Below are 115,343 nucleotides of genomic sequence, written 5' to 3'. Positions count from 1 at the left end.
CATGATGAAAATAGTTGGGACAATGTGCCTGCTGTAAAATTTCAAACTGTGGAAGGATCAAAAGCCGCTTTTATAGCATTGGCGATGTTGCCCGGCGTTCCGTTGTTGTACAATGGTCAGGAAGTTGGTTATCCAACGCGCATTAATTTGTTTGAGAAATATAATATTACCTGGACAGCGAATGGAGACCTCAGAAAATTCTACAAGGATATTATTCATTTGTACAATACCAATGAAATACTGAAAGAAGGTAATGTGCAAAGAATTGCCAAAGAAAATAAAGATGTATTGATGTATACACGCACACTGAACGATTCCCTAATAGTGGTGATGGTAAACGTGCGCAACACAAAAGTGAAAGCCGCTATGCCAAAAGAACTCATGAGTAAAAATTATAGCAATGTGCTGACGAATGAACAGGTAACTTTTTCATACGATTTATCCTTTGAGCCGTATGAATATAAAATACTGCGGGCACTCTCTGCCGAATAAATTATTGATTGCTGTCACTCGTAAAATAGGGACAACCATTTTAAATTTTAAACTTTCAAAATTATACACATGAGTGATTCAGTAATTGATAATGCCGCTACAAGCAAAGGAACTGGTTTTGAAAAGCCACGGCTTTCATTTTGGAAAATCTGGAACATGAGTTTTGGATTTTTAGGCATTCAATTCGGATTCGGATTACAGAATGCGAATGTGAGCCGCATCTTTGAAACGCTCGGTGCCAAAGTGGACGAAATCCCGATCCTCTGGATATTTGCTCCTATTGCAGGTTTGTTGGTGCAGCCGATTATAGGTTACATGAGTGATCACACCTGGGGCAGATTGGGCAGGAGAAGATTGTATTTCCTGGTAGGTGCCATTCTTTCTTCCTTCGCTTTGTTTGTTTTTCCTTTTGCCTCAGTGCTTTGGGTAGCGGCAATTTGCCTTTTGATCCTTGATATGTCAATCAACGTTTCCATGGAGCCATTCCGTGCGTTGGTTGGTGACATGCTTCCTTCTTCGCAACGTACAACAGGATTTGCGATGCAGAGTTTTTTCATTGGCATAGGTGCAGTTGTAGCCTCAGCCTTGCCTTATATTCTGACTAATGTGTTTGGTATTTCAAATGAACCGCCGGGACCAGGACAAATTCCACTGTCTGTTACGTATTCGTTTTTTCTTGGTGCTGTTGTTTTTATTTCAGCTGTAAGCTGGACGGTATTTAAAACACAGGAATATCCGCCTGAGGATTTTAAGAAATTTCATCCGGAAATTTCTGAAGCAGAAGAGCCAAAGCTTGGCATGCTTGAAATTTTCACACAGTTATTTTCTATGCCGAAGACCATGAAGCAGTTGGCAGTTGTGCAATTCTTCACCTGGTTCGCTTTATTCAGCATGTGGATTTATACTACGAATGCAGTTACCAAACATGTTTACGGCACAACAGACAGCGCATCAGAACTTTACAACAAGGGTGCTAACTGGGTGGGAGTTTGCTTTGCCGTTTACAATGGTTTTGCAGCAGTGTTCGCTTTTTTTATTCCTTGGTTGGCAAAACAAACAAGTCGCAAAATGGCGCATATGATCAGCCTGGTAGTAGGTGGAATCGGCTTAATTTCCATTTCTCTCATTACAGATCCGATCATGCTTTTATTTTCCATGGTATGTGTAGGACTTGCATGGGCCAGCATTCTTTCAATGCCTTATGCTATACTCGCCGGTGCTTTGCCCCCCAAGAAGATGGGCATGTTCATGGGCATGTTCAATTACTTTATTGTGATTCCGCAAATACTTGCAGCAAGTGTGTTGGGTTTCATCACCACGAAAATTTTTCATGGTGAAGCAATTTATACGCTGGTGTTTGGCGGATGCTCGATGATCTTTGCCGGATTGATGACGATGATTGTGAATGATGTGGATGAGAAGAAGTGAGTAACTGTTGACTTTATCGGTAATCGTGTTGCCATCGTGCCTCTTTGTTGCCATCGTGTGTGTCTTCACACACGAAAACAAAACTCCTTGCCCTCATCAGCTTCTCCCAATCCTGAAATAAGTGTTTTGAATACTCACTTCCTTCTCCGTGCTGATCACCATCCTGGCAGTGTATAAACCCGGCGGCAAGTGCGTAGCATCAAAAGTGATTGTATAAGGTCCAGTGACCAACACTTCATGCAACAACACCCTCACGACTTCTTCTGCGGCATTGTGTATTTTAAGTACCACCTGTGCCGCATCCTGCAATTGAAAATGCAAGGTTGCATCAGCAACCACAGGATCAGGCCAACAGGTAAGCACCGGTGATTTTTGAAAAAGCGGAGCGCTCATAAATATTTGCTGATTGCAGTAAAGCGTACAACATCTATTGCTTAACAAATTCAACTCTTCTGTTATTCGCTTTTCCTTCTGCTGTCGTATTTGGGGAAAGTGGTTTGCCTTCACCCATTCCTTTTGGGGTGAGGCGCGCAGTGTTAATTCCCATTTCAACCAATTGCTGCTTAACTGCATCAGCACGTTCCTGTGAAAGTTTTAGATTAAAGGCTTCTTCTCCATCACTGTCTGTGTGTCCTTCAATTAAAAAATTAAAGTCCGCATTCTCCTTCATCATTTTATAGATCTGGTTGATCTCGCCCATTGATTCCGGTTTGATCACAGCTTCATTGTAATCGAAAACAATATTGTGTGTCACAATCCTACCATTGGTTGTTACCTTAGTCAGCATATTCATGTCACCACCTTGTGCAATGCGGACATTTTTAATAATGATTGGATTTTCCAGATCTCCAATGCCTGTAAATTGCATAGTGGCCGGAACAAATGGAGCTGAAGGCACTACCAGTGGACGATACTGATCAACATACACTTTGATCTGCCTGTTCTTGTAAGCAATGGCCACATGATGCCATTTACTAAAAAAATTAGCATACTGAATCGCAGAAGGCAGGCTTCCCGAAAGACTTTGTCCTTCGACAGGACTATAATCCACCGATCCCGCAGAAACAGAAATATGTCCAACATCATGTTTGTTTTCATCTACAAACATCACCATCGCGGAATAAGCACCTTCTTTTACATACGTATCATATTCAATCGTGAAACTGTTACCGAGATAATCATTTGAACGGATTAGCGGCTGCACCCTGCAATAATTTCCATCCGTAAGAAAAAATGCCGGACCATTGCCCAACCTGTTCACAATGGCTTGTCCATTGATGAGACTCCAATGCGAAGCAAATTCTCCATCCATATCACTTCTGAAATCATCTTCAAAAACAAGTTTGTCCCCCGCCACAAAATCATAGTTCGCATATACTTTAATGCCGGGACCGTCAGTTGCATTTCCATGGTGTTCAACAGTGGATGCTGTTGTTTGATTTCCTGAATTTTCTCCGTTACCGGTTTTTCCCGGGTTGCCGGAAAGATCAGGATTTACAATTTCGTCAGCCGCCTTATCAATTTCATTATTGGCTCTGTGGGACACTTTATCCTTGACCACATTTAATGGGTTATTAATCTGGGCGTGCGATGCAGACAAGGAAAGGATCAGGATGGAGGAGATGAAAAATTTTGCCTTCATAAGTTGTGGTTTTAAATGATTAGGTCACAAACGTACGGGCATTATCTACTCCGGATTAAGGCAATGTTTAAGTGAGCAGAACAAACTGATAAGTGGGAGGAATAATCACACAGGTGGCGCCAACTGCCGGTTAAATTGCATGCAACGCTGCAAGAAACTGATCTTTTCTGCGCTTCGCTACATCAATCTCAACACCGTTGGAAAGCATTACTGTTCCACCATCGCCACGAATATATTTTTTGATTTCTTTCATATTGATGAGAAAGGAATGATGCACTCGGAAAAAATGATGCTCACTTAAAAGCCCTTCAAACTCACCGATACCTTTTGAAACCATGATCTTTTCTTTGTTGCGTAAATGAAAGGTAGTGTATGAACCTGTTGCCTCGCAGTAAAGAATATCTTTTACTTCCTGCACCAATATTCCATCTGAAGTTGACAACGTGATGCGGGCAAAGGGCGATTGGAGATTTCTGAGATTTTGAAAAAAAAGTTCCACACTTTCGCGCTGTCCGGTTGTCCGCATCTTATTTTCCATTCGTTGTACTGCGGCCTTCAACTCTTCCACTTCAATGGGTTTGAGCAGGTAATCGAGTGCACTGAAACGGATTGCTTTCACAGCATATTCGTTATATGCAGTGGTGAAGATCACTTGAAAAGTAACTTCATTGAATGCCTGCAAGACTTCAAAACCATTCATGCCCGGCATCTCAATATCAATAAAGATCAAATCAGGACGCTGTTCCTTAATGAGTGAAGCGGCTGTCAAAGGATCCTGTGTACTTCCTGCTATTTCAACCTGCGGGCAATGTTTCTTCAATAATTGTTGAAGTATGGTAATGCCCTTTTTCTCATCGTCAATGATCAGTGCGCGCATCATGCTGTATCATTTTCGTGGGGAATTGTTATGTCAACCCGCGTTCCGGCAGGATAATGTTCTTCATCATAAAGATCACTAATATTCAATTGAACATCCATTTTAGTTTTGCTGCCAATGAGCCGGATTCGTTCTTCTGTTATCTGCATACCACGGGAAGCATGATCCTTTTGCATAGCGGATTTCAGAACCTCGGCCTGCCTTCTTCCAATGCCATTGTCTTCTACCGTGCAATGCAACATATTTTTATCTTTCAGCAATAGAATTTTTAAGAACCGACTCCCCTGTTTTGTTGCCAATCCATGTTTTAACGCATTCTCCGCAAAGGGCTGAATGAGCATCGAAGGAATTTGCTCCACATCCTGGTCTATTGATTTGTCGATGGTGATGGTGTAGGTAAAATTCTGGAAACGCAGTGATTCAAGATCCAGGTATAATTTCAATGCGTCCATTTCTTTTTTAACAATCACCATTGTTTGTTCTGAATTCTCCAGTATGAGCCGCACCAATCGTGAAAATTTTGAAAGATAATTGTAAGCCGCATCATTCTGGTTCGTTACCACACATTCCTGGATAGAGTTGAGCGCATTGAAAAGAAAATGTGGATTCATCTGCGCACGCAGCGCTTTCATTTCCACTTCGGCAAGTTGCGTGTTGAAAGCGGTTTTTTCAGCTTCCCTTTTCCGGATACGCGAAACCATGAAATAAATTATCAGAACAATCAATGCAATTAATGAAAAGACTGCAGTAAGGCGGAACCACCATGTTTCCCAAAAAGGCGGAGCAATAATGATATTCAGTTTTGCTTCATGGTTACTCCATTGTCCATTGATGGCTGATGCTTTAACATGAAAAATATAATTGCCTGGTCGCATGTTCGAATAAGAAGCCATTCTTCCTGCGCCGGAAACATTCCAGTTCTTGTCGAGTCCTTCCATCCAGTATGAAAAACGCATGCTGTTATTGTGAATGAAATTCGGAGCGGTGAATTGCAGCGTGAGCATATTCTGATTGTAAGAAAGCGTTAGCGGCAGCATAGATTTTAAAAAAAAATCGAGCGGAAATGGTGTATCAAAAATCTTTAAGGACGTGATAACGGGCTCCGGCAGTGATATCGGCATGTTCAAAGCAGAAGGATTAAACGCAATAACCTTGTGCTGACCACCAATATAAAAACGCTCATCATCACCTTTATCAAAACTTCCTGTCAGGTCATCAAATGGCAATCCATCGGATTTGTCGAATAGCAAAATGCTTTGCGTTTCGGGATTGTAACGGATCAATCCCTTTTGCGAAGTGAGCCAGATATTTCCCGCTGCATCATCCAGTATGCTGTAAACATTCAGATCATTTAACTCAGAAGGATTCACAACAGCTTCAAAATTATCTGTCGCAGTATTCCACCTGTAAAATCCTTTGAGTGTACTTACCCATAACCTGTTTTTCCTATCATCGAAAATGCCTGTGATGGTAGCGCCATCTGTCTCGCTTATCAGGAAATTGATAAAACTGTTGGAAGATTCTTCATAGCATGCCAGTCCATAATTAGTTCCGATCCATATCCGGTGCTGATGGTCTTCTGTAATCATCCAGATTTTATTGTCGCAGATGGAAGTTGAATCGCGTTTACTTGACCGGTAATGCGCAAAGGCAGCAGTTCCCAAAATTTTGCGATCAAGCCCATTGTTGTATGTTCCGACCCACAGCCTGTTTTTGCTGTCATTGAATACAACCGTAATCCTGTTATCGCAAATTGAAGTAGTGTCAGGCGGATGGTGCAGGTATTGTTTGAATTTTTTTTGTGGCTCATCATAACTCACCAGTCCGTTAAAAGTTGCCAGCCACAATAGTCCGGCGCTATCGCGACAGACTCCACTCACCTGGTTATTATCCAATGAAATACTTTGAGGAGGCACTCGATCGAAATGCATGATCTCGTCGCCGTGAGCGTCAAGTTTTGTGAGTCCGTGACCGTACCACGTGGTGATCCATAAATCATTTTTTTCAGTCATCACTTTTGTAACATTACCTACCGCATGAATCAATGTAAATGCCTGCGCACCGGGAATTACCTTGCTGATCCCGTTTCCGGTGCCTATCCATAAAATACCATTCGTGTCTTTTAACAGTCCCGTTATATTATTGCTACTGATAGAATGCAGATTCTCCTGATCGTTTTTATGAAATGGAAGTCCGGAAAAAGAAACCGGATAGTTTTTGTTTTTGACAACCATTTCAATCAGTCCTTCCGTAGTTCCAAACCAAAGTGAAAAATTATTTTCATCCTTCTGAGTTTCTCCAATTGCAAGCACGATGTTGGTGGCAGAGGTATAAGCACTCGTAAAATTGAAAACATATTGGGTAAACTTTTCAGCATTCGGTTCAAATCGCCATGCGCCATCCGCCCAGGTTCCTGCCCACAGATTTCCGAGCGCATCCTTGTAAAGCGACTTCACAAGGAATGAATGACTCAGCAAAGGCTTGAAATATTGCTGTTGTCCGGTTTTAGAATTGAATAAAATCAACCCGTCATTCGTGCCGATCCAAAAATTGTCGCTGTCATCTTCACAGAAAGCGGTCACCGAAATACTTTTGCCGGACGGCGAACGCAATGCGATGTGATGGAATCCAGTGATGCCGTCATCATATTTATCAAGACCACTTGCACTCCCACACCAGATGGTTCTATTGCGATCAGTAAAAACATAATTGATGTAATCCTGGTGGAGTGAATTGCTGTCAGCTTCTCTGTGCTGATAGTTTGTAAATTTTTCACGAAAAGGATTCAGACTGCTTACTCCTTCTGTAGTGCCAATCCAGATATTGCCATTCGCGTCTTCTTCCAGTGATCGAACGTCGTTACCGATCAGTGAAAGCGAATCACCGCGGCGGTGACGATAAACAGTAAATACATTTCCATCGTAGCGGTTCAATCCATTCGAAGTGCCGATCCAGATAAATCCTTTCGAATCCTCAAGCAGACAGTTGACATTACCAAATGACAATCCATTGTCAATACCAATTCTGTTGAAGTAAAGTGATGGTGATGACGTAGAATTTTGAGCGAAAACAGAAAAGCAATGAAACAGCAATAAAACAATGGAAAGGGTATTTTTCATTTATAGGAATGACCTTACTAAGGAAAGCATTTTTCCTGAAGCTGTTTAAAAGTTAGAAGTGTAAAACATTTTATCCCAAGCACCTAAATTACTCTTACCCTGCTATCCTGCAAGATCTCTCTTCACAATCTGCAGGTGGTGTTGCGCATGATAAATCGTAAAATACATCATCTCACGCATGGTAATTTTCCCGAGCAAAGGATGTGGAAGAATATAAGTATCAAGTGCTGTTTCCGAATAACCATTTAATCGTCTGCAAATAGTAATCACTGATTTTTGAAGTGCATCAGCGTTCTTTTTTCTTTTATTGAACGGAATGTTTACCGGCAGATATCTTCCATGTGCTTTCCCGCCGGCTGCAAGTTTTTGTTGGTACTTCGCAACAAGCCCTTCATAATCTTTCGATGGACGATTGGCCTTTCCATACAATAAGGCAAACACTTGTTTCGGCAGTAACATGGCCAAACGCAATGTTGAAACAGCACGTGCCAGGTGATCAAGTGTCTGGCCTGCATTCCATTTTCCTTCCTTTGAAAAATTAAATGCGGTCTCATTCAACGATACAATCTGATCAACGAATGATTGATGATTGACTTTGAGTTGCCGGATAATGACTTCTTTATTCATGAAGGAGATCAGGTTTAAAAGTTGGAACAGCAAGTTCGGTTTTTCCTTTTTCATACCTGAAAAAATATAACTTTAGAAAATGGAAACTGCCACAAATAAAATGCTTCCGCTCATCAGCGCTGCAGCATTACTGAGTAAAATAAATGCACCTGAACTTGTGATAGTGGATGCACAAAGCGGTAAAGATGCATTTGAACGGTATGCTGCTCAACACATCAAAGGTGCATTGCATGTTGACCTCGATAACGACCTTGCTCAAAAACCTTTGAATGCTGCGAATGGTGGCCGCCATCCATTGCCTGCACTTCAGCAATTCGCAAAATTATTGGGAACACTTGGTATAACTCCTGCATCATATGTAGTTGTTTATGACGATAAAAGCGGCTCCAATGCTGCTGCAAGATTCTGGTGGATGCTGAGAGCAGTCGGACATACTACTATTCAGGTGCTTGATGGAGGATTGAAAGCGGCCATCGAAGCTGGCGTTCCAATTACAAATGAAATAACAGAAACTGTTACTGTTGCAGATTATCCTGTTAATGATTGGCAACTGCCCACTGTTGATCTTGATGAAGTAACCAATGCAACGCATGATGCAGGGTTTCTGATCATTGATGTGCGCGAAGCATACAGGTATCTTGGTGAAAGTGAACCGATAGATTTGATTGCGGGTCACATTCCAAATGCAGTAAATGTTCCCTACCTGGAAAATCTTTCACCGGATGGAAAATTTCTTCCGGCAGAAAAACTGCAAGCGATTTATAAATCTGTTATCGGTGACCATGATCCAAATAAAGTAATTGTTCATTGTGGCTCCGGTGTAACTGGTTGTCATACATTGTTGGCGCTTGAACAGGCCGGAATATCTGGTGCGAATCTGTATGTCGGTTCGTGGAGTGAATGGTCGCGTAATGATTTACCTGTTGCAAATGAAAAGGATTGAACCGTGAATAAATTTGTGAAGTTTCACGTTTGTAAACTTTACCATTTTGTCGGGATAATAGTTACAATGATCAGGCTCCCTTTATTTCCAGTTTTATTCTGTGCCAGGCATTATTCATGTATCCTTTGAAATTCCATACATGCTTCGCATCTTCAGGTTGAGAATTGCAGGATGAATCAATGGCACGTGCAATAATTTCATGCTGACCTGTTGGCAACTGCACCGGAACTTCCCAGAAAGTCCAGGCCCACGGATGATCACCATGTGTAATACTGGCCATCATCCATGTTTGTCCGCCATTTACGGAAACATCTACGCGTGAAATTTTTCTTCCGCCACCACTCATGGCATATCCTTTCAATAGCAATGAATTCCCGTTTACCGCTTCACCATTTTGCGGCGAAGTAATTACACAGTTAACGCTCAACTCACTCAATTGCAGTCCTGCATTCCAGTCAACATTTTCTCCATTGATATGTGCGGGAAAAAGCTGATACGCATGCGATTGAAAATAATTGGAGGAAGGCTTTTCCTGCAATGTGATTCGTGATAACCATTTAACGCTGCGTGCGCCAATGTAACCCGGCACAATCGTGCGTAAAGGAAATCCGTGTGTTGGTTCGAGTGGTTTGCCATTCATTTCATACGCCAGCAAAACATCTGCACTGATTGCTTTTTCAATAGGAATAGATCCGCCAAAGCCCACATTTTCATCTTTTCGGAATACATCATCTGCACCTATAAATTCAACATACGCAGCTCCGTCTTTTATTCCGGCTGCTTTCAGCACATCGCTCAAACGCGCTCCGCTCCACACTTCATTTCCAATGGCTCCTGATTGCCAGGGCACTTCGCCGGGAATGGGCGCCACTTCAATCAACTGATCGCGCCGGTTGCCGGCACATTGCAGCGTTGCCATGACAGTATGTTTGGAAAAATCATTCTTTAACATTTCGAACGATAATACAAGCTCCTGTTCCACCATTCCATTCACCTGCAATCGAAAAGTATTTGGATCAATTTCAGGAATCTCACCATGATTACGTATATAGAATAATGTTGAAGGAGTGATATAATGTTCGCGCAATATTGCTGCCGGCGGTTCGGCATTTACAGGCGATGTAGTGTGCACCAGAAAATCAGGATGCTTGTCAATTTTGTTCATGCCCAAAGATAAAAGTCTTTGTTAAACTGCAAGGAAACGGAATAACTGTTGATACTAAATCTAATGAATCTGCCAGTTGACGCATAATGGATGAGTGCGCTTAACAAATTTTCAATGAAGGATCCTGTGCATTTGATGATAGTCGTGCGCCAATCTCGAGTATATGCAAGTAACAAAATTACCCTGCGACCTTTCAAGTGCAGTTTCATTAAGTTAAGGTTTGGGCAAGTCATCCAATGACTATTTTGCCTGAGGTTAGTGTCCTCACCAACCTTCTTTCCATTCTTCAGAAAGCTGAGCGAGTGGGTGGTAAGAACACCAACAAGAGGCTAAATTTCATATTTCCCTACTTCTGATTTTACTGATGGTCACGGTTATGAACTTACCATATAGTTCCGCCGGAGTTCTTTTTAAAAGCTCAATAACGCGCTCCGTAATTGTATCAACCATCTTGAAATGATATCGTAAAAAAATGACGCCTGCACTTTGCATGTGATGTGCAAATATCCATTCTCCGAAATCCTTGTCTTCAGTAAGAATAATAAGCTGTGAAGATTGTGCTAATTCAATAAGCTTGTCATCTGCTTCACCTGATACTTTTAACTTCAAACGGAATTGCCCTAAGTGCATCAATCATTTTGGCAGGAATATTTTCATCCGCAAGAATCATGGTGCGATTGCTATCATCTCTTCACCAGCAATTACTTCGGCTGCATATTGCAAAGTGGCATATATATCTTCTTCAAGCAAATGTGGATACATTTCCAATATTTCTTTTACGGCAGCTCCTTCGGATAATTTTTTTAAAATGATTTCCACAGTAATTCTTGTGCCCTTTATCACAGGTTTTCCCAGCATGATTTTGGGATCTGAAATAATACGGTCTCGATAATTCATGGTTGCCTTCTTTCTATCAAAGTTAAATGATTCGGGTTTATCAGGTATTTTTATTTCGGAAGGCGTAAAAGAAGGGAGATTAAAAATCGCGATAATCTGTAAACCATCAATTAAAAATCGGACTCGAAGGCAATTGCCTGAAGTTGGTGTCCTCACGAACCTTCTTTCCATTCTTCAGAAAGCTCCTTATTGGCACCTCCTGCGCAAAATTTCTTCGAACCGTTATCTTTGCCGCTTTCAAATTATTTACAGCGCTTAGCTTGCTCTATCAATGGCAAAGAAAAAACGTATCCGTTTAAAAGAACTTGAAACCTTTCCCAATGTCTTCCAGCTTCGCATGGAGCTGAAAGGCAAATGGCACGAATCTGTATTCGAAAACCTTTCACCTATCACATTGGAACTTGCCTGTGGAAAAGGAGAATACACAATTGCGCTTGCACAAAAATTTCCGGAGAAAAATTTTATCGGCATTGACATAAAAGGAGCGCGAATCTGGAGAGGTGCAAAAACTGCCCTTGAAGAAAATATTCGCAGCGTGGCTTTTCTGCGCACCTATATTGATCACATCACAGAATATTTTGTTCCGGGTGAGGTGGCTGAAATATGGATCACGTTTCCTGATCCTTACCATGAAAACAGCAAGGCAACCAAACGACTCACTTCCGAAGTATTTCTGAAACGCTATCGGCAAATCCTGCAGCCCGGCGGCATGCTGCATCTGAAAACGGATGATCAATTATTGTATGAGTTTAGTCTGCTCTCCCTTCGTAAACACAATTGCAACATTTTATTTCAGACGGAAGATTTGTATGCTTCCGGTTTGCCCGATGAAATACTTTCCGTAAAAACATTTTACGAAAAGCAACACCTCGCAAATGGCAAAACGATTAAGTACATTCGGTTTTCATTCAATACATGATCCAATGAAGAAGGAATCATTTTTTGATAAAGTGTTTGTTGTTGCCAGAAAAATTCCGCGGGGAAGGGTGACGAGTTATGGCGCTATTGCAGATTATCTTGGAACCGGACTTTCAGCACGCATGGTCGGCTGGGCCATGAATAGTTGCAGCACCACTTCTCCGCCTGTTCCTGCACACAGAGTGGTGAACAGAAATGGTTTGCTCACAGGCAAACATCATTTTGCATCGCCTACTTTGATGGAAGAATTGCTGGAGGCAGAAGGCATTGAGGTTATGGATGATAAGATTAAACACTTCCAAAAATTATTCTGGGATCCTTCTATAGCATTGAAGAAGAAAAGTCCTGTAAGAAAACGCGAGTCAAAGCGAACTTTAAAATAAAAAAGGATACCGCGTTTTGCAATATCCTTTTTCAATCATTTAAAAAAACCATTACCGGTGGTGCGCATGTTGCGGTGCCCGCATATGTTCCGAATGCGGATGAGCCTGCATTTGCATTTCACGGTGTCTCGCATGCTCCATGCGCTTTTCATGCATTTCGCTTTTTACCTGATGGTGTTCGGCACGACGGGACCGCTGTTGCATCCGCGCTTCTTTTTTTGCTACGTTTTGAGCATGCACACGTTCATGAAGCTCATGACGGTATGCTTTGCCGCTTAGTCCTTCCGCACGTAGCTGCCGGCGATGCTGCAATCTGCTTTTCGATATAACAGTTCCGTTAGGTGCCCGTTGAATATGTGAAGTGTTTGACATATCGGAAACTACTGCAGTAGAAGCAGGTTCCACTTTCACATCCGTTGTATGATTCAATTGTGCGAATGACTGTGATGCAAACAGCACAAGACCGACCGTAATTAACCTGATTTCCTTTTGCATTCTTTAAAGATTTAAATGTTTTGTTTCCAAAAATAATGCCATCCGCTGAAATGACAATCACTTTGCCAGGATTATGACTCTAAATTATTCCTGATTTTTACCTGCAAAGATCATCCAGGAAGCTTCTTATAATTTTGAAATTAATAGGATCATGAAAACTATCTTGCATGTTCCTTCTTTCATAGCTTAATGAATCACTGAATATGTGCGGGATTATCGGATTGATTGCAAAAAATAGTATAGGAAATCAGTGGATGCAATATATGTCCGCTGCCGCCAGCACGTTGCATCACCGTGGTCCCGACGCGCAGCATTTTTTTTCCAATGAAACCGTTTCCTTCGGTCATTGCCGGCTTTCCATTATTGATCTCTCCGAAACAGCAGACCAGCCGATGACGGATGATTCCGGAAGGTTCACCATCATTTATAACGGTGAAATATTTAACTACCGCGAATTAAGGGCCCAACTGGAATCAAAAGGAGAAAAATTCCATACACAATCCGATACTGAAGTGCTGTTGCGATTGTATATGGTGCAAGGCAAAGAAATGCTTTCGGTGCTGAATGGTTTTTTTGCATTTGCGATTTATGATAACAAAGAGAAAACCTGTTTTGTGGTTCGCGATCGTTTCGGGGTAAAACCATTACTTTATTATGAAGATGAAAATTGCCTGTTGTTTGCATCGGAAATAAAAGCATTGCTGCAATTCCCGTTGAAAAAAGCAATAGACAAGGTTTCCATGCAGGAATATTTGCAGTTGAATTATATACCAGCGCCCGATACTATTTTTTCTTCCATCAAAAAATTATTGCCCGGCCATTACTTATGGAAAAAGGGAGATCAAACTATTCAGCAGTCTTATTATTCAATTCCTGTGTATCAGCCACACACTGTTTCGAAACCGGATTATGAAAAAAAGCAAACGGAGTTATTTCAATTGCTCGAAGAGGCAGTCCACATCCGATTGATCAGTGATGTGCCGTTAGGTGCTTTTCTTTCGGGAGGTCTTGACTCATCGATCATTTGTGGACTGGCTGCCAAACATACCAGTCGTTTGAAAACATTTTCCATCGGTTATAAAGAAGATGGATTTTTTGATGAAACGAATTATGCGAATGCAGTTGCAAAACATTTCAATACCGATCACACTGTATTTACTGTTTCCCGTAATCAGATGTATGAATCATTATTTGAAGTGCTGGATTATTTTGACGAACCCTTTGCTGATTCATCTGCCTTGCCTGTTTACCTGCTCAGCAAACTGACGCGTAAGCAGGTGAAAGTTGCACTTTCAGGCGATGGCGCCGATGAATTATTCGGAGGTTATATAAAACACACGGCAGAATATCGTGCCCGAAATACAAGACTTGCAGAATTAGCAGTTGCTGCTTCACGACCACTTTTAAAATTATTTACTGCATCAAGAAACAATGCATTCTTGAACCGGATGCGTCAATTGCAACGCTTCGCAGAAGGCATGAAACTGAATGAGCAGGAGCGATATTGGCGGTGGTGTTCAATCGCAAATGCTGAAGAAGCACAATCTCTTCCGATAGAAAATTTTGAGGAACGGGAATTTATCAAACGGAAAAAGGAAATGACCCGTTACATCCAAGCAAAAGGTGACTTGAATGAAGTGCTGATGAATGATATTCAACTGGTGCTTCCTAACGATATGCTCTATAAAGTCGATAGCATGTCGATGGCAAACGGATTGGAAGTGCGCACTCCGTTTTTAGATTACCGTGTAGTGGAATTCGCCTGTTCACTTCCGGCAGCTTATAAAGTAAATGCGCGCTACAGAAAGATGATCGTGCATGATGCTTTCAGAAAATTTTTGCCTGCTGAATTGTATCACCGTCCCAAACGCGGATTTGAAATTCCGCTGCATGGATTTTTAACGACAGAATTGCGATCGTTGATAGAAAATGAATATCTCTCAAAGGATTTCATTCAATCGCAACAGATTTTTAATTACGAAGGCGTTCAGCAACTAAAGCAACAATTATTCTCTTCCAATCCCGGCGACAGTGCAGCACGTGTCTGGGGATTGATTGTATTTCAGCATTGGTGGAAGAAGTGGATGATGGTTCGCGACATTTCTGTTTTATAGTTTTTTCGCAAAGACTCGAAAAGGAGGAACCTTTATTTACTTTGCGGACTTTGCCGGTTTGCGAAAGACTGTTTTTTTAAATAATCCCGGCAGCGAACTTAGAAGTTCCTTTGATTAATCAATATAATTGTTACATCGCTTACCCTTCGGCTGCGCTCAGGGTGCGCTTCTGGCAAAGCCGAACCAAAGAGCATTGTAAAAAAATTAGTTGATTTCAAAACAGACCTTAGTCCTTTAACAAAAGGAAACCTTTGCGATCTGCATTTTTAATTCGAACGTAAAAAAAAATAAATAGGCATTTTGAATAATTTGACATTCACTCGTCGATGTTCTGATTAATCATCCTTCGTGAAAAGAAAATTATTTTTGTCCATATTAAACTCCATTTCCCCAAACTCCTGATTACTCCATTCCATTTCCCAAATGCCTAAAATCCTCCGCATCATCAACCGTTTAAATCTTGGAGGTCCAACTTTTAATGCTGCCTATCTTTCTAAATTTCTTGCACCTGAATTTGAAACAATGCTGGTCGCAGGAATGATTGATGATACAGAAGAGAGTTCTGCATTTATCACGAATGAAATGGGATTGAAACCTGTTTATATTCCTGAAATGTACCGGGAAATTCATCCGATGAAAGACAGGCGGGCTTATCTGCAACTTAAACAAATCATGCGTGATTTCAGACCTGATATTGTTCATACGCATGCTGCGAAAGCAGGCACACTCGGCAGACTGGCAGCAGCAGCAACGCATGTTCCGGTGATCGTGCATACTTTTCATGGTCACGTATTTCATTCTTATTTTCCCCAATGGAAAACTAATCTCTTCATCAGGATCGAAAGATACCTTGCTGCAAAAAGCACACGTATCATTTCCATCAGCAACAAACAAAAAGAGGAATTGGCCGGCGTCTATAAAATATGCGCTCCGGAAAAAATTGAAGTGATTCCGTTAGGTTTCAACCTTGAAAAATTTACGGCAGACATTCCTGCCAAGCGGAAAAAATTCAGGAACCATTACCTGGTGGATCATGAGGAAGTGGTGATCGTAATTGTCGGTCGTTTGGTGCCTGTCAAGAACCATACTTTATTCCTAAAAGGTTTGCAAGCTGTTCAAAGTAAAACATCAAAGAAAGTACGCGCATTTATCGTAGGTGATGGTGAAGAACGAAAGAACATAGAAAATCAGGCTGCGTCACTTCAGCTTGATTTTACCGATTTTTCTTCGCAACCAAAACCAGCTTTACTCACTTTCACCTCATGGATTAAGGAAGTGGATGAAGTTTATGCCGGAGCTGATATTGTAACACTCACTTCACGCAATGAAGGCACGCCGGTAAGCCTGATCGAAGCACAGGCAGCAGGTAAACCTATCGTGACAACTGACGTTGGAGGAATTACTGATATCGTCGTACCCGGAAAAAATGCTTTTGTAGTTGCAGCAAATGATGAGCAGGCATTTGCTGAAAAGCTATTGCAATTGGTGGAAGATGACCAGTTGCGTAACAACATGTCAGCATTTAATACAGCGTCAATTACTTCACGATTTGACTACAGGCGACTTGTTTCTGAAACAGCCGTACTTTATCGCCGGATATTGGAGGAAGCTAGCAAGTGATGTGTCCTATTCAAGTGTACTGTTAAAAGCCAGTAACAGTCATTCGGCGGTTTCCTACACATTCAAAACAGTTGGCTTTAATTTTTGAGACTCCCTCGATTTTTGTCATTCCATCCCTTTTGTCATTCTGACGAAGGAAGCAGTTGTATTATAGAACAACGGATGCTTCGTTCCCAAGCATTGCAAAGCCGCTGCTAATGCTTATCTGCACTATAAAGTCAGTATCTTTTGATAGAAAGTATTCATATTAGAATCCCCAACCCCAATTAATAACTAACGACTAATCACTTTTTCCCCTCTCCACCAAGGAGCTATCCAACACAAAAGTAAGACGCTTCGTTTTTGCGCATGTTCCGTTTACGCGGATTTATCTACATTTGAATTTCAGAAAAACTACCTCCAGATTGAAACGGATTTTAGTATGGCTGCTCATTGTGATGTGTATCTCTTCCTGTAAGGTTTTTTATCCTGACCGTCTTTTTAAGACGGATAAGGATTTTCCATTGGTATCCGCCGATTCACTTCACGTTCCAAAAGAATATGTGATTCGCCCGGGCGATTTGCTGGCTGTTGACATTTTTTCTAACAATGGCTACGAATTGGTGGATGTGCTCAGCCAGGAGAATGGCTCTACTTCAGCACTTAATTATGTTGTAAAAGAAGATGGTTATGTGATGTTGCCACTTCTCGATTCGGTTCCTATCCTCGGTTATTCACTCAGTGAAGCGGAAAAGTTTCTGCAACAGAAATACAGTTACTATTTTGTAAATCCTTTTGTGAGGGTAGATGTTGTGAATCGCCGTGCCTACGTGTACCGTGGACGGCAAGGTGCTGAAGTGGTGATACTTGATAAAGAAAACATGAACCTGCTTGAAGTGCTGGCTTCAGCGGGCGGTATGCCTTCTTTTGGTAAGGCCGATCGTGTGAGAGTGCTTCGTGGTGATCTTAGGCAGCCGACAGTTTTTGATGTAGATCTTTCCACAGTAGAAGGCATGATGCAGGCCAATCTGCGGATAGAAGCCAACGACATCATTTATATTGATGCCAAACTTGGCACCAACGATGTACTGTATCAGATTACGCCCATACTCACATTAGTATCAACCATTCTCGTAATTTATACAACCATTCTTGCGATTAATGGACAATAACATACCGAACAGCAGCGAACGCAAAACCATTTTAAGCCCTGTACAACGGCTATTGGGGGAGGATTTTAATCCTGCGCTTTTGCTGATCATGATCCGTAAGAGTTTTATCTGGTGTGTCATCATTCTCCTGTTTACTACCTCTGCTGCGCTTATTTACCTGCGTTATACGCTTCCTACCTACGAAGTAAATGCATCCCCTGATTGTAAAGTCCATCAACACGGCGCAGGCACTCGACATTCAGAATAGTCTCTTTCAGCAAAAGAACAACAACCTTGATATTGAAAAGGACATTCAGATCATGAAGTCGAATGTGATCATCGACCGCGTGATTGACTCATTGCCACTTCAGGTAAGTTATTACCGTTCGGGAAATATTCTGAATGAAGAGCTTTATAGAAACAGCCCGTTTCTTGTGTTTGCTAAAGTAAATGATCCACAGTTTTACGATCGTTCCATAAATTTCAGGATATTATCACATAAAGAATTTCAGCTTGACCATTCCTCCGATGGAGCGGGAATTTATGAAACCTATGAGTTCAACAAACATTATTCAACTCCTGCATTTGATTTTACAGTTCAGGTGAATGAACCGATTTTCAAGCGAGAGACACCAGATGAACTGGAATCAACAATATTTTTTACCATCAATAACGGTAATACAAATTACAATACTATTCGCAATGCTTTGCAGGTGGCTCCTTCAGCACCAACAATCGCATTGCTCATGCGCATCGGAAACCGCAAAAAGCGGCAGACATCATTAACAGGGTCTGTGAAGAATTTATTCAATACGACAAAGAAAAGAAAACGGAAAGCGCAACGCTTATACTTGAATTTATCGAATCGCAAGTGGACTCTATCAGCAATGATCTTCGCAGGTATGAGGATGAGATGACTGCGTTTAAACAGGCCAACGGTATTTCCATCGGTTCCATCGAATCGGATATTAATACACAATTAAAGGAACTCAAGGCAAAGCAGGATGAGTTCAGTCTGGAATACTCAACACTTGACTACTACCGCAAATACTTTATTCAATACCAGGATTCAACCAGGTTACTCTCCGGTATTGTTGACAACCGGTATCCGGGGCTCAGTGAAAATATTGTGCGGCTGGATGATTTGCAATCTAGGCAAAAACAATTGTTACTGAAACTATCTCCTAATAACCCTGAAATATCAAATATCAATACGCAGATTTCGGAGGTCAAGAAAAACCTGCTGCAAAGTGTCCTGAATTCACAAGACGAGGTGCGGCAAAAAAGCGATGAAGTGAATAAGGAAATAGAACAGTATCTCGGCAACTATTCAAATGTTCCCGGCATACAGGCACAGTACATCCGGTTATCCCGACTCAGTGATCTGAAAGAAAAATATTACCTGCTGTTGCTCGATAAAAAGTCGGCTTTCAGTATTACCAAAGCCGGATTCGTTTCAGATTATACGATTCTGAAAAAGGCCGACGTTCCCACCAAACCCATCTTTCCGAATGCACCGTTGATAAAATTGCTGGGTCTTGTTTCAGGATTACTCACCTGTATTATCCTGATCGTAGTACGTTATTTACTGCACCATAAGATTCTTTCCATCTCAGAAATTACACGTTACAGCGATGCGGGCATATTAGGGATCATTCCAAAATACCGGCAACCGATGGATGTTTCTAAACTGGTAGTGAATAAAAATCCCAAATCGGTACTTTCAGAATGTTTCCGTTCCATGCGTACCAACCTGGAATATATTTCTACCTCAAAATCAAATCCTCAGTTGATTGCGGTTACATCCACTGTTGCCGGTGAGGGTAAAACTTTCATTGCCGTTAACATGGCAGGCATCATGGCTGTTGGCGGCAAAAAAGTAATTCTGATTGATTTTGATTTGAGAAAGCCACAACTTCATAAAGCATTTCATGTTGATAATCAGAAAGGGGTCAGCACTATTCTGATTGGTAAATTTGGATTGGAAGATTGCATTCATCATTCAGAATGGGAAAACCTTGATTTCATCACGTCGGGTCCTTTACCACCCAATCCTGCCGAATTTATCGGCTCTAAAAAAACGGATGAACTGATCAATAAACTGAAAGAAATTTACGATGTGGTGGTGATTGATACTCCGCCGGTAGGTATTGTAACCGATGCTTTGCACCTGATTAAGCAGGCTGACGTACCGCTCTATATTCTACGCGCTGATTATTCCAGCCGTAATTTTTTGAATAATGTAAATTACCTGGTGAATGATCATGGCATCACTAAGCTTTCAATTGTGCTGAACGATATGGGAGAAGGAGCATCAATGTACACTTACAACTATGGCTATGGCTATGGCTACGGATATGGATACGGGGGTTACGGATCGCGTAGTTATGGTTATGATTACTACTCGGATGAAATGCCGGTGAAAAAGAATTTTCTTTTTCGCACGGTGGCATTCGTGAAATCATTCTTTTGAGTAAAACACCAAATTGTGAATCTGAACGGGGATAACTTCTTTTTTTATGCTGCGTGCGCCTGCTTTTTTGCATTGGCCATTATTTTTTCGTTGCTCACCAATGGTCTGCTATTAAAATTTTCGAGAACACTCGGCGATCGTCAGCAACAACACCGCCATGTTATCCGATGGTCGTCGCAGGTTAAACCCAGATTTAGCAGTTGAAAACTTAGGGTAAAGAAATGTACGGGTATATTGAAGAAATATTGACCTTAGTTGGAGTAAGCAAATCTTACAGTAAGCGCGATGTCATTAGCAATAGAATTCAGTGATAAAAAGGTTACTCCGTGGGGAGGACTGATTTTGATGAAAGAACTGTTGGATCGGACGGGGATAAGAGAAAAATTGAGGACCCTTGGTCTTCCGAGAGCCACAGCAATAACAGCATTGATAGTTTAACAATGGTCGAATCATTCTTTGCATCGGTTTGGATTGGAGCAACGGCGTTCAGCCAAACAGCGGTGATCAAATTGGATGATACGATCAAAGAAATATTCGGATGGAAGCGTATACCGAGCGGAACTACTTTTGGAAGATTCTTCAAGAAATTTTCATGGGAACAAAACAACCGGATATTTCCGGAACTGAATCAGTGGTTTTTTAATCAGGTTCAATTGAAGAACTATACGCTCGATGTTGATTCTTCAGTCATTACCCGATATGGAACAGGAGAGGGAAGTTTGATTGGCTACAATCCCATGAAAAAGGGAAGAACTTCCCATCATCCATTGTTTGCTTTTGTGAGTGAATTAAGAATGGTGGCTAACTGCTGGCTTCGAAGTGGCGATACGGCAAGTGCAACAAACATCATCGCGTTCTTAGAAGAAACCCTGGCAATATTAAAAGACAAAACGATTGGCTTATTCAGAGCCGATTCTGGTTTTGCCAGCAATACAGTATTTGAATACCTGGAACAACGACATATCCCATATGTAATAGCAGGCCGGATGCATGCTGTTTTGCAATACAAAATTAAAGACATCAAAAACTGGATTGCTATTGGACAAGGAATCTGGATATCGGAAATAGAGTATCAAGCAGCACGATGGAAACAGCCCAGAAGGATGGTAGTGATCGGACAAGATGTGCAGATACGCCCCAAAGCAACTGGTAAACAACTCAGGAAATTATTTGATGACACTTTGTATTACCAACACTACCGCTACCACAGTTTCATTACCAATCAGACACTGCCTGCCAAGCAAATATGGGAGCAGTACAAAGAGCGGGCAGATGCGGAAAATCGCATACAGGAACTCAAATATGATTTTGCACTGGAAGGATTTAACATGAAAGAGTTTTTTGCCACCGAGGCAGCGATGCGAATGGTCACAGTAGCCTATAACCTGATGAGTTTGTATAAACATGTAACCTCGCAAACAAGCGCCCAGCAACGGCTTCACAGCATCAGAATCAACTGCTTTGCAGTCGGGGTTGGATTGTAAAACAAGGATCAAAACGCATTCTCAAACTTGCCGTTAGAATCGAAAAACGACCCTGGATGGAAGGATTATTGAAAATAGTACGAGATGTGGGAATGCCATTATCTCTTAAAACTTAATTCCTACTGCAAAATCCGGGTTAAACCTTCTGTGGGCGGATTCTCATTCTATATTTTATTCCTGATTTCTTTTTCTGTTTACGGCATATTTGATTTTTCAGGCAATCAATATCTTAATCAGCAATTCCTTGGGCTAGTCTTTTCTGTAACACTGGGATTTCTCATCGGCCTGGCTGATGATGCTTATAATACTTATCCGTGGTTAAAATTCACAGGTCAGCTATTGTGCGGATTTTTCTGGTGACCACCAATACCATGATTCATGCGACCGGTATTTATATCCTCAATGTATTGATCACACTTACCTGGGTGGTCGGCATTATGAATTCCATCAACATGCTCGATAATATGGATGGCATCAGTGCAACTGTTTCTTTGGGCATCCTGTTTTCCTGCCTGCTTGCTTTGCTGGCGGATGATCATCTGATTTCGTTTTATACATTGCTGCTGCTCGGTGTTTCAGGCGCTTTGGTAGGCTTCCTGGTTTTCAACCTCCATCCTGCCAGCATTTATATGGGTGATACCGGGAGCCAGTTTCTGGGAGCTTTTATTTCCGCTATTTCTATTCAAATATTGTGGAATTACCGTGATGGCAATGGTCCTGCATTTCAATTCCACCAATACCTCCCTCCATTGATTGCATTTACTGTTCCCCTGATCGATACAACAACTGTATTTATCCGGCGTATTGTGCGTGGACACTCACCATTTATTGGCGGCCGTGATCATATTTCACATCATTTCGCTTACGCCGGACTATCAGACAAACAAGTAGCTTACTTATTGGGAGGTATGTCATTCGTATCGGCGTTGTTCACATATGTATTGATACTGTGGAACAGGGCACATTCCTCTCTCATAACATTCGGATTCTGCAGCTACTTCGTTGCGCTGTTTTTCATCGTCCAGCATTTTTATAATGTCGGCAAACGAAAGGAGAAAAACCTCTATTCTCATGCGCATAAGAGTAAAGAAGCAATTCCTGTTACAGATTGAACTATCCTCCGTCATAATTTATCTAAGAATCTTTTTTTAATTATGTGCAAATTCGCTTTCACTTTTTCTCTATGAATAACAATGATCAGCCACTTTCTGATGACCTGGTAAACCGCATCAATCAACTGAAGGAAAAATACCAGTTGATGGGCCAGGACATGCATTCCTACCTTGAAGGCTTACTCTATCAGGATTATCTCAAATACTGGGACTATATTAATCTTGATGCTTTGCTGAGTCTTCAGCACCCGAGAACAACTTTTCCCGACGAAAAAACTTTCATCATTTATCACCAGATCACAGAACTCAATTTCCGCCTTATCAGGAATGCTATTGAATTGATTGCTGATGCTCCACTACTCACGGCTGATTTTTTTATCAAGCAGATCAAAAGAGTAAATAACATCTTCGAAATGCTGAAAAATTCTTTTCTGTGATGTATGATGGCATGGATCGGGAACAATTTCTGGCTTTCAGAATGGCGCTTTTGCCTGCCAGCGGTTTTCAAAGCGGACAGTACCGGATCATCGAAATGTATTCCACCGACCTTCGCAATCTCGTTCATCAATCAAAAAGAGAGGAATTCACTGACGATGGAGATCCTGTTATATTGCTGCCATATCTATATTGGCGCCATGGTGCTATAGAACTTGCAACCGGTAGAAAAACGCTGATGCTTCGTCAGTTTGAAGAAAAATATGATAACTCTTTTATCTTCATTGCAAATGATTACCGCCATAAAAACCTGCGCAGGAAGTATAACGCACTGCCTGAATCAGAAAAAAACAATGTTGAATTAAAGGAAGTACTTCGGCGGTTTGACCAGCTTGCAAATGTAGAATGGCCCTTGGTTCATTTTCGTACCGCAACACGTTACCTCGATCGCAAGCCCGATGAAATTGCAGCCACCGGCGGCACCAACTGGAAAGATTACATGCCACCCAAAACCAGCTCATCATGTTCTTTCCTGAATTGTGGAGCGATGAAGAAAAAGAGAATTGGGGAAGAAATGTGAGCAAGGAAGCGATCGGGCTCTGAAGGAAGCAGTAATAGGCCGCTGAACTAAAGACTAACTCGCTACTCGCTACTCGCTACTCGCTACTCACTACTCACTACTCACTACTCACCACCGCAATACACTTCAACTCAATCGCAATAGCCGTAGGCAGCGATTTTATTTCAACTGTCGTTCTGCAGGGTTGATTGTCTTTGAAATATTCCGCATACAATGTATTGTAAGTTGGAAAATCATCTTTCATATTGGTGAGAAAAACAGTTACATCGATTAACTGAGCCCAACTGCTGCCTGATGCTTCCAGCACAGTACGAATGTTTTTAAATACCATATGACATTGAGCAGCTATGTCGTACTTCACCAATGTTCCGTCAGCATTGTATTCATTTCCGGGAATATTATTGGTACCTGCTTCCCGCGGACCGATGCCGCTCAGAAAAAGGAGATTACCCACTTTTCTCGCATGCGGATAAAGCCCAACAGGTTTTGGAGCCTTATCGGTAGCTATTTTTTCGTTCACGTATCGAATTATTTATGATATAAGTTCAAAGAATGTGGATGATGACCTATAATCCGTCCTACACACTTTTTTCACTTTTCCCTGGCTCCATTCCACTTGCTGAATCCTCCCTGCAAATTGTAAATTTCTTTAAATTCTTTTCCTGACATCATTGCAGAAGCCTTTGAAGAACGGCCACCTGACGCGCAATACACGAGGTAAGTTTTGTTTTTGTCCAGTGCGTCAATCTTAGTTTCAAAATCACTGTCGTAATAATTAAGGAGCACCGATTGAGGAATGTGTCCTTCTTTGTATTCTTCCGGCGTGCGTACATCAAGGATCACTACATTTTCTTTTTCCAGTTGTTCAGCAAAAGCTTTATTGTCTGCATTGTGGTAAGCAGTGGTGGTTGTCTGACTGCAGGCCGCAAAGGAGAGCAATAGTAAAAGAGAAAGTAATTGTTGTTTCATGTTTTTTGCTTTTTAGTAAATGGATGTTTCATCTGCTTTAAAAAAGTAACCGGAAAACTTTCATCGTGATCGAAACCCAGAGGTTCATCGCGGCCACTTTCCGGCCAGTAAACAGTTGCGAATAAATAATCCCAGCAGCTCAAAGTTAATCCAAAATTGACGCCATAACGGGCAGGTAAATACTTTGCGTGGTGCCAGATATGCATCTGCGAGGAGTTAAAAAGATATTTCAACGGACCGAAAGGCAGTTTCAAATTTGAATGATTTAAATGGCCGACAGCAAGCGTGAAAATATGCACTACAATAAAATCATTGATACCAAATCCAATCATTGCCAACGGAATATATTCAATAGTACGGTAAGCGATGGTTTCCATCCAGTGATAACGGAGATGTGCCGCAAAACCCATCTGCTCAACGGAATGATGGACTTTGTGAAATTCCCATAACCATTGAACACGATGCAGAAGGCGATGAACATTCCAGTCGATAAAATCTTTCACCACCAGCAATATCAGCAATTGGATCCAGGCCGGGCATGATTGAATACTGATAGCTGCAAGATTTTTTAAACCAAATAATCCGATAAAATCGCTGAAGGCCTGCACGCCAATATTTGACAGTGCATTGTAACCTACCAATGAAAAAATGAAGAAATTAAAGAACATATAAAATCCATCCAGCCAGAAATCTTTTCTGATAGCAGGTTGCTTTTTTCGCCATGGGAAAATTATTTCAAGCATCCAGCAAAGCAGTGAAATACCTATGAGCCAGTAAAAATAATTGTGCCAGGAAGGATAGAGAATTGCATCATATAAGTAATTAAAGTAGCCGGTAAATGAATCCGCAATGATGGAGATGTAGTTATTCAATTTCTGATCTTAAGGTCTTATGCAACGCTAAATATCCGCACATTTTTCAGGAATACATCATCCGCATCAAAACACCAGATTTAATTTCGTAAATAATGGTGACAGCCGGAACAGTTCGTAATCATAAAGCCGGTGACAACTGATCGAAGAAAATTAGTCCGTAGTTTTAAAGAGCCTGCTCAACCTGATCAATACAAGGTTTTGGCCTGGCAGGTTTGGATGACGATTGATCATTGGATGTATGCACGTCAGACCAGCGGACTCGACTACCTGTCGTTGTATGATTTCCTTAAAGATGTAAGGGCGCTGTTGCTGCCACATTTGAATCTTGAGGCTGAATCTTTGGATCATATTCGCGGAAACTTATAGCTGATTCATCGTGCCGGTTTTCAATCACAGCTCCTTCTAATTAAATCTTCGAAAGCAGTACATTTATTCCCGTACAAAAATGCCATGAGAATTTATATTTCGTCAAGTCATAAAAACTGTCATGCTGTTGATCTCCTGTCCACCCCTGCTGATGCTTAAAGTACATAAAGTGTTCTCAATAGCTAAGCACGGTGCTTTTGAAGAGCTCATTGCCGTTATAACTATGGAATTTGCTCCATGGATCAATACTGAGCATAACACTGCTTTTCCTTGACTTTTCACTTACATATCAAAGGACGCGTGCAGGGCATTGGTTTTCGTCCTCAAATTTTTAAGTGCGCTGTCGCTGAAAATATTTCCGGCTTTGCCAGCAATGATGCGGACGGTGTACATGTTTATTTCAACACACTTACTGATGAAGCAGCAAATATTTTTTCGCAGAAAATAATTCAAGAGGCTCCATCGCTTGCAATCATCAGGTCATGGACTTTATCGGCAACGGATGAACAGTCATTTTCTGATTTCTCCATTCGTGTAATAGAAAATAATGTTGCTGCCGATGTGCTGATTGCCCCCGATTTTGCCATGTGTCCTGAATGCAAACAGGAATTTCACGACCCGCTTAACAGGCGATATCAATATGGATTTATCACCTGTACCCTTTGCGGACCACGTTATTCCATTATGAAGCAACTGCCATATGAGCGCCACCTGACAACAATGGAGCCTTTCACGCTTTGTAATAATTGCAAAGCGGAATACGAGGACGTCCATGACAGGAGATATTTTTCGCAAACAAATTCCTGTCCGGATTGCGGCGTCAGACTTTCCTGGCATGCCAATAGTGGAGTGAATTTTTCAGGTAACCAACAGGAAATTCTTCAGACACTCTTACAAGCTTTAAGTGAAGGAAAAATTATCGCAGTAAAAGGTATTGGTGGATTTCTGCTGATGTGTGATGCAAGCAATCAATCAGCTATTCAAACATTGCGTCAACGAAAGCAGCGTCCCAAAAAACCATTCGCAGTATTGTTTCCGGAATTGGAAGTAGCGAGAGAATACGTGAAACTCCATCCTGTGGCTATTCATTCGTTGCTCAGCGAAGCAGCTCCCATTGTCTTGTTAAAAGCAACAAAAAAATCTTTTGAAGAGCTGGACATGAATGGCATTGCACCTGGCCTTTCAACCATCGGTGTTATGCTGCCGTATGCGCCCTTGCTTGAAATGATTGGTACACATTGGAAAAAACCATTGATTGCGACGAGCGGTAATCTGAGTGGTTCATGTATTGTTTTTCAATCGGAAAATAAACAAGCGCTGTTTCAATTTGCAGATTTCATTCTTGACCACAACCGACCCATTGTTGTTCCGCAGGATGACAGTGTAATAAGGTTTGGACAATTCAGTCACCAACCAATTTTATTGCGGCGCTCAAGAGGACTTGCTCCTGCAATTATCAGCGAAACAACAAACAGTGATGCTTCCATCTTTGCAGCAGGAGCCATGATGAAAAGCGCGTTTGCGATTTATCACAACCACCAGTTTTATCTGAGCCAGTATTCAGGAAATCTGGAAAGCTATGATGCACAGCAAAATTACCTGCATACTTTCCATCACTTTGAAAAATTGCTTGCACTGAAACCATCTGTTATGCTTGCGGACCTTCATCCTGATTATCCTTCCACAAAAATTGCAGAGCAGATGGCAGTGCAATTAAATGTACCCATCAAAAAGATTCAGCACCATGAAGCGCACTTCGCAGCCATTCTTGGTGAACATGATCTGTTCAGGATGGATGAAAAAATTCTGGGCATCATCTGGGATGGAACAGGATTGGGAAGCGATGGTAATAGTTGGGGCGGAGAATTTTTTATTTATGAGAAGGGAAACTTGACGCGCGCATATTATCTCGAACCAATCATCAATCTTGCCGGCGATAAAATAGCAAGGGAGCCGAGAATTGCGGCTTTGGCCATTGCAGGTGATTTGCTGGAGGCAGCATCCATCCTTCGACCCAAATTTTCAGATTTAGAATGGAATTTTTATAGGAAAGCGCTTTCACAGCCGGCTATTCAAACTTCAAGCGTGGGAAGGTATTTTGATGGAGTAGCTTCTCTTTTGAATCTTGTGAATATGAATTCTTATGAAGGAGAAGCGGCATTGCTACTCGAGAAATATGCCGACGATTATTTCGAAGAACACGGACCGGAAATTAATTCACATTATTTTAATGAAGAGATTGCCGCCCCGGAAATCCGGATGCATGGAGTAATTGAAAGCATTGTAAATGACATTCATTCCAATGTGCCGGTTGCTACTGTTTCAGCTCTTTTTCACAATAGCATGGCTGCAATAATCAGGAATGTGGCCGTGAAGGAAGGCATTCAGAAAATAGCTTTCAGTGGTGGTGTTTTTCAGAATGCTGTATTGGTAGATTTGATACATTTACAATTAGAACCAAATTTCAAAATTTACTTTCATCAACAGCTCTCTCCGAACGATGAATGCATTGCTTTTGGACAGTTAATGCATTACTTAAACATTAATTAGGAATTAAAAATTAGGAATTAAAAAATAGCAACAAGAATTACTTCATAGCTCATACTTCGCAACATGTGTTTAGCAATTCCTGGTAAGATCCAATCAATAAAAATGATTTATGGCAGTGCTATGAAAATGGCAAGGGTTTCTTTTTCACGCTCCTTTGTAGAGCGATTAATGGTGAGGAAATAAGAAGAAATAAATTTTTAGAACTGCTCATAGTGAACATAACATTCAAAAAAATGCTCCATGAAATATCTTTCTGAATTCCGGTCGCCCGAATTAGTGGAAGCATTGCTAACAGAAATAAAGCAATCAGTTACCCGCAACTGGAACATAATGGAAGTGTGTGGCGGACAAACACATTCTCTGGTAAAAAATGGTATCCTCAACCTATTGCCATCGCAAATTCAAATGATTCATGGGCCCGGTTGCCCTGTTTGCGTAACACCGGTTAGTTTAATTGATAAAGCTGTTCACCTTGCAATGGAATGCAATGTGATTCTTTGTTCGTTTGGTGATATGATTCGTGTTCCGGGCTCAGGCATGAGTTTGCTGGAAGCAAAAGCCAGAGGTGCTGATGTAAGGATTTTATATTCTCCACTGGAAGCAGTAAAAATTGCCAAAGAAAATCCCAATCGCGAAGTGGTCTTTTTTGCGGTAGGCTTTGAAACTACTGCTCCCGCCAATGCACTTTCTGTTATTCATGCAAGCAGGGAAGCTGTTACAAATTATTCCATCCTCGCTTCGCATGTATTGGTGCCACCTGCCATTGAAGCAGTGATGAATGATGCACTGAGCAATGTAGATGGATTTCTTGGAGCAGGTCATGTTTGCGCGATTATGGGCATGCATGAATATTATCCGCTTGTTGAAAAATACAAGATGCCGATTGTTATTACAGGTTTTGAGCCCGTTGATTTGCTGGAAGGAATTTTAATGACGGTGAAACAACTCGAAGCCGGTGAAGCAAAAGTGGAGAATCAATACGCGAGAATTGTTACGGAAGAAGGCAACATCAAAGCACAGGAAATAATTTATGAAGTGTTCGAAGTCACAGACCGCTTGTGGCGTGGGATGGAAATTATTCCCATGAGTGGTTATAAAGTAAAAGGCGCCTATCGTGAATTTGACGCGGAAAAAAAATTCAACATCAATATTGAAGAGGCACCTGAAAATCCGGAATGCCTTGCAGGCGAAATCATGAAAGGAATTAAGAAACCTTTTGAATGCCAGCACTTCGGTAAAAGATGCAAGCCTTCCAGTCCGCTGGGCGCACCAATGGTTTCAAGCGAAGGTGCTTGCGCCGCTTATTATCACTACTCAGCATACGCAGAACAAGTGACTTCACCATGAAGAGCCGCTTCATTGTTATCTCTTTCAATGGCATGCTACTGCGTGCAAAGAAAAATAACAGGTGAGCGAAGAAAGATGAAAACCATTTTTTACGAAGTTTAAATCTTGCAACACCGAATGAGTCATAAATCCATCATGCAGATGCAATGTCCGATGCCACAACTGGATTTCGACATCATTACGTTAGGACATGGCAGTGGTGGAACTTTAACAGCACAGTTACTTGACACAGGTGTATTCAGGCTTTTAGGTAATGAGTTGCTGGATAAAAAGCATGATGGCGCCATCTTCAATTTAGAAGGCCGGGTAGCGATGAGCACTGACACTTACGTGGTGTCACCCATTTTCTTTCCAGGAGGAAATATCGGGGATCTTGCAGTAAACGGTACCGTGAATGACCTCGCCATGTGTGGAGCAGCAGCGAAATATTTATCGTTGGGATTTGTGCTGGAAGAAGGTTTGAAGATGGAAGAATTCTGGGACATTCTGGTGACCATAAAATCAGCGTGTGAAATTGCCGGTGTACAAGTGGTGACAGGTGATACCAAGGTGGTGGAGAAAGGAAAAGGAGATAAAATTTTTATCAATACAACTGGTATTGGAACAGTGCATCCTGACGCAAACATTGATATTGATCGCGTAAAATCCGGAGATAAAATTATCCTTAGTGGCCCGCTGGCGCGTCATGGCATTACGATTATGAGTCAGCGTCGGGGTTTGGAATTTGAAACTTCCATTACCAGCGATACAAGACCTTTGAATAAAATTGTAAATGAATTATTGGATGAGTTTGGCAACTACATCCACTTGTGTCGCGATCCAACGCGCGGTGGAATTGCTACGGTGCTGAATGAAATTGCAAAGGATGCAACCGTAGGAATTGATGTGGCACAAAAAAATATCAATGTGGAAGAGGAAGTGCACGGCGCCTGTGAAATGCTCGGGCTCGATCCATTGTATGTTGCGAATGAAGGGCTTTTTATGTCGGTGGTGGATGCAACTGTAGCTGATGCATTTTTGCAAAAGCTGCAACAATGGGAACATGGTTCCATGGCCGCTATCATTGGCAATGTAGTAACCGAACATCCAAACCAGGTGATACTGAACAGTAATGTCGGTGGAAGAAGAGTGATCAACAGGTTAACGGGCGAACAATTACCGAGAATTTGTTAATGAAATATTGAATGACAACAGAAATCATCAACATACCTGATAAAAGCAGATTGCTGCAGGTACAATGCAAGGCTGCTTTGTTCTTTTATGGCGATGAGGGAAATCCATTAACATCATTTCAGAGAAGAAAAAAAATAATACGGATACTGCTGTTTTAGGATTATACCAATTTCATCCACCTATACGTTTCAGTACTTTAAACTAACTTTCGGCGGTAACTAATTTTCGCATATGAAAAACAGCATTATTCTTTGTTTCCTTTTATTATTCCTGACTACAATCATACGGGCCCAGCAGTCCGTTAATAAGTCAGTTTTGAAGTTGAGCGCAGAAATGAAGGAACCTTCTAACGCTACCATCGATGATTATCTGGGTGAGGATGAGAACAGTTTTTACGTGTTGAGAAAAAAAGTTAATGGCTACTCCACTTCATTTTTCGGAACCAGCGTAGGATTCATCATCGAGTCTTACGGGCACGACTTGCTAATGAAAAAAAGACAGGAGTTCGAACCCGGTATAAATGGAATGGTCGCTGAGATGGATATGGTGAAGTATATCGACGGAAAATTGTTTGCCTACATTTCATATGTAAACAGGAAGGAGGAAAAGACGGAACTGTATTACCAGGTAATAGATAAAAAGACGCTGCAACTTACAGGAACTCCTGTTAAGATAGCCGCGATTCCTTACAATAGCCGCAGCAAGCAGGGAGAATTCAGATACCAATTGTCCGTCAACAGAAAAAGCATTGCCATCATCTCCGCGCTGCGCGATGAAAAGCAAACCAAGGAAACTTTTACAACGAAAGTATATGATAGTAATATGAAAGAAGTTTGGTCGAAAAATATTACGCTGCCTTATGAAAGCGAGTTGTTTGAAAGAGAAAAACTATTACTAGATAACAACGGAAACATTTATCTCAGTGGCAGGCTTTACAATGAAAAATTAAAAGAGAAGCGGAATGGAATGGCCAACTATTCGTATAAAATACTGGCTTTTCGCGACAGCGGGAAAGTGGCAAAGGAATATGATATCGTGGTGGCCAACCAGTTCATTACAGATATTGGTTTTAATATAACAAATGATGATAAGCTGGCTGTTGCGGGTTTCTATTCTGCGCAGGGAACTTACAGCATTAAGGGTATTTCATTTACACTCATTAACGCGGCATCAGGCAGTGTGATAAAACAAGGTGTCAAACCTTTTGATGCAACATTTCTCGAGTTGTTTTCAAAGAGCCAGGTGGATAAAAAGGATGAAGAAATTTATAACTACGATCTTGACAACATCATTATCAGATCTGACGGAGGTGTGCTCTTGTTAGCCGAGCAATATTTTGTGGAATCGCGCTCTACCCGTTATTATACCGGTTCATCTTACACCACGCGCACTACTTATTATTATAACTACAATGATGTGATGGCTATTAATATTAATCCTGACCTGTCCGTTGCATGGGCTACTAAAATTGCAAAACGGCAGGTAACAACCGATGATGGTGGTTATTATTCTTCCTATGCATATGCGGTAGGCGGCGATAAGATTTACCTGCTCTTCAATGATAATCCTGATAATTTACTGGTTACTGATCCTTCAAAACTTGCAAAATATTCGGGTGTCAAAAGATCTGTTGCAACTTTGGTTACCATCAGTTCCGATGGCAAGTGGAAGAAAAGCTTATTGTTCAGCAACCAGGATCAGGGTGAAATTCTTCGCCCGAAAGTATGCAAGCAGGTTTCCGACCACCAGTTTTTTCTATATGCTGAAAAAGGGAAAAATTATGTCTTGGGAAAAGCGGACCTATAACTTTACGCACACATTTTTGGCTTCTGTAAAAAACCGCATGGCTTCGTTGCCACCTTCGCGACCTACACCAGAACTTTTCATGCCACCGAATGGCGTTCGCAAATCGCGGTGCAACCAGCAGTTGATCCAGATAATGCCGCTTTGCACCTGGGCGCCGACACGATGTGCACGTGTGAGGTTTTCTGTCCAGATGCTTGCAGCCAGGCCGTAAGCAGTGCTGTTCGCTAACTGCAAAACTTCAACTTCCGTTTCAAACGGCATGATGGTAACCACAGGACCAAAAATTTCTTCGAGATTTGTTCTGCAGTTCCATGGAAGTCCTTCAATAATCGTAGGTTCGATGAACCATCCATTTTCGCAGCGACCTTTTACTTTCACCACATTGCCGCCGCATAAAATTTTCCCGCCTTCTTCTTTTGCAAGGTTGATGTGATAATTGATCTTATCGAAATGTGGTTTGGAAACGATGGCGCCAATGCGCGTTGATGCTTCCATCGGATCACCAATTGTTAATTGTTTTGTTGCGGCAACAAAAGCTGTTTTAAATTTTTCGTAGATTGGTTTTTCAACTAAAATTCTGGAGCCGCACAAACAAATTTCCCCCTGGTTGCTGAAAGATGAAAGCAACGTTGTCTGCAACATTTTCTCAAAATCACAATCCGCGAAAATGATGTTTGGATTTTTGCCGCCCAATTCCAATGAAAGTTTTTTAAACATAGGCGCAGCAACTGTTGCAATTTCTTTTCCGGCTCTGGTGCTGCCGGTGAAAGAGATGGCTTTTATGTTTGGATGTTTCACAATCGCAGCGCCACAATGTGGTCCGTTACCATGAACAATATTCAATACGCCTGCAGGTAATCCGGCTTCGATGCAGATCTTTGCAAGTTCATAACCTGTCATGGGTGTTACTTCACTTGGCTTGGCAATCACACAGTTTCCTGCGGCCAATGCAGGCGCAATTTTCCAGGTAAACAAATACAAAGGAAGATTCCATGGAGAAATACATCCGACTACACCAATAGGTTGTCGCAATGTATAATTGATCGCACTGTTTTCCATGTTGTGCGATTCACTCGGAAACTGTAACACTGCCGTAGCAAAAAAACGGAAGTTGGATGCTGCACGGGGAATATCAAGTGATGCTGCAAGCTTCTTTGGTTTCCCATTATCAATGGATTCCACTTCAGCGAGGTAATCGTTTTTCTCATCAATCAAATCTGCAATCTTCAACAAGATTTTACATCGCTGTTCAGCCGGCATGTTGCTCCAACTGTCAAATGCTTTTTCTGCTGCCTGCACGGCATGTTCCACATCCGCGTCCTCCGAATCCGGCACTTGTGAATACACTTCACCGATGGCAGGATGATAGTTGTCGATATAATTTTTTGAAACAGGAGCAGTGAGCTGACCGTTGATGTAATTTTTTATCTGAAACATGTGTGTTGGAGTAAGGAAGGCGCAAAGGTAAGGAGGAAGGTGGAAGTATGATGTGTCAATGCATTAATGTGCCAAAGTGCCGATGGTTTGACGTGCCAATGACTAATGACTCAATGACAAATGCACCAATGACCCATTCACTAACGACTAACGACTTTTCAATGGATGTGCTAATATACCGATGGTTTGATGTGCCCGATGACTCAATGACAAATGCACCAATGACCAATTCACTAACGACTCAGGACTAACGACTTTTCATTAGCTGCAACATCAATGCGCAATCAACATCCTTCCAGACATTGAAAAATCTTTTGCAACAATGCTGACAAGGTAGATTCCGTTTGGCAATGCACGATCAGTTTTCAGCAATTGTGAATGTTGCAAACCTTTTAATTCCTGCCGCCAGCACATGCTGCCATTCATATTGTAAACTGAAACTGAACATGCTTCATTCACTATTTGATTGCTGAAAATATTAATCGCATCACCTTGCGGATTACCTGCCACCTGAATGAATGGCATAGGAACAGAGGTGTTTTGAACACCACTGATTTCATATAGCATTCCTTTCATCAGATAAATTTGTCCGGCTCCTCCATCGGCAAACACTACATAAAAAGTACCGTTTGAATATGCAATGTCCGGGTTTGTATGAAAACCTTCAGCCAATACATTGCTGATCGTATCCACTACTGCACCCAAACCGGAAGCACCGGTGAGTGAATAGGAAAATAATATGTTCCGGTGTCCCGCAATAATCTGTTCCCAAACTGCTGCAATGGTATCGCCACTGGCCACAATCGCGGGATGATTTTGAGAAGCGCCATTGGGTAAATTAAAAAGGGGTTTTTCAAAACCGGGTTGAAGTGTATTAATGTTTAGCGTTGATACGAAACACTTGTTTCCGTTAACGCCATTCATAAAAACACTGACCAGTGAGTCACCAATAATCACGCCCTCACCGCCGCTGGAAGGACAACTTTCAATTATCCAGTTATTATTGTCAATAATTCCAAGCTCATACGTATTGCCGCCATCGTGTGAAATCGCAGCGCGCATATCGCGCACATCGTTGATCGCATTGCGATAAATAACTGCGATCACACCGTCATGATAAATGATACTTCCCGGGCAACAATCGCAAGGGTCTGCACCCAATGTGGCAGTTACCGGAACATCACTTGAAAATGTATTGCCACCATCTAAAGATTTGGTGACCACATATTGAGGGTTGGAAAAATTTTCATCCAGTTTTGCATATGAAATTACAGGGTTGCCGCCTGGCAGTAAGTCAACACTTGAATAGCGAAGAAAATTGTTTCCGATATTATCTATGCGCAGTGTATCACTAAAGGTAACGCCCGCATCAAATGAACGGTGGAGATATGAATGGGTAGCATCCTGATTTACGTAAATAACATACACCGTATCGCCGGAAGCTTTCAGATCAGGACCGGTTAGTGAGAAAACTGTAGCCGCGAGACCATCCGGAGTGAGTTGAATTTCAGGGCCGAAATTTCCTGCATCACATCTTCTGCAGAATATCTTGCCACTTTCAAAATCGCCCCAGGCCACTACCGGAGTTGAATGTGAAAGTGCAACACGTGGCCAGTCTGTACCAACGCTTGAATTTACCACCACCGGACTTGTCCAGTTTAATGGTGATTGTGCAGGAAGGCGGATTGAAACGCAAATGATAGCGAAAATCAGGATTGTTTTTTTCATAGGTGTTATTGCGATAAAGATAATTTTTTTACCGGATGTTTAGTGATCATCATGAATGATCTATAGCACAAACCATTTTTTAATTCCTGCCTGTTTCCAACCTCATTCTTCCAGTGAGACAAATGAGTATAAACAGGTTTTCTAAAGATTGTATATTTCCTTTTCAATTTTTTACCTGAAACATTTTGAGACGCATTTTTTTTGCCATATCAATTCCTCCTGAAACCAGGCAATCATTGTGGCAACTGTTTTCGCACCAACACTATTTCGGCATTCGTTGGATTGATCAGGAACAACTTCACATTACTGTTCATTTTCTGGGTGAAGTAGAAAATGAAACTATAGCACAAATCGCATTACAACTTCCCGTTATCTGCAATTCAATTCCTGCTTTTGATTTGCAAATCGAAAACTTCAGGACGGTATCAAAAAATCAAAAACCCACCATGATATGGGCACAACTGGAAGATCATCTTTCATTTTCAGCATTGTGTCTTTCCTTGCGAAGCAGTTTTCCTACCGGGGAAACACGTATGCCACAACCGCACATCACCCTTGCCCGCATCCGGCAATTACATCAGCTTCCTTTCGATCTTCCAAAGGCAAAGCCATTTTTAATTCCCGTTAATTCGGTTGAACTGTGGGAATCGCACCTTCATGCCGATGGCTCAAAATATCAAGTGCTTGGACAATGGAAATTGAAAAAGTGAATTCGCCAAAAGAACCGAAATACTATCTTCACCACATAAACTTCTGCTAAACAACCCAAACCCTTTAAACTCTTCAAAACCTTCAAACTCTTTTCAACATGTACGCTATCCAATCCCGACTCCAAAATGAAATGGAGGAAATTAAATCCTCCGGCTTATATAAGCATGAACGCATCATCACTTCACCGCAGGGTGCTGAGATTACGGTGAATGGAAAAACGGTGCTTAACTTTTGCGCTAATAATTATCTCGGATTAAGTTCACATCCTAAGGTAACGCAAGCCGCGAAAGATGCCATTGATTCCCATGGTTATGGCATGTCAAGTGTACGTTTCATCTGTGGCACGCAAGACATTCATAAAACGCTGGAGCAAAAAATTTCAACATTCCTGGGAACGGAAGACACCATTTTATACGCAGCAGCTTTTGATGCAAACGGTGGTGTGTTTGAACCGTTGTTCAACGAACAGGATGCTTTGATCAGCGATGAGTTGAATCATGCTTCTATTATTGATGGCGTTCGTTTGTGCAAAGGACAACGCTTACGATACAAGCACAATGATATGGCCGACCTCGAAGAGAAGTTGAAGGAAACAGAAAATCTTCGCAGCAGAATCATTATTACTGATGGCGTTTTCAGCATGGACGGAACGATTGCACAACTTGATAAAATTGTAGCACTTGCAGAAAAGTACCAGGCCATGATCATGATTGATGAATGCCATGCTTCCGGTTTTATGGGAAAAACAGGTCGCGGCACACATGAATTTCGTGGCGTGATGGGAAAGATCGATATCATTACCGGTACACTTGGCAAAGCACTTGGTGGTGCTTCGGGAGGATTTACTTCCGGCAAAAAAGAAATTATAGAAATACTGCGCCAGCGTTCACGCCCGTACTTATTTTCAAATACACTGGCACCTTCCATTGCCGGCGCTTCTATCGCTGTGCTCGACATGCTGAGTGACACCACGGAGCTGCGTGACAAACTTGAATTCAACACCGGATATTTCCGGACAAAAATTACTGAAGCTGGTTTTGATATTAAGCCCGGCGAACATCCGATTGTACCCATCATGTTGTACGATGCAGTGCTGGCTCAAAAATTCGCTACGCAGATTTTGGAAGAAGGAATTTACGTAATCGGATTTTTCTTTCCGGTAGTGGCAAAAGGCAATGCACGCATCCGCGTTCAACTTTCCGCTGCGCACGATCAATCACACCTTGACAAAGCAATTGCCGCCTTCACGAAAGTGGGGAAAGAGTTGGGTGTGGTGAAATAAACTTACGACCTGTTCAGGATTAGTTTTTCGGATCCACCAATGATGTCGCTTCGGTGCGAACTGCTTCTTGTTGTTGGCCATTCTCTGAAGTTGATTCTGACAAAGTGGAACTTGTGGTGACGGTTTCTGATACTGATAAAACCTGATTCACTGCATTAGCCGTAACAGACTTCAGCGGACCGCTATGTTGCGGAAAGCGCTCATCCGCAAATTTTCCATATGCTTCATTGGCACGATTGGCTGCCACATTCCAGGTGAATGAAACATTGGAACTTCCGTTTTGTAATTCAATCACGTCAAATCCGCCGGCAGTTTTATTGGTCACATATACTCCATTGCAATCGCCTTCCAGTTGCACGAAAACCCGTAACGGATGCTTATCACTCACCTCAATATTTTTTGAAAGAACAGGATCAATATTGATGTGCGCTTTTCCATTTTGCAATTGTCCCGATCCATAATCCATGAATAAATTCTCCGGCGCTTCGGGAGCGGAAAGCAATACATACTGATCGTTCAGATTCTTCACTACGGTATTCACAGTTCCATTGCCGACTATTTTTCTTGGAATTGGTGCAGTGGAGCCTTCTTCTGTAGCAACATACGCCCAACTCAACCCCGCTCCTGAACCACTTTGAAAATAACCTCCTGCTCTAGAAGGCGCTCCCGGAGTGCCATTGGTATTGCTACTGGCATAGGCAGTGATGCCATAAGTAGTTCCATTGGCATTAACGCCCGAACCTGCTAAGGGAAAAGTATAGGTGGTTACGTTATTACCCGCGCCCATCAAACCGATTCCGTTCGCAGCGGTATTCGCAAAACCAAATGCGCCGAGTGTGGTTCCGTTAAATGTACCACCGGATCCACTTGTGGTGGAGGTAAGTGTGGTCATGTTATTACCGAGACCGGTAATTCCAATTCCACTTGCGGCAGTGGAGGAAACTCCATAAGCACCAAAGGCCGTTCCGTTAAATACGCCACCTGCTCCTGTTGCAGGAGCAGTTAATGTAGTGATGTTGTTTCCAAGACCAACAACACCCACTCCGCTTGCAGCAGTTTTTGCAATGGCATAAGAGCCGTAAGCATTGCCGTTAAAAGCTGCACCCGCACCGGTGGCAGGCGAAGTGAGTGCTGTGACATTGTTTCCCAAACCAACTACACCAATTCCACTTGCTGCAGTGGTTGCCAATGCATAAGAACCGATTCCGGTGCCGTTGAAAGCACCTCCGGATCCGGTTCCGGGCACTGTATAAGTCGTTACATTATTTCCCAGGCCGATAATTCCAATGCCACTTGCCACCGTTTTCCCGATGGCAAAAATACCCATTGCGTTTCCGTTAAAGGCACCACCGGCTCCGGATGCAGGCGTGGTGAATGTAGCCAGGTTATTGCCCACTCCAATTGTCCCAATTCCCGAAGCAGCAGTAGTGGCGAATGCGAATGCACCAACTCCTGTACCGTTGAAAGCACCGCCTGAGCCTGCCGTTAATGTGGTAAAAGTTCCGAGGTTATTGCCCACACCTAATATTCCTGTTCCTGAAGCCGCGGTTGTTGCAATTGAAAGAGCTCCAAAGCCGGTTCCGTTAAATGCTCCGCCACTTCCGGCAGTAAGAGTTAAAAAGCCCGCGAGATTGTTGCCCGCGCTTAAAATTCCTGTGCCGGATGCGGCAGTTTTGGCAAGGGAAAAAATACCCACGCCGGCACCGTTAAAAGCCCCGCCGCTTCCATTGACAAGGTATGTTCCGGCAACATTGTCTCCCAAGCCCAATACTCCTGTTCCGGTAGTGTTGGTATTTGTACCCAACACTCCAAATCCGGCTGATTGAATCGTGGAGCCACTTACACCACTCCCTGTTCCTGCTCCTGTTGCCGTAAGATTTGCAGCCACCAATGCGGAAAAGGTACCTATTGAATTGGTGAATCTTCCAGCATTGGCTACTGAAGAATAACCATAGACACCAGAACCGGTTCCTCCCGTGGTTGCTCCTACAATAGCACCGGAGGTGCCACTGGTTACAGTTGCATAAATTCCGGAGTTGGTAACTGTTGTACTGCTCAGTGTGATAGCTCCTACATAGCCGAGATACACATCTGTTCCTGTAGTTCCATTTGCATGAAGAGCTTTGCTGCCCGAAGCTATGTTGGTGGTATTTACCCTGAGCGAAGTTGTCTGGGTTGCATCGGTAATAAACAGGCGTTCCGTGAGTGATGGTGCGGTATTGATACCGATGTTCCCAGCGGCGGCGACTCGCATCCGTTCAATGCCAGTGGTTTTAATCACCCAGTCCACTGCATCTGTAGTTCCGATGAAATTGGTTCCTGCCGTAGTACTGCTATTGCCGGTCAACGACCAGTTGCTTGCCGCTGCGGCAGACCATGCGGGAATGCCGGAAGCATTGATTGTAAGCAGTTGGCCGCTTGAACCATTGGGTATCGCTTTGAAATCGCCATTAGAATTCACATACAATATCTTATCAGTATTGGCCAAAGGAGCTGTAATGTGTGTTCCACCCAATACACTGCTCAATCCTTCCAGCCGAATGGTGCTGGATGTTCCGCCTATGTGAAGTTTGGTGAGTGGATTCGCCACCGCAATACCAACATTTTGTGCGGCAAGTTTTTCAGAATAGGTAATGCAGGCAATTACTAATATGAAGGTCGAACGGAGATAAGCAGAGATGTTTTTCATCGAAAGAAATTTATGGATTTCAAATTTAAATAAATTAACAACGGTGTTTACTTAATTAATAAACAGCAGAACTTGTTTTTGCGTGGCAGATACATCTTATGCAAAGAAGTTTTTATAAATTAGACGATTGCATGGGATGAAAAAAACGCAGTGCAGGTTTCTTCCGGTGAAAACAGCTTGTCAATCGTGAAAATTAAATTGTTCCTGATAGTCTTTACTTTCTGTCTTTCAAAACAGGGAGCAACACAGGATCTTTTATATCTTGATGGCGCAGGTGCTTCACCAAACCTGACCATTCAAACCGGTGCACAGGTGTATGTGCAGGGCGGTTTTGTTGCCAATGCAGGAAATACTTCTATCCATGTAAGCGGTGAGTTACATTTGATTGACGGCGTCACTTCCACATCATCTCATTTTACAGACAATACTGCCGCCGGATGTATACAGTCAACGAGCACTGGTACCGTTTTTATTGAAAGTGGATTGCTCCAAAATGTGAGTGCTGCCAATACAACATTCTACAATCTGTACTTTAACAACAGCAGTATAAATTCGAACGGCATCCGTATGTTGACAGATGTTAATGTAGCTAATCAGGCAACATTTCGGGATGGACTTGTGTATGCAAACACGAAAGTGCTGCGCATCACTTCAACTGCCGCTACTGCTGTTACTTTCTCCGCACCGAACACTAGCAGCTATATACAAAGTTGGCTTGCTGCTATTTATCCTTCGGGAAAGCTCGATCGGGAAATGATCAATAACACTTCAATCTATGCTTTCCCGGTAGGAAATACAGTGCAGGCGCAATTGCTGGAAGTGAAGCCCACGAACATCACCGGCATATCACGCTTCAGCGCTTCGTGGGAAGACCCGGCGATTGGAACTTCGTCTGTTGCGCTTACCGAATGCGGAACATCTTATTTGTCCGTGAACAACGGTGGAGAATGGCACCTGCGCCCGGCCAATGGCGGTACGTATGGCTCTGGAAGTTTTTCCGCAGGGCAAATGACCATTAGCGGTTACAACCTGTCTGTATTTTCAGGTTTGATTGACAACCTTTTTGGGATGCTCACCCGGCCTGAAGGAAGTGTTACTACAGCCACATGGACCATTCCTGCTCCCTCCTGTACTTCACTTGCGCCTTTAAATGCTGCCGGCAGAACTGTTGCCTCTGATTATGCAACGCGGATTAATCTCACTGCCTGGAGCGACAACCTCAGCCAGATTGGAATAGGTGTTACCAGCATTCCGCTTCCAATAGAACTTCTTTCTTTGGTTGCATGGAGTGCAGGTAATGCAAACGAACTTTCGTGGATCACCGAATCCGAAATCAACAGCTCTCAGTTTGAAGTGGAGCGCAGCAGTGACGGGAAAAATTTTGATTCGATTGGGGCAGAAAGTGCAGCAGGCATTTCTTTCAAATCACTTCAATATTATTTCACTGATCATCACCCGGCAGTGGGTTTGAATTATTACCGCGTGAAAATGATGGACCTTGATCAATCTTTCCGCTATTCAAATGTTGTTTCTGTTGAACGAAAAGGAGAATTGATGGAAGCAATTTCCATTTATCCGAATCCTGGTGAAGATGATATAACGCTGCATATAGAATCAGATCATGATAAATATCTGATGGTGCATCTTACAGATGAACTCGGTCGTGTGTTGAGTTCGGCTGAGATCAGCGTTCATACAGGAACCAATTTTTTTCCGATTCAAACCGCTCATCTTGCATCGGCTGTGTACTATGTCCATATTGTGGACACAAGGACGAATAATTCCTGTGTTTTTAAGTACCTGAAGGTTGATTGATTATTGCGCTAATCTGCCTTGTCTATCACAAGACACGGAAACGGACTCAATTAGCAGTCTCCGTTTACTACATCCAGCTTATCGATATAAGAATGAATGCTACCGGAGTGTTTAAGTTTTTGAAGAAGGATTGAAAAGCTATCTTATTATAAGTGACTATCTAAAATCTCAATAAATTTCCCATCATTCCTTACTTTTTCAAAGTCCCTTACATATCTTTGCACCGCCATTTGGCAAATCCCTTAGTCTTTCCCCAAAATGTTACGTCGAGTTGCCCATAAGTTGTTGTTGCCCATCGTGTTAGTGATCGGTTTTTCTGCTAATCTGTTGGCAGAAGTGCCTGAAGCCGCTGCTCCGGAACAACACGCATCTGTTTCAGCATCCGAAGCAGGGGAGGCTAAGTCGGAAGGAAAAGAAGCCGCGGAAGAAGGATTCAATCCGGGAAAAGTGATTATCGAACACATCAGCGACAGTCATGAATGGCATTTATTCTCTTTTAAAAAGACAGATGGTTCGGAGTTCGACGCTGTTTTGGCTTTGCCGGTAATCCTTTTTTCACCTTCAAAAGGACTGAGCATATTTTCTTTTGCCCGTTTTGAACATGGTCATGCCGAATACAAAGGATTCAAAGAAGAAGAAGGCGTTATTTCAGCCACCGATGGCAGTCCTGTTTATGATATTTCACTTACCAGGAATGTGATTCAAATGATGATCGGTGTGGCATTGATGCTCTTGATCTTCCTGTCAGTTGCCCGCAATTTTAAAAAGTATGGTACGAAAGCGCCGAGAGGTCTTCACTCCGTAGTGGAAGTATTGGTGATGTTCATCCGCGATCAGGTGGCAAAACCACTGCTCGGAGAAAAAGCCAATAAATACCTGCCTTATCTTCTTACCTTATTCTTTTTTATCTGGATCAACAACCTTTTAGGACTTTTTCCGGGAGCCGCTAACGTAACGGGCAACATCGCTGTTACCATGACACTCGCTGCATTCACTTTTATCTTAATGATGGTGGGATCCAGCCGCAATTACTGGTCACACATGGCTTCACCTCCCGGAGTTCCCGGCGCAGTATTGCCAATTCTTGTACCGATTGAATTTATCAGTAACCTCGTTGTAAAGCCCTTTGCACTCATGATCCGGTTATTTGCCAACATGCTGGCCGGTCACCTGATTGTACTGTCATTTCTGATGCTGATTTTCATCTTTTCAGCCATGAACATTTTTGCCGGTTTAGGTGCTTCCATTTTCTCAGTAGCATTTGCCATTTTCATCTACCTTCTTGAATTGCTGGTGTGTGCCCTGCAGGCATACATCTTTACCATATTAACGGCCTTGTTCATCAGCGAAGCGATCGCAACCGGCGGGCACGATCACGATCACAAAGAATCTCATCACTAACATTTTTTTCAAATCAATTAAACTCAATTAATTATGATGCATTTACTGAGCATTTTGTTTTTAGCTCTTGATGGATACGCACAAATGGGTGCTGGTATCGGAGCTGGTCTTGCTGCTATTGGAGCAGGTATTGGTGTAGGTCTGATCGGCGCCAACGCGCTGCAATCCATCGCCCGTCAACCGGAAGCAACCAACGACATCCGCACTAACATGTTTATCACTGCCGCTTTGGTGGAAGGTGTTGCGTTGTTCGGTATCGTTGTGTGCGTTCTGATCCTTTTCCTCTAGTAAGTCCGGTTGAATTCAGAAAAGCTGAATCGCAGCGCCTGATGAAAAGCAGCTTATTGCTTTAATGGGTGGTGTCTTCTTTCTTTATCTGAGTTAATTATTGCTTACCAGGAAAAAGCAAATTTCTTTAGCACAAAACAGAAACAGCCTACACATGCAACTCTTACAACCTTCATTGGGATTGATTTTCTGGACAGCAGTCATCTTTCTGCTGGTCCTTTTCATCCTGAAAAAATATGCATGGAAACCCATCCTGCAAGCTCTCGACGATCGTGAACACACGATTGATGATGCATTGAAAACCGCTGAACGTACCAAGCAGGAAATGCTGGGTATGAAAAGCGAGCATGAAGCCATGCTGCAACAGGCCAAGCAGGAACGCATCCAGATATTGAAAGAAGCCAAAGAGGTGAAGGAACAGATTATTGGTGAAGCAAGGGAAAAAGCCAAGGATGAAGCGGCCAAAATTATGGAAGAAACGCGCCGTGACATTGAGAACCGCCGTAAAGAAGCAATCATCGACGTAAAGAATCAGATTGGTCATATGGTAGTGGATGTTGCAGAAAAAGTGTTGCGTCGCGAACTGAGTAACAAGAGCGAACAGGAAGCGTATGTAACCCGCCTTGCCAATGATTTATCCGCACCACAGAATAATTAACTGAACCATGCGCAATCCACGAGTAGCATATAGATACGCCAAAGCCCTGGTTGATTACGCTGTTGAAAATAAGCAGCTTGATGTCGTGAAAAAGGATGTCGATCTGCTGCGCGCAACTACCACTCACGAACTGAATGCTGCCATTTCATCGCCGGTAATCAGTGGCGACAGGAAAGCAAAAATATTCGCGGCCGTTTTTCATGACAGGGTAAGTAAGGTGACGGAAGATTTTTTCTTCCTGCTATTTAAGAAGAACCGTGAATTTGTTTTGCGTGATATCGGTGAAGCATTCGACAAACAATACAATATTATCAAAGGTATAGTAGTGGTGAATCTCACTTCTGCCATTCCACTGAGTCCGCAATTACACGACGATATTTTTAAAAGGGTTTCGGCCTTGCCAAGATTTCATGATAATACCCTTCAACTGAATGTAATAATAGATCCTGAAATAATCGGCGGGTTTGTTTTAGAACTGAACGACAATAAATTTGACGCCAGCATCCGTCACGACCTGCATTTCATCAAGCAGGAATTCATCAGCAACCTTTATGAAATGAAGTATTAACGATAATAAATTTTAAAGCATTATGACAGACATCAGACCGGAAGAAATCTCCGCCATCCTTCGCGAACAGCTCAGCGGTTTTAATACCTCCGCACAGCTCGAAGAAGTGGGAACCGTATTGCAGATAGGTGATGGTATTGCCCGTGTTTACGGACTTACCAATGTGCAGGCAGGTGAGTTGGTACAGTTTGAAGAAGGAACCCGTGCTATTGTATTGAACCTTGAGGAAGATAACGTTGGTATCGTGTTGATGGGTAGCGGAGAAACTATCAAGGAAGGAGATACTGTTCGTCGTACCGGAAAGATTGCTTCCATCAGCGTTGGTGAAGGAATGGTAGGCCGTGTGGTAAATACACTTGGCGATCCGCTCGATGGCAAAGGTCCGATTGAAGGCACCTTGTATGAAATGCCGCTGGAAAGAAAAGCACCTGGCGTATTGTTTCGTCAGCCGGTAAAAGAACCATTGCAAACGGGTTTGAAAGCTATTGATGCGATGATACCGATTGGTCGTGGGCAACGTGAGTTGATTATCGGCGACCGCCAAACCGGAAAGACTGCTATCGCGATAGATACAATTATAAATCAGCGTGAATTTTACGATCGCGGAGAACCTGTGTTCTGCATTTATGTAGGCATCGGACAAAAGGCTTCTACAGTTGCCAACGTGGCAAAAGTTTTGGAAGAAAAAGGCGCGCTTGCCTATACAGTTATCGTTGCCTCCTCAGCTTCCGATCCTGCGCCGTTGCAGTTTTACGCACCGTTTGCCGGTTGTTGTATCGGTGAGTATTTCCGTGATACAGGCCGCGCTGCATTGATCATCTATGATGATTTAAGTAAGCAAGCTGTTGCCTACCGTGAAGTTTCCTTGTTGCTGCGCCGTCCACCGGGACGCGAAGCTTATCCTGGCGATATTTTCTACCTGCACTCCCGTTTGCTGGAACGTGCTGCGAAGATTATTGAATCGGATGATGTGGTTAAGAACATGAATGATCTTCCTGAATCTATCCGTTCGATGGTAAAAGGTGGCGGATCATTAACTGCATTGCCGATTATTGAAACGCAGGCTGGAGACGTATCCGCATATATTCCTACCAACGTAATTTCCATCACCGACGGACAGATATTTTTGGAATCGAACTTGTTCAACTCCGGTGTGCGTCCTGCTATCAACGTAGGTATTTCTGTAAGCCGTGTGGGTGGTAATGCTCAGATCAAATCGATGAAGAAAATTGCAGGTACGTTAAAGCTTGACCAGGCGCAATACCGTGAATTGGAGGCCTTCTCCAAATTCGGTGGTGACCTTGATGCTGCTACCAAAGCTGTAATTGATAAAGGTGCGCGCAATGTTGAAATCCTGAAGCAGAAGCAGTTTGCGCCGATGTCAGTTGAAAAACAGATTGCCATCATTTATCTTGGTACGCAGGGCTTGCTCGGTAACGTTCCCGTTAAGAGAGTGAAGGAATTTGAAGAAGCCTTCCTCAACGTGATGGACGCGCATCACAAAGATGTGCTGGAAGATTTCCGGAAAGGAAACCTGAGTGATGCTAGTATAGCGACCATCAAGAAAGTAGCGAAGGATGTTGAAGTAGCATACGTAGAAAATAAGGCTGGTGTTGTAAAAGGAAAATAACTCAGTTACAAATTCATTTTCCGGCAGTCAAAGCATTAACAAATGTCTGGTCAGTTAAAAGAAGTCAGAAACCGAATCAAGAGCGTACAGAATACGCAGCAGATCACCAAAGCAATGAAAATGGTGAGTGCAGCGAAACTGCGCAAAGCAACAGATCGCATCGTGCAGATGCGACCATTTGCCAATAAGCTCAATGAGCTGATGAGTAATATTGCATCTGATCCTGGTGTGGTGATTCAACTGGCACAGGAACGTGAGATAAAGAATGTATTGCTTGTAGTGGTTACTTCCGATCGCGGTCTTGCTGGTGGCTTCAACTCTACTACGATAAAAATGGCGCTGCAAACCATTCATGAAAAGTATGCAGAGCAGGCGAAGGTTGGTCGTGTAACAGTTCTTCCCGTTGGAAAAAAAGCCAATGATGCTTTTAAGAAGTTGCCTTATAAGATCAATTCTGATTATGCCCTCATGTTCTCAACGCTTGACTTTGTGCATGCGTCAGGAACAGCAGAATGGCTGATGAACGCATTTAAAAATAATGAGTATGATGTGATTGAGATTGTATATTCACAATTCAAGAATGCAGCTACACAAATATTTCAGGTCGAACGGTTTCTTCCTGTTGCGAAAGCCTCAAAAAGTAAAGGAAGTGCGTCTGTCAATTTCATTTTCGAACCTGATCAGGAAGAACTGGTGAATGAGCTGATTCCTAAAATCCTCAAGACTCAATTCTTTAAAGTGTTGCTGGATAGTAATGCCTCTGAACATGGTGCCCGTATGACAGCGATGGACAAAGCAACTGATAACGCGAAGGAATTGCTCAAGGATCTTTCCATAAAATACAATCGCGCCCGCCAGGCCGCTATCACTACAGAGCTCACAGAAATTGTGAGTGGCGCCGCTGCATTAACCGGAAATTAAAAAATCAAATTTGACATTAAGGCACGGAATACACGGAGCTATATTTTCCGTGTTCATTCATGTTTCCGTGGCGATTACTATGCAATACCTATTTGAAATCCGTGATTTTGTTGTAGAAGAGTTTGCCACGGAGGCACGGAAATACACGGAGCTATTTTTTCCGTGTTCATTCATGTTTCCGTGGCGATTACTATGCAATACCTATTTGAAATCCGGGATTTTGTTGTAGAAGAGTTTGCCACGGAAGCACGGAAATACACGGAGCTATTTTTTCCGTGTTCATCTGTGCTTCCGTGGCAAATATAATTTAATGCCATTTTGAAATCCTTGATTTGTGGGAAATAGAGTTTGCCACGGAGGTGCTGAAATACACGGAGCTATTTTTTCCGTGTTCATCTGTGCTTCCGTGGCAAATATAATTTAATGCCTATTTTGAAATACTTGATTTGTGGTAATGGGATTTGCCACGGAGGCACGGAAATACACGGAGCTATTTTTCCGTGTTCATCTGTGCTTCCGTGGCAAATATAATTTAATGCCTATTTTGAAATACTTGATTTGTGGTAATAGGATTTGCCACGGAGGCACGGAAATACACGGAGCTATTTTTTCCGTGTTCATCTGTGCTTCCGTGGCAAATATAATTTAATGCCTATTTTGAAATACTTGATTTGTGGTAATAGGATTTGCCACGGAGGCACGGAAATACACGGAGCTATTTTTTCCGTGTTCATCTGTGCTTCCGTGGCAAATATAATTTAATGCCATTTTGAAATCCTTGATTTGTGGGAAATAGAGTTTGCCACGGAGGCACGGAAATACACGGAGCTATTTTTCCGTGTTCATCTGTGCTTCCGTGGCAAATATAATTTAATGCCATTTTGAAATCCTTGATTTGTGGGAAATAGAGTTTGCCACGGAGGCGCGGAAATACACGGAGCTATTTTTTCCGTGTTCCTTCGTGTTCCCTGGCAATGAATTCAAAAGATTACTCGCTTGATATCCAGCTTCACCCTTCCGAAATTAAGAATCAATCCCACTTTGCACCCTGAGCATTTCAGGTAGTTGATGGTACGAGCTAAATCATCATCTGCAATTTCGCTTTTTGCTTTCACTTCAAGAATCACCTTATCAAACACTACAAAGTCCGCATAAAATTTATGCGGCAGAATAATGTCTTTGTAAGGAATAGCGTATTCCTTTTCGCGCTGATAGAAAATTCCACGTTTTCTTAATTCATATTCATAAGCGTCTTTGTACACTATTTCAAGAAACCCAAATCCTAAAATTCTGTGAATCTCCATTCCCACGCCGATGATGATATCTGTTTCATCTTTTAATGGAAAGTTTTCAATTCTGATAGTTGTTGACATACGATCAATTTTATATAGTGAAATGATAGAAAATATAAACAAAGATAAGAAGCGCGTATAAATTTAAAATGAATTACTTTTTTGCCGGAAAGATTTGTTTCGGCACGAAGAAACAGAAAAGCGCAGAAATATATTTTCATGTCATGTGAAGCAATTAAAATGAATAGGCAGTTAATCCGGTCTATATCTGCATCTGTTGTAACAAAGCTTGATAGTTTGCATTTCCCGCGTGATACTGTTTAAGCATACGGGCGGTTTCCTGTGCTTTAGGAATATTATTTTGTTGCATGTACAAAATGGTGATTGCATATAAAACATCACCATCTGTTGGATTGATTTTCAACGCCTGCAAAAATATTTTTTCAGCTTCAGGTGCTTTACCCGCCTGTTGCAAAAACAGTGCATAATTATAATAAACTCGGATGTTGACAGAATGCAAGTCAATCGCTTTTTGAAAAGCTTTTTGAGCTGCTTCAGGCTGCTTTAGCTCAACATACAATAAAGCAAGGTTATAATAAATGACATCACTTGCCGGCTCTGCTTTTTGTGCCTCAAGTAATTGCTGCAATGCCTCTTCATTTTTACCGCGTTCATTTAATGTCGAAGCAAGGTTCACACGCGCAATTGCCAGCAGATTGTCTTTTGCAATCGCGATAGTATAAAATTTTTCGGCTGCATCAAGGTCATGCAGGCGCCTGTAATAATCACCAGCCTGTACATTGCCTTGCGCAAAATCTGTTTGATAGATAATAAACCTTTCGTACTCACTTCTTGAATTACTAAAGGCGTTCATATAGGAAGTAGGAACCTGATTGTCGGGTAATGTGGTGAATAATTCTGCCGCTGCTATACGTACAGCCAATACCTTGTCTTGTAATAAGGGAGCAGCCGCATTTATCCATAATGCCGGGTCGTAGCCAAAGAGTCCTTTAAGAGAACGGTATCGGACATCAGCAGAAGTGTCACTGAGGTATTTCAAAAGTATTGGGCCGCTGTTTTCGGTGTTGAGTCTGCTGATGTAATCAAGAGCAGTAGCACGCACGATATTCGGAACTGCAGTATCGCCGGCTAATTTGCTGAGATGTGCTTCGCTGTTTGCATTCAACTGACTGCCGGGAATAAGGTCTTCAGCAAAATGGTATTTTCTGACAGCACCGAAATTCTTTTCGATTGATTGTGCTGCCCATGTTGCAGTCTTGTCTTTATGGCAACTATTGCAGGTATTCGGTGTGCCATATTTTACCGTTAAATCCGGACGTGGAATCCGGAAGCTGTGATCATGACGAAGATCAACACCCATGTATATTTTTGATGGCATATGACAATTGATGCAACTGCTGCCTTCACTGCTTTCCGCATGCATTGTATGTGTGGGAAGATTGTATTTGGCAGGTGCATGACACTGAGAGCAAACTTTGCTTCCTTCAAGCTTCAGGTTACCGCTGTGAGGATTGTGACAATTCGAGCACATTACACCACGGTGGTACATTCTGCTTTCAAGAAAAGAGGTGTAGTTGTAATCTTCATCATTCATCTGACCATCAGCAAAGAAAAAAGTATTGGTGGGCAGCTCCGCAATAAAATCGTTCATGAATTCGCGACCGGGCAAAACAGCGCCTGTAATATCAGCCCGCCTCGCATGGCAATAACCGCAAGTATTCACTTGTTGTATCTGGCCTTCTGCTTTGGTCATGTGCAGCATTGATCCGGCCAATTTTTTATCAGTCTTGTAATTGCTGCTGTTGATATAATCGATATGCAACTTTCCGGGACCATGACACGATTCACAGGTTACATTCACTTCATTAAATGTTGTTTTGTAAGTGTCACTGACCTGATCATATCCTTTCTGCACATTGGTGCTATGACAACTGGCACACATCGTATTCCAGTTCTGTCCGTTGCCAGTCCAATGCAGCCAGTCTCCGGCAGGAATTTTTTGTCCTGCATATTGATGAAACCATTTTTTGTTTTTTGTATCCCAGCTCGCTCTCGTTGACTGCATTCTTCCGCCTGGAAATTCTATCAGGTACTGTTGCAAAGGCGTAAATCCAAAAACGTACTTCACTTCGTAGTCATAATATTTTCCGTCTTCACCTTGTGTATTGATGAAGAACTTTCCATCCTTTTTAAAAAAACGGGAAGTAACACCGTCTGCTGACAGCACTGCATTATTAAAGTTTCCATATACCGTAGAATCATTTGCAAGAAGCATTGCCTTGTAATGATGAGAAGTTATCCATTCGGAATGCTCTTGCGTGTGGCAGGACTGACAGGTAGTGCTGCCGGCGTATGCGTTCTTTTCTGTTATGATTGCTTTTTGCTCAACCGGTTTGCATTTTTCGGTAGCAATAATTGCAACAAAAGCTAAAATAAAAACGCATAAAGTTATCCGGCTTTTCATTGATTCACGGTTTAAAAATAATGTCTCTTTATGGTCCGTTCAAATGGTTCAGTCAAATTTAGTTTTATTCTTAAAGATGTTGCATTATAAGGGGGAAGAGTGGTTTTTCCTTGCTGCAAATGCATCCGATTGTCACTAGAATTTGAAAGAGCCGAAAGGAATAATATATCTGATCACAAACCGGCAGCGGAAATTTCCCCCCCCGCAGCGGAAAAATTCGAATTGTAGAATGGAATTATTGTTTCGGAAAAATTTTTATCTATGAAAAAACTTCTTTTACCATTTGTTGCACTAATCGCATTATGGCAATCTTCAGATGCACAGATGCTAAAGAGTTGAAACAAATTGAATCGAATTATTTTCATGTTCGCCCGTTTACCCGCCCTTGCGTATCTTTAGTGGAAGGAGTATGCAAACGAAAATATTTTTTCTTTTCATTGGATTGCTTACCGGATACCGGTCAGGTGCTCAGATAATCATCACATTCACCATTGACGTTACGGGCTTTGAAGTAGGAACCGGAGGCATGCATATTGCCGGACAGTTTGCTACAGATAGTTCAATCAGTATTACTGAAGACTGGGCGCCCGGAGTAACAGGCAGCGCTATGACACTCTTGTCAGGTTCAGCATATCAGCTCAACGTCACTTTTCCATTCAGTGCAGCAGGTAAGTTGCTGGAGTTTGAATTCGTGCGCGATAGCACTTGGAACAATGCTTCAGGAGATGTAAGCGAAGGAAATCCTACCGACTGTTGTCTTGATCTTACTTGTGGTGTAAGCGATCAGAGCGGTGGAATCAATCGCATCATAACAATTCCTGATTGTTCAGGCACCTATAATTGTGCCTGGAATATTTGTTCGGATCTGATAGCTGCTCCTACTCCGGCCATTACTGTTACACCCGGCAATGTCTTGATCTGTAAAGGAGACTCCATACAACTCAATGCTTCAAGTATTGCAACTGTTAATTGGCAAGCTGATGCTACTTTGAGTTGTTGGCAGTGTAACAATCCCATCGCTTCGCCTGATACTACCACCTACTATTATGTAACGGCAACAATTGGCAACTGTGTGGCAGCGGAATCCATATTCGTTGAAGTTGTTGTTCCTACCGTGAAAGCTTCTTCCGATACACTTTTATGCAATGGCGCCTCAGCACAATTGAGTGCAACCGGCGAAGGAAACATTTCGTGGTCGCCTTCAGCAGGTTTGAGTTGTACGATGTGTGATAATCCGGTTGCCTCACCAACTTCCACCATCCTGTATTATGTTTCTGCTGCGGCTGGAAGTTGCCTCGTGAAGGATAGTATTTTAATAACGGTAGATGCAATCAGCATCAACGCAGGTAATGATGAGCAACTTTTGCTTGGCGACAGTGTCCAGTTAAATGCTGACGGCGCCTCACAATATTCGTGGCAACCACCGGACGGATTAAGTTGTATTGACTGTGCTTCGCCGGTTGCTGTTCCGATAGTTACTACCACTTACACACTTACAGGCACTTCTGAAAATGGTTGTAAAGCAATTGATGAACTTACAATTGAAGTGATCGTGCCTTGCGATGGAATTTTCTTTCCCAATGCTTTCACACCAAATGGTGATGGTCGCAATGAAACATTCGGTCCGATCAGCGACTTGCATCCTCCTATAAAAGCATTCCGGATTCATAACCGTTGGGGACAGTTGGTATTTGAATCAAACAACTTCAGCGGTCAATGGAACGGCAATTTTCACGGTGAGCCGCAACCGCTTGGCGCCTATGTTTATGATTTAGAACTAGTATGTGACGGAGGAACTGTTGTATTGAAAGGTCTGGTATCACTGATCAGGTAACCACGGGAATTTTCTGAGTAAACTTTGGCAGGGTTTAATCCGTGTAGTATCCTTGATGTTTGTTGCTGTAAACCCTGCTAAAGTTGACGACAATTCCACGGTAACATCTCTCATCTACTTTTTCAATCTTGCATTCATACCAACAATTGCATCTCCGGTAATATCATGCTGCGGTTCTGCATACAATACCTGTCCGCCTTCCACCACTGAAAGTATCACTGAATATTTACCGGAAGCATTGTAATCGTTGATGAAAGAATCCAATGAATCCTTCAGCTCTTTGTTGAACAGATCCAGTTGGTTTTGAAGATCGCCGCTCAACTGACTTTGCAGTTGTTGAATATCAGCTTGTTTTTTCTGCAGACTTTGCTCTGTTTCCGCAAGTTGTTGCTGCGTCATGGTAGAAGCCTGTTGCTGTGCTGTTGCATATTCTTTTTGCAGCTCCTGTCCTTTTCTTGCCAGCGTGGATTCCATTTGTTTTTGCTTTTGTTCGAGCTCTTTTTTCTTATTCACGAACAAAGTGTAATTGTTTTGCATCGAGTCAATATTGATCGTTGCAATGCGTGCAACAGTTGTTGTACTGGTATTTGAAGTTACAACCGGTGCATTTTCAGAACTTGTAGCTGCCGGAGCATTACTTCCAAGCTGAATAAACAGCAGTGCAGCAGTAATAACAGTGAGTACAACATTCCAGGCAATGAGCAGGGATGATTTCATGAAATAGTTTTTTTGCAAAAGTAAGGGTTGAATCTAAGTGTTGCTATACTAATTTTAGATACTTTTTCTGGAACGGTGGAAAACAAATTGTCGCAGTCGGACTCATGACCGCAGATAAGCTGATCATGATTTTCAAGCCAATGAATATCTTTTTAAGAAATCATTTCCACACAAAGGGTAAAGCATGCAAAATGGATACTCCTCAGTTTTTCTTTGCGGGCTTAGCGCCTTTGCGCGATTGATTTTAAAGTCCATTTTATATAAACCACTTTCCCAACTACAATTTAGTATGCAACCGCTGGAAGTGTTGGAAATCTTTTTTTTCATTTGTTCCCTTTCATTGCGGTAATTTCTTTCTTCAGGCGATTGATTTGAGGCAAGTGATGATTAAAATGATCCTGGAAGAACTGCATCATTTGAATGACATTCAATCTTCCTGCACGTGGATGCTTGTAGATCTCACGGCTGATGAGATCTTCCGGCAGGTTTTCAAGAAAGGATTTCATCTGAACGCGTGTTTCATTCCAACGTTGAAGCACTTCTTCAAAGGGCAGGTTTTCCGAAGCGGCTGCCAGCACTGCCGGAGCTTTCCATTTATAGCCTGACCTTAAAAACAGCGAAAGTGCTTCCGAACGAACAGTTGCACTCAACCCTGTTTTGTGAACTGATTTTCCACCCTGCATTTTTTTAGTAGCGTAAGTGATGGAGGCGCGTTCAGAAAATTGTAAATGGTTGAGCACCTGGTTCACCGACCACTTGTCAGCGTTAGGTTTGAATTGAAGAGATCCTTTTTCTAGTTTTTTTAAGTCGTCCATTAATTTTACGCGTGAGACTTCCAGCGCATTGAATTGGCGTAGCAGTTTTGTTTTTTGCATGGTTGAAAATAGTGAAACGCTGACAATCTGACTTTCAAGATTGCAATCCTCTCTTTTTTGTCGTCTCAGTTTTCATGTTTAAATTACCACCATGCCGCTCAATCCCATCGTACTTTCAATCCCCATTTTCTTTATCCTCATCGGTATTGAAATTATTTATGATCGCATCACGCACAAACATCTTTATCGCTTGAATGATGCCATCAGCAATATCAGTTGCGGCATTTTTGAACAGATCACTGGAACCTTTGCAAAGGTATTTACAGTGGCTTTATATGCAGTGGTGTATGATCACTTTCGCTTTTTTACAGTGCCTGATAAATGGTATTGGCTGGTGATTCTTTTTCTGGGCGTTGATTTTTTTTATTACTGGGCACACCGGATGAGCCATGAAATAAATTTGTTCTGGGCAGGTCATGTCGTACATCATCAGAGTGAAGAGTATAATCTCTCCGTAGCGTTACGGCAGGGTGCTTTGCAAAAAGTTTTTACTTCGGGTTTTTATCTGCCACTGGCCTTGTTTGGATTCAACCCTGCCTGGTTTTTGTTGCTGGCAGCTTATAATACTTTGTACCAGTTTTGGATTCATACGGAAGCCATTCGAAATCTCGGCCCATTGGAATATATTTTCAATACACCTTCACATCACCGTGTGCATCACGGTAGAAATCCGCAATACATTGATCGGAACCATGCAGGTACCCTCATCATTTGGGACAAACTGTTTGGAACTTACCAGCAAGAAGAAGAAAAAGTAGTGTACGGCATCACCACGCCAACGCAGCGCTGGGATCCTGTATCGGCTCATGTGAGTCCGTTTACAAACATGTGGAATGATTTGAAACTCGTGAAGGAATGGCCGGATAAAATCAGGTTGTTGTTTATGAAACCCGGTTGGTTACCTCTAAAATATGGTGGCTATCGCAAACCCAAAGTAGTGCAGGTGGAAAGCTATGAGAAATTCAATACGCAGTTGAACCGTGAAATGAATAGGTACCTGCTTGTACATTTTCTGCTGATACTCGGCGGCGCTTCTTTTTTTCTGTTTAATCTCTCCAACCTTTCTTCATCGGATCAAATGGTGATTGCTGCACTCATCACATGCTCTGTAATGTCAAGTGGTTTTTTGTTTGAAGGAAAATCAGGGGCTACACTGTTTGAAAGTATCAGACTGTTGTTAACCGGAGCAATCTTATTATTTATGCTGAAAAATGCAACGGCATTTACAACCATTGCGGTCTTGATTGCTGTTATAGTATTACTTTCTGTTTACTGGATACAGAAATTTTATCAAGCTCCACTTTCCAAAATAAGTGCATGATGACCAGTAAACTATTTTCCTTTCAGGCATTTTTTATTCTTGCAGGAATTCACCTGGTCGCCATACTTTGCGGTGAGTCAATGAATCAATTGGCAATGGTTACCAAGCCATTGTTGTTGCTGATGCTGATCATCATTTTTTATCTTCAATCAACAACTGCTCCTGTTACATTTCGAAATTTTGTGCTGGCTGCACTTTCCCTTTCCTGGCTGGGTGATGTGTTATTATTATTTCAGGAACAGCATTCAGATTTTTTCCTCGCAGGTCTGATTAGTTTTCTCGCAGCACATATTTGTTACATTCTTGCATTCAATAAAACTTCAGTTCGCCATTCGCAAACAATACTCCGGCAAAAGCCATGGCTGATAGTATCGTTCATTGGTTATGGTGCGTTTTTTTTCTTCCTGATAAGAAATGGACTTGGCAATATGCTCGTGCCTGTAATGGTTTACATGGCCGTGATTTTATGGATGGGAATTGCAGCTTTGAATCGATTCCGCCGTGTTGAATACAATAGTTTTGTTTTGGTGTTTGCAGGTGCATTGTGTTTTATGACGAGTGACTCTCTACTAGCCATCAATAAATTCGCAACACCGTTTCCAATGGCGGGATTCCTGATCATGCTGACTTACATTGCAGCCCAATATTTAATCTCGAAAGGCAGCCTGAAACAAATTGCATCGGAGAACATGAAAACAGGTGCGCCCAATTTGTAAGTGGTATCACTACTTCGCCGGAAAAAAAATACTGATGCTCATTCTCACGCGCTTATCCTCATTCTTTATTTGTCCCGGAATCCACGTCGGCATCAATTTTACTACTCTTACAGCTTCGCTGCCACAATCACCTCCAATGTCTTTTTTTACTTTCACTTCACTAAGCGAGCCATCTTTTTCCACCACGGCTGATACAGTTACTATTCCTTTGAGATTATTTTTTTTCGCGGCAGCAGGATATTTTAAATTCTGCGCAATAAAACTTTCCATCGCTTCCTTGCCGCCCGGATATTCCGGCATCACAGTGGCGGTCTCGTAAATTTTTGTGTCTTCCACCACTGCAGCAGTATCATTCAAATTGTTGGAAGTATCTTTTGGTGTTTCACTTACATTTTCTTTTTCAGGCCGCTGAATGGTTTCAATAAAATACCTGAGCCAATATTGACCTGCACGATAATCAAAAGTCATTTCTTCCGGTGAGAAGGTAGCGGTAGCCGCCTGGTCATTCGGATCAATCACCTCGTAGGTAAAGATGTTTTCCTTGCGGGATTGTTTGGTGATTTCAAGATAAAGGTTAGTGGGTCCTTGCGAGATCGTTATCAGCGAACTGTCGATGCCGATTGTAGAGGAAGTGTTTCGTGTGGAGCGGTTGACCATGTCTGACCATCTCGAACAGGAGAGCACATATTCCTGCGCAGATAACTGTTGTAAAACCATCAACAGGCAGGTTGCGGAAATCAGCAATGATTTTTTCATAATTCGATAAATGAAGCAGTAAAACTACGTTGCGGCAGAACAACAGTGCAAAGTTTTTTCAACGGTAGTAAAAAACTACTTTTGCCATCCGGTTTTTACTTTTAACAATAAAATTTTTATGTACAGAACACATACCTGCGGTGAATTGCGATTGAAGGATGCAGGTTCATCAGTAACCCTTGCTGGTTGGGTACAGCGGATCAGGAACTTCGGCGGCATGCTCTTTTTGGATATACGTGATCGTTATGGTATAACACAACTGGTATTTCCTACAGGTTCACAGACAAATAATCCTGAAAAAAGCGCTGCAACAGCAGCAATGGCCAATGAACTCGGTCGCGAATATGTGATTGTTGTATCGGGAAAGGTAATGGAGCGCTCTGCTAAAAATGCAAACCTTACTACCGGTGACATTGAAATAGTTGTTGAGCAACTTGAGATTCTCAATGCCGCCAAAACGCCTCCTTTCACGATAGAAGATGATACGGACGGCGGTGATGAATTACGAATGAATTACCGCTACCTCGATTTAAGACGCGGGCCGAACCAGTATAATTTATTGCACCGCCACCAGGTGGCGCGTGCTGTTCGTGAATATCTTGACGGACAAAATTTCGTAGACATAGAAACGCCGCACCTGATTAAATCAACTCCGGAAGGAGCACGTGATTTTGTGGTGCCATCGCGGTTGAATCCCGGACAATTTTATGCCTTGCCACAATCACCGCAAACATTCAAGCAATTATTGATGGTGGCAGGTTACGACCGGTATTACCAGATCGTTCGTTGCTTTCGAGATGAAGATTTACGACAAGATCGTCAGCCTGAATTCACACAGATCGACTGTGAGATGGCTTTTGTGCTGCGTGAAGATGTGCTGAACATGTTTGAAGGCATGGTGAAATTTGTTTTCAAAAAAGTGCGTGGCATTGAGTTACCTGATTTCCCACGAATGAGCTACGATGATGCCATGCATGATTACGGAAACGACAAACCTGACATTCGCTTCGATATGAAATTTGTGTACCTGAAAGAAGGGGATATGAATGTAGTGGGCGGAAAAAATTTCAAAGTTTTTGATGATGCTGAAATCATTGCTGGTATTTGTGCTAAAGGATGCGCCGATTATACGCGCAAACAATTGGATGAGTTGACTGAATATGTGAAACGTCCTCAGTTAGGCGCTAATGGTTTGGTTTACATTCGCTGCAATGCGGACGGTAGTTTCAAATCTTCCGTTGATAAATTTTATGGTGCAGATGATTTGAAACTTATAGCAGAAACATTCAATGCTGCCCCGGGGGATTTAATTTTGGTGCTTGCCGGCACTACCGCGAAAACCTGTAAAGCACTGAGTGAACTACGTCTTGAAATGGGCAATCGTTTAGGTCTGCGGAAGAAAGAAGAATATAAGCCATTATGGGTACTCGATTTTCCTTTGTTTGAGTATGATGCAGACGAGAAACGCTGGAATGCAATGCATCATCCGTTTACTTCCTGGAGACCTGAAGATGAATCCTACTTTGCATCAGATCCCGGAAAAATAAAGGCCAACGCATATGATATCGTGTTGAACGGTGTTGAAATAGGGGGAGGTTCAATCCGCATTCACAAGCGTGCTCAACAGGAACAAATGTTCAGTATGTTGGGATTGTCAAAAGAAGAAGCACTCGAAAAATTCGGGTTCATTCTGAAAGCATTTGAATTTGGTGCACCACCACATGGTGGCATTGCGTTCGGCTTCGATCGTTTCTGTTCTATGACTATTGCCAACCAGGAAAACATCCGTGATTTTATCGCCTTTCCAAAAAACAACATGGGAAGAGACATGATGCTGGATGCTCCGGGAAACATTGATGAAAAACAAAAAAAGGAACTCGGTCTGAAATAGCGGGAAACATCATTCTGGTTTAAGACAGGACAGTTATTGCTCTTTCATTGAAGGAGCTACTCCCTATCATTTCTCTTCGCAATCAATAAGCTGATCTATTCTTCGAAATGACAAAGTTGTTGTTCCTCCACCTTTCATGCTGCATCTGACTGCAGATCAATTGCAATAGGAGCGAAGAGTATCAGTATATTTAGCCCGAATTAAACTTCCAAATCTTGTCTGCACCTTATGATTTCGGTATGATCGGCCTTGGTGTTATGGGCTGTAACCTTTTGCTCAACATGGCTGATCATGGTTTTGCCGTTGCAGGCTTTGATCTGGATGCAACAAAAATTGCTGCATTGGAAAATTCTGCTACTTCCGGCACTTCAGTAAAAGGTTTTCCAACGCTTGATGCTATGATTGCATCACTTGCACTTCCCCGTAAATTAATGATGCTCGTACCTGCGGGAAAACCGGTTGATGATGTGCTCAACAATTTGCTGCCGCTATTACAAATAGGTGACGTGGTGATTGACGGTGGCAATTCGCATTATACAGATACACTTCGCCGGGTGAAATTTATGCAGGAAAAAGGCATTCACTTTATAGGAATGGGCGTTTCCGGTGGTGAGCAGGGAGCCCGTACCGGTCCCAGTATCATGCCCGGTGGTGATCGGGAGGCTTATGCAATCGTTCAACCTGTGCTGGAAGCTGTCGCAGCTAAAGTAAATGGAAATGCCTGTGTTGCTTACCTGGGAAAAGATGCTGCAGGTCATTATGTGAAGATGGTTCATAACGGCATTGAATATGCCATCATGCAACTGATCAGTGAAACATATTGGTTGTTGAAACACACCATGAATTACAACAACGATCAGCTGCATACAGTATTCAAAAGCTGGAGTGAAGGACCCATGCAGTCATTTTTGCTGGAGATTACTGCGGATATTTTTTTGCAACCGGATGATAAATCCACTAACCGGTTAATTGACAGTATTCTTGACAAAGCCGGATCCAAAGGCACGGGTAAGTGGACTTCCCAGGACGCGATGGATCTTCCTGTTCCCATTCCGGTGATTGACATGGCAGTCTCTATGCGTGAACTTTCTTCATTTAAGGATGAGCGTAAACAAATCGCTGCGCTCTATCCAACAGGCAAAGAAATGGATCTGGCGACAATAAATTTTGTTACACAATTACATGATGCCTTATATTTTTCAACGATCCTTTGTTATGTGCAGGGACTGGCCATGCTGCAAAGTGCTTCTTCCATTTTGAAAATGGATATTCCTGTTGATGAAGTGGTGCGTGTGTGGAGAGGAGGATGTATTATCCGTTCAGCTTTGCTCGAAGTTTTTTGGAAAGTCTTTCAATCAAATTCACAACTGACTAACTTATTGATGGATGAAAACGTCGCAACATTACTTCGACCCAAAGAAGAAAATCTTCGTGCAGTAATTATTGCAGCCACTCAGCGAGGCTTACCTGTCGCTGCGTTGATGTCAGCTCTGGCTTACTTTGACAGTTACCGCAGTGCATTACTGCCAACAAACCTCATACAGGCGCAGCGTGATTATTTTGGAGCGCATACCTATCAACGAACAGATAACAACGGCACCTTTCACACTCAATGGAATTCACAAGTTTAAAATAACCATGCAACTAATAAATCGTCCAAAACCCACCATCCTATTCATATTTGGCGGAAGTGGTGACCTCAATTACCGCAAGCTTTCTCCTGCACTTTACAATTTGTTTTTGGATGAAATGATGCCCGAGCAGTTTGCGATTGTAGGACTTGCCCGTGCACCTTTCAAAGAGGTTGCGTATCGCCAAAGACTGCTGGATGGTGTGAAGAAATTTTCCCGCAGGAAAAAGGAAATCAGTAAAAAATGGAAGGAATGCGCACAACACATTTCTTACCTGCAAATGGATGTGACGGATAGTAAATCATATTCAAAAATATCAGCTATTATTGAAAAGTATGAAAAGGAGTGGAAGACAAAACCTGTTGTGGTTTATTACATGGCAGTAGCTCCGCAATTAGTCTCCACCATTGTAACCCACCTCACAAAATTAAAGCTGTGTGATGATGCAAAATTTACGCGGGTGGTGGTGGAAAAACCTTTTGGTCATGATTTACAAAGCGCACAGGCATTAAATCAACTGCTGCTTGGAATACTGGAGGAAGAACAGATCTTTCGCATTGATCATTTTCTTGGAAAAGAAACCGTGCAGAATATTCTTGCCATGCGATTTGCCAATACATTGTTTGACCCCATCTGGAACAGGTATTATATTGATCATGTTCAGATCACTGCAGCAGAAGCCGTTGGCGTTGAAGGCCGCGGTGCTTACTACGATCATTCAGGTGCTTTGCGTGACATGGTGCAGAACCACATGTTGCAATTGATCTGCATGGTGGCCATGGAAGCTCCTGTTGCGTTTGATGCCAACGAGATAAGAAATAAAAAAGTGGATGTGCTGAATGCGATCCGGAGAATCTCTAATGATATGGTGCATGAAATGGCGGCGCGCGGACAATATGCAAGTGGTACTTTAGATGGGAAAAAGGCAGCAGCTTACAGAAGAGAAAAGGAAGTCGCGCCTAAATCAAATACGGAAACTTTTGCTGCTGTAAAATTTTATGTAGACAACTGGAGATGGGAAGGCGTACCATTTTATGTGCGGACCGGAAAATACCTGCAACGTAAAACCACCATTATCACTTTACAATTTAGACCCACTCCGCATTTTGCATTTCCACCCGAAGCCGCCGACACTATGCGGCCCAATCGTGTCACCATCAGTATTCAACCGGAGATGGATATCCGCATCCGCTTCCAGTCTAAAAGGCCGGGTCAATCCATGATTCTTGATCCGGTGGATATGGTGTTCAATTATCATGATGCGTATGCTGGCAATGAACCGGAAGCATATGAAACACTGCTATTGGATGTAATGCAAGGTGATGCCACGTTATTTATGCGATCTGACCAGGTGGAAGCTGCCTGGAAGGTGATACAACCCATTTTAGACGTGTGGGAAGAAAGATCGACAGTTGATTTTCCTAACTATAAACCAGGTTCTTGGGGCCCTGAAGATGCGGAAGCATTGATAGCACGGGATGGCCGCAATTGGGTCACACTGCCATCAAATGAGGACTGATGAAATGAATCCCCGCTCATCCGTACAAATACATATCGGGAAAGATCCCGTTCAACTGTGTAAAAATTTAGCAGAATGGATTATTGAATGCATTGCGGATGTGCTGCGATCACGTGATCATTTTAACCTTGTTTTATCAGGTGGCAACACTCCCAGACAATTGTATGAATTGCTGGCACAATCTCCCTACCGGGAAAAAATAGCCTGGTCTCAACTGCATATTTTTTTTGGCGATGAAAGATATGTTCCATTCGACGATAAACGGAACAACGGAAGGATGGCGCAAGACGCGCTTCTTAATCATGTTGCAATTCCTTCTTCACAAATCCATTACCTCCGCACTGATCTGCAACCTGAAGAAAGCGCTGCTGAATATGAAACTATCCTGAAGTCACTATTCAGTGAGAAGGAAATTTCATTTGACCTCGTATTATTGGGCATGGGTGATGACGGACACACCTTGTCACTTTTTCCCGGCTACGAAATAATTTTTGAGAAAGAGCGCTGGGTAAAATCAGTGTATAATATCGAACAAAAAGAACAGCGGATTACGCTTACAGCACCAATCGTGAACAAGTCAGCCAGCATTGCTTTTCTGGTAACAGGCATACAAAAATCAACAACCATCAAAAGTGTAATACAAGGAAATAACGATCCCGAAAAATTTCCATGCCAAATCATTAAACCAATAACCGGATCGCTGCATTGGTTTATAGATGAAGCAGCGGCTTCTTTGATTTCATGAGTCAAGGTCAGCACTTTGATTATTTTTGGATCCAATAAATTAATACCGATGACGCCAATGATCTGTTCCATGAAAAACAATAGAACTTCCGGTTATCTGAAAACAAAGAGGAAAATTCTTTTGCAGAAAACGATTGCAATTATATTTGCTTTGCTGATGAGTGCTTCCGTCTCTAAGGCTCAGGTTATCGACTCTGTCACCATCCGCAATATTTTTAATCAGGCCCTCACCAAAGGAGAAGCATACAAAAATCTGGAAGTGCTTTGTCGTGATTATGGAAAAAGACTAGCCGGTTCGCCCGGAGCTGCAGGTGCAGTCAATTACACGCAGCGCTTAATGCAGCAATATGGTTTTGATTCTGTCTGGTTGCAACCCTGCATGGTGCCTCATTGGGTGCGTGGTGAAAAGGAAACTGCATATTACATCACCAACAAATCAGAAAAGAAGGAACTCACGATTTGCGCATTGGGAAATTCAACAGGCACCGGCAATAAAGGAATTATTGCTCCTGTGATTGAAGTAAAAAGTTTTGCGCAACTCGATTCGTTTGGCAGAAAAAATATTGAAGGCAAAATCGTTTTCTTCAGTCATGCGATGGATCAGACAAAGATCAGAACTTTTGAAGCTTATGGTGAAGGTGTGCAATTCCGTTGGGGCGGTGCAGCAAAAGCTGCTAAATATGGAGCAGTGGGAGTGATGGTACGCTCTGTTGGGACTTCGCTGGACGATTATCCGCATACAGGAGCAATGCATTATGAAGATACAATTCCAAAAATTCCGGCCTGTGCAGTAAGTACATTGGACGCAGAAGAATTAAGTGCACAAATCAAGCGTGACCCTGCTACTAAAATTTATTTCCGTCAGAATTGTGAGATGTTGCCTGATGAGCCTTCTTTTAATGTAATAGGTGAATTAAGAGGTTCAGAAAATCCGAAAGAATTCATCACGGTAGGTGGTCACCTTGATGCCTGGGAAACAGGTGATGGAGCTCATGACGATGGCGCCGGCGTAATGCAATCAATCGATGTTTTGTATTTGTTTAAATCGCTGGGCATTCGACCGAAACATACGATTCGTGCAGTGATGTTTATGAATGAAGAGAACGGAAGTCGCGGCGGAATCAAATATGCTGACGAGGCAAAGGCTAAAAATGAACAACATTTGTTTGCCATTGAATCGGATGCCGGTGGTTTTGAGCCACGTGGTTTTTCATTTCAGGGAGATAAAACTGCCATTGAAAAAATAAAAATATGGCAACCATTTTTTCTGCCGTATGGAATATATGACTTTGAAAATGGAGGCAGCGGTGCAGATATCGGTCATCTGGAAGGCAACTGCAAAGTGTTGTCCGGATTAATGCCGGATCCTCAGCGGTATTTTGATTATCATCATGCTGCAAGTGATACTTTCGATAAAGTAAACCGGCGTGAGCTCGAACTTAGTGCTGCCGCCATGGCAGCATTGATTTACCTGATCGATAAATATGGATTGTAAAATTCATGCTTGTCGGAATCAGGCATCTTTGCCTTTTCTTCCGGCAGCGCCGTCTTTCTGAATTTGTGCTTTAGCATCCGTTGCTTTGACTTTCCGGCTGTCCAGGTCGTCTCTTATTTCCGGCCTCGGTTTCTTGGTAACACTTTGTTTATTCTGTTTGCTCATCTGATCTCTTGATGATTTCATATTCATGTTTTGTGATGGTTAAAAAATTAAAGTTGCTCTTCAATATCATCTGAATTTTCTTCCAGATCATCATGACGGTCGCCTCCAATGCTATAGGTATTGTTCTCTTCGTCTTCAGAACCAACCATCTCATCGTCATCGTCCAGTTCACTGCCCGGAACATCGAGATCTGAACCGGCCATGTCAACAGGCGCTGTTCGTTTTTGTAAAAGCAAATCATCTTCATCCGAAGTGTTTATTTCATCACTTCCAAGCGCTAAAAAATCTGCCTCTGTAAGATCTGCTTCACTTTTGCCTTCGTTATCTTCCGTTTCCTCCTCCTCCTCATTTGTTGTCGCGGGTTGATTTGCTGAAGCATTATTTTTATTTTTTTCAAGGTTTAAGGCAACCGTTTCAGGGGAAAAATTTTCCTCATTTAGGTCGGTTTTTTCCATATCATTTGCCGGATTCATAATATCTTCTGAAGCCGGATATGGGGGATAAGCAGGAGAATCTTCACCCCCTGTCTTTTCATTTGATTTTGTTGATTTCGATTCATTAGTTTTTACTGAAGTTGGTTTTACAGTTTGATTTTTCATGGTCGCTATTTTTATAAGGTTAGGTAAATGATGAAGTCAGGGTTTGTAAAATGAATGGTCAGAAAAAAATTTAACTAACAGACTATTTTTTTTCCCTGCTAAAAAGTAATAGACCTGCACCGGCAACAATTAGAATAACACCGGTTACGGGCGACCAATAAATGGGCGTCCGTTCTTCCTTTTTAATTTCAAGAGCACCAATGTCCACTACTTTTTTCTTAGTGATAAGCGTGAAGCCCGTAAAAGCGGTCATCAAAATGCCTATGGCGAGAACTGCAATTGCTAACGTTTTCATATGCTTTGTTTTTTAGAAGAATAACTTCCTATAGAAAAATACGAACCACAATTTGATGGTTAATGAAATAGATGGACTGGAAACTGATTATTTTATAAAAAAACGCTCACATCAGTCTATTGAGCTGCGGTATATTGTAACCTGATTTTCAATTCAGGAATAAATATTTTTACAAAAAAATTTCCTTGTTCAAATCCCGTCCATATCGCTATAATGATGTAAGGCTGTTCATCGTACTTATTCCAATTATTGCGGCCATCAATTATCATCTTACCTATGTCAATATCCGTTTAGATTGGTTCCTGGTACTTACTTTTCTAATTGATACACAGCAGGGTTATGTCGGCTGGCTTTGCTGCAGAGCGGTCATTATTTATCTCGATCGTGTTTATCCTTATCAGCGCAATACCACAAAGCGGATTGTTATTCAAACAATTACCAGTTCTGTTGCGGGAGTGACTGCCATCATTCTGCAAACAATGCTGGTGAATTGGATTTTTACAGATCATCCGATGCCGGTGTCCTTTTTTACCGTAGATGTTGTCATTATTTTCATTTGGTTCCTTGTTGTAAATGGTATTTACATTGGCTTGCACTACTATACTATGTGGCAGGATACGGAAGATGCGCGTTTGCAGGAAAAACTCGTCCGGAGTGAAGGTTTCATGGTTAAGTTTGGTAAGAAAAATATTTCCATACCCTTTTCAGAAATTGCCGGGTTCACCATTGAAAATGAATATGCCGTTCTTTCTACCACTCAATCCAAAAATTACTACCTCGACGAATCGCTGGACATGGTGGAACAAAAGCTACCACCTGAATTTTTTTTCCGGCTGAACCGGCAGTCTATCATTCACCGTCAGATTGTCACCGGCTTCGATCGTAGCGAGAATGGAAAGATCAATGTACTTATCAGGTCGAATGAAAATTTTCCCAATACTATATCAGTGAGTCGCTTGAAGGCGCCAGCTTTTAAAACATGGTTTCAACCCGCTTAATGGCTGCATTTCGAGGGAAATTCTGCTACACTTCACCGGAATTGTCGGCTAATAGCTTGTTTTCACCTTATTAACCATTGCATATTTGCAGCACACAAAATTTTTCAGCTATGAAGTTTACTTTTTCCATTTGCCTCGTGTTGTTATTCCAAACGACATTTAGTCAGGCACAGGATTCCGATGCACCGGAAACAGACTACCGTAATTTTCCAATTATTGTTAGCGTACAGTTTCAGAATTTCGCGCTCCCTTTTCATGATCTCAAAAGCAATTTCACACATGTGGGTATTGCTTTGGGCACCGAAGTCAGTTTGAACGGAAAACAAAACTGGGCGCAACAGTTTCAGGCAGGCTATTATTTTAACAAAGATGCAGGCAACGGATTTTTCACCTACACACAAACTGTTTATCGTCCTGCCATTTTCAATCATTTTTATCCTGAATTAAAAGCCGGTATTGGATGGCAAAGAGTCTTTCATCCGGTTGATGCATTTGAATATTCAAATGGTCAGCTCACTTCTACTGCAGCTGGTAAATCGCAGTTGATTGTTCCATTGGGAATTTCTTTCGGCTACAATAATTACAGCACCAAAACTTACCTGTCGCCTTTCATCAGTTACCAGGTGATTCCTGCTTTGTTCTACAACGATGGTATACCACTTAGCTTTTATTCGCTCTTCCAGATTGGTACACGCATTCATTTTAATTACTAAAAAACAAAATCATCCAACATGAAATATTTTTCGATTCTTGTCATCGCTCTACTCGCATCATCGTGCAGCAAACAAACCTGGGAAATAGCGGGAAATGCCTGCACTTTAGAGGAGGATATCAATGTCAATTATTCCAAAGCCAACCAATTGCAAAGCCTGATAGACAAGTATGCTTCAAACGGTTTACCAGGCGTTGCTTTGGTGGTTTACTCGCCGGAAGGTTATTGGGCCGGCGCTTCAGGTTACGCTAAACTGGAAAACAAAACGCTCATGCAACCTTGCCACTTGCAGTATTCGCAGAGTGTTTCAAAAACCTATCTCGCTGTGGCCATTCTAAAATTGAATGAAGAAGGGAAGATCAACCTTGATGAAAAAATCACAAAGTATCTGCCTGAAGAAGTAACTAAAAAAGTGACTGGTGCTGAAAAAGTGACGGTGCGCCAATTGATGAACCATACTTCAGGTGTTCCTGAGTACAACGACAAGCCAGCTTATGTGAGTTACCTTTTGCAACATCCTTTGCATGTTTTTACCACGATGGACTATCTTGATTTTATTGAAGGTGACGATATGCAATTCGAACCCGGAAGCAAACGTAAATACACCAATACCAACTATTTACTGCTTGCCTTGATTGGTGATCAGCTTACCGGTGATCATGCGAAATACTTGCGTGATCAGATTTTCAAACCGTTGGGATTGGTTAATTCATACTATCGTGAAGATGCAAATTACCTTGATCAGCCAGGCCTTGTAAATTCTTATTGGGACCGCTACAGCAACAGCGTGATTGAAAATTGTTCGGAGATGCAAAAGGTGAATGTGGGATCCTTGATTGGTGATGATGGAATCATTGCCTCGCCGATTGATTATGTCAAATTCCTGAAAGCTTTATTTGAAGACCAGTTGCTTACGCAATCATCCATGGATCAGATGCTCACCTTTGTGAAAAATGACACTGGAAAATATGCTTATGGTTACGGTTTGGGTATCAGTAACGATCCATACAAGGAACACGATGTTTATGGTCATTCCGGCGGTGGCATTGGAGCAGGTTGCCTTTTAGAATATATTCCTGATAAGGACACTTACTTTTTCGTGGCTATAAACATCGGAACCATTATCAGCAGTCCGATTACCGAAAAAGCTGCGAGTATCAGGGAAGATATTCTGGATGTTATACTTGAATAAAAGCTGTCGCTGAATTAAGCCTCTATTGGCACCAACTTTGGCAGGGTTTGAACGAGATAACAAAATGAGGTTATTCTGGTTGAATCCTGCCAAAGATTAACTGCTAAAGCACCAAGTGCATCTTCTAAAACTTAAAATACACAAACAGTCGCCCGAAGTTTTTACTGTCATTTTCAATACGGTGATACATTGGTTTGATATGTGGCTGTTGTAAAAACCGTTCAACTTTTTTGCGAAGCTGCCCGCTTCCTTTTCCGGGAATGATTTCCACTTCCCGGATTTTTTTATCGATCGCGTCATCAAATGCTTTTTGCAATGCATTATCAATTGCTTTGCTGTTGTTGTAAATATCGTGCAGGTCAACTTTTATACGGGCCATTATGAAAAGTTGTTGAATGAGGTGCTTAACTGATTGAATTCTAAAATGGCAAGTCTAATAACAAACCGGCAATCCTGTTTCCGGCTTTGATTTGAACAAGCGTGCTATTAAATGGAAGGTTTAAAATCATCAACACATCAACCAATTGTTTTCATCGGCACATTGAAATCATTGGCACATCGGCACATCATCTCCACCTCACCCTTCCCAACTCGTCCCCTCCTTCCCATCCTTCAACTGAATCCCTGCCTTTTGCAAATCATCACGGATCTTATCCGAAGTAGCAAAATCTTTTTTAGTGCGTGCTTCTTTACGAAGGGAGATCAGCAACTCCATCAATCCATTCATCTTGCTGTCGTCATTGGCCTTCTCACTTTTTAAACCGAAGATGTCTGATACAAAATTATTGAAAGTAGTAACCAGCAATTCAAATGTTTCTTTGCTGATGGATGAAATGGAAAGCTGTTCATTCTTCCAGGAAAAAATACTGCCACTCAGCTCAAACAAGGAAGCCATCGCCATCGCTGTATTCAGATCATCATTCATGAATTCAGTGCAGGAATTGATCAATCCGAGTACCCTTGTGTTTTCATCAGCGTTGAAATCAGCGCTGTTTTCCCGGTAGGAAAGTTTATTTAATGTTTCGAGTGCATTCATCAATCGCTGCAATCCTTTTTCTGCTGCCTGCAATGCTTCGTTGGAAAAATCAAGCGTGCTACGGTAATGTGTTTGCAGAATGAAAAAACGCAGTGTCATCGGTGAATACGCTTTGTCCAGCAATGGATGATCGCCGTTAAACATCTGTGAAATAGTGATGGTATTGCCCAATGATTTGCTCATTTTCTGACCCTTTATAGTGATCATATTATTGTGCATCCAGTAGTTGGCAATGGGAAGTCCTGTTGAAATTTTCGTTTGCGCAATTTCACTTTCATGATGCGGAAATAAAAGATCCATACCGCCGCCATGAATATCGAACGGCGTTCCTAAATATTTCGACGACATGGCAGAGCACTCAATGTGCCAGCCGGGAAATCCTTCGCCCCATGGACTTTTCCATCGCATGATGTGTTCCGGCGGCGCATTTTTCCAGAGCGCAAAATCAGCAGGATTGCGTTTTTCACCCTGACCTTCCAACTCACGGCTGCCTGCAATCATCTCCTCAATTTTTCTTCCTGATAAGCGGCCGTAGTCATTTTGCTTCGCGTATTTGGTCACATCAAAATAGACCGATCCGTTTACCACATAAGCAAATCCCTTTTCAATAATGTCTTCGATCATGGTGATCTGTTCTACGATGTGACCGGTGGCCGTAGGCTCAATACTGGGCCGCAAAATATTCAGCTTGTCCATCATATCATGATAGATGTTGGTGTACTTCTGCACCAGTTCCATCGGCTCAAGGCGCTCCAGCTTTGCTTTGTTGGCTACTTTATCTTCCGATTCGCGGTCCTCTTCCTCAAAATGTCCGGCGTCTGTGATGTTTCGTACATAACGGACTTTGTAACCGGAAAAAGTCAGGTAACGGAACAGGATATCAAAAGTGACATAAGGACGTGAATGACCAAGATGTGTTTCTCCGCTAACTGTCGGTCCACAAACATACATACCCACATATGGAGCATTGATTGCATTAAATATTTCTTTCGTGCGGCTTAAGCTGTTATAAATTTTTAACTGGTTCATGGCGCGCAAAGATAGGAGATGATCATTCATTTTTGAAATGATTGACTACATGGGGTGTACTACATTTCCACCATTTGGTTTTTTTCACAAAGGCGCAAATCCCGCGAAGTTAAATACCCTTATTTCCTTTTCGGCCTTTGCGACTTTGCGAGCGACTCTTTTTTAAACATTTTGGTAATGAATTCAGTCCAATAAGCAAAAACAAACTCTGGCGATCTGTCTTTGTATTTTGTTAAGCGTTAAGAAAGTCTGAACAGATATTTTTATAGATTGTCGTACACCCACTACATGCGATGTTGAGCGCTATAAACTGAAAGTTGACTATTGTCAATTCATTTGAAAGCAAAGCACCTGTAATAAGACTGAAATGGTATTTTTGAAAAAAGAGCCGACATTGATTCAATCAAAATATATTTCTTCTGCAAGTTTTGGGATGGCGATCATTTGTTTTTTTCTCCCGTTCATGAATGTGAAGTGTAATGAAAAAAATCTGGCGACTATCAGTGGAATCGAATTGGTAACCGGATCTAAGTTGAACATACAGCAGAATGCCGATCAATCAAATGAATTGAATAGCACGGAAAGTCATGAGGAAACGGAAATTCAAGATCAGACCATCAACCGCAATTATTTCGCGGTAGCTGCATGGGTACTTGCAATCAGCGGGTTGGTATTAAGTTTCCTTTTCTTTCTGCAAAAAGAAATGATACTGAGTGCGGTTGGACTTGGTGGCGCACTTTCGTTGATGTTGATGCGCATACAGCTCGACAGTTCACTTGAAAAACAATCCGGTGGCATCAGCAATTACCTGTTGCATATTGATTATGTTTTTGGATATTGGCTGGCCATCGTATGTTTTCTTGCAGGCGGACTGAGTAATATGTTGCAGCATATTGATGCCCTTAGAAATGATTTGGAAAAAGGTACGTAACAGGTTTGTGAGTCATTCCATGATTACAAATTCTTCTCAGGAAGGAAGGTATTTTCTCCATGTTTCGGATTCAGCCACTGTTTTAATCATTTGATTTCTTTCCAGCAGAAAGCATTTCATATAATCGGTGAGAAATAATTTTTCGGCCAGCGTTCCCAATATTCCGAGTGGCGCTTTAAAATGGAGATGATCAGTCATGATGGTTGTATTTCCCTTTGATTCAAATCGATGTTCATGTTGCATGCTTTTGAAAATGCCTTTCACCATGGTATCCGTAAATGAATTTGGGTTGTCAAATGCCGTAATCGCGACTGTAAGTTGCTGGTAAACACCTAGATGTTTGGCACGCCAGATAACTGATTCATTCGATCCGATCAATCCTGCAGTAACGCCGGCAATAGCTTTCTCTTTTGTTTTGGAAGTGGAATGCATATGCAGATCAATACTCCGTGAAAGATCAAAGCAGCGCTGAATCGGTGCATTGATTGAAGTTGTTAAAATGATAAGAGACATTTAATTTATTGGGTGAGCAAAGTTGTTAATTTTTAGTTAGGTAAAAATGGAGATTAACTGAACCTAACGCAATTATTCAGTAGGAAAAATTTGAAGATTGTGAAACAATTTGAATTTCATTTACAATTGGCAGATTACCTTTGAATCGAATTGTTGTGTTATGAAATCACTTTTGCTTTTCGCATTGTTTCTTTTGTCATTTTATATTTCCGGTTGTTCAAACAAAAAAACGACATCAGATTTATTTTCAGTTGAACTTATTTCAGTTCAGCATGAAAATTTTCCCTTTTCAGAACTTCATTCAAAAAAGGCATCGGTTATTGTTTTTCTTCAGCCTGAATGTCCTTTTTGCAACTCCTATGGAAAAACATTGCGTGAACTGGACAGCGTTTTTAAGAAACAAAACATTCTGCTGATCGGAGTAGTTGCCGGAAAAAATTATCCGGAAAATGAAATCATTGCGTACAGCGGAAAAAACCGTTTACAATTCCCAATACTGCTGGATCCCGAATTTGTGCTGCAAAAAAAGCTCCGGGCAACCATAACGCCTGAGGCTTTCCTGGTAAGTAATAACGGCGCAATACTTTATCGTGGCATGATTGATAACTGGGGTTATGAGATTGGCAAGGTGCGTCCAATTGTTACTGCTCATTATCTGACTGATGCCGTGAGTGCCCTGCTTCAAAACAAACCTGTTTCACCTGATTCCACAAAAGCTATTGGTTGTTACATAGAATAAATTGCAAAGCAATTGGTGAATGGATACAAACCCTGTTCGTTTGTGATCAGTATTAAAGTGCGTCAGCTTTTCTGTTGTAATGCTATCTTGGCAAAGTATTTAACAAGATGAAAAATAAATTTGCACGCATTAATTGTATTACACACCAGTTTATGATGGGTGTTATTTTCTTTCTGGTTGCAGTAACTTTTTTGTCATGCTCACAAAAAAATGCGATAACATTTTCGAATGACGTTGCTCCAATTATCTACGATAAATGCACTAAGTGTCACAGACCAGGAACACCGGCTCCTTTTTCACTTATCAGTTATAAAGATGTAGCCAAGCGCAGCAAAACCATCCGCGAAATCATTAACAAAGGTATTATGCCGCCATGGCCTGCAGATCCTTCTTACACTCATTTTCTTGGAGAGAATCAATTATCGGCAGACCAGGTTTCCATTATTAATCAATGGGTAGATGCGGGGGCGCCAATAGGAGACTCCTCAAAAATTCCGCCTGCTCCACAATTTCCGACAGGCTCAATGATCGGAAAACCCGACATGGTGTTGAAAATAAAACCTTTCCTCGTGAAGGGTGATCATACCGACCGTTTCATGGTAATGAAAATTCCGTTTGAATTGGCCAGTGATACTTTTATCAGGGCCATTGAATTTGTGCCAGGCAGCAAACTGGTACACCATGTGAACGGCCGGATTATTTTTTATGATGATGATAAGAAGCAAAACATTTTCGCGGGTGAATATGCGCTTGATACAAAAGAGGAGACGCGTGAATCAGTTTTCAGGAAAATGAATTTGCTGAATGATGACGGCAGCTATCCCGGCAATGATCATTACATTCATTCTGCTACCAACTACTTGCCAGGCGTCATCACCATGTTATATCCGGAAAGTATCGGTGGATTTTTTGTAAAAAGAAAGGGCATCATTTACCTGAACGATATTCATTACGGACCTGCAATGGAAGATGTGCTGGATACGTCGTATGTAAATATTTTTTTTGGAGCTACTCCATCCAAAAGACCTGTGCAGGAAATTCAACTTGGTACACTTGGAATATCAGATATTGTTCCATTCCTCGTAATTCCACCTGATACAGTGATGACATTTATTACCCGGGCAAAAATACTGAGCGACATCTCATTGCTTACTGTCAACCCGCACATGCATTTGCTGGGCAAATCATTTGTTGCTTATGCATTGAAACCTAACGGTGATACACTTCCACTGATACGCATTAACCATTGGGATTTTCGCTGGCAATATTTTTATACGTATGAAAAAATGCTGCACATTCCCGCAGGATCAACCATTGAAGTGGTGGCTGTGATGGATAATACCACTGCGAATCCAAACAATCCGCACGATCCTCCTCAGGAAGTGGAAGGAAGAAACGGCAGTATGCGCACCACCGATGAAATGCTGCAACTGATTCTGACTTTTTTACCTTATGAAACCGGGGATGAGAACATTGAACTGGGCGTGAATAGGAAAACCAATCAGAACGTCGTTTTTAATCAATAACAGGCATATATAAAATGCTTCAGCTTCACATTATTTCAACTGTGGAGGCGCAATAATAGCTGAATTGCATACATTTGGGGCATGAAAAACATAATCTACATTTTACTTCTTACATGGGTAATCGGAATTTCATCTTGCGGCGTATCTCAGGAAATTACCGGTTCATGGGTTAACAAAGAAGCAATTGCCGCTAAACCCAACTACAAAAAAGTTTTTATTGCGGTTCTTTCCGGTAGTCTTGCAGCAAAGACCACTGTGGAAAATGACCTTGCGAATGCAGCAAAAGCTTATGGAATTGGGACACTTAAGAGTCTTGATATTTTTCCACCCAATACCTCTACAATTGATACGAGCCTGCTGATTCAAAAAATAAAAGAGAATGGATGCGATCTCATTTTTACGGTTGCCTTAATTAACAGCAAAAGCGAAACCCGGTATGTTCAGGGAACCACTACCTATACTCCAAGTTATGGTTATGGCTACGGTGGAACTTACTATGGTGGTGCTTATGGTGGATACGGCGCGTATGGTGGTTATTACAGAAGTCCTTACGGATATTATAATTATACAAGCTCGGTGGTTACCACGCCCGGCTATTATGAAACGGATCAGACCTATTATCTGGAGGGCAATCTGTTTGATGCTAATACAAATGTTTTGTTGTATTCTGTTCAATCAGAAGTTTACAACCCGGTTGATATGGCAACAGAAAGTGCAACCTACACTGCACTTGTGTTTGAACAAATGAAGAAGGATGGTTTGTTGGTAAACAGACAATTAAAATAATTTTCTTTCTCTTTTTAAAATCTTCAGACAAGCCGGTTCCGTTAAGGACCGGCTTTCTTTTTAGATTACAGCGATGATTGCGAATTCATTTTCTTTTTGAATGGTATCATTTCAGGCAATGGTTTCTGTTGTATTTTCGCCATCGCATTTTTTTCTCTGCTCATGACTTCCCCTTCTAACAAACTTGTTGGCTATTGGCTATTGGCTGGCGTATTTATGATCATGATACAGGTCTTGCTCGGTGGCATCACACGGCTCACAGGTTCGGGCCTTTCCATCACTCAATGGGATGTGATCATGGGTGCTATTCCTCCGATGAATAATACTGAATGGCAACGGGCTTTTGATCAATACAAACACTTTCCGCAGTATAAACTGATGAACAGCGATATGACTGTGGAGAGTTTTAAATCTATTTTCTGGTGGGAATTTCTACATCGTCTCTGGGCCAGGCTAATGGGTTTTGCTTTCATTATACCGTTCCTGTATTTTATCGTGAAAAAAATGATTGACCGGGAATTAGGTAAAAAGCTGCTGTTCATTTTTGTGCTGGGCGCATTACAGGGTTTGCTTGGATGGATTATGGTGCAGAGTGGCTTGATCGACAAGCCCTGGGTGAATCCAATCAACCTCAGCGCGCATCTGATACTTGCTTTGATTTTATATTGCTACCTGCTTTGGGTAGCACTTGAATTATTGCAACCGGAACACGATGCGGGCGCTATACTTTCCATGAAGAATTTTTCAACAATACTGCTGACCCTCTTATTCCTGCAGATTTTTTACGGCGGATTGATGGCAGGTAATAAAGCAGCGCTTTTCTATCCAACCTTTCCAAAAATCGGAGCCGGCTATATTCCGCACGGGATATTTCTTCAGCGACCATGGTTATCTAATTTTATAAGCAATATTGGAATGATACAAGTCGTGCATCGTTCACTGGGATATACAATTGCCATTTGCATGTTTGTCTTTTACTGGAAATGCCGCAGGCAAGTTGCAACACCTTTTCTAAAAAACATTTTGCTGATGTTGCCGCTGCTGGTAACAGTTCAGGTGCTGCTTGGAATTCTTACACTTATTAATTCGCTTGGAAAGATTCCCGTTACTTTCGGTGTGCTTCATCAGTTAATTGCATTGTTGCTGTTAACGGCAATGGTAATTGTACAATTTCAGCTATCGCGAAAAGCCAATTCAGCTTTTATGGAACATGAAACAGGTAGGAACGCAAACCGACCAATCAGTCATTCAGCTTAGGTTCATTCAACCTGTTGCGGTGAGAGATTATTTTTGAATATACTTCTCTCAATTCCATAATTTTATGGACTCACTGTTTTAACAAAGCCGGACAGTTTTTTTAATCATGAAGAATTTACTTTGTGTGAAGGTTAGTTGTTGAGTAAAGTGTGTCATTCTTAAATTTTCCTGTATGAAAAAAATCCTTGTTGCATTTGACGGCACAGTGTTCTCTGAAGGTGCTCTTGAATATGCTTTCCATCTCTCCGGTAATGAAGGAGCAATGATTGTCGGAGTTTTTATCGAAGACCTCAGTTACGTTGGGTATGCTACTTTGTTTGGGGAAGATTATTTCACCTTTAATGCTGCACTGCTTGAAAAAATGGAACATGAGGATGACGGTAAATTCTCAGAGAGCATTTCAAAATTTGAAAGTATCTGTAAGCAAAGAGGTATCAGTTACCAGGTGCACCTCGACAAAGGCGTACCGGTAAATGAACTGGTGCGGGAAAGTCTGTTCGCAGACCTGATTGTGATTGGCTACCGCACTTTTTTTTCCAACGTAATGGGCGAAGCAAGTTTTTTGAAGGATGTGCTGCTGGACGCGGAATGTCCGGTAATGGCAGTTCCTGATCAGTTCAATCCTATGGAAAGTCTGTTGCTTTCCTTCGATGGAAAAGCACCGTCAGTGTACGCCATAAAACAGTTTACCCAGTTGTTTCCCAACCTGTCGCAGGAATTACCAGCGACTATACTATCTATTACCAGAACCAAAGAAGAGGTGCTTGATTACCAGAACCTGATGCAGGAATACATATCCATTCACTACCGCCATGTAGAAACGGAAAACTTCACCGGTGAAGCAGAAGAAGCCATCTTAAATATCGCCGAACGATTAAAAAATCCATTGATCATCATGGGAGCATTCGGGCGCAATGCAGTATCCAGATTCTTTTCAAGAAGTGCTGCTTCCAAATTATTGAAGAATCAATCGCTGCCGATTTTTGTGAGCCATAAGTGAGGTATAAAATTATCACTCAGTGGAGTAAACTTTGGCAGGGTCAGCACCTGTAACCTCCTTGTGAATTACAACTGCAAACCCTGCTAAAGTTGACTGCAATTCAGGTTTAACACCAGACTATTCATACTTCATACTTATTTCCCCCATCAATTCTCCTGCAACTGAGCTTGCCTTTTTTGAAAGAGTTTTTCCTGCTTCTTGACTTACTTTAAGCAATGAAGCAGCATAACCTGTTGCTTCTGTTTTACTTTTCATTCCTGTTGCACTGATGGCTTCAACAAGGGTATGGATGCGCAAACCCTCATCTTTCAATGTGCCGATCTCATTGATCAACCAACTGGTTACATAGAAATCAGGCGCAGAAATATATATGGGAGTAACACTCTCCTGGCCAGCCGGCATTTTATTAAACGGTGAATTCAGAATTTCCGGTGTAAGGTATTTGCTCAGTTCAGCGGCATGTTCAGGATTGTCTTTCAGTTGAATCAATCCGTCGAGCGCCTGCGCATAAATACTGAACCACCGCAATTGCCTGCGAAATTCATGTACACCCTGCTCCAGTAAAGTGAAATCAAACTTTTCCTTTTTAAAATCCTTTCTGAAATCTTTCCACTCTTCGTTTAAAAAATCCGCAATCGCCTTTCTATCCTTATCGGGATTGAGCCATGCCATTTTGCCGAGCTTCTGAATAAGTTGTGAAATCATTCCTCCTTCAACGTCAGTCCATTTTTTTTCATCAAGCAATTTTTGCAAAGCGATGAGTTCAACATCAGTTTTATTTTTGAAGTATTCCAGGAGTTGTGATGGAAAGCTTTCCAGTTTTAAAAATTCCTGGTAATAGGTATTATAAAAGTCCACGCTGCCCAACTGATCTTCTAACAGCTTGAACTCCTTTCTTAGATTGTTGAAAGCAGTCTCATCATGAATTTTGCGGTAGATACGGGCCAATGCTTCCAGGTAAAATGTATACTGACGGGCGGCAGACTCAAACAAAGTAAGCGCAGGTGTCGGAGACTTCGATGCTGCGTTTAAAAATGGTGAGAGCTTATTGAGCTGCACGATAAATCGCTTCAAGCCTTCTGGGTACTGATCATTCATATCCTTTTTCAATTTTAGTTCTCTTCATTATTATCAGGAATGGCAACGACCGAATAATTGTTTCTCACAAAGTCGCACCACCTGCAATCTTCTTTTCCGCAACCTGTATAAAACTGATGATTCATGATCGCATCGTACGATGTTTTTATTTGTTCTTTCACAACATTCACTTCTTCAGCGGTAACCTGTAATGGAAACTGGTGAAATCCGCCACTCTTCGCATCTTCTTCTATAAAATCAATAATCCCTGTTTTCATCTTCCAGTTTTTTGTTTTCAGGTTGTCGAGTAAAATCTTGTAGAAAACCAGTTGGCGCCAGTAATCACCGCCAATTGGATTTTCTTCGTCCGGCGGATTGAGTTTTTTGTTTTTGCGTGCATTTAACAAACTGCCGGTTTTGTAATCTATCACATTTACTTCATCTCCGGAAAATTCAATTTTATCCAGTTTCCCTTTTAATGGAACGCCATTTACTTCAATATCCTGGATAAAATATTCCAGCACCACGGTCTTGTTCCATTTAGTTACATAAAAATCATAAAAGGAAGGAAGCAGTTGTTTGCCGAGTTCCATCCGGTTGGTGAACTGTTTTTCTGTAAAAGACAATTTGCTGCGGAGCATGTAAGCAATAAAATCATTCACCATTATTTCCTTAGCAGGAAACTGATCTGCACTGGTTTTCATTTTTTCAAACAGCCGTTGTAATGCATAATGCACAGCTGATCCGAAGGCCATTGAATCGTTCGGTGCTTTGGGAATCCGGATGATGTTTTCATAATAAAAACGGATCGGACAATCAAGATATGCATTCAAAGAAGAAGGACTGAGGGCAAAATACTGCAATCGTTTTTCCACCAGCGCCTCCTCAATTTTTGCGGCAACAGGAAGCGGTGCTTCTTTCAATAAGTCACCCAGGGTAGCAACCATGACTGATTCATCAATGGTAATAGTGGTTGGCATAATTCCGGTTTCCGTAACAAACTGTGAAGCCACTTTTTGTTTTCCTTTATCATTTTGAGTAGCGTAACTGATGTGCAAACCTTCTTTTGCGCGTGTCATGCCTACATAAAATAATCTCCTCAGCGATTCTGTTTTGTTTTCTTCCGAAGTGAATGTAAGTGTATCAGGCAGCGTATAATTTTTTGCGCCGCTGCCTGCTTTTTCCCAGCCGTTGTCGCTACAACTTATCAGGAAGACATGCTCAAATTCCAAACCTTTGGCAGAATGACAGGTGGAAAATAATACACCATCACGGGAGGCGATGGTTTTCTCCACATTCAAACGAATGGCATGTGTTTCCATTTGTTCAACCATGTTTAAAAAATTGGAAAGCGATAAGCCTGAATATTTCGCCGCTTCATTTTTCACAAAATCAAAAAGGGTATGAAGCACTTGCAGGTTCCAGGGTTTATCATCGCTCAGCAACACCCATTTGAGATAACCACTTTCATTAATGATTTTTTCAAAGAGCATAGGAAGTGTGAGATTTTTCGCTTCACCTAACCAGTGTTCAACAGTCTTACGGAACCGACGAATGGCTTCGGCATCTACCAATGGCAAGGAAGCAAGAAATTTTTCACTCTTCATCAGCAACAGCCATGGTTGCGGTTTTTTTTCATCGTTAGCAAAGAAGGAAATGGTAGCAATATCGCAGGGTTGCAAACCAAACCAACGACTGTGCATGATTTCAAAAAGCAATGCATCGTTGGTGTAAGGCTTTCGCAATTCCTGATCGAGATACCGGATAATGTTAAGCAGTTGCTGTATTTCCACCTGCCCGAGAATATTTATACTGCGGTTTACCTGGTAAGGAATGGATTTTTTTTCAAACAGTTGAAGGAGCATGTCGGCATGTGCATGACGATAATAGAGTATTGCAATTTCATGGAGTGGAACACCTTGTTGCTGCAATGCAAGAATGTGTTGCGTGATGCCGGCAGTCTCCTGCATGTCGTTGGCATATTCATTTACCACAGGAACTGCAGCACTTATTTTTCTATCCGGAAGCGCAGCTAATAATTTTTTTTCGAGCGCAGTATCAACCGCAGCCAGCCGCAATTGATTGTTATCGATCACTTTTTTTGCAGCATCAAGAATGGCTTGCGTGCTGCGGTAATTTTCTTTCAGCACAATGGTTTGAAGTGATGCCGCATACCGTTGCATGAAGTCTACGATGTTACGGATACGTGCACCCTGGAATTCATAGATGCCCTGATCATCATCGCCTACACAAAAGATATTGGGTGCTTCCCAGTAGTTGGTGAGCAGGTTGATGATTTCATTCTGTGCACCATTGGTATCCTGAAACTCATCCACCAGGATATATTGATAGCGTTCCTGGAAGCTGCGAAGCAGGTTTTCATTGCGCTGGAATTCCTGGATCACCCACAATATCATATCATGATAATCATAGCGGCCGAGTTTTTCCATTTTCATTTTATACACCGGAAAAAGCCTGGCTGCAGACTTCAATAATTCCATCTTTTCTTTTTCCGCCGCTATGTCATTCTCTTTTAAGTCACCTTTCTTTTTATCTTTTGTATTGCGTTTATAAATGTATTCATCGCGGTTGGGAAGATCTTTAATATACAGATCAGCCTGTTCGCTGAGGTGTTCCACTGTCCAGTCTTCCTGCTTCATGGTGTTGAAGAGTTGTTGCAACCGGCCAGCTTCGAAATAAACGGCTCCCTTCAAACGGCGCAAGGGATGTGCGGGTTCGAGCTCATTGATTATTTCTTCGAGTAATGCGAACCGTTCCAGGTCACTCAACAGTTCAAGATCACGCCGTCCGAAGTATTCGATATTTTGTTGAATAACGGTATTGCAGAAAGCGTGAAAGGTTTCTATGGTAATGCGGTGCGCATCGGTGCCGATAATTTTCAACAGTCTTTTGCGCATTGCGATGGCACCGGCTTCCGTATAGGTGAGACAAAGGATATTATGCGGTTGTATCTGAGCTTCCGTAGTGGCAAGCATATGACCGATGCGTGTGGCAATGATTTGTGTTTTTCCCGTGCCCGGGCCTGCAATCACTAATACAGGCCCTTCAATGGTTGCAACGGCAAGCCGCTGATTTTCATTGAGACGTTGCATTTCTTTTGTAAAGGCTGCGGTGTAATTGGCAGTTATGTTTGATTCGGGCATGCTATAAAGTTAAATGGTTAAATGGTTAAATTGCTAAATGGTTGCGGCGATGCCGAAGCGTAATCTCGCACAATAAGCATTGTGTCAATTTGTGTTTGCAAATTGGTTGAATGGTTACCTTGTCAAGTTGCTAAATGGTTGCGGCAAAGCCTGCGTTTAATCCGGATAACTAACAAAAGTGGTTGTGGTCACGTGCTTCGACAACGTAAGGGAGCGATCTGATCAGCAGCGAACCCTGAGCTTGTCGAAGGGTGATGATCAAAGCCAGGAAATATTTTGAGATAAAAAATATCCATTGCTTAGGTCTGTTTTGAAATCAATTAATTTTTTTACAATGCTCTTTGGTTCGGCTTTGCCAGAAGCGCACCCTGAGCGCAGCCGAAGGGTAAGCGATGTAACAATTATATTGATTGATTTCAAAACAACTTCTCACATGTTGAAAATAAAAAAGGCACTCCGGATTTTGGAATGCCTTATTGAAAAAAAAGAAAAATTATTACTTCGGAGTTTCTGTTTCCTTAGGTGCGATGGCAGTTGATGTTTTTGCGGGTTTTAGTTCCTTGGTCATTGAGGAAGCCCGGCTACTGCTTTTGCAACATGATTTGGAATGATCGCCTGCACAGGTAGCTTTCATATCTTTTTTATCGGCTTCAGGTGTGCTGCCTGCATTTGCATAATTTTCTGAAAGCGTAGTAGTGGAAGAAGACCCTTTTGCTTTTTCATCCATGCATGATTTAGGGCATGCAGCTGTCACACCATGGCACTGAGGCATGGCATCTTTTGCTACAGCTTCTTTTTGATCAATGGCAGCAGGAGCCGTTGCGGTTGAGGTTTGTGCTTGAGCAACAGTCAGGTTGACAAACAAAGCGATGGCAAGAATCGAAAGGAGTTTTTTCATTTGTGAACGGGTTTAGAAAATGATAGCCAAAAGTAAATTAAAATTCCGGAAGGCGGAAAAATATATCGAAGGTGTATACTGGAATTTTTTCCAACAAAAAATTCATTCATCTCTCCTTAAGCAACCGCATCCTGTACGCATACATGGCAGTATCTCCAAGCCTGGTCAGCAAACGATAATTCACCACCACACCAATGGCAGAACCGATAACCGGAATCAACTGTGCGAGTTTTGCAAGGTCAATGTAATCGCGGTATTCCTGTTGGAAGGTTCTCCATTCGAACTGATTGATGTCGTTGGGAAGATGGCGGGAATAATCGTCCCAGTTTTTAAGGCGCTGGAATACTTCACTGCGCCGTTGCGAACTGCAAAACGCCAATTGAAAGACATATAAAATATACAATCGCTCTTTGTAATCATTCACATCGAATCCATAAATGGATGCAATATCAAAAATCAATTTCATTTTCAGCGTCAGCAAAACAGGGAATTCTGCAATGCCGAATAAGATGCCGCCTGCACCGGCGATTCCGCCTTCAGCAGCAGCGGTCTTTTTATAAAATTCAATTTGCTGCTGCACCTTCATTTCCTGTTCTTCGAGTGAAGTTAATGCAACAGTTTTTTTGGTAGTGAAACCCGCACCGAATAAAACAAAACGCACCATTTCTTTGATGGCATTAGTAATGGCATCGTGTATTTTTTCAGGAATGAAACTGTTCATCTTATCCTGAATTTTTTTGGTGAGCCGACCTGCCGGGGAGGGCCCTCTCGCTGTGACGCGTTGCCAGCGTTTTAGTTCTTGTAATGCTGCGGATTCATAAACTGTCATGCAGCAAAAGTACGATGCCGTGATGAAGCTGTAATTGTTTACACCGAAAGTAGAGACGCAATGCCTTGCGTCTATACTAATAAGCGTTGCATTATTTTAAAATAATTGTGTACTTCGCTTTTCAATATGTTTTACTGCTTCACTATTTTAATTGTCCGGGTTTCATTACCCGAACTGAACCTGATGAAGTATAAGCCGGCGGAAATTCCTTCAAGGTTACAGTTTACAGCATGCATTCCTGCACTGTAATTGACCATTGTTTGATTTTCAAGAGATTTGATTTTCCTGCCCTGTACATCCATGAGCGTCAATTCCACTGTTGATGGTGTTTCCAGATTGAACCTGACCGTTGTATGATCTCTAACAGGGTTAGGGCTGATATTGATCATTGATCCGGCAGTCAATTCAGGAAGCCCTGTTATGCCACCCTTGCCAGCGGTGATTGCTTCATCCGGTTCTGAATTCAAGGCATAGTCCTTTAAAATCACGTAGCGCGCGTCTGAATCCACTTCAAGGCGAATCCATCCATAGTTGTACACTCCATTATCATTCAATCTTACGGCTGCATAACCTTCATTACCGCTGTTCCACAAACCATACATACTGGTCCACAATTGTAAATTAAACCACGCCTGATAATAGATATCCATGTTACCGCCAGAATAGCTGTTCGGCTTCACCCAGCTACTTCCTGGTCCGATTACTTGATTGAACGCAAGTTGAAAAGGGTATTTTTTCCTAGTGACTGAATAAGTATTCCCGGATGAAGTGTAAGTAAATATTGTTTGTGAACCCATCACCGAGTTTATAGTTAAATCTTCGGGATTGCATAGCAACGCTCCAAAATGGCGATCAAATGGGCCATGGTGCTGGCCAAGCCAGAAATCGAAGGTGCCGTCATTGTTTAAATCAAGGCCTATGAATTCGATATAGGGCCCACCACCTGATGTTAAATCTATCAAAGTATCGTCGGGGATTACATCTGTATAAATAATTTGTGCCCTGCATTCATTGCAAAAAAGAAATGATGAAGCGGCAGCAGCATAGGCAGTGATGTCCTTAAAAAGTTGGGTTTTCATAGGTATCAGCTAGTTTCATCGAATAAAGAGCAATTGCCAAGTTAAAGTTTCTTGTCGAAAGAATTTACAGCAACAATCAGATTTGCTGATTAACTCCAATTGTACTTTCTTCCGGATTCTAAGCTTTTTTCAACCTGAACGCGGAAACCGATATATCGCTCACCAGTTTTTTAATGTATTTTTATTTGAACAAACGTATCAAAATAATGAGGATTATTATGCTTCTATTGCTTGCCGCCTGGCTGCTTTTTTCCTGTGGAAAGAACGAGATTCCACCGGTTATACCACCTGTAATTGATTCAACAGATAATGGACAGTATGGTACACCTTTCAGCAATGTAACCGACCGTGAGGATGCCGTGATCTACCAGGTGAACATCCGCGCTTTCAGCACTGCCGGAAATTTTCAGGGTGTGATTGACAGGTTGGATTCCATAAAAGCTTTGGGTGTGAATGTAATTTACCTGATGCCCATTTATCCTTTGGGTGCATTGAATGCCATCAACTCTCCGTATTGCATAAAGGATTACTTAACAGTGAACACTGAATTCGGAACACTGGACAATCTTCGCGCACTGGTAGATGGTGCACACAACAGGAATATGAGCGTGATACTTGATTGGGTCGGCAATCATACTTCGTGGGATCATACCTGGATTGGCCCGCATCCTGATTGGTATTTGCAGAACAGTTCGGGCACTATTATCAGTCCGCCGGGAACAGGTTGGAATGATGTAGCACAATTGAATTTTGACAATGCCGATATGCGGTTGCAAATGATCAGCGCCATGAAGTATTGGGTATATCAAGCTAACATAGATGGTTTCCGCTGCGACTTTGCCGATGGACCACCGGCAGATTTCTGGACACAGGCGATTGACACGCTGCGTGATATTTCCACCCACAAGCTGTTGTTACTTGCAGAAGGAACACGCGCCGCAAACTTCACCTCAGGTTTCGATTTCAATTTTGGTTTTAATTTCTATGATAATTTGAAAACCATTTATTCCAACAACGTTTCAGTCCTTACAATTAACACGCTCAATATATCAGAATATGCAGGTGCAGTAACAGGGCAACAAGTGGTGCGGTACACTACGAATCATGATGTAAACGGTTCTGATGGCACACCACTTTATTTATTCAAAGGAGAAAACGGCTCGCTTGCAGCTTTTGCTGTAGTGGCTTTTTTTAAAAGTGTTCCTATGATTTACAGTGGACAGGAGGTAGGCATGACACAACCCATCACCTTTCCGTTTACAGGCATCAACATCAACTGGAATTCCAATCCGGGGATAACGCCACACTATAAAAAAATAATTGCAGTAAGAAATAACCTGGAGAGCATTCGAAGAGGATCGCTGAGTTTTCTCTCTGATGCTAATGTTTGTGCATTTAAGAAAGAGCTCAATCAGGAAATAGTATTCGTAATCATTAACATGAGAAATCAGACTGTCAATTATAGTATTCCTTCCGTTTATCATAATACTTCGTGGACGGATCAGATCAGTGATGCTCCTGTGATGTTGGGCACTTCTGTTTCTTTAGAACCTTATGAGTATTTGGTTTTGAAGAAATGAAACTGTGAATGCACTTTTGGTCGCCCATGTAAGAAGTAAATAGAATACAGTGTAATTGTGTTTTGATGGAAGCTGCATTATCTGTCTTTATTTCTTCAGCGGAACTTTTCTCTCCTGATTTTTAGCAAGGGGTTATCATTACAACAAATTCATTTGCTTATCCTTCCTGTGACTGCCAGCCAACAAAAAATAATCGTTTTCTTATTATACTAATCTAAAAACGATTATTTTTGTTGAATGGAGTTTGTAAACCGGACGGAAGAATTGGCATCACTTGAAAGCGAGTATCGCAGAAAGGGCGGTTCGTTTGTGGTAATGTTTGGCCGCAGGCGTACGGGAAAAACTACGCTGATCCGGAAATTTATTGAGCATAAGTCAGCGATGTATTTTCTGGCTGACAAGCAACTGGAGCAGCAGCAGTTGCAAAAATTCAAAGAGCAACTGGCTGCGTTTGCAGGAGATAAACTGCTGCAATCAATTACCATCAATCACTGGGATCAGTTATTTGATTATATCGAGCAACTCACGGAAAAGAAAAAGAGCAAAAAGCTGGTGGTGATTATCGATGAGTTTCAATACCTGGCTGCCGGCAACGCTGCTTTCCCCAGCATGCTGCAACGATACTGGGACAATCAGTTGCAGACGAAAAACATTATGCTTGTGATCTGCGGTTCTTTGATCAGTATGATGTTCAAGCATGCATTGAGCTATAATGCTCCTTTGTTTGGCCGACGCACCGCTCAGTTGCACCTGCATCCATTCAGGTATGAGCATGTGTATCCGTTTCTAAAGGAAAAGAACGAAGTGGAGAAGCTTGAATTTTACGGCTTTTGTGGAGGTATTCCGCGGTACTTGCTTGAAATGCATCCATCAAAAACGATACTGCAAAATATACGCGAGCAACTTTTGGACAAGAATAAGATGCTCTACAGCGAACCGCGCTTCATATTGAATGATGAACTTACAGAAACTTCCACCTACTTCAGTATTCTGCAAACCATTGCTGCGGGCAATCATAAGATCGGAAACATCGCTGCTTCGCTCGGGTTACCCAATAACAGTATCACCTCTCACCTCGATCGCCTGCGTGAATTGGATCTTGTTGAAAGAACCGCGCCCGTTACAGAGCGGTATCCTGAAAAAAGCCGGAAGGGTTTGTATGTGATCAAAGATTTCTTTTTTCGATTTTGGTTCCGGTACATCTTTCCTTTTCAGAGTGAGATTGAAATGGGAAATGTTCAGTTGGTACTTAACCGGATTCAACAGGATATTAACCAGTATACATCTGTCATTTTTGAAGAAGTGTGCCGCCAGATGATTGTTCATTTTGCTCCATTCGCGGTTCAAAAATCTGGCAGGCACTGGGACAAGGATACCGAGATTGATGTAATAGCGCTGAATGAAACAGATGGAAAAATTTTATTTGGAGAGTGCAAATGGAGCAACCAGCGTGTTGATCTGCGTATCCTGAATGAGTTGAAGCAGAAAGCTGCTACTGTGGAATGGCATGCCGGCAAGCGAAAAGATTATTATATCCTGTTTTCTAAAAACGGATTTACGCCAGATCTGATGGCATTTTCCAGGAAGAACCATACTATTTTACTGGTGGACTGGCAACATCTTCCCGCTCTTCGAAGGAAACGCTGACCTGCCATGAAGTTCTGCTTTCCTTGTTCTGTTTGAATGGGGCGCGCACTGATTCCTGCTGTTATTCTTTGATGATGAAGCAACTACTCGTTAAAGGTAAGCTGCAGCAGTATCCTTTTGATCTGCCATGCAGTATAATTAATCGTTTCTAAATTAGTATAATGTGAAAGCGACTAATTTTATTTCACTGCCTATCCCACAAAATGAAAGTGCTTAAGTTTTCTTAAACGATTTCTTTTTAATAAGATAGAATTGACTTGTGTTCAAAAGTAGCAAGGAAAGTAAAGCGTAAAATATAAAAAGCAAAAAAATGAATAGTTTGGTACTCTCAAAAAAGTAGCTGGGTCAAGACCCGTTTTTTTACAATTCAGTTCATCTGTTACTAATTTTCTTGCTCATGCGCAAAATTTATTTCCTGATTGACCCCTTTCGCATATTCTTGTTTGTATGCTGCATCTTTGTATGCTCATCAAATGCGGATGCTTATACAGTTACCAAAGTAAAAGCGACCCTCAAAAGCGGACAGGTATTTATCACCTGGAAGTGCCCTAATGCAACCTCTTTAAAATATCGTGTTTACCAGGCAACGAAACCCTTTACTGCAAAGAATCAGATCAAGAACTCCGCTTACCTGGGTTATGTTCGCGATAGCAGCAGTAAGAATATACGTAAATCTCATTTCTACTCGCAGAATATTTACTTTACCATTAAAGCAGGTTCTAATGCGTTGGCACCTGATGATGGATTGTATGTAACAACCTGTACCACTACCAAGCAATATTATTATGCAGTGATAGTTGAAAATATGCTCACTGGCCTCGCAGATACAACACTAATCAGCGGACAAAATACTACTGCAGTTGCACTCAAAAATAAGTTGGTGGCACCACAACCCATCTTACAGAAATCGGTTCCAACCAATGGAGACATCAGCTACGAGTATGTAATTTGGGGCAATAACATTACTTCTGCTCTGCAACCTGCATTTAATAATTGCGGATCATATGGATACAATTTTACTTATATCACACATACCACAGTCACCGGAGGATTGATGATTTACTACCGTGACACGGATCCTTTTACTCCGTTCATGCCTTCCAATTGCACCAATTGCAATTTGCTGCTCCTCGACGACTGGCTTCCGAATGGAGAAAATTCTTATTGGTATGGTTATCACGAAAATTATGATATGTACACTTATACCAATCCTGTTTTCAGTTCAGGTATTGTAAAATCATATACACAAGACCGGGTAAAGTGGACGCTTGACTGGGTGGTGAATAATCAGAATATTGATCCTACACGTCTTTATGCGCATGGTGTTTCACACAGCGGATTCGGGCCCTTGCTCACCGGTGTAATGTTTCCAAAGTTGCTGGCCGCAGTCTGGGTTACTGTTACACCGCCTTTTATCCGCGCCTTTCCCGGAACACCCCGCGAAATGCAGTGGGGCGGTTATTATGATTCATTGTTAACAAACGTAAGCAATCCCAATGATGGATTACCACTTATGATTTGGGATTTGTTTGATATGCGCGTCATGTATCGTATCAATAAAGAAGTGGGCGTTTCTTATATGGCTGGTGTACATGGTAAGAATGACATTACCTTAGGCTGGGTGGAATATTATTATTGGTACGATTCACTTGAAGTGGCTAATCAGGGCGGAGTGTGGTATTGGGATCAGCGCAAGCACAATGGCAACAACAAAAATTTCAGTGATTCAGAAGCGAGCATCAATTATGATCGTTTCTATTCAAACAGATCATATCCTGCATTTTCTTATTGTTCGATCAATCAGGATTGGGGCGATGGTACCTCTACTTCAGGTGCTCCATACGGAGCCTGGAACGGTTACATGGATTGGGTGGATGCATCTATTACTGATCTTCCGGATGCGTATTCCATCAAATGCATGATTAAAGATATGTATGCCGGCGGTGTGTTGATGACACAATACAATTCCTGCACAACAGATCTCACCCTTCGCCGTGTGCAGCAGTTCAAACCTTTACCGGGTGATCATATTCTCTGGACGGTGATTGACGTGAATAACCTGGTTTTGAACAGTGGTTCATTTGAATATGATGGCCAACCAATTACCCTTCACAATATAACGATTCAAAAAACAGGTGTTACCGTGAGTTTTGTAAATACGGGCCCGCTTAAAACCCTCAATACGATTCAGGCCAAATCAAGTCCGATTATTAAAATTGAAAAAACAAGTGAGGGCTATCTCGCCAATATTCTTGCCGAAGCGCCTGCCGATATTTCGTTTCAGCTATCTGATGAAATGGGTCGCACGGAATGGATAAAATCCAGGAGCTTGAAAACTGGAGTAAATCAAATACAGATTTATGGATCAGCAGGATTGAAGGTGCTGTATATAACCGGAGTGGGTATTAATTATAGCGAGAAATTGATTTTTTGAGGTTGGTCATTGGTCATTTGTCAATAATCAATGGTAAATAGTCATTGGTCATTTTGCTTATAGCCAAAGGCAAAACACTATGCCCCATCAACTATTCACCCATCAACGCCAAACTCCATTTTTTTCAATAATAGTAAACCTCCATGTGCTGGCGGACAAAAATCTGCTAGCTTGTTATCGTGCTCCAAAAAATTCTGAAGACTACTGTTGTTAAAGGGCACCATTTTCAAAGCAGCAACGTCGGGTGGCCGCTGAGAGGATGGGCGTGTTTCAAATCTTTCTGCTAACTCTTCTGATGAAAGTTTAATGCGTGCTATTCCTGCAAGGTCAGGTTTGCCTGGAAATAATTCCAGGTCTTCCACCAGTCCGTAAAATCTAAAAGTGGTTGCATCCACTTCTTCGGGTTGCACAAGCAGTTCATCGGCAATTTCTTCCAATTGATGCTGAACGATATTGAATTGAATGTTTGCAGGGTTGCCGCCTACACCATAAAATCTTCCAGGATAAACATAGGTTTTTTCGCCGCGCACCGTTAAAACCAATTGGTTGTCACTTGTGATGACAAAGGTGCAGATGGCAAGAGGCGGACGCAGTTGAAGTGAATGCAGTCCGGTATTTTTTTTAAAAGCTGCATTGTTTAAAGCTGCTATAAACGGATAGGGAATTTCACTTACCGTCATCAGCACTTTTTCATATTCCATTTTTACATCACGAAGTGTAACGGCATTTCCCGGCCACATCACGGGTTTTCCATTTATGAATAACGTATGCAGCAATTCATTTGCAATATTCTCCGGTTCAAGTCCGATGACTGATTCAATTCGTGCATTTCTGAGTGCAGATTGCTTGTCTTTCAGTTGTTGTGTCCAGTGATCGCTCAGCTTTGTAATTACCGTCGCCGGAAACGAAAGCGGTTGTTGTACGATGGAAATATTTTCTACCGGCAATGGTTTGTTGAAATCCAAAAGTATGCGACTGGTTGAAATAAATTTTTGCAAAGTATTTTTTAATGTTTAGTCCGAAATGTAATGGATTGGGGTTAAATGATATTTTGTGAGAAAAACCATGTGGCGGAAATATCGTACACACAACTGAATTCTCTATCCTCAACGATATGATTATTCCTATTTTCAACCCTTCAAACAACTAAACATTTCAAACCCGAAACATTTCAAACGTTTTCAACCCTTCCCATGAATATCCTTCTCCTTGGCAGTGGTGGCCGCGAACATGCATTAGCCTATAAAATTTCACAGAGCCCGCATTGCAGCAAATTATTTATTGCGCCCGGTAATCCGGGTACGGAAAAGCACGGAGAAAATATTTCTTTGTCTGCCACCGATTTTCCGGCCATTGAAAAATTTGTGCTGGAAAATAATGTGGAGATGATTGTGGTAGGACCTGAAGAACCGCTGGTAAAAGGCATTTATGATTTTTTTGAGCAGAGTGATAGGGTTGGAAATATTCCGGTGATTGGTCCGTGTGCGGCAGGCGCGCAATTGGAAGGCAGCAAAGATTTTTCCAAAGCATTCATGATTAAATTTGGCATTCCTACTGCGGCTTATGCCACGTTCACGGTAGAAGCTATCAGCGGTGCTTTTGCCTACCTTGAAAATCATTCCACGCCAATTGTTTTAAAAGCCGATGGATTGGCAGCAGGAAAAGGAGTGCTGATTTGTTCAACAAAAGAAGAGGCAAAAAAGGAATTGGATGAAATGCTGCATGGAAAATTCGGTGCTGCAGGAAATAAAGTAGTGATTGAAGAATTCCTGGATGGAATAGAAATGAGTGTGTTTGTGATTACGGATGGAAAAAATTACAAACTCCTTCCGACAGCAAAGGATTACAAACGTGTGGGAGAAGGTGATACCGGACTGAATACCGGCGGCATGGGCGCTGTTTCGCCGGTGCTGTTTGCGGATGATGTATTGATGAAAAAAGTAGCAACACAAATTATTCAGCCAACAATTGAAGGATTACAAAAAGAGAAAATCATTTACAAAGGATTCATCTATTTCGGGTTGATGATTGTAAATGGCGAACCGAAACTCATAGAATACAATTGCCGGATGGGTGATCCTGAAACGGAAGCGGTTATTCCACGATTGAAAAGTGATATTGTTGATCTCTTCTTAGGCGTAGCACATGAAAATCTTCACGATAAAAATATTGAAGTGTTGCCTTATGCTGCAGCTACGGTGGTGCTCACATCAGGTGGCTATCCGCAGGAATATGAAAAAGGAAAACTGATTGAAAACCTCGGACAAACGAATGAATGCCTCGTGTTTCATGCAGGCACCCGCAAGCGTGTGAATGGTGATATTGAAACCAACGGTGGTCGTGTGATTGCAGTCACCGCATTTTCACGCAAGCTTTCTGATGCTGTGAAAATTGCAAATCGAAATGCAGCTATCATTTCCTTTGAAGGAAAATATTTCAGGAAAGATATCGGGAAGGATGTGATGTGATTTCCTTCTATCTCCATATCACTTCATTACTTTATGGTTGCATTCTGAATTGCCAAAGTTTACATCTTTCTTGTAAGGCAATCAAGCCATTTGTTTTTCCGGATTTGATTTCGAATGTAGTTCAGTAATATCTCTGCATCAGGTTTAATGCCGCCGCTTTTTTCACAACAACGGTGGGTTATTTTTTTACTACCAATGCTTTCAACAGGCGCTTTATCCTGCTCAGTGCTCTGAAATATGTTTCTGATCAACAATTGTTGATTCATTCCGCAGAAACAATAAATTTTGTTGTTTTTTACTAACATTACAATGCTTGATGCATGTTAATCAGGTTGAAGCAGTGCATATTTGACCGTGTTGCTGATGTTGATGAAAAAAATGTAAAACCCGTCAACTTTGTGCTGCCTGTTTTTCGATGAATGTTTTCTTGCTTCACTACACTCATCGTAATTTACTTAATTTGAAACCACTTGACCCGAACAATAAATATTTTTCCTTACTGCTTCCTGCTGCTGTTTATACCATTTGCTGCCAGCGGCCAGGCAACGATATGGCGCCAATATGAGCCAGGTTCTTCTTATCAGCCGCTGACCATTAATAAAATTACGCAGGATCCTTACGGGAGAATGTGGCTGGGAACAACGAGAGGATTGTTCAGTTTCGATGGTGCTGACTTTAATTCGAATGGTTTTCGAGATAGTTCATCGCAGAATATTTCAGCGATTTGTTGCGATAGTCAATATGTGCATATCGGCTTCGAAGATGGAAAGCTCATGCACCGCTCACTGAAAGTCTGGAACAAAGATTTTGTATTGGATGAAACTTTTCCTGCGCCTGTTGTCAGTCTTCAGGCTGACAATTCCGGAAGGCTCTGGGTAGCAACCTATGGCAAAGGATTATACATCAGGGAAAAGGGAAAGATGCAGCAGGTAACTACTGAACAAGGACTTCCTGAAAATGAGATCTACACCATGATCTTAGCAGGAGGAGAAACTGTATGGTTGGGAACCGACGGCGGATTGACACAATGCACTTTGATGGATGGAAAACCTGTGCTTACCACCTACAGCATCAACCAGGGCTTACCTGATGAAATTGTCCGCTCGCTGGCTATAGATGAATTCGGAAAAATATGGATCGGCACACAGGATCATGGAATCTGTGTTTTTGATCCTTCAAAAAATAAATTCAGTATTCCCTCTTTCAGTCGTGCCTGGAACAATGGTCCGGTGATCGCCTTAGCTATCAAAGATCATAACCGGCTCATGATTGGTACCATGGGCAGAGGATTGGTCAGTGTTTCCCTGCACGATAGTTTTCATCCGATCTTTTACAACCAGGCTACGGGTTACGATAATATCAAAGCGTCTGATATCACGATTGACAGCGAAGGCAATTTCTGGGTGGTTTCACCTACACGGGGACTCGATCAGTTTCCTGCACTCTTTGAGTGGGTTACACCGGATAACATTGACTTGAAAAAGCCGGTGCAGGCGGTATTTTACGATAGCAGCACTTCGCTGTGGTATGCAACTTTGGATGGCTTGTTCAAAACACTATTTGATTCCACCGGTACCAGCATTACAGAAAATGTGAAGCTAACCCATTCGGTGAAACAGCCGGTAATCACTTCTATCTATGAAGACTTTCATCATCAGATTTGGGTAGGCACTTTTGATGACGGCGTGTTTTTAAGACCTGCCGGAAAGCGGAGTTTCATGCAGATTTTGCAAAAAGACGGACTATCAAACGATAATGTTTTGTCCGTCAGCGGTGATATGGTCAATGTGTGGATCGCAACACTTGGAGGCGTTACACGCTGTAATATTCAAATGGAAATTGAAAGCAAAGAGGACCTGATCCTTCAGAATTATACAGAGGAAAGCGGCCTGCACAGCAACTACCTTTATCAGACATTCATTGATTCAAAAGGCAGGGTGTGGTTTGCTACAGATGGGAATGGATTAGTAGCATTTGATAAGGGTGTTTTTCATTCGTATGAAAAGGCGGATAACATAGATATCAATACCATTTATTCAATCACTGAAGATCCTTTCGGAAACATCTGGTTCAGTACGCCATCAACAGGTGTTTTCAAATTTAACGGAGAAACATTTGTCAATTTCGGATTAAAATCAGGCCTCAGCGATTTGGCAATCACAGGAATCACCACAGATGCGAATGGTGATATTGTGGTAATTGAAAATGATGCAGTGGATGTGATCGAACACAAAGCCAGCCAGGTACGACGGTACCGTAACAGGCAGATCTTCGATGGCATTTCTCCCAACCTGAATGCATTTTGCAGAGATCAGTTTGGCAATATCTGGATCTCAACAAAAAAAGGGATCTTGAAATATTATACACCTTCTACTGACTTTTCGCATGAAGCACAGGTGGAAATCAGGCAGGTGATGGTGTACCTGGAACCCATCAATATCAATATTACACATCGCTTCCGCCACAATCAGAATCATCTTGCTTTTGACTTCCAGTCTTTTTGGAATTCCGACCCTTCGCAGATTCGGTACCGCTATATATTGATGGGCCATGACCTTGATTGGGTTAAAACAAAAGATGAGCGCGCCATCTATCCCGAATTGCCACCCGGAACCTATACTTTTAAAATTCAGTCAACGATTCATCACAATTTTGATGATGCCCCAACTGCTACTTATACTTTTACCATCGAAGCTCCATTCTGGACAACGTGGTGGTTTATCAGCGCATGGTTGATTGCCGGCGGTTTACTGATTAATTTCCTGATTAAGGAACGTGACCGGCGCCGCGAGCGGGAAGAGAAATTAAAGCGCGAGCGTATTGAGTTCCAATTTGAAAATCTTAAATCACAGATTAATCCGCATTTTCTTTTCAACAGTTTTAACACACTGGCTACACTGGTGGAGGAAGATCAGGCGGTGGCATTGTCATACATTGATCACTTGTCTGATTTTTACCGCAGTCTTTTATCTTACAAGGACATTGACCTGATAACACTCGAAAAAGAATTGCAGCTTACTGAAAATTATATATTCCTGCTCAGGCAGCGCCATGGTGAACGACTGATCGTTCACACAGATATTCCTGAAAATATCCGGCAGAAGAAACTTCCACCACTCACCTTGCAGCTCTTAATTGAAAATGCGGTGAAGCACAACGTTGTCTCGCAGGAACAACCGTTGATTGTGCAGGTATTTACTATCGACAGCAAACGCATCTGTGTAAGAAATAAACTTCAGACCAAAAAGGATGTGATCTCCACCGGTTTCGGATTGCATAATATCCGTGCCCGCTGCGAGCTGCTGGGTGGTAAAGAATTCCAGGTATCGCAGACGAATGGCTATTTCCAGGTTTGTGTGCCATTGTTCAATGCGTGATTTTCGTTTTTACTGTTTTCTTTTCCCAACTGGATTATTTTTGTTGCATGAGCGCATCAAAAAAATACAAAGGGAAAAAAAACCCCGCTGAGCAGGTTATCACGGCGCGGAAGGCTGCCATAACAAAACCTGAAAAAAACAAGTCATTTTTTTTTCTTGCCATAATTGTATTGATAACTGTTGTGGTCTACGGACCATCGGTGAATAATACCTGGACTAACTGGGACGATGAAGGCTATGTGTTGAAAAATGATATCGTAACTCATTTCGATCTCCATGGAATTTTTTCGGAGCAGGTAATGGGTAACTATCATCCTGTAACCGTGTTTGTGCAGGCATTGGAGTATTCACTTTTTAAAGAAGATGCATCCGGTTTTCATATCATAAGTCTTTTGCTGCACTTGTTGAATGCCTTATTGTTGTTTTATTTCGTGCGTCGCCTCACCAAAAATGAAATTGCAGCGCTTATTTGTTCGCTGCTGTTTGCCATTCATCCTGCGCATGTCGAATCTGTGTCGTGGGTGAGCGCACAGAAGGACTTGCTGTACACTTGCTTTTATTTTGCCGCGCTTGTTGTTTACGTTCAATACAAGGAATCCAATGCGCAACGAATGTTGAAATATGGATGGATACTTTTGCTCTTTGCTTTATCACTGCTCTCAAAAGCGCAAGCCGTTACACTTCCGGTCATCATGCTGTTGATTGATTGGTACCGGAAAGAAAAATTTACCACGAAATTATTATGGGAGAAAGTGCCTTTTTTTGTATTGTCAGTTTGCTTTGGCGCAGTGGCCATTTATGCACAGCATGCTTCTGATTCTATTCAGGATATCACCATGTATTCATTTCCGGAAAGGCTCATGTTTTCCGCATATGCAATCATCAGTTATTTTTTGCGGCTGGTGTTGCCGCTTAAGCTTTCGGCGTATTATCCGTATCCGGAAGAAAGAAACAAAGTGTTTGAATGGCTTGTGTATGCATCTCCTGTTATTGTATTGTTGATTGGATTTGCGGTGTACTGGTTCAGGAAAAGCATTGACTGGCTGGTGTTTGGATTGCTCTTCTTTCTGATCAATATCTTCCTGGTGTTGCAGTTACTTCCCGTAGGAGGCGCCATCACCGCAGACCGTTATACTTATCTTTCCTTTACGGGTCTCTTCTTTGCAATTGCGATGCTTATTGCGATGGTCTGGGAGCAGAAAAATATGCAGTCAGCCGGTTTCAGAATGCCTGTTGCAATCGCAGCAGCCTGCTGGATCATGTTTCTTTGTTATCAGTGCAGGGAAAGAACTGCAGTATGGTACAGCAGTGAGCAACTTTGGACGGATGTGATTGCAAAATATCCCCGTGTGCCGATTGCCTACAACGACCTGGGTTCTTATTATCAGAAAAATAACCAATTGGAGCTGGCTAAGAAAAATTATGATATCGCATTGCGATTGCAGTCTGATTTCTCACAGGCGTTGGTCAACCGTTGCGATCTGTTCCGGGTGCTTAATAAAATTGATTCCGCCATAATAGATGGCAACCACGCGGTAAGACTAAAGCCGAATGATGTTGATGCACACATGAACCGTGGCATAGCTTTTAGCATCGCTGAAAAGAACGACAGCGCAATGATGGATTTTATGATTGCCATCAGGCAAGATCCCGGGAATGCGCGGTCCTATAATAATTTGGGCAACCTCTATATGATTAAGGAGCAGCCGGACTCAGCCATCATCAATTATAATCTTGCACTGAAATATGATCCTGAATTTTTGGATGTGCTGAACAATCGTGGTTTAGCGTATTTAAAAACGGGCGATTACCAGCAGGCAGTTACTGACCTTACCACTGCCATTGCAAACATGCCCAACAACACCAACAATTATTATTTCAGAATGCAGGCATTTGAAAAACTGAAGCGCTACAAAGAAGCGATTGCCGACGCGCAGCAGGTGCAAAAAATGGGTATTCAGCTTCCTGAAGGTTATGTGCAGCAGCTGGTAAATGAAGATGCAGGAAGTAATTAATGAAGCAAAACGGATGTAACCTCTGGCAATACACAAAAATTCAGATTTTTCTAATTCAATAATTCCTGCTAATTTTTGCGGATCAAATTACATTACCATGAAGAACCACCTCTTGCTTGCTGCACTTTTATTGATTGCTTCAACAGCATTTACAGTTACAAATCCGGCAGGCAACAACAACAAAGCAGCCACTGATTTCCCTTCCATAAAAATTGGCAACCAGGTATGGATGACAAAAAACTGGGACTACAAAACTCCCAAGAGCTGGTATTTCGAAAATGATTCCATCAACAATTTAAAATATGGCCGGTTGTATTATTTCAGCAATGCATTGGCGGCAGCACCTCCGGGCTGGCACCTTCCTTCTCTTGATGAATGGCAGGAATTGATCAACTATTTCGGTGGCGATGAAAAAGCATTGCCGGCATTGATGGATGGCGGCACTTCCGGTTTAAACCTGATGATGGGTGGCAATAAAAGTGCGAATATAAGCCCTACTGAAATCTACAACTTCAAAGATACGTGGGGATTTTACTGGAGTTCCACTACAGATGGTGATCAGACAGCTTATGGAATTCATTTTGAAAAAGGTAACCCATCGATAGTGAAAACTACCTACCGCCGGGCGAATGGATTTTCGGTACGGTATATCAAGGATAAATAATTTGCTTCGGCAAACCCCGCTTATTGGCCGCAAAAGCAAGCATGATCGCAAGAGTTTCAGTTTCCGCTATGTTTCTCTGGAATGAGCTTTTAAGACACCTGTACCATGTGATGTTTTCAAAGTGCATATAGGCTATGGTATCATGCCTAAGATAACGGAAAACGTATAGGAAAAAAGTGATGGAGAATGTAAGAGGAATGGCCTATAACAACTAACTATTCCTGTATGATGAATCATGTCCCTGGTTGTGTGCTATACTTGATTTGAAAAATGCGGGTTATTTTTTTTTCGAAATAACTGAATGCAGATTGCAGGTGAATATTTGCCTCGTCGCTTACTATTGTTCCTAATTCCCAATGCAATCCTTCTATTGCAATCGAATATGCATCGGGAGATTTGACGTACAATTCTTTCGCGAGGTAAAGAATTGTTTCCGGCGATTGCAAATGGGAGGAGTAAAAAAAATGGCGGGCTGCTTTTATGCGATGCATCTGAAATCCGTTGGGCAAAGCAGTATGAGAAGCATCTGCAAAAAACACAGTATCATATTTATGCACGAGTTCAGCATCTTCAATCTGTAACTGGTAGCGGGTTTCAACATCAATCTGTGGGAACCGCGATGCCAGTTCAGCAAACATCCAACCCAGTCCGTCATCACTTCGCCCACTGTTCCCAATGCCAATCAGCAGCACTTTTGCTTTTTCAGTTGCTGTATTTTTCATCAATCAGTTTTCCAAGATGATTGTACAACTCCGCGTGTAATGGCATTTTGCCCATAGCTTGCGTGGCGCAGCTCAAACAAGGATCATAAGCTCTTATTGCCACTTCTACCTGGTTCAGCATACCATCTGTAATGTTTCCGCTCCGGCTGATTACGTTATTAGCTACCCATCGCACAGCAGTATTCATTGCATCATTGTTATGTGTGGTAGAAACAATCAGGTTGCAACGCGTGATCATTCCTTTCTCATCCACTTCATAATGATGAGTGAGTGTGCCTCGCGGTGCTTCAATAATTCCGATCCCTTTTAACCGCGGCGTGCCTTTTCTTATGAGGTCGTTACCCATCAATTCCGGATCGTGTAACAGTTCTTTTATCACTTCAGCACAGTGCAGTATTTCGATCAGGCGTGCCCAGTGAGAATACATGGTGCTGTTGTTCACTTTCTTTCCTGTAAACGCGATAAAGTCCTGCCGTTCTTTTTCAGCTAAGGGTGTAGGAATAAAATCACACATGTTCATTCTTGCCAGCGGTCCAACGCGGTTCCATCCGTTCTCCCTGCCTACTTTTTTCAGGTAAGGGAATTTCATGTACGACCATTGCGCCACTGCTTCAGAAAAATATTCCTGGTACAGATCAGTTGCGATATCATCGAGTGTGATGTTGCCTTCACTGTCTATTGCCCTCAGCTTTCCATCGTATAAATCAAGGCCTCCTTCATCGTTCACCATTCCAAGATGGCCGGATGGAAACGCTGCAAACTCATCCAGGAACTTCCTGTTCTTTTCATGATAATCTTTCATGAAATTTACGATGGCCTGCGACCATTCTATCATGGTATCAATGTTCTCAATGCTTTTCCCATTCAGAAAGTAATCGCGCTCTTCTTCTGTCAATGTCTTATGTACACCGCCCGGAACCGCGAGGATGCCATGAATTTTTTTGCCGGCTACGGCTTTGATAATTTCCTGTCCGAACTTGCGCATGGTGATACCCTTGATCGCCAACTCCCTGTTCTCCACTGCAACTGCAATCACATTTCTTTTTTCTACCGGAGCATCCATTCCAAACAGCAAGTCGGGAGATGCGAGGTAGAAGAAATGCAATGCATGCGACTGAAATATTTGTCCGAAGTGCATCAGCCGGCGAAGCCTGGTGGCTGTGGGTGAAAGATCTTTCGGATCAACACCTTCCAGTTGATCAACCGCTTTTGCCGCAGCAAGGTGATGACTTACCGGACAGATTCCACAAAGCCTTTGCACCAACACAGGTGCTTCCCAATATGGATGGCCCTGAATAAACCTTTCAAATCCTCTGAACTCAACTATATGAAAAAAGGAGTCTTTCACTTGTCCGTATTCATCCAGATGTATGGTGACTCTTCCGTGGCCTTCCACCCTTGTAACCGGATCAATGGTTATTTTTCTGTTCATAACAGTTTCGTGTTAGTCATATTTAAATTCAGAATAGAGAATGGAATATTCTTCACCCCAAAGCAGGTTTTTCACTGCTTTCCAGATATGGTTGGCATCAGGAGGGCAACCAGGAATGTAGTAGTCAATCTTCACAATTTCGTTGCAGGCATATACACGATCCAGCATTTTAGGCAGGTCTTCATGATAAGGAACGATGGTGTTACCAGCTTCACTGGTTACTGAATTCAGATAGGCTTCTTCCAGGCATTCACCTAACGGAATGGCATTTCTCATGGTAGGCAATCCTCCCCAAACGGAACATTCACCAAGCGCGACAAGTATATCACAATGTTCTCTGAACAGTCGTAGTGTTTCTACATTATCTGAATTGCAGCAACCCCCTTCAATCAAACCGATGTGACAGCGTGTGGTAAAATTTTTAAAATCTGTAAGCGGCGATTTAGCAAAAGATACCAGTTCAATCACATCCAGTAATTCAGTGTCAATATCAAGCAGCGACATGTGGCATCCAAAGCAACCGGCTAATGAAACAGTGGCCACCATTTTTTTCTCCATGGCTACCAGGCGTTTTGTGAGCACAGGTTTTTTGTTGTAATCTTTCTGCGTCGATTCAAGGTCGAACTTCCGGTCGCCGAATGGTTCCGACTGGTTTACGCCCCGGATAATGATGGCGCCGGTAGGGCAAACTTTCATCGCGTTGAGCGCCTGCTCATCTGTCAGGCGGGCTTCCTGCTCATAGTCGATGCCCACAAAAGTTTCATTGCCTCTGTTCTGATAAGTAAAAACTTTTTTTCCATCGGTGGTTGTCACATCCACTACGCATCGCATACACTTGATGCAGCGGTTGTGTTCCATCACCATTCTGCTGGGCTTAAAATCGATGAGGCGGTCCTTAAATAAATGCTGAAAACGGGTGGAAGAAACGCCGAGTTCATAGCCCATATGCTGAAGGTCGCAGTTACCACTTTTTTCACAGGCCGGACAGATGTGGTTTCCCTCGGCAAACATCATTTCCACCAATGCCTTGCGGGTATCCATCAACTCCGGCGTATTCACTGCTACCGAAAGGCCTTCGGATACCTTTTCCGTACACGCCGGTCCGAATTTACCGTTGATTTTACACGTGCAAACCCTGCAAGTGCCGAGTGGTGGCTCAATGTGTTCGTAGTAACAAAGTGATGGTATAAAGATGCCATTCTCTTTGGCAGCGAGCATCAGGTTTTTTCCTTCTTCCGCCTGAAAACTTTTCCCATCAATAGTTATGTTGATCATTTTTGACATAACACTTTATGTTTTGTATTGCTCGTATGCTGCTGTTGCCGCTTCCATGTCAAACTTCAGGTTTAACCCATTAAAATCTTTGTCGAGTTTGCCGGCGAAATAATGATGGAATTTATCCATCGCTTGGATCAAACTGTTGGTGGCCGTCTTGCCAAGTCCGCACCTGCTGGTATTTTTCATAATCGTACCCCAGTTTTTTAAATCCTGCAAATCAGCTTCATTGGCAAGTCCGTTATCGAGTCGTTCCAGCTTGCGTTGAATGATAAAGTTGCCCGCTCTGCACGGTGTACAGATGCCACAGGACTCGGATTTGAAAAATTCGGAATAATTCAACAGCACTTTTACGAGATCACGTTGTTTGTTGAAGACCATAAATGAACCACCGCACCGTATATCTTTTCTTGCCATAAGGTCCAGCATGGAAATACGACGGTATTTTTCCTTAACAGAAATACATTCGCCTGAAGGTCCGCTGATCTGAATGTAAAACGGATCTTCCGCTTCGCAGAGTTCAAGCAATTCAGCTACCGTCATTCCCCATTCAATTTCGTAGATGCCGGGCAACTTACAATCACCGGAAACGCTGATGAGTTTAGTGCCGGGTGAACCGGGAATGCCAAGTTGCAGGTAAGCTGCTGAACCCATTTCAATGATGCGCGCTGCGGCGCAAAAGGTTTCTACATTGTTGATGACAGTGGGTTGTTGCAGATATCCTTTCTCTACCGGGAAAAACCATTTTGTGCGGGGTTCGCCACGCTTACCTTCCAATGATTCAAGCAGTGCAGTTTCTTCGCCGCACACATAGGAGCCGGCGCCCAACTGAATCCTGATTTCAAAATCAAAACCCCTGATCTGACCGCAATCTTTTCCTAATAAGCCGGCTTTTTTGTAATCATTGATGGCTTCATCCAGTTTGTTCTTCAACCACCGGTACTCGCCACGCAAATAAATAATTCCGTTAGATGCGCCGATAGTATATCCGCAGATAAGCATGCCTTCAATCAGCGATTTTGCCTGCGTACTCATCAGTACGCGGTCTTTGAAAGTTCCGGGTTCCCCTTCATCAGCATTGCAGATCACAAATTTGGATGCCTGTTGTTGTTTTTTTGCTGCACTCCATTTTTTCCAGGTAGGAAAATTAGCACCACCACGTCCGGCCAGTTCAGTTTTTTTCAGCTCTTCTAAAACACCTTCAGCACCCATTACCTGCGCTTTTGCCAGCGCTGCTCCGGCTGTAAATGGTTTGAAGAAAACAGTTTTATCATCGGCCGGTGTATAACGAATGTGATCAGCTGGTGTATCGCAAATCGATTCGGGCAACGATCCGTTTTTGAGCGCTGCAATGGTATCTTTTACCTTGATTGCATTCAGGTTGGTGAAAGGATAGAAATTGATGAGTGCCGATGGTTCCTGGTCGCTGAGTCCGATACAAGGCGTAAGAAAAAGCCCGAATGTGCCTGTTCGATCTACTGAACCGAAAGTGGCACCTGTTTCTCTTTCAAAAGTTTCTTTGATACGTTTGAATCCTTTGAGATCAGCAACAATGCTGTTATTGAGATAAATAGTGAATTTGCCGGACGGTTTACGGTGAAAGAAATGATAAAAGGAAACCACGCCTTCCACTTCAATTTCTGAAAGATTGAATCTGAGTGCAAGTGTTTTTATATCATCATCCTGAATACATCCGTTGCGCAGTTGTAATTCCCACAAATGATTCAGCACTTGAGTTTGTGGCGGTTCTTTCCGTATGCTAAGATTATCATCAGCCATAATCACTGAATGTTTAGTTAAAATGCGCAACTAAACTCCCTCAATTATAGAGCGGGGAATATGATAATTGTCATCATTGCAACTGATTTTGAACATATGTTTCTAATTTGAAAGTTGCATCAGCTTTGTATTTACGGGTAAAACTGATGTAGTGAAAACCTGCGATGCATGCTGACTCATTTCTTCCATTCATTTCCTGATAAGGCTGCCTGATTCAGCTAAATGATTTTTATCATGCAGGGATATGATTTTTGTTAATTGCCTGGCGTACCCGGTTTTGTAATATTGGCAGTCAATAAAATAAATTGCCATGAAAAAAATAATGAGCCTGAGTCTGCCGTCAGTTTTGATACCCTTATCTGGTTTTGCTCATCCTGGTCATGGTATTACGGATGGATACACCATCACCCATTATTTTGCAGAACCGGAACACCTGGTTGTTATACTATGCGCGGCTGTTCTGATTATTGCGGGTTCTGTTTTTTTCAGAAAGAAAGAAAAGCGTAATGATTTGTAAGGAGGGTAATGTTCTGAAACCACTAAAGAATCAGTCGAATTTAAAATGCAAAACGTGCATTGTTTTTTTTGTGAATGATTGTAAAAATAATTTTCTATGTGTGCAACCTGTGGATGTGAAAGCAATGGCAATGTAATGATGTATGTTCCTCGTCCTCTTCCTGTGCGTGAACAACTCCATTTTGAGCTGGAACCAGATCAGGTTAATCACCAGTATCATCACCATGTGGATGAACATCGGCATCTACACCAAAAGACAATCGTTTCAGTTGAACAGGATATTTTACAGGAGAACAATCGTCTTGCACAAAGAAACCGTGGTTACTTTAAAGACAGGAATATACTCGCCATTAACCTGGTGAGTTCACCCGGATCGGGTAAGACTGCATTGCTGGAAAAAACTTTAACAGATCTTAAAAGGAAGTTTGATTTTAATGTAATTGAAGGCGATCAGCAAACCAGTCTCGATGCAGATCGCATTTATGCAACCGGCACAAACGTAATTCAGATTAATACCGGGAAAGGGTGTCACCTTGATGCACATATGGTGCTGCACGCAATTGACGGGATGAAGCTGAATGAAGATGCTGTGTTGTTCATTGAAAATGTGGGCAACCTTGTTTGTCCGGCCATGTTTGATCTGGGCGAAAAGGAGAGAGTGGTGATTATGAGTGTTACTGAGGGCGAAGACAAGCCTTTAAAATACCCGGAGATGTTCCATTCTTCTACGCTTTGCATCATCAACAAAACGGACCTCTTACCTTACGTTCCTTTTAATATGGAAAAAGCAAAGGCGTATGCAAGAAGAATCAATCCTCAACTGGATATTATAGAAGTCAGTTGTCTTACCGGAGAAGGATTACCGGATTGGTATAACTGGTTGCAATCGAAAGTAGTTGTTCGCGAACCTGTTTAAAGCATTTTGATGAAAACATATTACATCCATATCGGAGGATTTGCACAAGGCGTTGGTTTCCGTCAACAAATATTCCCGATAGTGATGGAAACTTGCAGGGTTGAAATACGAGAAGGCGAATCCAGCCTTGTTAACTGACTACAAAAAAATGAGTTATGTGTTTAGCTATTCCCGGTAAAATAATTTCCATCAGTAATACGACTGACGAAACATTCAGAACAGCAAAGGTCTCATTTGGAGGTATTACCAAGGAAGTGAATCTCTACCTGGTAGATGATGTCAGGATAGATGATTATGTATTGGTGCATGCAGGAGTGGTGATCAGCAAAGTAGATGAAGCGGAAGCTAAAATGACCCTTGAGTATTTAAAGATAATCGGAGAAGCAACATTGCCGGAGAACGAATGAATGATTTTATCATTCATGAACCGGCAACAAAATGTTGTCAAATTATTCTTTGTGTGAACTATCGTTGAGACGCCGGCATAAAATTAAACATCCAGCGAATTCCGAACTTGTCTAAACAGCAACCCCAGTAACCCCACGATTCCTCGCGCATGGGCGCTATGTCAGAAGCACCGTCTGATAAGGCATTGAACAAATTATCAGTTTCTTCCTTGCTGTCTGGTTCGAGATTGATGGTGGTATTGTTGCCGATAACGATCTTGTGTCCCATGCTCTCCAGCATATCCGTGCCCATAATGTGAATGCCTCCTAAAATAGGTAAGGAAGCATGCATCACACTATTACCATCTTTTTCCGAAAGAGATGGCATGCCAGGAGGAGTCGGTGCATCTTTCATACGAATGATTGGTGCCTGATACTCTGTTTTGAAAACTGATTTGTAGAAATCAAATGCCTCCTCTGTGTTGCCCTGAAAATTCAGGTAGATTGAAATTTTTGCCATGCTCCGTTTAATTTAATGAGTATGAATTTTTGTTTCGGTTAGTTGCAAAAATATAATTTTATTTCACTGGCATATCACGATGTGCAAACGACTAAAGCAGGCGGTTCATTTTTATGACTATTCACCACATCTTCAACTTTATTCAGGGTTCACTAATTGAACGCACGCGCTCTTCCCAACACGAAAATCAATACATTCACAACATTATGGAAACGCCGGATTCCGCACCCAATCCTGAACTTTTACTTCAATTGGTAAGTATGCAAATGCCTTATGGAAAATATAAAGGCACCTTGCTTTGCGATTTGCCCGTGTATTATCTCGAATGGTTTCAGCGCCAGGGATTTCCGCAAGGAAAGCTGGGCATCTTGCTCGCTACCATGTATGAAATCAGGCTGAATGGTTTAGAGAAACTGTTGACGCCGTTGCGTGAGCGTTATTAGTCGCAGTCAAAGTCTTAGGTCTTCAAGTCTTAGGTCTTCAAGTCTTACGTCTCTTGGTCATTGGTCATTAAGTGTAGCTTCACACCATGAAAACTTCCACCCTTCATGAACTAAAAGCAGAACTGAGTCAGGTGCCTGCTGCGCAGTTACTCGCTTTGTGCCTGCGAATGGCACGGTTTAAAAAGGAAAATAAAGAATTGCTGACCTACCTGCTTTTTGAAGCGGATGATGAACAAGGATATATTGAAAATGTAAAGATATATATTGACGAACAGTTTGCTGATATTCCGGAACATAACAACCTTTACCTGGTGAAGAAAAGTTTGCGGAAAATATTACGGGGTGTCAATAAATACATCCGATACTCAGGTGATAAAGCGACAGCGCTTACTTTGCTGATTTACTATTGCACAATATTAAAGCGCTCAGGTATTTCCATTCATAAAAGTGTCGCGCTCACCAATCTTTATGAAGCACAGTTGAAGAAGGTTCAGAAATTATTACCGGCATTGCATGAAGATCTGCAGTATGATTTCCGGAGGGAAATTGAAAGGCTGAATTAAAGAAGGTTGAATGGTACCTGGTTTCATTCTTTACCCACCACAATTTTTTATCACACTGTTGTTTGTAGAAAAAATAGGAAGGAAATAAATTCCGGAGGGCAACTCCTGCAACTCAAATGTGACAATTTTTGAAAATTCCTTTTGCTCAATCAATTCACCAAATACATTTCTCAATTCAGCAGTCACGGGAAATGAATAATCACTTATTTGTATAGTGATCTTTTCTCTTGCCGGATTCGGATACACTTCAACATTAAAATTTGCTACCGGAGCATTTATGACTGTGTAATATTTGCATACTGTTGTGTCGGAACAATTTCCGTTGGTAAAAACAGCAGCATAAGTCCCTGCTTGTATCGGAATGAAGATGGTTTGATCAGCACCAGGAATGGGTAAGCCACTTTCACATAAAATCCATTGTATGCTTCCATTGCCTGTAGCAAAAAGTGTATCATTGGATTGCATCACGGCGGCATTAATTATTGTTTCCGTAAGATGCAGTGTAACCAAAGAATCACAACCGGAGTTGCTGATCAAAGCAGCGCTGTAATCACCGGCAGTATTTAAAGTCATTCCATTGAAGAGAAATGTTTCGCCTTCGCAAATGTTTTCGGAAATCTCTGTATTCATGATAGGCAGCACTTCAAGATGTAATGTTATCATGGAATCGCAACCGGTAGTGGCCAACAGATTAGCCATATAAGTTCCTGTTGAATCAATTTCATTTCCATTAAATGGAAAAGTATTGCCTTCACAAATCGTTGCATTCAATATTGTTTCATAGTTCGGATGAACTGTCAGTGTTAACGTTATGGTGGAATCGCAACCATTGCCTGCAACCAAATGCACTGTATAAATTCCTGCATCAGTCAACGTGCTTCCTTCAAAAAGATAATTATCTCCTTCGCAAATGGCGGCTATTACATTATTGTTTGCAGAAGGCAACACCGTTAAGTGTAGTGTTACAATAGAATCACAGCCATCGCTTGCTGTCAGGTAATCAATATATTCGCCTGACATCGTTTGATATTCACCGGAAGCAAAAATGCTGTCGCCGGTACAAATAGTCGCATTGATGGAGGTTTCGGCAGGAATGCAACTGTTGAGTTGCAACACAAAGCAATCGCTCGTTCCCAGAATGGACGTCAGATTATAAACTGCAATCCCCGGATCAAAGTCAATGGTTTGTTCGAATCCACCTGCCATAGTGATGCGACCTGCATCATCCGCATGAATAGAATTTCCGATAGAAGAAGAATTGATTGTTCCAAACCCATAGGCGTTAACGAAAGTACCGGAGCTGTTTAGTTGCAGGTAAAAAATATTTGTGCTGCCTGGTCCGTTGATGGTGTAATTACCAGCACCGGGATCAAAATCCACTGAACCGGAAAATCCTCCCGTTAAAAAATAATCACCCGACATTGAAATATCAAGTTCTCCTAATTGATCATTAAATGTTCCACCAACAGCGCCTGCCCAATTGAGACTTCCATCAGCATTCATCCGTGCAATAAACACATCGTAATTTCCATTGCTGGTAAGATTATAAGTTCCGGCTCCCGGACTAAAATCTGTAGTACCCTGAAAAACACCGCAAACGCCCACATCACCGTTGCTGTGAAGATCAATGGATTTTACCCATTCATCATTGTCACCATTAAAAATATCGACCCACACAAAATTTCCATTCGCATCTAACTTCAATAAAAATGCATCGGAAGAAAAATTGGTCGCGGATTTGGATTGTATGCCGGTTCCGGGATTAAAATCGCAGGTACCCCAGAATTCTCCACCTGCAATAACATTGCCTGTAACATCTACATCAATATCAAATGCAAGGATGGAAGAAGTTCCGCTGATGGATTTCGCCCAGATAAAATTTCCGGCAGTGTCTAATTTTAAAAAGAATGTTGCGTCAGCACCTGTAGCTGAAAGATTATAAACTCCTGTTCCCGGATCAAAATCTACAGTACCCTGAAAGTAGCCAGTGGCATACACGAATCCATCCTGTTGCACCAGGCCTTCAATGAAGTCAGCACCGGTGCTCCCGAATTTGGACGCCCACAGAAGATGGCCATCAGTGGAATAAGCGGCAATAAAGCCTCATCACCTCCAGCAGCAGTCAGGTTGTAGGTGGCAGGAGATGGATCGAAGTCAACAGTGTTTTGAAATTTTCCCCCTGTATAAATCGTGTTATTCACGTCCACACAAATGTTACTGGCGTTATCATAACCTGTTCCGCCCACAGTTTTGCCCAAAGAAAATTGCCGGACACATCGAGCTTGCAAATAAAATTATCAGTTAATCCGGCTGAAGTAAGGTTGAAGGTCGCTGCTGAGGGATTGAAGTCAACGGTGCTCCAGAAAATTTCCTGCTTCATAAATATTTCCTGCGGCGTCTTCCGCCACCTGGTACACAGCTTCAGCATCACTTCCACTTTGCCTGATAGCCCAGCCAAAATCCTGCGCACAGATTGGAAGGCAACGAACAAGCAGGCCGAACAATAGTAAATGTCTGATCATGAATTTAATTGTTGCAATGTAAATTTAAGGGAATATGTGAAGTTTGATTGAATTTTGAATCGCGTAAATCGTTACCCTGCAGTAGTGATTTTTAATTTTAATTTTGAACAGATAACATTTCGAAACACCTGCATGCACTAATTCATCATCCATTCACGATAGAATAAATTGATAAAACCCTTAACGGTTATGCGACAAAAATTCAGCATCATCACACTCGGCGTACATGATTTTCAGCGCGCACTTGATTTTTATGAAAATGGTTTGGGCTGGAAAAAGTCAGGTGCAGGAAACGACAACATTGCCTTCTTCCCGTTAGGAGGAATGGTATTGGCACTTTATCCACGGGAATTATTGGCGGAAGATGCAACAGTTAATCATGAAGAAACGGATTCCCGGGAATCACGATTGCCTACAATGCAACCTCTGAAGCAGAAGTGGATGAAGTATTGAATCAAGTGGCGCAACTTGGTGCAACAATTATTAAGCCTGCACAGAAAGTTTTCTGGGGCGGTTACAGCGGTTATTTTAAGGATCTTGACGGACATTTATTTGAAGTGGCTTACAATCCATTTTGGGAAATGGATGCAGCAGGTGATTTGCAACTTCCTGAATTAATTTATGCAGGGATGAACAATAAACATAGCAACCACGGTTACTTTCATTGCCAGCTAATCATTTTGAAAACGAGTCGCTCATGGGAACATACCATAGCATTGTTTTGCTACTCAAAAAAAACCACTTGTCACTTATTGAACAGTAATGGAAAGAAAAGTGATACTCTATATAGCAATGAGCCTGGATGGCTATATTGCTAAACAGGATGGTGACATCCAATTTTATCAATGGTTGAACAGGCAGGAGAGGGATTATGGTTATGCCGCATTTAATTCGACAGTGGACATTGTTATTTGGGAAGAAAGACTTATGATAAAGTATTGACCTTTGGAATTGATATGCCGCATGCTGACAAAAAAGTCTTTGTTATAACACGCACTCCCCCGTTTACCTATCGGGAACATTACCTTTTATTCCGGTGAATTAAAAGACCTGCTTGAAAATCTGAAAGCAGAAGAAGGCCGTCACATTTATATTGACGGTGGATCAGAACTGGTGAATTCATTATTGAATGAAGGGTTGATTGATGAACTTTACATTTCCATAATTCCTGTATTGCTAGGTGAAGGAATTGCATTGTTCAAACAGGGTTGTCCGGAAATGAAATTGAAGCTGCTGGAATCGAAATCATTCCGAAAAGGGACTCGCGCAGTTGCATTTGGAAGTGCTTCTGTAATTGATTGAAAAAAGCGAACGGATAAATTTTATAATCTATGGATGTAATGGTAACAGAGCGCCTGATTCTTTGTCATCTTGCTTTGGATGATGCACCGGACACGGATATGCCACCGAATCTGCAACAGCGACTCTTGAATATGGTAAGGTAAAGATTGGACTGAAACGAATTGTTGCCATCACGAATGATGACAATGTGCACTCGATACGACTGCTTGAAAAATAGGGCTGCGGTATGAGAGGAAGATCAAATTCGAAGCGGAGGCACAAGAACTATTATTATTTGCGACCGCATAATTTTCTCCGCTATAAAAATGCATCAATTACATTTGCGCAAAAAAGTATCCTTTGGAAAACAATCACTTTGACATCATTATTATCGGAGGCGGCATTGTTGGGCTTGCAGCGGCGTATAAAATCAACAGGAAATATCCTTCCAAAAGATTCTTGTTCTTGAGAAGGAAACAGCAGTCGTTGCTCATCAGACCGGCCACAACTCCGGCGTAATTCATTCAGGGTTGTATTATAAGCCCGGTTCTTACAAAGCAAAAAACTGCGTGGATGGCCGAAGAGAACTGGTAGCTTTTGCCAAAGAGCACAGCATCAAACATGATATCTGTGGAAAGGTTGTAGTGGCTACACATGCCTCAGAACTGGCGCATATGAACAAAAGTCTTCAACAATGGCCTTGCGAATGGTGTGGAAGGCATTGAAAAAATTAATGCCTCGCAAATCAAAGAAATTGAACCATACTGCACCGGCATTGAAGGTTTATGGGTTCCATGCACCGGTATTATTGATTATGCAGAAGTCTCCCGTAAATATGTAGAGCTGATTGAGAATGGTTTTCCCGGCAGTAAAGTATTGACCGGACATGAAGCAATTGCTTTTGAAAAATATTCAGATGCAACAACTGTTATTACGCCGAAAGGTAAATTCACAGGAACCTATCTCATTGCCTGTGCGGGCTTGCAAAGTGACCGTGTAGCAAAGAAGGAAGGCGCGAAAATAGACACAGCCATTGTGGGTTTCCGTGGCGACTATTATGATCTCACGGAGAAAGGAATGCGTAAAGTGCGCAATCTCATTTATCCTGTTCCTGATCCTAAGTATCCTTTTCTTGGTGTCCACTTCACCCGCATGATACATGGCGGCACTGAATGCGGACCGAATGCAGTTTTTGTCTTTAAGCGGGAAGGTTATGGCAAAACAGATTTTTCATTGAAGGATACTGCAGATGCATTTTCATTTGGAGGCACGTGGAAGTTTTTTTGCGAAGAACATCAAGTTTGGACTTGATGAATACCATGGATAACTTTCTCAAAAGATTTTTCTTAAAACGATTGCGCAAATTAATTCCCGACCTGCAACTCGACGACCTCACTCCCGGACGTGCCGGCGTGCGTGCGATGGCACTTGCTCCTGCGGAGAAATGATCGATGATTTTAAAATTGAAGTGAATGGAAATGCCATTCATGTGTTGAATGCTCCTTCACCTGCGGCTACTGCTTCTTTGGCTATTGGAACCGCTATCGAAGGTATGGCCAGCGAACATTTTTCATCTGAATTAAATCTCCATTTTCTTTTAATCAGCGTTGGGTCAATGCTTCCGAAAAAAATTCTGATTGATTGGTAGCTAAAACATTTATTCAAGCGACAGAAAGGAACAGGAGAAAGGTGCCCCTTTGAGAGGCCACGGGGTGATCCCGATTTCCTTATGTTATGAAATATTGTTTCATTGCTTCAGCAGTTTAAACGACTTTGTTGATTGCTGATCCTTCGCCTTCAAAAAATACCACCCGGTTTCCAGCATTGAAAATTTTGTTGTTCAATGTGTTTTCCTGTCCAGATCAACTGGCCGGCTTCATTGGACAATTCATATTTTTCATGACCGGTTGCATGTTCGATATGAATGTTCGTCGTGAAATTAGTTGGATACACAATCAAAACATCTTCATTCGATACATTCGTCAATCCTGTTTCAATAAGATTAACGCATTCAGAAGTATCAGTGCAGAATTCGTTGGAAACAATTACTGCAACTGTTCTGTTAGAAATATTTCCACCAGCACCCACGCCGGCTGCACCACCACCGCCAAGGTTCGGATTGGGAACAGAGGATCCATTTTCACCACCTGATGCGGAAATCAACTGATCGACACTTGTGGTCCCCTCTGCACTGCCATTTCCTCCTGTGCCTACGGTTGCTTCAAGCACGCTCATTGGCGTTACGGTATATTCGCCCATCGCGTAGCCGCCGCCGCCGCCGCCGCCGCCATTGTCCACCGGTTCCACCGGCACCCAACTTCTTCTATAGTGATTTTAGTTACATTTTCAGGAAATAGTGAAAGTACCTGATGCGGTAAATATTGCGTGCCACTTAGAGACATTGCGGCATTGGCTGCTAACACCGTTAGGATAAAGAGTATTATTTTTCATGAGTGTCGTGATTTGATTTTGTAGTCTATTGCAAGTTAACGGATATTTGATGGCATTGAAAGTTGCAACAAAATGGAATGAATTCAAGTGATGGGGCCATGATATTGTCATCAGTTTTTTGAGCAAGCATAAAATGCTATTAATTTTAACACCGATTCATTGTACATCAATTTTCAATGGGATGATTAAATGGGTATGGGTTTGTTTTATTTACTGCCGGTAATTACTATGGACCAGCATGCACAACTGCCTGTGGTTTCAATTTCAATCATTTTGTATGTTGTATTGCGAGATGAAGACGCTTAAACCCATTCAACAATCAAAGTTACGTTTGTCAAAAATGTGCTGGGAGCATTGGAAACAAGGACATCAAAAGGCAGTAATGAAACGCATAGGACAGGCACGTATTTATACGGCGTAAACACTTTATAGGAAGTATTTGATACAGCTTCATTAAGCTGGTTCAGCACGCAGGGGAACAACGGGGGTGGTTTCAGCGTTGACAAGACTGAAAGACAACGAGAATTATTACAGAAAGCCCAGTACTGGCAAAAATTATGCTGGTCCAAACTTTCGACGAGGAAAGGAAGATGGCAGCACACGCAAAGTTTGCACGGTACCATGGTTTATATTGATGGCTCGCTCTTTTATGAAAGAAGTGCATTGAGTTTTTGGATGATGGCGTACGACACTGCTTGTTTCAACTATTATCATTTTCCTTATCAGGAAGATTTGCTTACACCAACAGCTTACCTGAAAAAGTTTGATGCTGACCGTGAAGGGAAAATTATCAGGAACTTCACCGGTGCTGTGCTTCACCTGTCAGATTATGAAATGGATTACTTTTCCAAATACCTTTTACAAATTGGATTTACAGTCGGGTGCTGCTGATTTTTGTTTTAACAAGTAACAAGCAATTCACTTTTACATTGAAACATCGCGCTGATGAAGATTCATTAGTGCTTGGCTCTATTGAAGCAAATTTTTCAAGCAGGAAAAACACAATTGATATTTCGCCTAATGCAGGCGTCATGCAGATAAGAAAAGCGGATCACTGAATTTCAAATAGCAGTGATAGATTGCTCGGCCGGAAATGTTTAACG

100 protein-coding genes and 5 pseudogenes (1 of these 105 running past the window's edge) are annotated in these 115,343 nt (G+C 42.0%); 64 read left to right on the top strand and 41 right to left on the bottom strand.

The genetic code is table 11. From position 1 onward, the window contains the following. Both IPO83_05865 and IPO83_05860 read left to right on the top strand, forming a co-directional pair. A protein-coding gene (locus tag IPO83_05865; GenBank protein MBK9730797.1) for an alpha-amylase crosses the window boundary here: on the top strand, window positions 1-492 show its 3' end. Its footprint begins 885 nt before the window's first position; 492 of the gene's 1,377 nt are visible here — the last part of the coding sequence; the start codon falls outside the window, past its left edge; its stop codon occupies window positions 490-492. Between the two features lie 156 nt (window positions 493-648). Continuing rightward, complete coding sequence (locus IPO83_05860; protein ID MBK9730796.1) at window positions 649-1,920, top strand: MFS transporter; 1,272 nt, start codon at window positions 649-651, stop codon at window positions 1,918-1,920. A 96-nt stretch (window positions 1,921-2,016) separates the two neighbouring features. On the opposite strand, the gene IPO83_05855 is transcribed toward IPO83_05860, so the two are convergent. The 5 genes from IPO83_05855 to IPO83_05835 form a co-directional block, all read right to left on the bottom strand. Further along, window positions 2,017-2,313, bottom strand: coding sequence for a hypothetical protein (locus tag IPO83_05855; protein MBK9730795.1), 297 nt, complete (start codon window positions 2,311-2,313; stop codon window positions 2,017-2,019). 34 nt (window positions 2,314-2,347) lie between these two features. Then, window positions 2,348-3,562 (bottom strand): OmpA family protein, encoded by a 1,215-nt coding sequence (locus IPO83_05850; protein ID MBK9730794.1) that lies wholly within the window; start codon window positions 3,560-3,562, stop codon window positions 2,348-2,350. Window positions 3,563-3,692: 130 nt separating this feature from the next. Further along, on the bottom strand, window positions 3,693-4,442 hold the full coding sequence (locus IPO83_05845) for a response regulator transcription factor (protein ID MBK9730793.1): 750 nt from the start codon (window positions 4,440-4,442) through the stop codon (window positions 3,693-3,695). Then, window positions 4,439-7,558 (bottom strand): histidine kinase, encoded by a 3,120-nt coding sequence (locus tag IPO83_05840; protein MBK9730792.1) that lies wholly within the window; start codon window positions 7,556-7,558, stop codon window positions 4,439-4,441. The genes IPO83_05845 and IPO83_05840 overlap by 4 nt, the downstream gene beginning before the upstream one ends. A gap of 102 nt (window positions 7,559-7,660) precedes the next feature. Next, window positions 7,661-8,185 (bottom strand): DinB family protein, encoded by a 525-nt coding sequence (locus IPO83_05835; protein ID MBK9730791.1) that lies wholly within the window; start codon window positions 8,183-8,185, stop codon window positions 7,661-7,663. A gap of 100 nt (window positions 8,186-8,285) precedes the next feature. On the opposite strand from IPO83_05835, the gene IPO83_05830 reads away from it, so the two are divergent. Further along, window positions 8,286-9,128, top strand: a complete 843-nt coding sequence (locus IPO83_05830; protein MBK9730790.1) for a sulfurtransferase — start codon at window positions 8,286-8,288, stop codon at window positions 9,126-9,128. Between the two features lie 70 nt (window positions 9,129-9,198). Here the strand turns inward: IPO83_05830 and IPO83_05825 are convergent, their stop codons facing one another. The 3 genes from IPO83_05825 to IPO83_05815 all read right to left on the bottom strand — a co-directional run bounded on the left by IPO83_05825 (window position 9,199) and on the right by IPO83_05815 (window position 11,190). Beyond that, the gene (locus tag IPO83_05825) at window positions 9,199-10,293 is read right to left on the bottom strand and encodes a molybdopterin-dependent oxidoreductase (protein MBK9730789.1); all 1,095 of its coding nucleotides are present in this window, start codon (window positions 10,291-10,293) and stop codon (window positions 9,199-9,201) included. 336 nt (window positions 10,294-10,629) lie between these two features. Next, window positions 10,630-10,902, bottom strand: coding sequence for a DUF5615 family PIN-like protein (locus IPO83_05820; GenBank protein ID MBK9730788.1), 273 nt, complete (start codon window positions 10,900-10,902; stop codon window positions 10,630-10,632). Window positions 10,903-10,959: 57 nt separating this feature from the next. Beyond that, window positions 10,960-11,190 (bottom strand): DUF433 domain-containing protein, encoded by a 231-nt coding sequence (locus IPO83_05815; protein MBK9730787.1) that lies wholly within the window; start codon window positions 11,188-11,190, stop codon window positions 10,960-10,962. A gap of 271 nt (window positions 11,191-11,461) precedes the next feature. Between IPO83_05815 and trmB the strand changes: the two genes are divergently transcribed. Continuing rightward, window positions 11,462-12,109 (top strand): tRNA (guanosine(46)-N7)-methyltransferase TrmB, encoded by a 648-nt coding sequence (gene trmB, locus IPO83_05810; GenBank protein ID MBK9730786.1) that lies wholly within the window; start codon window positions 11,462-11,464, stop codon window positions 12,107-12,109. A 4-nt stretch (window positions 12,110-12,113) separates the two neighbouring features. Continuing rightward, window positions 12,114-12,491: an MGMT family protein gene (locus tag IPO83_05805; protein MBK9730785.1), complete on the top strand. Its 378-nt coding sequence runs from the start codon at window positions 12,114-12,116 to the stop codon at window positions 12,489-12,491. 51 nt (window positions 12,492-12,542) lie between these two features. On the opposite strand, the gene IPO83_05800 is transcribed toward IPO83_05805, so the two are convergent. Then, window positions 12,543-12,986 carry a hypothetical protein gene (locus tag IPO83_05800; protein MBK9730784.1) on the bottom strand — a complete coding sequence of 148 codons (444 nt, stop codon included), beginning with the start codon at window positions 12,984-12,986 and terminating at the stop codon, window positions 12,543-12,545. Window positions 12,987-13,189: 203 nt separating this feature from the next. Here IPO83_05800 and asnB point away from each other — a divergent pair, with 203 nt between their 5' ends. From asnB to IPO83_05745, 11 genes and pseudogenes are all read left to right on the top strand, one after another. Next, complete coding sequence (asnB, locus tag IPO83_05795) at window positions 13,190-15,100, top strand: asparagine synthase (glutamine-hydrolyzing) (GenBank protein MBK9730783.1); 1,911 nt, start codon at window positions 13,190-13,192, stop codon at window positions 15,098-15,100. 423 nt (window positions 15,101-15,523) lie between these two features. Then, window positions 15,524-16,720 carry a glycosyltransferase gene (locus IPO83_05790; GenBank protein MBK9730782.1) on the top strand — a complete coding sequence of 399 codons (1,197 nt, stop codon included), beginning with the start codon at window positions 15,524-15,526 and terminating at the stop codon, window positions 16,718-16,720. A gap of 404 nt (window positions 16,721-17,124) precedes the next feature. Next, entirely contained in the window at window positions 17,125-17,871 is a 747-nt protein-coding gene (locus tag IPO83_05785) for a polysaccharide biosynthesis/export family protein (GenBank protein ID MBK9730781.1), read from the top strand. Then, window positions 17,861-18,118 (top strand): hypothetical protein, encoded by a 258-nt coding sequence (locus IPO83_05780; protein ID MBK9730780.1) that lies wholly within the window; start codon window positions 17,861-17,863, stop codon window positions 18,116-18,118. The genes IPO83_05785 and IPO83_05780 overlap by 11 nt, the downstream gene beginning before the upstream one ends. Next, a complete protein-coding gene (locus IPO83_05775) occupies window positions 18,060-18,767 on the top strand; it encodes a hypothetical protein (protein ID MBK9730779.1) in 708 nt (235 codons plus the stop codon). Before IPO83_05780 ends, IPO83_05775 begins: the two co-directional genes overlap by 59 nt. After that, a complete protein-coding gene (locus IPO83_05770) occupies window positions 18,722-20,323 on the top strand; it encodes a polysaccharide biosynthesis tyrosine autokinase (protein ID MBK9730778.1) in 1,602 nt (533 codons plus the stop codon). Before IPO83_05775 ends, IPO83_05770 begins: the two co-directional genes overlap by 46 nt. Before the next feature lie 15 nt (window positions 20,324-20,338). Next, window positions 20,339-20,527, top strand: a complete 189-nt coding sequence (locus IPO83_05765) for a hypothetical protein (GenBank protein ID MBK9730777.1) — start codon at window positions 20,339-20,341, stop codon at window positions 20,525-20,527. Window positions 20,528-20,763: 236 nt separating this feature from the next. Further along, a complete protein-coding gene (locus tag IPO83_05760; GenBank protein ID MBK9730776.1) occupies window positions 20,764-21,807 on the top strand; it encodes an IS1380 family transposase in 1,044 nt (347 codons plus the stop codon). A gap of 147 nt (window positions 21,808-21,954) precedes the next feature. Next, window positions 21,955-22,167: a hypothetical protein gene (locus tag IPO83_05755; protein MBK9730775.1), complete on the top strand. Its 213-nt coding sequence runs from the start codon at window positions 21,955-21,957 to the stop codon at window positions 22,165-22,167. After that, the gene (locus IPO83_05750) at window positions 22,122-22,919 is read left to right on the top strand and encodes an undecaprenyl/decaprenyl-phosphate alpha-N-acetylglucosaminyl 1-phosphate transferase (GenBank protein ID MBK9730774.1); all 798 of its coding nucleotides are present in this window, start codon (window positions 22,122-22,124) and stop codon (window positions 22,917-22,919) included. Before IPO83_05755 ends, IPO83_05750 begins: the two co-directional genes overlap by 46 nt. Before the next feature lie 71 nt (window positions 22,920-22,990). Beyond that, window positions 22,991-23,957 (top strand): annotated as a pseudogene (locus IPO83_05745) (tryptophan 2,3-dioxygenase). 74 nt (window positions 23,958-24,031) lie between these two features. On the opposite strand, the gene IPO83_05740 reads toward IPO83_05745, so the two are convergent. The 3 genes from IPO83_05740 to IPO83_05730 all read right to left on the bottom strand — a co-directional run bounded on the left by IPO83_05740 (window position 24,032) and on the right by IPO83_05730 (window position 25,775). Then, window positions 24,032-24,463 (bottom strand): RidA family protein, encoded by a 432-nt coding sequence (locus tag IPO83_05740; GenBank protein ID MBK9730773.1) that lies wholly within the window; start codon window positions 24,461-24,463, stop codon window positions 24,032-24,034. 62 nt (window positions 24,464-24,525) lie between these two features. Then, entirely contained in the window at window positions 24,526-24,903 is a 378-nt protein-coding gene (locus IPO83_05735) for a rhodanese-like domain-containing protein (protein MBK9730772.1), read from the bottom strand. Continuing rightward, the gene (locus IPO83_05730; protein ID MBK9730771.1) at window positions 24,900-25,775 is read right to left on the bottom strand and encodes a sterol desaturase family protein; all 876 of its coding nucleotides are present in this window, start codon (window positions 25,773-25,775) and stop codon (window positions 24,900-24,902) included. Before IPO83_05730 ends, IPO83_05735 begins: the two co-directional genes overlap by 4 nt. Window positions 25,776-25,907: 132 nt before the next feature. Between IPO83_05730 and IPO83_05725 the strand changes: the two genes are divergently transcribed. The 5 genes from IPO83_05725 to IPO83_05705 all read left to right on the top strand — a co-directional run bounded on the left by IPO83_05725 (window position 25,908) and on the right by IPO83_05705 (window position 33,020). Then, window positions 25,908-26,144, top strand: a complete 237-nt coding sequence (locus IPO83_05725; protein ID MBK9730770.1) for a hypothetical protein — start codon at window positions 25,908-25,910, stop codon at window positions 26,142-26,144. Between the two features lie 270 nt (window positions 26,145-26,414). Further along, window positions 26,415-28,694 (top strand): carbamoyltransferase HypF, encoded by a 2,280-nt coding sequence (gene hypF / locus IPO83_05720; protein ID MBK9730769.1) that lies wholly within the window; start codon window positions 26,415-26,417, stop codon window positions 28,692-28,694. Window positions 28,695-28,934: 240 nt separating this feature from the next. Beyond that, window positions 28,935-30,041, top strand: coding sequence for a hydrogenase formation protein HypD (gene hypD, locus IPO83_05715; protein MBK9730768.1), 1,107 nt, complete (start codon window positions 28,935-28,937; stop codon window positions 30,039-30,041). A 153-nt stretch (window positions 30,042-30,194) separates the two neighbouring features. Then, entirely contained in the window at window positions 30,195-31,214 is a 1,020-nt protein-coding gene (gene hypE, locus IPO83_05710; GenBank protein MBK9730767.1) for a hydrogenase expression/formation protein HypE, read from the top strand. Between the two features lie 231 nt (window positions 31,215-31,445). Then, window positions 31,446-33,020, top strand: coding sequence for a hypothetical protein (locus IPO83_05705; protein MBK9730766.1), 1,575 nt, complete (start codon window positions 31,446-31,448; stop codon window positions 33,018-33,020). Here the strand turns inward: IPO83_05705 and IPO83_05700 are convergent. Further along, window positions 33,015-34,457 carry an aldehyde dehydrogenase gene (locus tag IPO83_05700; GenBank protein MBK9730765.1) on the bottom strand — a complete coding sequence of 481 codons (1,443 nt, stop codon included), beginning with the start codon at window positions 34,455-34,457 and terminating at the stop codon, window positions 33,015-33,017. The two genes, IPO83_05705 and IPO83_05700, sit on opposite strands and share 6 nt — an antisense overlap. Window positions 34,458-34,730: 273 nt before the next feature. After that, on the bottom strand, window positions 34,731-36,185 hold the full coding sequence (locus IPO83_05695; GenBank protein ID MBK9730764.1) for a T9SS type A sorting domain-containing protein: 1,455 nt from the start codon (window positions 36,183-36,185) through the stop codon (window positions 34,731-34,733). A 185-nt stretch (window positions 36,186-36,370) separates the two neighbouring features. On the opposite strand from IPO83_05695, the gene thpR reads away from it, so the two are divergent. Together thpR and kbl are read left to right on the top strand one after the other, a co-directional pair. Beyond that, on the top strand, window positions 36,371-36,895 hold the full coding sequence (gene thpR, locus IPO83_05690; protein ID MBK9730763.1) for an RNA 2',3'-cyclic phosphodiesterase: 525 nt from the start codon (window positions 36,371-36,373) through the stop codon (window positions 36,893-36,895). A 98-nt stretch (window positions 36,896-36,993) separates the two neighbouring features. Further along, on the top strand, window positions 36,994-38,178 hold the full coding sequence (gene kbl / locus IPO83_05685) for a glycine C-acetyltransferase (GenBank protein ID MBK9730762.1): 1,185 nt from the start codon (window positions 36,994-36,996) through the stop codon (window positions 38,176-38,178). Window positions 38,179-38,197: 19 nt separating this feature from the next. Here the strand turns inward: kbl and IPO83_05680 are convergent, their stop codons facing one another. After that, window positions 38,198-40,867 carry a hypothetical protein gene (locus tag IPO83_05680; GenBank protein ID MBK9730761.1) on the bottom strand — a complete coding sequence of 890 codons (2,670 nt, stop codon included), beginning with the start codon at window positions 40,865-40,867 and terminating at the stop codon, window positions 38,198-38,200. A gap of 186 nt (window positions 40,868-41,053) precedes the next feature. On the opposite strand from IPO83_05680, the gene IPO83_05675 reads away from it, so the two are divergent. The 7 genes from IPO83_05675 (at window position 41,054) to atpG (ending at window position 48,148) form a co-directional block, all read left to right on the top strand. Beyond that, window positions 41,054-42,682 (top strand): T9SS type A sorting domain-containing protein, encoded by a 1,629-nt coding sequence (locus IPO83_05675; GenBank protein ID MBK9730760.1) that lies wholly within the window; start codon window positions 41,054-41,056, stop codon window positions 42,680-42,682. 258 nt (window positions 42,683-42,940) lie between these two features. After that, window positions 42,941-44,083 carry a F0F1 ATP synthase subunit A gene (gene atpB, locus IPO83_05670; protein MBK9730759.1) on the top strand — a complete coding sequence of 381 codons (1,143 nt, stop codon included), beginning with the start codon at window positions 42,941-42,943 and terminating at the stop codon, window positions 44,081-44,083. A gap of 36 nt (window positions 44,084-44,119) precedes the next feature. Further along, on the top strand, window positions 44,120-44,371 hold the full coding sequence (atpE, locus tag IPO83_05665) for a F0F1 ATP synthase subunit C (protein MBK9730758.1): 252 nt from the start codon (window positions 44,120-44,122) through the stop codon (window positions 44,369-44,371). Between the two features lie 154 nt (window positions 44,372-44,525). Further along, window positions 44,526-45,029, top strand: a complete 504-nt coding sequence (atpF, locus tag IPO83_05660) for a F0F1 ATP synthase subunit B (protein MBK9730757.1) — start codon at window positions 44,526-44,528, stop codon at window positions 45,027-45,029. A 7-nt stretch (window positions 45,030-45,036) separates the two neighbouring features. Further along, window positions 45,037-45,597 (top strand): ATP synthase F1 subunit delta, encoded by a 561-nt coding sequence (atpH, locus tag IPO83_05655; GenBank protein MBK9730756.1) that lies wholly within the window; start codon window positions 45,037-45,039, stop codon window positions 45,595-45,597. A gap of 22 nt (window positions 45,598-45,619) precedes the next feature. Continuing rightward, window positions 45,620-47,227 carry a F0F1 ATP synthase subunit alpha gene (locus IPO83_05650; GenBank protein ID MBK9730755.1) on the top strand — a complete coding sequence of 536 codons (1,608 nt, stop codon included), beginning with the start codon at window positions 45,620-45,622 and terminating at the stop codon, window positions 47,225-47,227. 42 nt (window positions 47,228-47,269) lie between these two features. Further along, window positions 47,270-48,148: an ATP synthase F1 subunit gamma gene (atpG, locus tag IPO83_05645; protein ID MBK9730754.1), complete on the top strand. Its 879-nt coding sequence runs from the start codon at window positions 47,270-47,272 to the stop codon at window positions 48,146-48,148. Between the two features lie 980 nt (window positions 48,149-49,128). Here atpG and IPO83_05640 read toward each other — a convergent pair. Both IPO83_05640 and IPO83_05635 read right to left on the bottom strand, forming a co-directional pair. Next, on the bottom strand, window positions 49,129-49,521 hold the full coding sequence (locus IPO83_05640; protein ID MBK9730753.1) for a GxxExxY protein: 393 nt from the start codon (window positions 49,519-49,521) through the stop codon (window positions 49,129-49,131). 181 nt (window positions 49,522-49,702) lie between these two features. After that, window positions 49,703-51,736, bottom strand: a complete 2,034-nt coding sequence (locus IPO83_05635; protein MBK9730752.1) for a tetratricopeptide repeat protein — start codon at window positions 51,734-51,736, stop codon at window positions 49,703-49,705. Window positions 51,737-52,334: 598 nt separating this feature from the next. Here IPO83_05635 and IPO83_05630 point away from each other — a divergent pair. Beyond that, complete coding sequence (locus IPO83_05630) at window positions 52,335-53,759, top strand: gliding motility-associated C-terminal domain-containing protein (GenBank protein MBK9730751.1); 1,425 nt, start codon at window positions 52,335-52,337, stop codon at window positions 53,757-53,759. A gap of 114 nt (window positions 53,760-53,873) precedes the next feature. On the opposite strand, the gene IPO83_05625 is transcribed toward IPO83_05630, so the two are convergent. Beyond that, entirely contained in the window at window positions 53,874-54,476 is a 603-nt protein-coding gene (locus IPO83_05625) for an OmpH family outer membrane protein (GenBank protein MBK9730750.1), read from the bottom strand. Window positions 54,477-54,799: 323 nt separating this feature from the next. Then, on the bottom strand, window positions 54,800-55,351 hold the full coding sequence (locus tag IPO83_05620; GenBank protein ID MBK9730749.1) for a DinB family protein: 552 nt from the start codon (window positions 55,349-55,351) through the stop codon (window positions 54,800-54,802). Window positions 55,352-55,442: 91 nt separating this feature from the next. Between IPO83_05620 and IPO83_05615 the strand changes: the two genes are divergently transcribed. Further along, entirely contained in the window at window positions 55,443-56,672 is a 1,230-nt protein-coding gene (locus IPO83_05615) for a sterol desaturase family protein (GenBank protein MBK9730748.1), read from the top strand. Beyond that, complete coding sequence (locus IPO83_05610) at window positions 56,669-57,388, top strand: lysoplasmalogenase (GenBank protein MBK9730747.1); 720 nt, start codon at window positions 56,669-56,671, stop codon at window positions 57,386-57,388. The genes IPO83_05615 and IPO83_05610 overlap by 4 nt, the downstream gene beginning before the upstream one ends. Window positions 57,389-57,397: 9 nt before the next feature. Here the strand turns inward: IPO83_05610 and IPO83_05605 are convergent, their stop codons facing one another. Continuing rightward, window positions 57,398-58,144, bottom strand: a complete 747-nt coding sequence (locus IPO83_05605; protein ID MBK9730746.1) for an energy transducer TonB — start codon at window positions 58,142-58,144, stop codon at window positions 57,398-57,400. A 118-nt stretch (window positions 58,145-58,262) separates the two neighbouring features. Here IPO83_05605 and aspS point away from each other — a divergent pair, with 118 nt between their 5' ends. From aspS to IPO83_05580, 5 genes are all read left to right on the top strand, one after another. Next, window positions 58,263-60,035 carry an aspartate--tRNA ligase gene (aspS, locus tag IPO83_05600; protein ID MBK9730745.1) on the top strand — a complete coding sequence of 591 codons (1,773 nt, stop codon included), beginning with the start codon at window positions 58,263-58,265 and terminating at the stop codon, window positions 60,033-60,035. Between the two features lie 239 nt (window positions 60,036-60,274). Then, window positions 60,275-61,666 (top strand): NADP-dependent phosphogluconate dehydrogenase, encoded by a 1,392-nt coding sequence (gndA, locus tag IPO83_05595; protein ID MBK9730744.1) that lies wholly within the window; start codon window positions 60,275-60,277, stop codon window positions 61,664-61,666. 7 nt (window positions 61,667-61,673) lie between these two features. Continuing rightward, window positions 61,674-63,185, top strand: coding sequence for a glucose-6-phosphate dehydrogenase (gene zwf / locus IPO83_05590; protein ID MBK9730743.1), 1,512 nt, complete (start codon window positions 61,674-61,676; stop codon window positions 63,183-63,185). 4 nt (window positions 63,186-63,189) lie between these two features. After that, window positions 63,190-63,930 (top strand): 6-phosphogluconolactonase, encoded by a 741-nt coding sequence (gene pgl / locus IPO83_05585; protein ID MBK9730742.1) that lies wholly within the window; start codon window positions 63,190-63,192, stop codon window positions 63,928-63,930. A 69-nt stretch (window positions 63,931-63,999) separates the two neighbouring features. Further along, window positions 64,000-65,424, top strand: coding sequence for a M20/M25/M40 family metallo-hydrolase (locus IPO83_05580; protein MBK9730741.1), 1,425 nt, complete (start codon window positions 64,000-64,002; stop codon window positions 65,422-65,424). An 18-nt stretch (window positions 65,425-65,442) separates the two neighbouring features. Here the strand turns inward: IPO83_05580 and IPO83_05575 are convergent, their stop codons facing one another. The 3 genes from IPO83_05575 to IPO83_05565 form a co-directional block, all read right to left on the bottom strand. Then, complete coding sequence (locus IPO83_05575) at window positions 65,443-65,610, bottom strand: hypothetical protein (GenBank protein MBK9730740.1); 168 nt, start codon at window positions 65,608-65,610, stop codon at window positions 65,443-65,445. A gap of 26 nt (window positions 65,611-65,636) precedes the next feature. Further along, window positions 65,637-66,188, bottom strand: coding sequence for a hypothetical protein (locus tag IPO83_05570; protein ID MBK9730739.1), 552 nt, complete (start codon window positions 66,186-66,188; stop codon window positions 65,637-65,639). Window positions 66,189-66,270: 82 nt separating this feature from the next. Continuing rightward, window positions 66,271-66,483 carry a hypothetical protein gene (locus IPO83_05565; GenBank protein ID MBK9730738.1) on the bottom strand — a complete coding sequence of 71 codons (213 nt, stop codon included), beginning with the start codon at window positions 66,481-66,483 and terminating at the stop codon, window positions 66,271-66,273. 185 nt (window positions 66,484-66,668) lie between these two features. On the opposite strand from IPO83_05565, the gene IPO83_05560 reads away from it, so the two are divergent. From IPO83_05560 to IPO83_05550, 3 genes are all read left to right on the top strand, one after another. Further along, window positions 66,669-67,481 carry a LytTR family transcriptional regulator DNA-binding domain-containing protein gene (locus IPO83_05560; protein MBK9730737.1) on the top strand — a complete coding sequence of 271 codons (813 nt, stop codon included), beginning with the start codon at window positions 66,669-66,671 and terminating at the stop codon, window positions 67,479-67,481. A 110-nt stretch (window positions 67,482-67,591) separates the two neighbouring features. Continuing rightward, window positions 67,592-68,194 (top strand): hypothetical protein, encoded by a 603-nt coding sequence (locus IPO83_05555; GenBank protein MBK9730736.1) that lies wholly within the window; start codon window positions 67,592-67,594, stop codon window positions 68,192-68,194. A gap of 18 nt (window positions 68,195-68,212) precedes the next feature. Then, entirely contained in the window at window positions 68,213-69,385 is a 1,173-nt protein-coding gene (locus IPO83_05550; GenBank protein MBK9730735.1) for a beta-lactamase family protein, read from the top strand. 124 nt (window positions 69,386-69,509) lie between these two features. Here the strand turns inward: IPO83_05550 and IPO83_05545 are convergent, their stop codons facing one another. Both IPO83_05545 and IPO83_05540 read right to left on the bottom strand, forming a co-directional pair. Further along, a complete protein-coding gene (locus tag IPO83_05545) occupies window positions 69,510-69,764 on the bottom strand; it encodes a Smr/MutS family protein (protein ID MBK9730734.1) in 255 nt (84 codons plus the stop codon). Window positions 69,765-69,962: 198 nt separating this feature from the next. Beyond that, window positions 69,963-71,450, bottom strand: coding sequence for a cysteine--tRNA ligase (locus tag IPO83_05540; GenBank protein ID MBK9730733.1), 1,488 nt, complete (start codon window positions 71,448-71,450; stop codon window positions 69,963-69,965). 376 nt (window positions 71,451-71,826) lie between these two features. Between IPO83_05540 and IPO83_05535 the strand changes: the two genes are divergently transcribed. Next, complete coding sequence (locus IPO83_05535; GenBank protein MBK9730732.1) at window positions 71,827-72,381, top strand: hypothetical protein; 555 nt, start codon at window positions 71,827-71,829, stop codon at window positions 72,379-72,381. A gap of 36 nt (window positions 72,382-72,417) precedes the next feature. Here IPO83_05535 and IPO83_05530 read toward each other — a convergent pair whose 3' ends face one another. Continuing rightward, window positions 72,418-72,894 (bottom strand): SRPBCC family protein, encoded by a 477-nt coding sequence (locus IPO83_05530; protein MBK9730731.1) that lies wholly within the window; start codon window positions 72,892-72,894, stop codon window positions 72,418-72,420. Between the two features lie 160 nt (window positions 72,895-73,054). Here IPO83_05530 and IPO83_05525 point away from each other — a divergent pair, with 160 nt between their 5' ends. The 5 genes from IPO83_05525 (at window position 73,055) to IPO83_05505 (ending at window position 78,202) form a co-directional block, all read left to right on the top strand. Continuing rightward, a complete protein-coding gene (locus IPO83_05525; GenBank protein ID MBK9730730.1) occupies window positions 73,055-73,633 on the top strand; it encodes a redoxin domain-containing protein in 579 nt (192 codons plus the stop codon). Window positions 73,634-73,740: 107 nt separating this feature from the next. Continuing rightward, the gene (locus IPO83_05520; protein ID MBK9730729.1) at window positions 73,741-75,159 is read left to right on the top strand and encodes a cytochrome c; all 1,419 of its coding nucleotides are present in this window, start codon (window positions 73,741-73,743) and stop codon (window positions 75,157-75,159) included. An 81-nt stretch (window positions 75,160-75,240) separates the two neighbouring features. Further along, window positions 75,241-75,945 (top strand): hypothetical protein, encoded by a 705-nt coding sequence (locus IPO83_05515; GenBank protein ID MBK9730728.1) that lies wholly within the window; start codon window positions 75,241-75,243, stop codon window positions 75,943-75,945. Between the two features lie 96 nt (window positions 75,946-76,041). Next, window positions 76,042-77,202: a COX15/CtaA family protein gene (locus IPO83_05510; protein MBK9730727.1), complete on the top strand. Its 1,161-nt coding sequence runs from the start codon at window positions 76,042-76,044 to the stop codon at window positions 77,200-77,202. A 172-nt stretch (window positions 77,203-77,374) separates the two neighbouring features. Next, window positions 77,375-78,202: a universal stress protein gene (locus IPO83_05505; protein ID MBK9730726.1), complete on the top strand. Its 828-nt coding sequence runs from the start codon at window positions 77,375-77,377 to the stop codon at window positions 78,200-78,202. 117 nt (window positions 78,203-78,319) lie between these two features. Here IPO83_05505 and IPO83_05500 read toward each other — a convergent pair whose 3' ends face one another. From IPO83_05500 to IPO83_05480, 5 genes are all read right to left on the bottom strand, one after another. Then, complete coding sequence (locus IPO83_05500) at window positions 78,320-79,300, bottom strand: hypothetical protein (protein ID MBK9730725.1); 981 nt, start codon at window positions 79,298-79,300, stop codon at window positions 78,320-78,322. Window positions 79,301-79,314: 14 nt separating this feature from the next. Next, the gene (locus IPO83_05495) at window positions 79,315-82,443 is read right to left on the bottom strand and encodes an ATP-dependent helicase (protein MBK9730724.1); all 3,129 of its coding nucleotides are present in this window, start codon (window positions 82,441-82,443) and stop codon (window positions 79,315-79,317) included. Between the two features lie 496 nt (window positions 82,444-82,939). Next, window positions 82,940-83,341 carry a hypothetical protein gene (locus IPO83_05490; GenBank protein MBK9730723.1) on the bottom strand — a complete coding sequence of 134 codons (402 nt, stop codon included), beginning with the start codon at window positions 83,339-83,341 and terminating at the stop codon, window positions 82,940-82,942. 106 nt (window positions 83,342-83,447) lie between these two features. Further along, window positions 83,448-84,170, bottom strand: a complete 723-nt coding sequence (locus IPO83_05485) for an EcsC family protein (protein ID MBK9730722.1) — start codon at window positions 84,168-84,170, stop codon at window positions 83,448-83,450. 131 nt (window positions 84,171-84,301) lie between these two features. Next, window positions 84,302-85,249, bottom strand: a complete 948-nt coding sequence (locus tag IPO83_05480) for a T9SS type A sorting domain-containing protein (protein MBK9730721.1) — start codon at window positions 85,247-85,249, stop codon at window positions 84,302-84,304. A 206-nt stretch (window positions 85,250-85,455) separates the two neighbouring features. Between IPO83_05480 and IPO83_05475 the strand changes: the two genes are divergently transcribed. The 3 genes from IPO83_05475 (at window position 85,456) to IPO83_05465 (ending at window position 90,910) form a co-directional block, all read left to right on the top strand. After that, window positions 85,456-86,829 carry a hypothetical protein gene (locus IPO83_05475; GenBank protein MBK9730720.1) on the top strand — a complete coding sequence of 458 codons (1,374 nt, stop codon included), beginning with the start codon at window positions 85,456-85,458 and terminating at the stop codon, window positions 86,827-86,829. Between the two features lie 237 nt (window positions 86,830-87,066). After that, window positions 87,067-88,476, top strand: a complete 1,410-nt coding sequence (locus tag IPO83_05470; protein MBK9730719.1) for an ATP-binding protein — start codon at window positions 87,067-87,069, stop codon at window positions 88,474-88,476. Between the two features lie 397 nt (window positions 88,477-88,873). Beyond that, window positions 88,874-90,910: a hypothetical protein gene (locus IPO83_05465; GenBank protein MBK9730718.1), complete on the top strand. Its 2,037-nt coding sequence runs from the start codon at window positions 88,874-88,876 to the stop codon at window positions 90,908-90,910. 95 nt (window positions 90,911-91,005) lie between these two features. Here the strand turns inward: IPO83_05465 and IPO83_05460 are convergent, their stop codons facing one another. After that, the gene (locus IPO83_05460) at window positions 91,006-91,908 is read right to left on the bottom strand and encodes a hypothetical protein (GenBank protein MBK9730717.1); all 903 of its coding nucleotides are present in this window, start codon (window positions 91,906-91,908) and stop codon (window positions 91,006-91,008) included. Between the two features lie 195 nt (window positions 91,909-92,103). Between IPO83_05460 and purD the strand changes: the two genes are divergently transcribed. The 4 genes from purD (at window position 92,104) to IPO83_05440 (ending at window position 99,434) form a co-directional block, all read left to right on the top strand. Continuing rightward, a complete protein-coding gene (gene purD / locus IPO83_05455) occupies window positions 92,104-93,378 on the top strand; it encodes a phosphoribosylamine--glycine ligase (protein ID MBK9730716.1) in 1,275 nt (424 codons plus the stop codon). Between the two features lie 470 nt (window positions 93,379-93,848). After that, on the top strand, window positions 93,849-96,755 hold the full coding sequence (locus tag IPO83_05450) for a histidine kinase (protein MBK9730715.1): 2,907 nt from the start codon (window positions 93,849-93,851) through the stop codon (window positions 96,753-96,755). Window positions 96,756-96,802: 47 nt separating this feature from the next. Further along, window positions 96,803-98,770, top strand: a complete 1,968-nt coding sequence (locus tag IPO83_05445; protein ID MBK9730714.1) for a tetratricopeptide repeat protein — start codon at window positions 96,803-96,805, stop codon at window positions 98,768-98,770. A gap of 97 nt (window positions 98,771-98,867) precedes the next feature. After that, complete coding sequence (locus IPO83_05440; protein MBK9730713.1) at window positions 98,868-99,434, top strand: hypothetical protein; 567 nt, start codon at window positions 98,868-98,870, stop codon at window positions 99,432-99,434. 233 nt (window positions 99,435-99,667) lie between these two features. Here the strand turns inward: IPO83_05440 and IPO83_05435 are convergent, their stop codons facing one another. The 4 genes from IPO83_05435 to IPO83_05420 are packed head-to-tail and all read right to left on the bottom strand — an operon-like array spanning window position 99,668 to window position 104,642. Further along, window positions 99,668-100,156, bottom strand: a complete 489-nt coding sequence (locus tag IPO83_05435; GenBank protein ID MBK9730712.1) for a hypothetical protein — start codon at window positions 100,154-100,156, stop codon at window positions 99,668-99,670. Beyond that, complete coding sequence (locus tag IPO83_05430) at window positions 100,137-101,588, bottom strand: Ni/Fe hydrogenase subunit alpha (GenBank protein MBK9730711.1); 1,452 nt, start codon at window positions 101,586-101,588, stop codon at window positions 100,137-100,139. The genes IPO83_05435 and IPO83_05430 overlap by 20 nt, the downstream gene beginning before the upstream one ends. 12 nt (window positions 101,589-101,600) lie before the next feature. After that, window positions 101,601-102,872, bottom strand: coding sequence for a (2Fe-2S)-binding protein (locus IPO83_05425; protein ID MBK9730710.1), 1,272 nt, complete (start codon window positions 102,870-102,872; stop codon window positions 101,601-101,603). Window positions 102,873-102,878: 6 nt separating this feature from the next. Then, on the bottom strand, window positions 102,879-104,642 hold the full coding sequence (locus IPO83_05420; protein MBK9730709.1) for an NAD(P)H-dependent oxidoreductase subunit E: 1,764 nt from the start codon (window positions 104,640-104,642) through the stop codon (window positions 102,879-102,881). A gap of 310 nt (window positions 104,643-104,952) precedes the next feature. On the opposite strand from IPO83_05420, the gene IPO83_05415 reads away from it, so the two are divergent. The 3 genes from IPO83_05415 (at window position 104,953) to IPO83_05405 (ending at window position 106,481) form a co-directional block, all read left to right on the top strand. Further along, window positions 104,953-105,159, top strand: a complete 207-nt coding sequence (locus IPO83_05415; protein ID MBK9730708.1) for a hypothetical protein — start codon at window positions 104,953-104,955, stop codon at window positions 105,157-105,159. Between the two features lie 96 nt (window positions 105,160-105,255). Next, a complete protein-coding gene (hypB, locus tag IPO83_05410) occupies window positions 105,256-106,074 on the top strand; it encodes a hydrogenase nickel incorporation protein HypB (protein MBK9730707.1) in 819 nt (272 codons plus the stop codon). 155 nt (window positions 106,075-106,229) lie between these two features. Next, entirely contained in the window at window positions 106,230-106,481 is a 252-nt protein-coding gene (locus IPO83_05405; GenBank protein ID MBK9730706.1) for a HypC/HybG/HupF family hydrogenase formation chaperone, read from the top strand. 58 nt (window positions 106,482-106,539) lie between these two features. Here IPO83_05405 and IPO83_05400 read toward each other — a convergent pair whose 3' ends face one another. Continuing rightward, window positions 106,540-106,980 carry a VOC family protein gene (locus IPO83_05400; protein ID MBK9730705.1) on the bottom strand — a complete coding sequence of 147 codons (441 nt, stop codon included), beginning with the start codon at window positions 106,978-106,980 and terminating at the stop codon, window positions 106,540-106,542. A gap of 206 nt (window positions 106,981-107,186) precedes the next feature. Here IPO83_05400 and IPO83_05395 point away from each other — a divergent pair, with 206 nt between their 5' ends. Together IPO83_05395 and IPO83_05390 are read left to right on the top strand one after the other, a co-directional pair. Continuing rightward, window positions 107,187-107,423: a DUF3820 family protein gene (locus IPO83_05395; protein MBK9730704.1), complete on the top strand. Its 237-nt coding sequence runs from the start codon at window positions 107,187-107,189 to the stop codon at window positions 107,421-107,423. 86 nt (window positions 107,424-107,509) lie between these two features. Further along, window positions 107,510-107,986 carry a hypothetical protein gene (locus IPO83_05390; protein ID MBK9730703.1) on the top strand — a complete coding sequence of 159 codons (477 nt, stop codon included), beginning with the start codon at window positions 107,510-107,512 and terminating at the stop codon, window positions 107,984-107,986. Window positions 107,987-108,016: 30 nt separating this feature from the next. On the opposite strand, the gene IPO83_05385 is transcribed toward IPO83_05390, so the two are convergent. The 3 genes from IPO83_05385 to IPO83_05375 all read right to left on the bottom strand — a co-directional run bounded on the left by IPO83_05385 (window position 108,017) and on the right by IPO83_05375 (window position 110,508). Beyond that, window positions 108,017-110,002, bottom strand: coding sequence for a T9SS type A sorting domain-containing protein (locus IPO83_05385; GenBank protein ID MBK9730702.1), 1,986 nt, complete (start codon window positions 110,000-110,002; stop codon window positions 108,017-108,019). Next, window positions 109,951-110,244 (bottom strand): hypothetical protein, encoded by a 294-nt coding sequence (locus IPO83_05380; GenBank protein ID MBK9730701.1) that lies wholly within the window; start codon window positions 110,242-110,244, stop codon window positions 109,951-109,953. The genes IPO83_05385 and IPO83_05380 overlap by 52 nt, the downstream gene beginning before the upstream one ends. A 90-nt stretch (window positions 110,245-110,334) precedes the next feature. Continuing rightward, window positions 110,335-110,508 carry a hypothetical protein gene (locus IPO83_05375; GenBank protein ID MBK9730700.1) on the bottom strand — a complete coding sequence of 58 codons (174 nt, stop codon included), beginning with the start codon at window positions 110,506-110,508 and terminating at the stop codon, window positions 110,335-110,337. 189 nt (window positions 110,509-110,697) lie between these two features. On the opposite strand from IPO83_05375, the pseudogene IPO83_05370 reads away from it, so the two are divergent. From IPO83_05370 to lhgO, 4 pseudogenes are all read left to right on the top strand, one after another. Continuing rightward, window positions 110,698-111,116: pseudogene (locus tag IPO83_05370) on the top strand (VOC family protein). A 154-nt stretch (window positions 111,117-111,270) separates the two neighbouring features. Then, window positions 111,271-111,810, top strand: a pseudogene (locus IPO83_05365) (dihydrofolate reductase). A gap of 94 nt (window positions 111,811-111,904) precedes the next feature. Beyond that, window positions 111,905-112,098 (top strand): annotated as a pseudogene (locus tag IPO83_05360) (GNAT family N-acetyltransferase). A gap of 51 nt (window positions 112,099-112,149) precedes the next feature. Next, window positions 112,150-113,437, top strand: a pseudogene (gene lhgO, locus IPO83_05355) (L-2-hydroxyglutarate oxidase). Between the two features lie 149 nt (window positions 113,438-113,586). Here the strand turns inward: lhgO and IPO83_05350 are convergent. Beyond that, window positions 113,587-114,096: a hypothetical protein gene (locus IPO83_05350; protein ID MBK9730699.1), complete on the bottom strand. Its 510-nt coding sequence runs from the start codon at window positions 114,094-114,096 to the stop codon at window positions 113,587-113,589. A gap of 765 nt (window positions 114,097-114,861) precedes the next feature. Here IPO83_05350 and IPO83_05345 point away from each other — a divergent pair. Next, on the top strand, window positions 114,862-115,131 hold the full coding sequence (locus IPO83_05345; protein ID MBK9730698.1) for a hypothetical protein: 270 nt from the start codon (window positions 114,862-114,864) through the stop codon (window positions 115,129-115,131). Window positions 115,132-115,343 lie beyond the last annotated feature (212 nt).

This window comes from Chitinophagaceae bacterium, assembly GCA_016717285.1.
GTDB lineage: Bacteria > Bacteroidota > Bacteroidia > Chitinophagales > UBA10324 > JACCZZ01.
This window is presented reverse-complemented; position numbering and strand designations above follow the sequence as displayed.

Coding starts and splice junctions, on each gene's coding strand:
- IPO83_05860 (MBK9730796.1), top strand. CDS start 649: ATGAGTTTTGGATTTTTAGGCATTCAATTCGGATTCGGATTACAGAAT.
- IPO83_05855 (MBK9730795.1), bottom strand. CDS start 2,313: ATGAGCGCTCCGCTTTTTCAAAAATCACCGGTGCTTACCTGTTGGCCT.
- IPO83_05850 (MBK9730794.1), bottom strand. CDS start 3,562: ATGAAGGCAAAATTTTTCATCTCCTCCATCCTGATCCTTTCCTTGTCT.
- IPO83_05845 (MBK9730793.1), bottom strand. CDS start 4,442: ATGATGCGCGCACTGATCATTGACGATGAGAAAAAGGGCATTACCATA.
- IPO83_05840 (MBK9730792.1), bottom strand. CDS start 7,558: ATGAAAAATACCCTTTCCATTGTTTTATTGCTGTTTCATTGCTTTTCT.
- IPO83_05835 (MBK9730791.1), bottom strand. CDS start 8,185: ATGAATAAAGAAGTCATTATCCGGCAACTCAAAGTCAATCATCAATCA.
- IPO83_05830 (MBK9730790.1), top strand. CDS start 8,286: ATGCTTCCGCTCATCAGCGCTGCAGCATTACTGAGTAAAATAAATGCA.
- IPO83_05825 (MBK9730789.1), bottom strand. CDS start 10,293: ATGAACAAAATTGACAAGCATCCTGATTTTCTGGTGCACACTACATCG.
- IPO83_05815 (MBK9730787.1), bottom strand. CDS start 11,190: ATGAATTATCGAGACCGTATTATTTCAGATCCCAAAATCATGCTGGGA.
- trmB (MBK9730786.1), top strand. CDS start 11,462: ATGGCAAAGAAAAAACGTATCCGTTTAAAAGAACTTGAAACCTTTCCC.
- IPO83_05805 (MBK9730785.1), top strand. CDS start 12,114: ATGAAGAAGGAATCATTTTTTGATAAAGTGTTTGTTGTTGCCAGAAAA.
- IPO83_05800 (MBK9730784.1), bottom strand. CDS start 12,986: ATGCAAAAGGAAATCAGGTTAATTACGGTCGGTCTTGTGCTGTTTGCA.
- asnB (MBK9730783.1), top strand. CDS start 13,190: ATGTGCGGGATTATCGGATTGATTGCAAAAAATAGTATAGGAAATCAG.
- IPO83_05790 (MBK9730782.1), top strand. CDS start 15,524: ATGCCTAAAATCCTCCGCATCATCAACCGTTTAAATCTTGGAGGTCCA.
- IPO83_05780 (MBK9730780.1), top strand. CDS start 17,861: ATGGACAATAACATACCGAACAGCAGCGAACGCAAAACCATTTTAAGC.
- IPO83_05775 (MBK9730779.1), top strand. CDS start 18,060: ATGCATCCCCTGATTGTAAAGTCCATCAACACGGCGCAGGCACTCGAC.
- IPO83_05760 (MBK9730776.1), top strand. CDS start 20,764: ATGGTCGAATCATTCTTTGCATCGGTTTGGATTGGAGCAACGGCGTTC.
- IPO83_05735 (MBK9730772.1), bottom strand. CDS start 24,903: ATGAAACAACAATTACTTTCTCTTTTACTATTGCTCTCCTTTGCGGCC.
- hypD (MBK9730768.1), top strand. CDS start 28,935: ATGAAATATCTTTCTGAATTCCGGTCGCCCGAATTAGTGGAAGCATTG.
- hypE (MBK9730767.1), top strand. CDS start 30,195: ATGCCACAACTGGATTTCGACATCATTACGTTAGGACATGGCAGTGGT.
- IPO83_05705 (MBK9730766.1), top strand. CDS start 31,446: ATGAAAAACAGCATTATTCTTTGTTTCCTTTTATTATTCCTGACTACA.
- IPO83_05700 (MBK9730765.1), bottom strand. CDS start 34,457: ATGTTTCAGATAAAAAATTACATCAACGGTCAGCTCACTGCTCCTGTT.
- IPO83_05695 (MBK9730764.1), bottom strand. CDS start 36,185: ATGAAAAAAACAATCCTGATTTTCGCTATCATTTGCGTTTCAATCCGC.
- kbl (MBK9730762.1), top strand. CDS start 36,994: ATGTACGCTATCCAATCCCGACTCCAAAATGAAATGGAGGAAATTAAA.
- IPO83_05680 (MBK9730761.1), bottom strand. CDS start 40,867: ATGAAAAACATCTCTGCTTATCTCCGTTCGACCTTCATATTAGTAATT.
- atpB (MBK9730759.1), top strand. CDS start 42,941: ATGTTACGTCGAGTTGCCCATAAGTTGTTGTTGCCCATCGTGTTAGTG.
- atpE (MBK9730758.1), top strand. CDS start 44,120: ATGCATTTACTGAGCATTTTGTTTTTAGCTCTTGATGGATACGCACAA.
- atpF (MBK9730757.1), top strand. CDS start 44,526: ATGCAACTCTTACAACCTTCATTGGGATTGATTTTCTGGACAGCAGTC.
- atpH (MBK9730756.1), top strand. CDS start 45,037: ATGCGCAATCCACGAGTAGCATATAGATACGCCAAAGCCCTGGTTGAT.
- IPO83_05650 (MBK9730755.1), top strand. CDS start 45,620: ATGACAGACATCAGACCGGAAGAAATCTCCGCCATCCTTCGCGAACAG.
- atpG (MBK9730754.1), top strand. CDS start 47,270: ATGTCTGGTCAGTTAAAAGAAGTCAGAAACCGAATCAAGAGCGTACAG.
- IPO83_05640 (MBK9730753.1), bottom strand. CDS start 49,521: ATGTCAACAACTATCAGAATTGAAAACTTTCCATTAAAAGATGAAACA.
- IPO83_05635 (MBK9730752.1), bottom strand. CDS start 51,736: ATGCTTCTTGCAAATGATTCTACGGTATATGGAAACTTTAATAATGCA.
- IPO83_05630 (MBK9730751.1), top strand. CDS start 52,335: ATGCAAACGAAAATATTTTTTCTTTTCATTGGATTGCTTACCGGATAC.
- IPO83_05625 (MBK9730750.1), bottom strand. CDS start 54,476: ATGAAATCATCCCTGCTCATTGCCTGGAATGTTGTACTCACTGTTATT.
- IPO83_05620 (MBK9730749.1), bottom strand. CDS start 55,351: ATGCAAAAAACAAAACTGCTACGCCAATTCAATGCGCTGGAAGTCTCA.
- IPO83_05615 (MBK9730748.1), top strand. CDS start 55,443: ATGCCGCTCAATCCCATCGTACTTTCAATCCCCATTTTCTTTATCCTC.
- IPO83_05610 (MBK9730747.1), top strand. CDS start 56,669: ATGATGACCAGTAAACTATTTTCCTTTCAGGCATTTTTTATTCTTGCA.
- IPO83_05605 (MBK9730746.1), bottom strand. CDS start 58,144: ATGAAAAAATCATTGCTGATTTCCGCAACCTGCCTGTTGATGGTTTTA.
- aspS (MBK9730745.1), top strand. CDS start 58,263: ATGTACAGAACACATACCTGCGGTGAATTGCGATTGAAGGATGCAGGT.
- gndA (MBK9730744.1), top strand. CDS start 60,275: ATGATCGGCCTTGGTGTTATGGGCTGTAACCTTTTGCTCAACATGGCT.
- zwf (MBK9730743.1), top strand. CDS start 61,674: ATGCAACTAATAAATCGTCCAAAACCCACCATCCTATTCATATTTGGC.
- pgl (MBK9730742.1), top strand. CDS start 63,190: ATGAATCCCCGCTCATCCGTACAAATACATATCGGGAAAGATCCCGTT.
- IPO83_05580 (MBK9730741.1), top strand. CDS start 64,000: ATGAAAAACAATAGAACTTCCGGTTATCTGAAAACAAAGAGGAAAATT.
- IPO83_05575 (MBK9730740.1), bottom strand. CDS start 65,610: ATGAAATCATCAAGAGATCAGATGAGCAAACAGAATAAACAAAGTGTT.
- IPO83_05570 (MBK9730739.1), bottom strand. CDS start 66,188: ATGAAAAATCAAACTGTAAAACCAACTTCAGTAAAAACTAATGAATCG.
- IPO83_05565 (MBK9730738.1), bottom strand. CDS start 66,483: ATGAAAACGTTAGCAATTGCAGTTCTCGCCATAGGCATTTTGATGACC.
- IPO83_05555 (MBK9730736.1), top strand. CDS start 67,592: ATGAAGTTTACTTTTTCCATTTGCCTCGTGTTGTTATTCCAAACGACA.
- IPO83_05550 (MBK9730735.1), top strand. CDS start 68,213: ATGAAATATTTTTCGATTCTTGTCATCGCTCTACTCGCATCATCGTGC.
- IPO83_05545 (MBK9730734.1), bottom strand. CDS start 69,764: ATGGCCCGTATAAAAGTTGACCTGCACGATATTTACAACAACAGCAAA.
- IPO83_05540 (MBK9730733.1), bottom strand. CDS start 71,450: ATGAACCAGTTAAAAATTTATAACAGCTTAAGCCGCACGAAAGAAATA.
- IPO83_05530 (MBK9730731.1), bottom strand. CDS start 72,894: ATGTCTCTTATCATTTTAACAACTTCAATCAATGCACCGATTCAGCGC.
- IPO83_05525 (MBK9730730.1), top strand. CDS start 73,055: ATGAAATCACTTTTGCTTTTCGCATTGTTTCTTTTGTCATTTTATATT.
- IPO83_05520 (MBK9730729.1), top strand. CDS start 73,741: ATGAAAAATAAATTTGCACGCATTAATTGTATTACACACCAGTTTATG.
- IPO83_05515 (MBK9730728.1), top strand. CDS start 75,241: ATGAAAAACATAATCTACATTTTACTTCTTACATGGGTAATCGGAATT.
- IPO83_05505 (MBK9730726.1), top strand. CDS start 77,375: ATGAAAAAAATCCTTGTTGCATTTGACGGCACAGTGTTCTCTGAAGGT.
- IPO83_05500 (MBK9730725.1), bottom strand. CDS start 79,300: ATGAATGATCAGTACCCAGAAGGCTTGAAGCGATTTATCGTGCAGCTC.
- IPO83_05495 (MBK9730724.1), bottom strand. CDS start 82,443: ATGCCCGAATCAAACATAACTGCCAATTACACCGCAGCCTTTACAAAA.
- IPO83_05490 (MBK9730723.1), bottom strand. CDS start 83,341: ATGAAAAAACTCCTTTCGATTCTTGCCATCGCTTTGTTTGTCAACCTG.
- IPO83_05485 (MBK9730722.1), bottom strand. CDS start 84,170: ATGACAGTTTATGAATCCGCAGCATTACAAGAACTAAAACGCTGGCAA.
- IPO83_05480 (MBK9730721.1), bottom strand. CDS start 85,249: ATGAAAACCCAACTTTTTAAGGACATCACTGCCTATGCTGCTGCCGCT.
- IPO83_05475 (MBK9730720.1), top strand. CDS start 85,456: ATGAGGATTATTATGCTTCTATTGCTTGCCGCCTGGCTGCTTTTTTCC.
- IPO83_05470 (MBK9730719.1), top strand. CDS start 87,067: ATGGAGTTTGTAAACCGGACGGAAGAATTGGCATCACTTGAAAGCGAG.
- IPO83_05465 (MBK9730718.1), top strand. CDS start 88,874: ATGCGCAAAATTTATTTCCTGATTGACCCCTTTCGCATATTCTTGTTT.
- purD (MBK9730716.1), top strand. CDS start 92,104: ATGAATATCCTTCTCCTTGGCAGTGGTGGCCGCGAACATGCATTAGCC.
- IPO83_05445 (MBK9730714.1), top strand. CDS start 96,803: ATGAGCGCATCAAAAAAATACAAAGGGAAAAAAAACCCCGCTGAGCAG.
- IPO83_05440 (MBK9730713.1), top strand. CDS start 98,868: ATGAAGAACCACCTCTTGCTTGCTGCACTTTTATTGATTGCTTCAACA.
- IPO83_05435 (MBK9730712.1), bottom strand. CDS start 100,156: ATGAAAAATACAGCAACTGAAAAAGCAAAAGTGCTGCTGATTGGCATT.
- IPO83_05430 (MBK9730711.1), bottom strand. CDS start 101,588: ATGAACAGAAAAATAACCATTGATCCGGTTACAAGGGTGGAAGGCCAC.
- IPO83_05425 (MBK9730710.1), bottom strand. CDS start 102,872: ATGTCAAAAATGATCAACATAACTATTGATGGGAAAAGTTTTCAGGCG.
- IPO83_05420 (MBK9730709.1), bottom strand. CDS start 104,642: ATGGCTGATGATAATCTTAGCATACGGAAAGAACCGCCACAAACTCAA.
- IPO83_05415 (MBK9730708.1), top strand. CDS start 104,953: ATGAAAAAAATAATGAGCCTGAGTCTGCCGTCAGTTTTGATACCCTTA.
- hypB (MBK9730707.1), top strand. CDS start 105,256: ATGTGTGCAACCTGTGGATGTGAAAGCAATGGCAATGTAATGATGTAT.
- IPO83_05405 (MBK9730706.1), top strand. CDS start 106,230: ATGTGTTTAGCTATTCCCGGTAAAATAATTTCCATCAGTAATACGACT.
- IPO83_05400 (MBK9730705.1), bottom strand. CDS start 106,980: ATGGCAAAAATTTCAATCTACCTGAATTTTCAGGGCAACACAGAGGAG.
- IPO83_05395 (MBK9730704.1), top strand. CDS start 107,187: ATGGAAACGCCGGATTCCGCACCCAATCCTGAACTTTTACTTCAATTG.
- IPO83_05390 (MBK9730703.1), top strand. CDS start 107,510: ATGAAAACTTCCACCCTTCATGAACTAAAAGCAGAACTGAGTCAGGTG.
- IPO83_05375 (MBK9730700.1), bottom strand. CDS start 110,508: ATGATCAGACATTTACTATTGTTCGGCCTGCTTGTTCGTTGCCTTCCA.
- IPO83_05345 (MBK9730698.1), top strand. CDS start 114,862: ATGGTTTATATTGATGGCTCGCTCTTTTATGAAAGAAGTGCATTGAGT.